We start from the raw sequence: 109,506 nt of genomic DNA, 5'->3' as shown, positions 1-109,506 counted from the left end.
GACATGCCCGAACTCGGCGCGCTCGGCCAGGCTCAGGCCGCTTCCCTCGCAGGCCTCGCGCCGGTCACTCGGCAATCAGGGCAATGGACCGGCCGCGCATTCATCCGCGGCGGACGGGCCAATCTCCGACAGGCACTCTACATGCCTGCTCTCCTCGCCATGCGCTTCAATCCTGATCTCAAGGCCAAGTACGATCAGCTCACAGCGGCAGGCAAACCCTTCAAGGTCGCAATCACCGCCATCATGAGGAGGCTTATCCTCCTCGCAAACGCTTTACTCAGGGATGGTCGAAACTGGACCCAATCCCTTCCTTGACCAACACGGATACTCCAGGAGGCCCGATCACCACCAGATCATTGGAGTCTTGGTCAGCAATTCCTGACCGGTCTCGGTTATGATGAAGTTCTGCTCGAAAGCCGCCGAGCCCCCCTCCGGATCGCTCAGGAAGAACTCCGACGATACCACCATGCCAGCTTGGTAGGGCGTATCGACCAGCTGGATTTCGGGATCGAGCGTTTCGGCCTCTTTCGCGAAAACCGGCACGGGAAACTGCCAGAATGTTCCGGTGCCATGGCCGTAGATCGGCCATTGGCCCAGCCCCTGTTCGGAATCGAAGAAGCCGACCTTTTGCGCCAGCTTGTCACCGGCTCTGCCAATATCGCGGGCGGTAAGGCCGGGCTTGTACATGGCTCGCACCTCTTCCACGACCATGGCACAATCCTCGATCACCCGCTTCTGTGCCGCGCTCGGCTTGTTGCCGCACACCGCCGTTCGACCGGGATCGATCCAATAGCCGTGCATGATCGGGCCGTAGACCCAACCGCGGACGATATCGCCGTTCTGCGGGCGGCTTTTCGAAAAGCTGTAGAACGGATCGCTCCACATCTGCGCGCGAGACGCTGGCCCGTGGTTCACCGAAACGCGGTGGAATCCGCCACCGGCCCGCATGATGATACCGGCCGCGCGTGCCGCCGCCTCGGTTTCCATCTCGCCACCGATCAATGCCTCCATCATCGCACCAAGTGCCTTGCCGGCGACTTCGCCGGCTTCGCGATAGGCGTCGAGCTCGGCCGGCGATTTGATCAGCTGCGGCCGGTACAGCAGATGGTCGCAAGGCGTCCATCGGATCTCGGGAGCGGCTGCGATCATCAACCGGTGGAAATCCACCGGCAGAGTGTCGTCACCGACGTAGCAGATGTTCTCGGTGAGGCCGAGTCCGCGGACCCGCTGCGCAACTCCGGCGGCGAGATTGTCGTGCTGATGCTTCTCGCCGCAGGCAACCGTCCCGTCAGGAATGCCGGCGAGCGACTCGATCGTATGCAGTTCCGGCTCGTACCCTGGCCGCATCAGGACGGCGGCGAACGACGACCCTACGTTCCAACCGAAGTTCGGCTCCTGGCCCGAGGCATGGGTGGCATAGTCGGTGAGCCAGAGAACATTGCCGGCGCGATCATAACCGCCGCCGCTGCGCGACCAGATGACGGCGGCTTCAAAGCCGAGCCGCTTCATCTCGGCATGGACTTTTTTCCAACGGGCCTCGTATTCGTCACGGGTGAAGCGGATCATGTCTGTTTTCTGTCCTCTGAGACGTTGCATGGAAACCTGTGCTGCCCGCGGCCGTGTCCGGGCGCGACGCGATCAGACGTCGGGCAAGATCGCTTTTTGGTGCGGCAAGCAGGATCGGGGTGGGTGCGTGCTCGACGATCACACCCTGATCGAGCACGTAGATGCGGTCGGAGATGCTGCCGACGACGCCCAGATCGTGGGAAATGACGAGCAGCGATACGCCCTCTTGTTCGGTGAGATCACGCAGCAGTTCGATGACCACGGCCTGGACCGACACATCGAGTGCCGAGGTTGCCTCATCGCAGATGATCAGATCCGGGCCGCAGGCCAGCGCCTGGGCAATCGCGGCGCGTTGCAGTTCGCCACCGGAAAGCTGTGCGGGATAGGCATCGGCCGCCTCGGCCGGCAGACGAACACGTTCCAGCAGGTGAAGGAGTTGGGGCCGGCCGGCCTGTCCGGCCCGGCCGGGATCGCAGAGCATGCGCATGGCGCGCTCCAGCGTCGCACCGATGGTGAATTGCGGATTGAATGACACATAGGGGTTTTGCAGCACCATCTGCACCGCCCGAAGCTGATCGCGCGTGCGCCGGGAGACCCGTGGCGAAAGCGAAGTGCCGTTCAGGCGGATATCACCCGCTTCACGATCGACAAGCCCGGCGACGCAACGGCCGAGCGTGGTCTTGCCGCTTCCCGATTGGCCCAAGAGCGCAACGCGCTCGCCTCGATGGATCGTCAGCGAGACGTCTTTCAAAACCCTCTGGCCACGATAGGCGACCGTCAGGTCGCGGATGTCGAGCACTGGATTTTCGCAAGCTGTGTCGTCCTTCCTCTCTCCGACCGGGACCGGATCGGCGATCGTGGCCTCGGCATGAAAAGGGCAGCTCACCCAGTGCTCAGGCCCGGCCTTTTGGGGCAGGGGGGTCTCGGCGCGACACTCGTCACGGGCTTGCGGACAGCGCGGCGAGAAAAGGCAGCCACCTCTGCGGCGGTTGGGCGGGGGCGCGCTGCCATGCATGCCGCGCGGCCGGAAGCCTGGGCGCGCCACCGCCCCGATCAAGCCGCGGGTGTAGGGATGCGCGGGCACTTTCAGCAGGGCCCTCGTCGGCCCTTGCTCCACCACCCGCCCGGCATAGAGCACGAGCGTGGCGCCGCAGAGTTCTTCGACAACCTCCAGGTCGTGGCTGATCACCACCACCGCGACGCCGGTGCGCGCGCGCAGGCGTCCCACCTCATCGAGAATGCGCTTCTGGGTGATCATGTCGAGCCCGGTCGTGGGCTCGTCCAGCACCAGGACCCTCGGCTCGGCCGCCATGGCGGCCGCGATGGCAAGGCGCTGCTGCTGGCCGCCCGACAATTGATGCGGATAACGCTTCAGGAACGCGGAGTCCGAGGGCAGGTCGACGAGACCCATGGCTCTTGCAATGCTGTCGGGACCGTAGCGTTCGGGCGCATGGATGCGCAGCATCTCGGCCACGATGTCGCCAGCGCGCATCGACGGGTTGAGAGCGCTCGGGGCGTCTTGCGGCACATAGGCGATCTGCCGCCCGCGCAGCGCGGCCACCTCTTTGGGGTTGGCGGCGAGGATGTCGCGGCCAGCGATTTCGACCCGGCCACTAGCGATCCTGATGCCCGGGCCGGTATGGCCGACGAGGGCCATCGCCAGCGTCGTCTTGCCGCTGCCGGATTCGCCGACGATGCCAAGGGAGCCTCCGGGGGGGAGTGCGAACCCCACGTTTTCGACAATGGCGGACCCGTTGACAAGGCCGATCGACAGATCGTGAACCGCCAAGGCCGCCCCGTGCCGGGTGTGATCCAGCGCCTTCATGCGTCATTCTCCGGCAATTCGGCACCGTAGCGACGCCCGGAGGTCCTGGGCCACGCGTCGAACATCAGGTTCACGCCAACTGTCAGCAGGGCGATCATCGCTGCTGGCGCGAGCACTGCCCAGGGCTGCAGTGCCAGCCCGTTGCGGTTTTCGGCCGCCATCAGGCCCCAGTCGGCTGTAGGCGGGCGCAGCCCCACGCCGAGAAAGCTGGCGCTCGTGATGAGCAGGATCGAGACCGTGATCCTCAGGCCCAGGTCAGCCAGCATCGTCGCGCGGATATTGGGCAGCAGTTCGCGCCACATGATCGACCAGGTGCTTTCACCGCGCAGGCGGGCCGCGTCGACATAGCCGCTGGTCGCCACCTCGCTTGCCGCGGCGCGTACGAGGCGCGTGACCCAGGGCACCTGGCTCGCCGCCACCGCGATCACCGCCGCGGTGACACCCCCAGCGGTCGAGGCCGCCAGGAGGAGAACCAGCAACAACGGCGGAAAGGCCAGCAGGCAGTCGAAGAGCCAGAGAGCCGATGCGCTCAGTGCCCGGCTGTGCAATGCCGTGAACAGCCCAACGGGCGCGCCCACGGCATAGACGAGCGCCGTGGTGGCCGTGACCAGAAGCAGGATGGTGAACCCGCCATTCATCAATCGGGTCAGCACGTCGCGGCCATAGCCGTCGAGGCCCAGTGGATGCCCCGGTGTCGGCATCATGAACGGTCGCCCGACGATTTCGGTCGAACCGCTGAAGAAAACGGGGCCGAACAATGCAATCGCGACGACTCCGAGCACGATGCCTGTTCCGACAACGCCGCTTGGGCTCAATTCCCTTAAACGCATTCTCAGAACCTCAAAGTTCGCAGCTTGGGCGTCACCAGGATGATCAGCGTGTCGGTCAGCAGCATGACCAGCGCGTAGATCACGGTGATCGTGGCGACGAGGCCAAGCACGACATTCAAGTCGCGTTGCTGGGTGGCTTCGACCGCGAGCGTTCCGATGCCAGGGAACTGGAACACGTTCTCGACCACGATGATGCCGCCCAGGAGGTAGAGCAGGGTGAGCGAGATGACCTGGATGCCCGGCGCGAGACAGTTGCGCAGCGCGTATTTCCAGACGATACGGCCCTCGGGAATCCCGTTGAGCCGCGCGGTCAGGACCACTCGCCCGCTCATCGCTTCCGCCACGTTGGCGCGGATGATCCGTGCCGGATAGCCCAGATTGGTGATGACCAGTGTGAGGCATGGCAGTACAAGAACCGCAGGGTTGCTCCATGGACCTTGCGCCGCATCGAAGAGCGCGATGGGCGGGAACAGATGCCATTTGACGCCAAGCCAATAGGCCAGCAGCGTCCCCAGGAAGAACTCCGGCATCGACAGCAGGACCAGCGAGATGACCGACAGGCTGCGATCCATGCCTCCGCCGGCCAGCGCGCCGGCAAGGGCGCCGGTCGCCACGGCGAGCGGCACCAAGAGCGTCGCCGCAATGCCCGCCAGGATCAGGCTGTTTCGCAGCCGGGGCGTGATGATCTCGGAAACCGGCCTCGGCGAAGTGAGCGCCGGCCCCAGATCGCCCTGCACCGCCTTCAGCCCCCAGCGAAGGAAGCGCTGGGCGACGGGATCGTTGAGGTTGAGACGTTCGCGCACCTCGGCCAGCCTCTCGGGACTGGCCGAGCGCCCGGAGACGAAATTGGCTGCGTCGCCGGGCAGCAGGGTTACGGCAATGAAGGTCGCCAGGCAGACCACGAAGACGAGGCCGGCCCCGGAAATGGACCGGGTCAACAGGAACCGGCTTATCGTGTTGGCGCCAAAGGTCGGTTTCAGGCTCATCATGCGATCCCGCTCTCCCTGCGATCAGTGCTTGATCCAGAGATTGCCCAGACCGGACGGCAGGAAGCCGACTTCGGCGCCAGCCAGCCCCTCATAACCTCCGACGCTGTCGCTGAACGCCGTGACCGGGGTCTGGATGCCCCAGACGATGTATCCGCCATCGTCCCAGAGCGAGCGTTGCAAGGCCGCGAACTGGCCGTTTCGGGCGTTGGGGTCGAGCTCTGCCTCGGCTTTGGCGAAGGCCGCGTCAAAGGCTGGTTTCTTGTTCGCCGTCTCGTTGGCATAAGAGGCCTGAAGCAACCCGGTACGGGCCATTTCCTGGAAGGAAACGCCCTTCCATTCAGTCGTTCCGAATGGCACCTGGAGATAGACCGACTGGGTGTTGTAAAGGTCGGCGGGACTGATCTGTCGGATCGAGATGTCGATCCCCGCCTTCTTGGCGCTTTCCTTGAACACCGTCGCGCATTCCAGCATGCCCACGACCGGGGCGGTCACAAGCTCTACCTCGAGCTCGCCGACACCGGCCTTGTCGAGCAGCTTGCGTGCGCCTTCCGGATCGTATTCCCGCTGCGGAATGTCGCGGGCGTAGGAGGGATGGGAGGGGCCGAAGAGGTCGTTCCCCACGGTGCCACGACCATCGAGCGCCACTTCGACACATTTCTTGCGATCGATGGCCAGGCGCAGCGCCTGGCGCACTTCGACCTTGTCGAAGGGCGGCTTGTCCTGGCGCATGTAAAAGGCCGGGGCGGTGGAGCCACTGCCATAGACGACGGAATATCCGGACGCCCCTTCAAGCTGCGCCGCGAAATAGGGCGGGACATTCACGGCAAGATCGATCTGGCCCGAGAGAAGCGCGTTGATCCGAGCGTTATCGTCGTCGATCTCGATCATGTCGAGCTTGTCCAGCGCCACCGGACTTCCCCAATAGGCCTCGTTTCGGGCCAGTTCCGTGCGGACGCCGGGAACCCAGTTGACGATCTTGTAAGGCCCGGTTCCGATTGCCGTCGTTGAGAAATCGGTGGTCCCGTCCTTGATGATCGACGCACTTGCATCCGAGACGACACGGTCGAACTCGGCATTGGGGGCATTCAAGACGAATTCGACCGTCAGGTCGTCCACGACCCGGCTTTTTTCGAGGTCGATCATCGAAAAGTTCGCGCCAGCGAAATAGCCGCGCGCCACCGCGGATTTGAACGAGTAAAGCACGTCCCTGGCAGTCAGCGGCGTGCCGTCGTGGAACTTGACCCCAGGGCGCAATTTCACTGTCCAGACGCTCGCATCCGCGTTCGGCGCGATCGCTTGCGCCAACATCAATTCGGGCTTGCCGTTCTCGTTGATCTTCGTCAGGCGGTCGAACACGGCCGAGATCCGCGCCAATTCCATAATGGTCAGCCAGGTGGTTGGATCGAGCTTGTCCGCCGCCCCACCGCCCACCCATGCCGCGCGTAATGTACCCCCTACCTGTGGCGTCTCGGCACTCACCGCCTGCGGTCCAGCGACCATCAGACCGGCGCCGAGGCAAACCGCAAAAGCGGGCATCCAGCCTCGTTTCTCTCGAAATCGCGCGAACATGCGATCCGACATGCGGACCTTGTTTGTGCTCTTCATCACATCGTGCTCCCCTGCTGCGCTTCTGCGCAGTCGTTAAATTAACACTTGTTACCCTTACAATCGTTAGGTTATATGTCAAGCGTCAAAAACCAACCGGGGGGAAGATCACGTGGGACGACCGCCAGACCCGAAAAACCGTGCAGCCTTGTTGCAAAGGATCATCGACAACCTTGCGCAAACAGGATTGGGCAGCCTTTCCTTACGCTCGCTTGCGAAGGACCTGGGCGTCACGCCTCCAACGCTGTTGCACCATTTCGGCTCGAAAGAGGGGATGATCAGCGAAGTGCTCAACACGCTTGAGCGCGAGCAGATGGGGCCGGTTGAAATCCTGGACCAGGACGGAGCCACGCTTGAGGATTTCGTTCTGCGCCTTTGGGAGATCCAGTCGGAGGAGGCAGAGCTCGCCAGAGTGCGGCTCCAGCTGGAAGCGATCGCCATCGCGGCCACCGATGTCGGGCTGCCCGGCCCGGTGCGCGCGAAAATCATGGAGGCATGGGTCAACTACATCGCCCGAAGTCTCGAAAGGCAGGGCTATGACCGCAAGGAAGCCTTGGCCCATGCCTCGCTGATCCATTCGGCGATCACCGGGCTGCTGCTCGACCTGATTGCCACTGGAGACAAGGAACGGACCGGCTCGGCGGCGATCGAACTCGGCAGGCTGGCGCGATCCCTGGATCGTAGGAAGATGGCCCCGGACACGACCGGGCCGACACACGATCCTGCGGGGCGCCCGAAAGCGTGATACAGCCATGGACGGCATGGAACTAGACGCATCTCCCTGAAGCCGCCGGTCATCCCAGCCGGCCTAACTCTTTGTCGTGCGCAATTCCGGACGGAAAACCGTTGGACTGCTCCACCTGTCCATTGCGCTTCCTCTTCAAGGCGGTGACCTCGATGACGCGGATGCCGGCGGCCCTGGCTTGCGAGACCATGTTTGCCGTGCCCCCGCCCACCAAGGACGGCGACGACCAGATCCGGCGCGCCTTCATCGATCATTTGTCTGTGCCTTATCGGTCCAGCCGCCCTGCCATGGGTTTCCAGTCGGCGGGAAATTCGGCGAACCGATCGCCCACGATCAGTTGCCCATTCGCCCGCGAGCCTGTCGGCGCCCTGGGCACAGCCATGAATGACCATGGATATGCCGGCTTCATCGCGGTCAATCCGATCCAGCTCCCGGAACGACCAATTGCGATCGACGAAATCCCGACCGCTGCACACCAGAACAGGCATCGGGCGCCTCTCTTTCCAACGATCGGTTTTACTTCCCCGGGAAGCGGGTCAGCTATCATGCCAGCCGTTGCGGCAACAAGGCTGCCTGGCCGGCGCAAGCAACAGGCCGGGATTGCGCGATCCGTGCGGTCACCGCAGGCTTTTTGGATCTTCAGGAGCAAATCGGTGAGAATCAGAAAGCCTGGATCATGTCTATTCCCGCGTTACGTGTACAAGGTTGCATGCATCATCGAATGCCTGTCGATACAGACCGTAGTCAGCATTGCGATGACGTTGGCAACTCCTGGATTGATAACTGTGATATGACAGAAGGGCGTCCATTAATTCTTAATTATGCTGTTATTTATACATTGCGTGGCGCGGTCTAGGCTCAAGATTGACGCAGATCGAATAGCCGGGTGAGGGGCAAGATGAAGGGCATGGTATTCACGGAATTGCTGGGTTTCGTGGAGCAGACCTACGGAGCGGATGCGGTGGATGACCTCATCGAGGCTTCCGATCTGCCGAGTGGCGGCGCCTACACTGCCGTGGGTACTTATGACCACAAGGAGATGCAATCTCTCGTCACCACATTGTCCGCGCAGAGCCACACGCCGCCAAACGAGTTGCTGGGTCTGTTCGGCCAACACTTGATCGGACGTTTCAAGGCTTCCTTCCCTGATTTCTTCAGGACGGCAGCCACTCTGTTCGATTTCCTCGAAAGCATCGACAGGCACATCCATGTGGAGGTGCGAAAACTCTACCCCGATGCCGAGCTGCCCGAATTCCAGGCCGAGCGCCTCGGTGATGGGGCAATGCATCTCGACTACCGCAGCAGCCGTCCCTTCGAGGCTCTTGCCTCCGGCCTCATTCTTGGCGCGGCTCAAATCTATGGCGAGACCGTGCGGATAGAGCGAAGCGCGCACGAAGACTGTGGCGACAAGTTCGTTCGTTTCTCGATCCAGAAGACAGGTGCGATAGCCTAGATGCTGTCGGAAACCGATCCCACCGGCGACCGCGTTGCGCGTCTCGAACGGCGTCTGCAACGCGAACGGCGAGCACGTGAAGAGGCGGAATGGCTGCTCGAGGCGAAGTCACTCGAACTGTATAACGCCAACAGCCACCTGACGGTGCTGGCCAACGACCTGGAAATGCGCGTCCTCGACCGCACGCACGAACTGGAGGCCTCGCGCCAGCAGGCCATGTTCCTGGCGGAGCGCGATCCTCTGACAACGCTCGCCAACCGGTTCAGTTTCGCTCGCGACCTCGACGCGGCCATCCGTGCGGCGCAGCTTCAGGGCGGGTCGGTACAGCTTCTGTTTGTAGACCTCGACCGGTTCAAGGAGATCAACGACAATTACGGTCACGCTGTCGGAGATGCGGTGCTGCTGGGGGTTGCGGACCGGTTGCGTGCAATCTGCGGGGGGCAGGAACTGGCCGGCCGGCTGGGTGGTGACGAATTCGGCGTCATCTGCGTGACGCCGGTTCACAGCGAGCGTGCCCGCGAGATCGCGACCAAGGTCATGGAGGCCATGGGCAAGCCCATCGATTGCGGTCGCCTGCAGTTGATCGTCAGTTGTTCGGTCGGCATTGCCAGCTTCCCCCGCGACGCGGCGGATTCGCCAACGCTGCAGCGATTTGCCGACATAGCCTTGTACCGCTCCAAGTCGGCGGGGCGTTCGACATGGACCGAATTCGACGACACGATGGCGGCCGAGCTTGAGAGCCGCCAGGGCCTGGAAGCGGAATTGCGCAACGCGGTGGCGGCGGGAGAGATCGAGCCCTGGTATCAGCCGATCATCTCCACCCAGAGCAACTCGGTCGTTGGGGTGGAAGCGCTCGCACGATGGCAGCATGCCGAGCGCGGGCTCATCCTGCCCGGGCTGTTTATCCCTCTGGCCGAGGAGAGTTCACTGATCGTCGAACTCGGCCAGGCGATGATCGATCGCTGTTGCCGGGAGATGTACCCGCTGATCCGCGAAGGTCATCTCGATTATGTGTCGATCAATCTGTCGACGCGCCACCTGCGGTCCCCTTCGGTGGTCGAGCAGATCGCCAGGACGCTGGCCCGTTATCGTTTTCCGCCTTCCGCGCTTCAACTCGAAATCACGGAAAGCCTGCTGCTCATCGATTTCGATCAGGCCGAGGAGCGCCTTTCGCATTTTCGCGCGCTCGGCATCCGAATTGCCCTCGACGATTTTGGAGCGGGTTATTCGAGCCTTTCATACATCAGGCGATTGCCGTTGGACGTCATCAAGATCGATCGCTCTTTCGCCCGGGACATCAGCGCCGACCGGCAGGCCGAAGCCGTGGTCAAGGCAATCGTTCAACTCGCACAGGCCCTGGAACTGCATATCGTCGCCGAAGGGATCGAGACCGAGAGCCAGGCGCTCAGGCTGACCAGTTGCGGCTGTTTCGTGCAGCAGGGATATCTGTTTGGCCAGCCGATGCCGCTGAATGAAATCACTCAATACCTTCTGGCCGGCGATCTTGAGGGCGGTGCAAATCCGACGCATTTCGCCCAAAGGGTGCTGGCGTCCAGGGCCTGAAACATCGCGTGTCGTTACAAGACTGGAGGTCAGGGAGGCTGTCCCCGCGGCGTTCTTCCGCCCCGAGGCCGGAGCCTCTCCAAGGCTGCGCAGGCTACGCCTTGGGCGCCGAAGCGGCGAAGTTGCTGCTGCTTCGCGGTCATCAACCTGTCGTGATGTGAAGATGAATCGGGCCAGGACAGCAAGGATTTTTAATGGTTTTTCACTATCACGGGTTGCAGGTGAAAATCTCTAAATGACATGGTTGTATTCTCGAGTGGACTATGGCGGTACTTGGCGCGCTTCCTGCTGATGTTGAATGCAGACCAATCCGCGAAGACGATTGGGAAGGCGTCATCGATTGCCTGCGCCGGGGCTTTCCGACGCGCAGCCGGGACTATTGGGCACGGGCGCTGGCCCGCCAGTCGCGGCGGCCCGCCGTCGACGACCTGCCGCGATACGGCATTGCGCTGGCAAAGGCGGGCCAAGTCGTCGGCGTGTTGCTGAGCCTCTACACGCGCTACCAGGGCGAGGGCGGCGATGAAATCCGCTGCAACCTTTCAAGCTGGTCGGTCGACACGGAATTCCGCCCCTACGCCACCAAGATGATCGCGATGGTGCTCAAGCGGAAGGATGTAACCTATGTCAACATTTCTCCGGCGCCGTCGACGGTGAAGCTCAACAAGGCATTCGGCTTCAAGCTTTTTTCGCATGGACAGTTTGCCTTCCTGCCCGCCTTGAATCCGGTGAAGGGTTCTTGGCGCGTGCTGGAGGCCCGCGCCGACCTCTTCGAAATGGCGATGCTGTCCGAGGCGGAGCGATACATGCTGCTGGAGCATGCCGCGCTAGGCTGCCTGTCGTTGATCTGCATCCGCGACGGTGCGGCGTTTCCGCTGGTGCTGATGCGGCGACGGATCGTGCACCACTTCATCCCGTCGTGCCAGGTCGTCTATTGCCGTTCGCTCTCGGATCTCGCTGAATGCGCCGGCGCCGTGGGGCGCTACCTGTTGCGGCGCGGAATCCTGCTTTGCGCGGTCGACGCCAACGAGCCGGTCGCGGGCCTGGTCGGGCACTATTTCGCGAAGAAGGGCGTGAAGTATTTCAAAGGGCCGAAGCCTCCCTCGCTTGGAGACCTGACCTTCACGGAGCTTGTGGTGTTCGGTCCCTGACCGGCGCCAAAGCTTCCGCTCTCTCCGCCGCCAGTTCGCGCCAGCGTGTTCCCAGCGACACACCGACGAGCAGCAGGCAAAAGCCGAGCGCAAGGGGCGAGTAGAAGGCCTCTTCCTGCAGCACGGCATTGGCCGAGATGGTGACGATGCCGACGAAGCCGAACAGGAAATCCGGGTCGCCTGTATCGATCAGCTGCCGGCGCACCGCCACCGCGAGCGCCACCAGGAAGCCGAAGAAGACCAAGCTGCCGATTCCCATCTGGTAGAGCATGACGCCAACCGCGCTCTCGACGGGCACCGAGGCTGCGCCGGCTGCCTGCGCGTCGGCCCAGTCGAGATTGATCGATGTGCTCGACAGATTGCCGCCAAGCCCCAATCCCTGCCCAAGCGGATTGCTCAGGAAGTCGCGCATGCCGGCGGCGAGGCCGAGCACGTGGTAGTCGCCATGCGTCGCACCATAGGCGATTGCCGCCATCGTCCAGGTCGTGGCCAGGGCAACCACGCCGGCGAGCGTCAGGTTGGCGCGCGAGGGGCCGTAGACCAGGCGCGCGCCGAGCGCGACAAGCAGCATGAAGGTCGCGCCCTTGGACCCAATGACCAGTAACAGCGGCAAGGCCGCGATCGGCACCAGCCAGCGCCCCTTGAACAGCAGCCAGGCCGCCATGATGCTCAGCCCATAGGCATAGCTGATCGGATGGAAGTTTGGCCCGCCTATGCGGAAGATGCTGGGCAGGATGTCGTTGAACATCGGTGTGTTGAAGAAGGTCGTCGTCATCACGTCCTGCAGGCCCCGGAACACGAAGCCGGTTTCCTGCAGCGCCTTTTCCCAGACGCCGGTTTCGATCTGCCTGGCAATGTCGCGCTCGATGTAGAGGTCGCCATGGAACAGGCCAAGGAAATCCATGGTGAAGATCAGCTCGACATAGCCATAGATGACCGCGCCTGCGCAGAGCCACAGCATGCTCTTGCGCAGGTCGACCGGATAGAGGCTGGCGGCCAGGACCGCGATGTGGAAGCAGGCGAGCGGCGTGATCGTGTTGCGGAAATAGACGACCGCGTCCTTGGCGCCGCCATGTACGGCGCCCAGGGCGAAATAAAAGCAGATCGTTCCGCACAAAACGATGCTCAGCAACAGCCATGGGCGCAGTTCGGTCAGGCCGCGCACGCGGTGCTGGAACGACGCCGCGAAGAAGATGCAGAAGGCGGTCATCAGAATGACGAAGTTGGTGCCGCGCAAGGCGTCGAACGTGTTGTTGTCGGGGATGTAGGGTGTGAACCACGCGACCACGAGGTTCTGGTAGAGAAAGGCGCAGATGATCACGACAGGAATGCCCGCGGGCACGGCATTTGAAACGATCAGCGTCAATATGAAGGTCGCGACAACCCCGAACGGCGTCCAGACCGCGAAGGACGAAACCGACAGGCCAACAACCATCAGCGCCACGCAGACATGCAGCAGCGCCTCGACCGTTGGCGCACCCGGGTCGCGCAGACTGATCGTCTGATATGCCCCGGTAATGCTCATGGCAGGCCCTCGCCACCGAGCAGGGCTGCGATCATCGCGCTGTCGAACCCGTCGACGCTCTGCCTGCTTTTGATGATGCCGAAACCCTGGTCGAGTTCCCAATAGGTCCAGCCGACATTGCTTGCTTCGGCCGCCTTGCGGACAGTGCGGACCCAGGTTGTGCGGCTTTCTGGATCGACGCAGAAATTGAGCACGCCGAACTCGTTCAGCATGACCGGGCAGTCATGCTCCGTGGACCAGCGGGCAAGCCCGGCAAAATCCGAAGCGATCCGCGCCGCTGTCCAGGGGGCCGACAGTTCGTCCTCCACCAGGGATGCGGCCTCGTCGTCGCCTGCCGTCCGCAGCCTGGAGACAAGGTCGCGCACCCCTGGCGTGTCCTTTGTCGCGGGGAAGGGCAGGTTGGCGATGCGAGCCAGGGGCGACGCATCCCAGTTCTCGCATTGATGGGTGAACGCCATCGGCGCGTAATAGTGGATGGCCGCGATCTGGTTGTCGTCGGCGAGCGGCGGCGCATCGAGCAATTCCCATATGCCCTGAAAACGCGCCGGACCCCAGACCAGCGTATGATCAGGGCATCTGGCGCGCAGGGTCTCGGCCAGTTGCTGCCGCAGCGCCAGCCATGCGGCCTGCTCCATGGGCGGCTCGTTCAGCAGTTCCGGAAAGACCGAGCTTGCCGGGAGATCGGCAATGACGGGACGCAGCGCCGTCCAGGCTTGCACGACCTGCTTGGCCGCGCTTGCCGGATCGGACTTGAAGGCGGCGTGGAGATCGGCGGAAGGATGCATGTCCACGAGCACGGCGAAGCCATGCCCGACAAGCTCAGCGATCCCCTCATGAATGCGGTTCAGCGTCGCCGTGCCACCGGTCGAGACGAGATCGCCGTTCACCGGCAGCCGGATCGTTTTGAAACCGGATTGGCGCAGCTTTTCCAGGGTTGCCGTGGCGGGCGCTGTTCCGTCTTCGCGCTCGAACCACAGTGGAAGATTGAAGCCGCGTGACGGAACGGCGCGCGCCGCCGGCAGCATGGCCGAGGCAGGGAAGGGCAGGGCGGCGAGCAGGGCTCCGCCTGCAAATGTCAGCGCGGTTCGCCGGGACAGCAGCGGCGGCCACTCGACCATCCGCATGGATCAGGTCCTTGCACCGGAGCTGCGGCGCCATTGGCCGACCTGGGCTGGGGCATCGTGCATCGACCTCGCCTCGGTTGGCGCCGTTCTGTCGGCATCGATCACCAGGGTGGCGCTGCGGCCGATCTGGCCGATGCCAAGATGTCGCTCGAGCAGTTCGGCGGCTTGCGACGCAGGCTCGGATGGGCGCAACGCCAGCAGCACGAGATCCGCCCGGGCGAACAGTTCCGGCGTCCAGCCGTTTTCGCTGAAGGACGGGGCGATCACGACAACGAAATCAAATGCGGTCCCGGCCTCGGCCAGGATGCCGCGAACGGTGTGGAGCCCGCTGGCTTCCGGATTCTTCTGCGCCGCGGAGCTGCAGACGATCGTGCGCAGGCCGCTCGCCGCATCGACGAACAGTCCGGGCCGGTCCGGCTGGCCGTCAATGTCGATCACAAGCACACTCTGGTCGGCGTGCTGCAGGCCGATCCCGACCATCGCGCCGGCAAGCCTTGCCTCGACACTGCTCTGCGTCGAGGAAACAAGCAGCACGAACGGCATGGGATGGTCGTTCAGATGCAGGATGATCTGCCGCATCAGCTTGAGGACATCTCGCGAAAGCGTTTCGCTGCTGTCCTGAAACAGCGCTGTCCGCATCGCCCTGATGCTTGAATGCACTCCGCCGGCGACCCCGGGCAGGCGGTACTTTCCGAAATTTGCGGGCACCGGCACTGCTCGCGATGTAACGGGTGCGGTGTTTTCCCTTGGCTTGATCGCCGGGACGACCTGTTCGGGCGTGCCTTGCGGAATCTTGATGCTCGAATGCGTCCCGCCGGCGACGCCCGGCAGGCGATATTCTCCGAAATTGGCGGGAACCGGCACGGCCCGGGACACGGGGTGCGCGGTGTTTTCCATTGGCTCTATCGCAGGCGCGATTTCTTCGCTGGGGATTTGCGGGTCCTCTTCCGGACGACGCACCGGTCCGAACGCCAAGGCGAGACCACATCCGGCCATGAGGCCCAGCACGGCGCCCACCGGCAGGAGCAGGGCCGGCTTCGGCCAGGTCGGCTGCACCGGTGGCATGGCGGCGCTGATGGTGCGTGCCTCGGACGTCTGGACGCCCTGCATCTGCGACGTCTCCTGCGCGCGCTTGAGAAAGTCGTCGAGCACGGCGCGGGCGGCCTGCGCCTTGGAATCGAGTTGCCGCAGTTGCACCTGCGCGACGCTCTGGTCGGTGGACTGCTGACGCAAGGCGTTGAGCTTGGCCTGCAGCTTCCCGACATTTTGCGCGGCCAGGTCATAGCTCGCCTTCAGCTGTTGCCTGATGCGCTCGGCCTCGGCGGCCATCAGCCGGCTCATGCGGTCCATTTCGGACTTGAGCCGGGCGATTGCCGGGTGGCGCGGCCCGTACATGGTTTCGAGATTGGCGAGCTCGGTGGCGCGCTGGTTGTAGTCGTCGCGCAATTTGACGGCCGAGTTGGAGAAAAGGATTTCCGAGAGCTTGGCGAGGCCCGCCGGCGACGTGCCCGCCGCCACTGCCTGATTGTATCTGTCCTTGGCCTGGTCGGCATCGCCCTGAGCGGTGATCAGCTGCGCGGTAAGCTGGTCGAGCTGTGACTGCAGCGTGCCGCCATCGGTCGAATTGACGATGTTGTGCTGCGTCTTGAAATCCTCGACCGCGTGCTCGGCATCGCTGACGTTCTTCTGCAGGCCCGTGATCCTGTCATTGAGCAGGGAATTCACATCGCTGTTGGCGGTTTCCCGTTCTCCGGAAAGGCCCGCCTTGTAGCGGTCGACGATGGCGTTGGCGATGCGGGCAGCCTTGTCCGGGGACGGCGACGCGACACTGATGTTGATGACGTAGGTGAGCCCTTCGCGGTCGACCGTCACGGCTTTTTGAAAGCGCCTGAAGGCCGCGTCCCGCGAGGCAGCAGCCGGGCTCGACCCGAATATGGAGAAAAGACGCGATACGAGGCCGCGACCTGAAAATTCAGGGTCGTTCAGCAAGCCCTCGCTGTCGAACACGGCGCCCAGCAGGTCCTGCGATTCAATGACGAAGACCTGGCTTGCTATGGCGGCGCTGTCGGAGCCGATCCCAGGCAGGACATTGTTGAAGTTGGTGGCGCGCGAGTCGCGCGGGTCGATCAAGATCGAGGCGGTTGCCGTATAGCTCGGACTTGTCACGGCAAGATAGGCGAGCGTCAGCAGCAAGGCGGCGCCGGCGATGGCAAGCACCATCAAGCGACGTCCCCAAAGGATCGCCCATACCATGCCTATGTCAAACAAAGGCGGCAGAGTGCGATCGTCGATCCTGGCTGGCCTCATCATCTTTCCTCAGCAGAGCCACAGCATCCCAACGTCACTCTACACCCCCACCATCGGCGATTATTGTTAGTCTTCCGTTAAGGTTACCCGCTTGTTTCACAGAAAATGCATGGGAGCATCGGTAACCATGCGAAGCGTTCGTGCTGGCGCGATTACAAATTTTTGTACTATTTAGGGACAGGTTTCAGCGTCGGTTCGCCTACCGCGGGGGTAAGGCCATCGCCGATCGCTATGGGAGCCGGCCTTGGATCAAGACATGGACAATGGCAAAGCCGCTGGGAGCGCCGCAGTCGGCATGCGCATGTCTATCGGGGCGCTTGCCAGGAGCGGCGCGGTCGCCGGGGTCATCAAGCTCGCCAGTGCCGGTCTCTCCTTCCTCATGTTCGTGGCCGTGGCGATGGTGATGGACGAAAGGCAGTTCGGCCTTTTCAGCGCAACCTTTGCCGGCGCCAGCCTTGTGTCCTTCTTCGCCTCGGTCGGCCAGCAGAGCACCGTATTGCGGTTCTGGCCACAATATGTCGGGCTCGACGACCACAACTCGGCGCATGGCCTGATGGCCCGCGCCATTCTCGTGGCGCTGGCCGGCCTCTTCGTCTCCAGCCTGCTCATCTTCCTGGTCGGGTTCCTGCCGTTCATCGGCCAGGGAACGCCGGAATGGTTCTCGCTGTGCCTGGCTGCGGCTATCTTGTCCTTCGCGCTCGGCTGGTCGGAATTCACGTCGGGCGCCTTCCGGGCCAAGAACGCGCTGATATTCGGTCTGCTGCCGCGTGACATCATATGGCGTGCGTTGACGATAGCCGCCGTTGTCGTCTGCCATTTCATGCATGTCGAGATGGGCGCGGTCACGGCGACGCATCTGACGGCCTGGCTGCTCATCCTGTCGGTCGTTCCGCAAACCGTGCTTCTGATGCGCGACACGGCGCGCGCTGATCGAGGCCCGCTTACGCAAGACCAGAAGCGGGAATTCAACACGGTGACGCTTGGCCTGTGGGGCGTCACCTCGCTGCCGCCGGCGCTCGGCCAGGTCAGCACCTTGCTCGTCGCCGCGATTCTGGGTCCGGCGCCGGCCGGCGCGATCTTCGTGGCGGACCGCACCACGCGGTTCGTGACGCTTGCGCTCAACGGCATCAACCAGGCGCTGGCGCCGCAGATATCGAGCGCCTTCTACAGTGGCGACAGGGCGCATGTTCAGCGCATCACCAGCCTCGCGGCACTTGGCGGCTTTGCCATCGCGCTCTGCGTCGCGCTGGCGTTCTGGATGTTCGGCGGCTTCATCCTGTCCATCTTCAATCCGGCCTATGACACGCCCACCATGCGGGCGACGCTCGTCATCTTCGGCATCGGCGCGGCGTTCGGCACCGCCTGTGGCCCCATCGAAATCCTGCTGCAATTGACCGGCCTGCAGCATGCGCTGCTCAAGCTGCTGGTGATCGTCAATGTCCTGGGTCTCGCGGCTACGGCCGTGACGACCTATTACTTCGGCCCCGTCGGCGCGGCGGTCAGCATCGCCGGAACGGTCATTGCCTGGACCGCCACGGCCGTGTCGATCGCCCGACGCAGGATAGGCATAAACCCATCCATCTTCGGCTTCACGATGGGGCATGGAATACATGTTCCGCGCGTGGTGCTGCGGGGCCGCACGTGAAGATCGTCCAGGTCCAGACCCAGGCCGAGGCAGCCGGCGCGCAGCGCGTCTCCGACATGGTGGGTGAGGGATTGCGGGCGCGCGGACACGATGTGCGCACCGTCTTCATGTACCGCAAGACGGACGCCTTCGACCACGACACAACAGCGGATTTCATCCTGACCGAGCGTCCCGGCGGATTGCCGGGGCAGATCCGGGCAGCCATCGGCCTGGCGCGCTATCTGCGCAAGGCGCGGCCGGACGCCGTCATCACCTACCAGCACTATGGCAACATCTTCGGCACGATCGGCGCGCGGCTGGCCGGCGTCAGGCACATCGTCGCCAACCAGAGCGGCCAACCCCACACCGGCGGGGTCATGGGCCTGCTTTCCCAGGTCGACAAGCTGATGGGCGTGGTCGGCCTCTACGAGACGAATGTCGTCAACTCAGCCTGGACCGAACAGCAATTCGACCACTATCCGCAAGCCTATCGGCGCCGCATCCGGCGCATCGATCATGGCGTTCCCGTGCCGACCGGAGAGTTCGACAAGGCGGCGGCGCGCAATGCCTTCGGCTTGCCGGAGAATGTCTGGCTCGCGGTCTCGTCCGGTCGGCTGACACAGATGAAGAACCAGATCGCGCTCGTCGGCGCGCTCGAACACCTGCCCGATGTCCATGTGGCGCTCGCCGGTGTCGGGCCGGAGCAGGACACGCTTGTCGCCTTCGCCGAAAGCCGGGGCGTGGCTGATCGATTGCATCTGGTCGGCGAGGTGCCGCCAACGCGCATCTTCGAATTCCTGGCGGCAGGCGATGCCTACGCATTTCCATCCATGATGGAAACCTTTGGCCTTGCCTGCGTGGAGGCGGCGATTTCCGGTCTGCCGATCGTGACGGGCAACCTTCCCGTCATGCGGGAGGTGCTGACCACCGAGGACGGCGAGCCGGCGGCGATCTTCGTCGAGGCCGACGCCAAGGGCATGGCCAGGGGGCTGGCCGAGATGATCGCCAGACCGGAAGCCATGGCCAGGCTTTCGGCGGCGGGACGCCGGCTCAGGGACAAATATTCGCTGGCAAAGATGTGCGCCGGTTACGAGAAACTGCTAGAGCCTATTCCATCCCGATAGAATCGGGATGGGGCTCCACCTCTTTGTTCGAGCATGATCTTTTCCGAAAGCCGGATTCTACTTTCGGGATCATGCTCTAGTTTCCTGAGTGTTTCCGCACCGCCACTATCCCGTCGATCACTTCTAGCCTGCCCGAGCGGTTGAGCGTGTGGATTTTCGGGTAGGGCCAGTCGCCATCGGTGTCGATCAGGCGAGGCGCCGAAAGCCGTACCGTCCGCTGGTCGAGTTCGAACAGTTCGGACAGGCCGAGCCCGCCGCCATAGCCTAGCGTTCCGTCCTGGACCGGGAGGACGAGGCGGCCCTTCTTGTCGCGAGCGAAGGCACCGCCCGGACGCGCCAGGCGATGGTCGATCAGGATCGGGTTCATCGGATGCGCTTTCCACGGACCGGCGAGTGCTGGAGCTGAGAAAACGACAAGCATGTCGGAGGTGCTCCCATAGCCGTCGCGATCGGTGGCGAACAGCCAGAGCAGCCCGTCATGTTCGAGCAGCGTTGCATCGGAAATCTCGCCTTCGACCAATACGGTTTCGGCAACCCAGCGGTTCGGGAAATCCTCGGCGCGGTAGAGGGTGAGCCTGCCGCTGCCGCTGGCCTCCGGAAGCATCCAGATCACGCCATCGCGCTCGAATACCTGCGGGTAGGAGAGGTGGTGCGGCTCCTCCAGCACGACGCGCGGCTGCCCGGGGACGCCGCCAGCGTCAAACGCGACAACGGAAATCACGGCCTTGCCGGTCGCATGAGGATAATCCTCGACGAAGAGGAAGGACCGGCCCTGCCACTGGAACGGAAAGGGATCCGCGTAGAAATGGTCGCTGGGGTCGGGCAGAACCGACCAGCCGCTTCCGAGCCTGCCGGTTTCCGCCACGCCTGGCGCATCGGTGAAGCGGTAGCCGACGCGCCAATGCGCATGGCGGAAGCGCGCGCGCCGGATGACCTCCTGGCCGAGGCGTGGCAGTGCCGAGCCCAGATAGGCGGAGGCGAACCGCGTCGTGGCGGCTTCGCCGCGAGCCGGGGCGTCAGGCATCCGTTCGCCCCTGGAGAGCCGGCCTTCGGCAAACGCCCTGGCGACCGAGACCACGAGGGTGATGGCGCGGGCGAGCACGTCCTCGGTGCCGAGTGCCGCGGATTCGCGCTTGTCCACCATCGGCCGTGCGCGGCCGACGACCGTCTTGCCGTCGAGGACGGCCTCGATCACAGGCAATCTTCCGGCGGCCACGGCTGTCGCCGCCGCGAGATCGGAGCGGGATCCATCGAACAGAAGGCCGACGGTCGGCACCTCCGACGTGGCCGCATTGCCGGCAAGGTCCAGCCTCAGCGCGGCGGGGCGGCTGGCGGACCGTGCCTGGATCTCGCGCAGCGGGGCTCCCAGATTGGGATGGCGCCGCCGGAAGAGGCGCTGTTCGAACGCAAAGGCGGCATTGGCGGCAATTGGCCAGCGTTCCGACCCGGGCTGATGCAATACGGCCACATCGTGACCATCCGCACGAAGCCGTTCTATGGCGACGCCTTGCCACTGGCGAGGGTTGGATCGTGGGACAATGACGTCGATCGGCAGCATGTCGTTCCCGTTCGCGGTGGTATTGTTGCTCGCGTTCCAGGCACTTGAAAAGAAATGACTTGGCTGAAAAAACTTACCTTGGGGTTACACTCGAGGTCCATTCGAGCATTTCTGGGGGAAACTTTTACCAGGGCCGTCCCGAACCGGCGCTCGCCGGCTCAATTCACAACAGGACTGCTACCCACGGCCAGCGTCCTGCATACACCAAGATTACAACAATCCTTGCGATTCATCTTGACGTGGACCGCAAGACATCGTCGATAGATCAGGCCCCCAATCCGGCCGGTTTCGGATCACATGTTTGAAGTCACTGTCGAAGATTCGTTCGATTTCCGATCGAAGGAATATGTTGAGCTCTTCGCCAATTCGGCGGCGACCGCATTCCAGCACCCCATATGGCTGACGCAGCTGTACGAAAGGCTCGTACGGCAAGGCGGTGCCACGCCGCTGATCATCGTCGTGCGCGACGGCCCAGGCGGAAAGCTTGCGATGGTCCTGCCCCTGGTCAGGCGCCGATACACACTGCTTAAGGTCGTTGAGTTCGCCGACATGCGCGTTTCCGACTATGTGTCACCGGTGACCGACGCGGAGACCTTGTCCGATATCCTGGCGGACAGAAGCGCGATCGCCGCCATCCGCGGGCATCTGAAACCCTATGATCTGCTGCGCATCGGCAAGCTGGCCGATGATTCACTGCCGCTCGAGCGCCTGTTCGACATCGACAAGCGCGAGAGTATGGGCATGAGCGCCTATTCAGGCACGCTGGAGCCGACATTCGCCGCCTGGCGGGAACATCAGCTCGACCAGTCCTACCGCAAGGAGCTCGACAAGAAGACCCGGCAACTCGGCCGGATGGGAAGCGCGCGGTTTGAGTGCGCGGGCAGCGCCGCCGATATCCGCACGACCTTCGACGCGCTCAAGGTCTATCGCGGCAAGCGCTTCGACGGCAGCGACGGGCCCGCCGACCTGCTGCAGTCATCTGCCTATTTCGACTTCTATCTGACTGTCGCCAACGAAGGATGCGGCGGTTTCGCCCGCACCTATACGTTCTGGATGGACGACCGGCCGATCGCCGGCGCGCTCGGCCTCGAACATAGGGGCTCGCTTCTCGTCATTCTCGGCGGTTTCGACGAAGCCGGCTACCGGAAGCAGTCGATCGGCAGCCTGATGTTCGAGCAGATCGCGCGCGACTGCATCGAGCGCGGCGACCATTCGCTGGATTTCACCATCGGTGACGAACCCTATAAGCGCATCTTCGGCGGACGGCCTTCGCCCATGTGGCAGATTTTTCGGGCCGGCAGCCCGCTCGGCTATGCCGCGCACATGACGGTGGAGAAACTGCCGGCGGCCAAGGCGCTGGCGCGGCGCGTGCTCGGCTCGCATGGAAAGAAGGCCAAGCCCGGTCGCGAGGCGGCGTCGCCGGCGCCTACCGATGAGGCGGCCGGGTCCTGAGAGACTGTTTGGAAACTCTACTCTGGCCGCCATCTGATGGCGTTTTCTGCGCTTCCGGTGTTCACGGACCGAAATGTCCGTTGCGCTCCGGTTCCCGAAACCACCACCATATGGCTGCCAGAGCAAATTTCGAAACAGTCTCTGAGGCCGACAGAACCTGAAATCGAAACAAGCTGAAGTGCGCCGCGTCTGGATGGCGTCGTTGCGCGATCAGGTCGCCGGTTCGGCGGCCGGTCTCTTCAACCCGCGCAGCCTGGCGGCGAAAGTCGGGCTTATGGCGTTGATGCCATGCAAAATGCGGCGGCGGCTGAAGTGAAGCTGCCGGCGCGCGCGCCAGCGCAGGTCGTTCTGGATGGTCAGGCTGCGGCGGAATTGCGCCAGATGCAGCCCGTGTGCATCCATCGCCTGCTTTACCGGGTCTGCGTAGAAGGTCGCGATCTTCGCTGATGCCATGCCAGGCGAGGCCATCCATTGCGGCACGTGCACCGTGCACAGTTGCTCGACATCGGTGAGCAACCGGCTGACGCCCGTTCCAGCGGCCGGGCAGGATGTCTGATAGGCGTCGCCGATCAGGACGACGCCGTCCCGCACGCAATTCTGCGCCACCGTGATGTCGGTCAGCCAGCTTTCGACCTTGTCGATGACTTCGAAATCGCCGAATGTCTTGACGAGGCCGGGCAGTGTGTCGATGAGCGTTTCCCTCGGATGCTCGCGAAGCGCCTTCACCCATGGGTCGTTGTGCTCGCGGAACACGAAGAGATTGGCGCGGGTGACGTCGGCGGCAGGGAAGAAGTTCAGGTAGTCGATGCCATCGGTGACGCGCTGGCCGTAATAGGTGAGGGCAGGGTGCCTGAAGGCGCTTGCTCCCACCGGGCGGAGATTGAAGCCGAAGGTCAGCGACTGCCGCTGGTGGACGAACCTGCGCCCGATGCCGAGGTCGCGCTTCAAGATGTCGCCCATGCCGGTGGCGAGCACCAGCAGTCGTGCCGTCACGTCGCCCTGTCCGAGGATCGACACGCGCTGGCGATCAGCGCCCGCCTCCAGTCCGTTCACCCGACCGGCGATGAAGCGCACGGTTTCAGGCAGTTCGGCGCGCATGGCGTTGACCAGGTCTTCGTAGAAAATGCCGTAATGGCGCGCCTGCGTGCGGTCCAGGATACGCCCGTTGCGGATGTTGACGATCTCGTCGAATGCGACGGCGGATGCGGAAAGCCTGTCCAGGAGGCCGATGCGGCGCAGTTTTTCGATCTGGTCACCGGCGATCTTCTCGACGCGGAATTCGTGTGGAAAGACCGGGTAGCGGTCGATCAGCGTAACGCGATAGCCGGAGCGTCCGAGCACGGTCGCTGCGATCGTGCCGGAAAGCCCTCCGCCGACGATGGCGATCTCGGTGTCTATACCCGCGGGCAGCGAACGGGGGATCATCTGGAATACCTCAATATGGCGTAGATCGCCTGGGGGCTGGTGGTGAAATAGCGCCAGAAAAGCCGGCGCGGCTCCATCGCCATGCGCCATAGCCATTCGAAGCCGGCCTTCTGAACCCAGAGCGGCGCGCGCGGAACCTTGCCGGCAAGGTGGTCGAAAAGCCCGCCCGACGTCTTGATGACCCCGACATTCGAGAGCCGCGAGCCGAAGTCGCGGACAAAGATCTGCTCCCTGGGAACGCCAAGGCCCAACCACAATATGTCCGGTGCGAGCGCGTTGATTTCGTCGAGCTTCTCTTCGAGTGCTTCGCCGGAAAGATAGCCGTGGCAATGGCCGGCGATGCGCAGGCGGGGGTATCTGGCCCTGATCCCCGCGACAGCCTTGTTGTTTTCGGCCTCGGTCGCCCCCAGCAGGTAGAAGGTGGCGCCCTCCTGTTCGGCGAGCCCGGCGACATCGTGGAAAAGGTCGGTGGTGGCCACCCGTTCCGGGAGATGCACGCGGCACAGCAGGCGTGAGGCGAAAACAAGCGGCTGACCGTCGGCGAAGATCTGGTCGGCGGTACGGAACAGCGCGGAGATTTCCGCATTGGCGCGCGCCTGGGCAATGACATCGCCATTGGCGGAGGTGAAATAGTAGGGACGGCTGCCGGCGAGGTGCCCCCGTGCCGCCGCCATCATCAGGAGGGCAGCGCTTTGCCGGTCGATCACCGTGATCGGCAGCCCGCCAAGCGTGACGGTTGGCAAAGCGGGAAGGCTCTCCTCGAAGGGAACCGCGTCTTGCTGTGTGCCCGTCATGCTTGTGCGCCCGGCCGAAGCCTGACGATGTGGGCGGGGATAATGGAAGGTCTCATGAGCCGCAGACTTCACGCGTTGCCTCAATGGATCCGGCCCGCTGGTGGGGGCCTCATCCTTTTGAGAATCTTGTAGAGGTACGCGCATTGAAGAATTGCCCTATTTCCAAGTACCCTAAGTAAAAATCCTGGAAAGTTAAGCGGAATGTTAATATTTAGTTAATGTAGAAACCTTGCTTAAAAATGTAACGGATGTGGCGGATTTTACGTTTAAACAATTGAAAAGGCTGCAGAAAACAGCACCTCCTGGCATGCCGTGGCCGACGCCCGTTGCTCTTGGATATCAACATTGCATCGTTGATCTAGCCGCGAGTTGGGTTGGGAAAATTGTACGAGGCTCTCGGCTCGACAGCGCACCGCAGATATTTGCGACCAATTCTTGCTCTGTCAGCAAGCATCCGCATGCATACCTCCAGTTGTCGAAACAAAGCAGGCAGGTTGAACTGTGGTATGCCGTCGGGCCGGAACATTTCGAAAAGCCGAGGAAAGTCAAATCCTTCCCGATCCTTCGGCATCAGTTGGCCGTTCCCTCCACGGCCTGGTGCGCGACCAGGTCCCGGCGACACGTGAGAAAGGCCGCGTCGGATGGGTTGGACGCGAGCTCAATCGCACGATTATAGGCGGCACGGGCTGCATCGGTCTGGCCCGAGCGGGACAGCAGTTCGGCATGCGCCGCATGAAAGGGCTGATAGGTTGCAAGCACGGGACCGAGCGAACCCAGCACGCACAAGGCAGCCTCCAGCGCGCCGGCTTCCGCCAGCGCCACCGCGCGGTTCAACCGCACCACGGGGGTCGGTTCCATCCGCAACAGGCTGTCGTAGAGCAGGACGATCTGCATCCAGTCGGGCGGTTCCGACTGGGCATGCAAGGCGGCAATCGCCGCCTTGACCTGAAACGGCCCAGCGGCGCGGCGCGCCACCGCGACATCGAGCAGTCCCAATCCTTCGGCAATCCGGGCGCCATACCGGAGCTCTCGGTCCTGCAAGGCGATGGGAACGCTGGTCCCGCCGGCATCCAGCCGCGCCGCGCGGCGCGCTTCGGTGATCAGCATCAGCGCCAGCAGCCCTTCGATTTCGGCATGGCCGGGACTGAGATCATTCAACATGCGGGCAAGATAGATGGCTTCTTCGCTCAGCCGCCGTGCCCGATGCTCGTCTGGGCCGGAATAGCCCTGGTTGAAGATGAGATAGACAACCGTCAGCACGGATTGCAGCCGTTCAGACCAGGCCTCCGGTTGGGGTACGACATAGGGGATGCCTGCGGCGAGTATCCTTGTGCGCGCCCGCGACAGGCGCTGGCCCATCGTGGTTTCGTTGTCGAGGAAAGCGCAAGCAATTTCGGCCGTGCTCAGCCCGCCCAAGGTGCGCAGGGTCAGCGCGACCCGGGTCTTTGGTTCCAGCGCCGGGTGGCAGCAGGTGAAGATCAGACGCAGGCGCTCGTCGGGTATTTCCTCGGTGGTGGTCTCCGCCGCTTCCGCGACAGAGAGCAGAGCGATCTCGGCGGCCTTGCTGTTTTCACGGGCCGATTTGCGCAAGCGGTCGATCGCCTTGCGCATCGCGGCCTTCAGCAGCCAGCCCAGGGGCGAGGCGGGCAGGCCCGCCCGGCCCCAATGCACCACCGCCGAGGCCAGCGCGTCCTGCAGCGCATCCTCGGCCAGCTGAAAATTCTTCAGCCGGGCGATCAGTGCCGACAGAAGCCGCCCCCGATCCGTCCGCACCAGCGCCTCGATGGCGCGAGAAACAGATCCATGGTCGGGGACGGCTGCCGGCATCAGGAGTTGTGTTTCATCACCGGCCGCACCTCGATCGTCCCATAGGGCGCCGACGGGATCATGGCGGCGAAGCGCAAGGCGGCGTCGAGGTCGGGAACATCGAAGATGTAGAACCCGCCAAGGCGTTCCTTGGTCTCGGCGAAGGGACCGTCCATGGTCTCCACCTTGCCGTTGCGAATCTTCAGGCTGGTGGCCGTCTCGACACCCGTCAGTTCTTCGCCCGCCACATGGGCGCCCGCCGCCCTCAAGGCCTTGTCGAAGGCGAAGTAGTCTTTCATCATGGCCTCGAATTCAGGCGAGCCATAGGCGGGCTCGAGCGAAGGGTCGCTGTAGATCAGCGCCATATACTGCATGTCAGTCTCCTGTGTTGAGCAGTTTTCGGGGGGTGTCAGGTGCGAAGGGGTGCCGCGACAGCAAGCGCCACGAGCAGCGCGCCGGCGGCATGGAGCCAAAGCGGCCCAGCGTCATGACCCTCGGCCAAGGGGAGCACATGTGGGATCGCGTAAAGAGAGGTAATGGGAAAATTCATCAAGTCGGCCCCACGGTTTGATATCGATAGCCCAAGAACGCCGGCCGATCCGCGATTTCGACATCCCATAAAAATATCTCCAAAAAAAACGCGCGAATGTCCCGGGAAGATGGAAGGCGACCGTCAAATCTCGCTCGTGCGGCGCGACCGCCGGTGTCGCATGGATCTGCGTCCGACATGGCTTCCTCCAGGCCGCGCCCGGCGCAATTTGCGTGTGCATGCCGCAAGGTGACGGCCTGGGTTGATTTCTTTTTCAATCATGCGCCGGTTTTCGGAATTTCATTTCTGTCTAAGTCTATAATATTAGTGGACTTTAATTCTCGGCCCCTCGATCAGGGCTGGCAATCGAGGCTGTGCCCTCTGTTCAAAGGATTAGGATCCCATGCGAAAACTGATTTCCGCTGCCCTTGTCGGGCTTGCCCTGGCGGCCACATCCGCTGTGGCACATGCCGACGAGAAGAAAGTCGTCATCGCCTACCAGACCGGCGCCAACCCTTATAATCTCGGCATCGCCAATGGCGATCTTGCCAAGAAGACCGGCTGGAACATCGAATTCCGCCGCTTCAATTCCGGTGCCGACATCTTCGCGGCAATCGCATCCGGCGATGTCCAGATCGGCGATGTCGGATCGAGCCCGTTCGCCGCGGCCGTCAGCAAGGGCATCGACGTGAAGGCGTTCTACATCTCCTCGGTCTCGCGTGACGGCGAGGCCCTGGTGGTGCGGCCCGATATCAAGTCGCCGGCCGATTTGCGCGGCAAGAAGCTTGCAGCGGCGCCCGTCTCGACCGACCATTACCAGCTTCTCGCCGTGCTCAAGCAGGAAGGTATTTCCGAGAAGGAAACCCAGGTCATCGCCATTCCGCAACCCGAGATCGTCGCGGCCTGGAAGCGCGGCGACATCGATGGCGCCTTCGTCTGGGATCCGGCACTCTCCGAGCTCAAGAAGAACGGCAAGGTCCTGCTCACCGCCGGCCAGGTCGCCGATCGCGGCGCGCCGACCTTCAGCGCGCTGGTTGTGACCGGCAAATTCGCCAAGGCCAATCCCGACTTCCTCGGCCAGTATGTCCGGCTGATCGACGGCTACACCACGTCCTATCTGAGCAACCCGGCAGGCTGGGGGCCGGAGTCCGAGAACGCCAAGGCGATCGCGAAATTGCAGGGCGGCACGGCGGCCGAGAATTCGGAGCAGCTGAAGACGACGGTCGTTCCGCCGCTTGACGAGCAGGCGTCCGACAAATGGCTGGGCGGCGGCGACAAGAGCGCCGTTGCGAAAATCCTCAAGGATACGGCGGGCTTCCTGAAGGACCAGAAGAAGATCACCACCATCAAGGACAGCTACGCCTCAGCCGCCGATCCGCAATATGCGGATGCCGCCAAGGCCTCGAACTGAAATCCCTGAAAGAAACTCGGCTGGCTGGGGAAAACCCAGCCAGCCCGGAGGCCACCATGCTTCGAATCCGCGACGCCAGCGTCACCTTTCCAGCCTCGGACGGCCAGGAGGTGCACGCGCTCGATCACGTCTCGCTCGACATCGCTCCAGACTCCATCGTCGTCGCGGTCGGTGCTTCCGGATGCGGCAAGTCGACATTGCTCAACGCGATCGCCGGCTTCCTGCCGCTCAGCGAAGGCTCGATCACGCTGGACGGAAAAGAGATCGTCGCGCCAGGCGGCGATCGTGGCGTGGTGTTCCAGAAGGACACCTTGCTGCCCTGGGCCAGCGTTCTGGACAATGTTGCGCTCGGCCTGAAATACCGGGGCGTGTCGCGTGGCGAACGCCACGAGCAATCAAGGCGCCTGCTGGAACTGGTGGGGCTCGCCGATTTCGCCGAAAAGCCGCCCTACGAACTGTCCGGCGGCATGCGCCAGCGCGTCGGCATCGCGCGGGCGCTGGCCACCGATCCGAAGATCCTCCTGATGGACGAGCCGTTTGGCGCGCTCGACAGCCTGACGCGCGAGACCATGCAGCAGCTTCTGGCCTCGGTCTGGGCCAAGACCGGCAAGCAGATCCTGTTCATCACCCATTCGATCGAGGAAGCCCTCACGCTCGGCACGACCATCGTTGTGATGTCGCCCCGGCCAGGCCGTATCGTTGCCCGGTTCGAAGCCGATTTCGTGCGTGAGTTCGCGGAGAGTGGCGACATCGGGCCGATCCAGTCGCATCCGCGTTTCATCGAACTCAGGCAGGAAATCCGCTCGCTCATCCACCAGCCGGAAGGCGCACGCACAGGAACCTTGCAATGACGCTTGCCGCCAATTCCCCAACTTCATTTTCGTCCTCGACGGCCAAGCGCGCGCCGTCCTCTCGACCCCGCCGGGCCGCATCGACAAGCACGCTCGGCATCAGCCTGGCCACGCTGGCTGCGCTGATCGCCTTGTGGTTCCTCGCCGCGCATTTCGAATGGGCGTCGCCGCTGTTCCTGCCGTCGCCGTCCGAGGTGCTGACCCAGTTCAGCGCCGTCTGGGCCGACGGCTATGCCAACGGCACGCTGCTCGACCACACTCTGGCCAGCCTTGGCCGCATCGCCGCGGCACTCGGCGTCGGCATTTTCCTTGGCATTCCGCTGGGCTTGCTGATGGGGCTCAACCGCTGGGTCAAGGGCATCTTCAGCGTGCCGATCGATCTCTACTGGGGCCTGCCGCCTTTGGCCTATTTGCCGCTGCTGATCATCTGGCTGGGCATCGGCGAGACCTCCAAGATCGTGCTCCTGTCGCTGTCGACCTTTGCCCCGATCTGCTTTGCCGCGCAGGCCGGGGTCCGCTCCGTACCGATTGAACGGATCAATGCCGCGCTGTCGCTTGGCGCCAGCCGCCTGCAACTGTTCACCAGCATCATCCTGCCGTCCGCACTGCCGGAAATCATGACCGGCCTGAAGATTGCCATTGGCGCCGGCTTGTCGACGCTGGTCGCGGCCGAACTGATCGCCGCCCAGTCGGGCCTTGGCTACATGATCATGTCGGCGGCCAATTTCCTCGCCACCGATGTCGTCTTCGTCGGCCTCATCGTTATCGCCATCCTGGCCTTCGCCTTCACCAGCGGCATGCGCTGGCTGGAGCACCGGCTCATCCCCTGGAAGGGCAAGCTCTGACGCTTGCCCCCGCATTCCGCATCGCTGAAGGAACAATTTGATGTCCAGCAAACCGCTCGATCTCTACTGGTACCTGCCGACGCATGGCGATGGACCCTATCTCGGCACCGACGAGCGGCACCGCCCGGCAACCTTCGGCTATCTCAAGGAGATCGCCCAGGCCGCCGACCGGCTTGGCTTCAAGGGCGTGCTCCTGCCCACCGGAACACGGTGCGAGGACGCCTGGATCGTGGCGGCTGGGTTGATCCCGCTCACCGAACGGCTGAAATTCCTTGTGGCGCTTCGGCCGGGCAGCGGAACGCCGGCGCTGTTTGCGCGTCATGCGGCCACGCTGGACCGCATTTCCAATGGCCGCGTCCTGCTCAATGTCGTCACGGGTGCGGATCCGGCCGACCTAGCGGGCGACGGCAACAAGCTCAGCCATGACGAGCGTTACGCGCAGACCGACGAGTTCCTGACGATCTGGCGGCGCATCCTTTCGGGCGAGCCGGCGGATTTCGAGGGCAAGTACCTGTCGGCCCACGGTACCGACATTTCCTTCCCGCCGGTTCAGCATCCGCATCCGCCGCTCTGGTTCGGAGGTTCTTCGGACGCCGGCATCGCAATCGCCGCCAAGCATGTCGACGCCTATCTGAGCTGGGGCGAACCGGTGGACCAGCTTGCCGAAAAGATCGATCGCGTCAGGAAGGCTGCTGCCGCGCAGGGCCGGACGATCCGCTTCGGCCTTCGCATCCACCTGATCGTGCGCGAAACCGAGGAGGCGGCCTGGGCCGCCGCCGATCGGCTGATCAGCCACGTCACCGACGACCTGATCGCCGAAGCCCAGAACGGTTTTGTCCACATCTCCGAATCCGTCGGGCAGAAGCGCATGTCGGCGCTTCACCAGGGCCGACGCGATAAGCTGGTCATCGGTCCCAATTTGTGGGCGGGACCGGGGCTGGTGCGTGGCGGCGCGGGAACGGCGCTGGTCGGCAATCCCGACAATGTCGCCGCGCGCATTCGCGAGTATCAGGAGATCGGCATCGAGACGATCATCGCGTCCGGCTACCCGCATCTGGAAGAGGCGTTCAACGTTGCCGAACTGCTGTTCCCCAAACTTGGGCTGAAGGGTGAGGGCGCACCAGCGGAGCGCAGCTGGGACGTCGAGTTCGGACGCGGCGTACGCCCCAAGGCCGCCGCGGCGAGCGCCAGCTGACCGCCGCAACGGCTCTAACGCGATCCGCTTCGATCACCCCGGATTGCGGCCGGTGGTCCTTCCGGTCCGGGAGAACGAGGTGCGCAGGCGATAGCGGTCGCCGGCGTAGCGGATGGTCGAGGACAGCAGCGGGCGGCCAGCGGCATCGACGATGAGCTGGCGCATGACCAGCGTGGATTTGCCAACGTCGATGTCGAGATGGCCTGCCAGCACGGGATCGGCGCCGTGGGCCTCGATGGTTGTCTCGGCGCGGGCGAGGTCGACGCCGGCATTGATCAGCAGGCCGAACAGCGACGCCGTCTTGAAGTCGACGCTGCCGAGGTCGGGAACCAAGGCGGCGGCGAAGAACGAGGTGTCGACGGCGACCGGAACCTGGTCGAGGCGCCGGATTCTCTCCAGATGAAACAGGGTCGCGCCGGGCGCGATGGAAAGCTCCTCGGCCTCGTCCAGCGAGGCCGGCGCTTCCTCGGCGCGCAGCACGTCGGAGGAGGGCGTAAGACCCAGGCGCCGCGCGGTCTCGCTGAAGGATTCCAGCGTGTTGGGAAATTCCTTCGGCACCTTGGCCGAGACATACCAGCCGCGCCCATGGGAAGGCGTCAGCACGCCTTCCTCGACCAGGCTTTGCAGGGCCCGGCGCAAGGTGACCCTGCTGATCGACATGCGCGTGAACAGGTCGCGCTCGGGCGGCAGACGCGCGCCCGACGCCAGCTTGCCGGTGGCGATCTCCTGCAGGATCGCATCGGCGGCCAGCCGCCACAGCGGCTCCGGTCCGTCCGACTGTAGCGGGGAGCCTTCCATCTCAGTCACCCATCCGCCCCTATCTTTTCCCACACGCCCGTTCGCATCGAACGGTAGCAGGCGTCAATTATCCGGTTGACGATGACGCCATCCTCGAACGTCTCCGACGGCACCGTCCCCGCCGCGAAGTGGTCGCAGAAGTGGCGCATCTGCTGCGAAAAGCCGTATGCCCGGGTTTCCTCTGGAACGGGATACACCCAACCGGTCTCGGCGTCCGCCTTCTCCACCAGATAACCCACCGGTTTCTCGACGAACCCCCAGACCGGACCGACCGAAGTGTCGGTGACGATGCGGCCGGCGGAGCCGACCAGTTCGTGGCGAAGCTGCATGCCGCCCTTTTCGATCCAGGACGATTCGATGGTGGCGAGCTGGCCGCCGGCGAATTTCAACAGCGCGATCGCCGTGTCCTCTCCCGTGGTCTTGTCGCCATGCACCATTGTGGCACCCCAGGCCATCACCTCGGTCACCGGATTGTCCTTGCCAAAGAAGTGACGGGCGCTTTCCACGGTGTGGCAGCCCATGTCGAGCAGCGCGCCGCCGCCGGCAAGCTCGGCGTTCCAGAAGTGCGGCGCGTGCGGCCCCGAATGGGCCTCGCGGGCCCGCATCGTCAGGAGGTCGCCGATGCCGCCCGCCTTCACCATCTGATAGGCCTTTTCGATGTTGGGCGAAAAAACCGCGCTCTCGGCATAGCCGTGCCAGACGCCGGCGCGCCGAACGATCTCGAGGATCTCCCGCGCTTCCCTTTCCGTGCGCGCCAGCGGCTTGGTGCAGATCACGGCCTTGCCGTGGCTGGCGGCGATCCTGACCGCTTCGAGATGGATCTCGTTAGGCAGGGCGATGACCACAAGATTGACCGCCGGATCGGCGCAGAGCGCATCCATGTCCTTGTGAGCGCTGACCTTGGGCCCCCATTTCCTGGCGAAGGCGGTGGCGCGCTCGAAGCCGCGCGAATAGCAGGCCACGAGCTCGGCGTTGCGCACGTCGAGCAGCGAGTCCGCGTAGGTCTCGGCGATGAAGCCCGAGCCCAGAATTCCAACTCCAATCATAAAATCCTCCCCAAAATTTGATCCGGTATCTTGGCGATCCGGCGGTGTTCGAACCGAAAGGCGCCTATCGCTGTGGAAAAGACAACACAATACCACTTGTCACAAGATGTATCAGTATGTATGGTCCGGGGCAACAGTGCAAAATCGTGAATCCACACGAAGCACCGTGTTGAGGGAGGAGCCCAAAATGCGTTCGATACGTGCATCGATCCCGCTGGCAATGACTGTCAGCGTGATGTTTTCCAGTGGCGTCGGCATTGCCTATGCCGACCCTGTCACCATCACCTTGAACAGCTGGCGCACCGAGGACATCGCGGTCTGGCAGGACACGATCCTGCCGGCCTTCGAAGCCAAGCATCCCGACATCAAGGTCGAGTTCGCGCCGATCAACACCAATGAATACAACGCCGCCATCCAGTCGCAGGTCGAGGGCGGCGCCGGTGGCGACCTGATCACCTGCCGGCCGTTCGACGTGAACCGCGAATGGATCAAACGCGGCTATTTCGAATCTCTTGAAGGGTTGCCGGGCCTGGCGAATTTCGACAAGACCTCCAGGGCTGCGTGGAGCGGCGCCGACGACAAGACTTACTGCCTGCCGGTCGCCGCCGTGCTGGCCGGCTTCTACTACAATGCCGATATCTTTAAGGAACTGGGGCTGAAGGTGCCGACCACCAGCGCCGAGTTCATCGATGTCTTGAAGGCAATCAAGAAGGACGGCCGCTACACGCCGCTGGCCTACGGAGCGGCCGAATCCTGGCAGCTCGCCTATAACGGTCTCTACAGCATCGGCCCGGCCTACTGGAAAGGCGAGGAGGGCCGGCTTGGCCTGATCGACGGCAAGAAGAAGCTGACCGATCCCGAGTTCGTCGATGCCATCGCCGCCTTCGCGGCCTGGAAGCCGTTCCTGCCTGCCGGGCAGGAGAGCCTGAACTATGCCGACATGACGCAGCTGTTCACACTGGGCAAGGCGGCGATCCTTCCCGACGGCTCGTGGGACATCAACCAGGCGACCTCGACCGGCCTCAATGTCGGCGTGTTCGGGCCGCCGGTGCCGAAGGCCGGCGACCAGCGTTACCTGCAGGAAATGCCGGACATGGGCATCGGCATCAATGCCAAGAGCACGCACAAGGAAGCGGCCAAAACCTTCCTCGACTGGGTTGCCGGGCCTGAATTCCAGGAACTCTACGTCAATGCCGCGCCTGGCTTCTTTGCCATGGGCAACAAGCCGGTCGCCTACAAGAACAAGCTGGCGCAGGATTTCGCCGATCTGAAGAAGGGCGCACAGCTCACGCCACGCCTGGCGCTTGATCGCCTGAGCGCCGGCACGCCGCCGCTCGACGACGAGACCTGGCGCCTGCTGCAGGTGATGTACACCAAGCTGGACGTCACGCCGCAGCAGGTCGCCACCGAGCTGCAGACCGGGCTTGCATCCTGGTACGGACCGCAAAAGAAGTAATCCAGGGCAGGTTACGCGCGGCAACCGGCCGCGCGTAATCTCTCGGGCACGCCGCGCATCCCCGCCGGCGTGAACATGAGGTCATCCGTTGATATCTCCCGCTGCCGCCTACAGAAACCTGCTGCTGTTCGTGCTGCCGGCCCTGGCCGTCTACCTGGTCTTTGCCGTGCTGCCGCTGGCGACCTCGATCGTCATGAGCTTCTTCCAGACCAATGGCGCCTCGGGTGACACCTTCGTCGGCCTCGCCAATTACGAACGTCTTTTCACCCACCCGACCATCAGCGCCCGCTTCTGGAATGCGTTGCTCAACAACATGCAGTATTTCGCCATCCATCTCATTGTCGAAGTCCCGATGGGGCTGCTGCTGGCGGCGCTGCTGACCTCGGGCAAGCTTGCGCGCTCGGAAGGCATCTACCGCACGCTCCTGTTCATTCCGGCGACGCTGTCGGTGGTGATCGTCGGCTTCGTCTGGCGCCTGATCATCAATCCGCTGTGGGGGCTGGTCGGCTTTCCGCTGCTGGGCACCGAATCGACCGCGCTCACCACCATCTCGCTGATGTCGGTGTGGCAGTATTTCGGGATACCGATGGTCTTTCTCTACAGCGCCCTGCTGGCGGTGCCCAACGAGCTTGTCGAGGCCGCAAATATCGACGGCGCCGGCGGCTGGACGACCTTCTGGAAGATCAAGTTTCCGCTGATCGCGCCGCAATTCGGGCTGATCGCCATCCTCACCTATATCTGGACATTCAACGGCTTCGACCTGGTGTTCGCGCTGAACGGTTCGGCGCCCGGGCCGAATTACAGCACGGACATCCTCGGCACCTATTTCTACCGCACCTTCTTCGGCTCGAGCGGGCAGCTTGCCGATCTCGATCTCGGCGCGGCGGTGGCGACGGTGATCTTCACCACCGTGCTGGTGGTGACAGCCGTCTACTTCTGGCTGGTGCAGCGCCGCCTGAAATCCTACTCGGTCTAGGAGAGCTGACATGAGCGCCCCAGACCTCGCCATGCCACGTGCGCGCCGCCAGGGCAGCGAACCCTGGACCTTCGAGCGCATCATCGTGCATGCGCTGCTGATCCTGTTCGTCCTGCTTGCCATCGGGCCGGTGCTGATCGTCATCATCAATTCGCTGAAGACGACGCCGGCGATTTTTGGTGGGCCGTTCGACCTTCCGACGGCCAAAACCTTCAGCCTCGAAGGCTACAAGCGGGTCTTCACGCGCGGCAATTTCATTGTCAACTACCGCAACAGTCTGGTCGTCACCGTGACCACGATCGTGTTGACGATCGTGGTGTCGACGCTCGCCGCTTTCGCGCTGGTCGAATACCGCGTGCGCATCACCTCGCTCATCGGCGGGCTGTTCGTGCTCGGCATCATGCTGCCGATCCGGCTGGGCACCATTCCCATCATCCAGATGATGATGGCGTGGAAGCTGATGGACACGCTGGTAGCGCTCATCCTCGTCTACACCGCCATGAGCATCCCGATCGCGGTGACGCTGATGGTCACCTATTTCCGCACCGTGCCCACTGACCTCAAGGAAGCGGCCCGCATGGATGGTGCGAGTGAGTTGCGCACCTTCTGGATCGTGCTGCCGCTGGTCAGGCCCGGTCTCGCCGCTGTGGCCGCGCTGACCATGCTGCCGGTGTGGAACGACCTCTGGTTCCCGCTGATCCTGGCGCCAAGCAAGCAGAACCAGACGGTGACGCTCGGCGTGCAGCAATTCGTCGGGCAGTTCATGAACGACTATCCGGCACTTCTGGCAGCGCTGACACTCGGCGCGGTGCCGCTGGTGGTGCTGTTCACCCTGTTCTCGCGGCAGTTCATCAGCGGCCTGAGCAAGGGCTACAGCAAATAGACCGGCGCCACCTGACGCGACAGATTTTCAAACACCGACACTTTCGAACTGATGGAACATTGACATGCAGATAGGCAATTACATCCGCCGGCAGCCGTCGACCCTTGCGTCGCTCCCCGCCGCCATCGGCGCGGACATCAACAGTTTCGCTTGCCTCAGCCAAAAGCCCGAGCGGATCGTGCTGCTCGGCACCGGGTCGTCGATGAACGCGCTGCTGGCCGGCGCCGAGGCGCTGGAGGAAGGGACCGGCGCGTCGGTGATCGCCAAGGAGCCGGAGGCCTTCCTGCGCCTGCCGCCAAAACAAACCGGCCAGCGCACGCTGGTTCTCGCCGCCTCGCAGTCGGGCATGAGCATCACCACCATCGAGGCTGTGCGCCTGTCGGTCGCCAGCGGCTTTCCGACGCTTGTCATCACCGGTGAGGCCGACAGCCTGATCACCGAAACGGGCGCCGAGATCATCGTTATGCCGATCGGTCCCGAAACCGTTGGCCCCAAGACCATGGGCTACACCGCCACCGTCATCTCAGTGCTGGCGGTTGCCGCCAGGCTTGCCGACAAGACGTGCGATCTGTCGGGGTTGGTCGGCCAGCTGGAGCGGACGGCCGAAACCGGCCTGGCCGCCGCCAAGGACCTGATCACCCGCTTCGGCGTTCCCGACTACATATTGGTTGCCGGGCAGGCGACGCATCTCGGCACCGCGCTCGAGGCATCGCTGAAGATCGCCGAGATCAGCGGCGTGCCGACCGCCGCCTTCGATACGGAGGAGGCGCTGCATGGCCATGTCTACGGCACCACCGACAAGAGCCTGGTGATCGCCATCGCGCAGACCGAGACCGAGGCCAAGGTGGCCGCCAATCTGGGCGAGGCACTGGCCGAGCTCGGGCCGCGCGCGGTGGTCCTCAACCTTTCGGGACATCCGACCCGCTTCGACCTCGATGTCAGCTGGCCGCTGGCGCCGGAACAGCAATGGCTGGCCGGTTGCTGGGCGCCGATCCCGCTGCAATGGTATGGCTGCGAGCTGGCGATCGCGCGCGGCATCGATCCCGACAAGATGATCTATCCCAATCTCGGACGCCGGTTGAACGTGCGCATCCGCAAGGAGCCCTGATGACAGTCGCGATCGGAATCGACATTGGCGGCAGCCTGGTCAAGCTTGGCGCCGTCGACGGTTCGGGCAAGGTGCTGATGCGCGGCGCTGTCCCGGTGCACCGCGATATCGAGTTCGAGGATTTCGTCGGTCAGGTCACCAAAGCCACCGAAGAACTGACGCGGGCGTTTCCGGCGATCACCACGATCGGCATCGGCGTGCCCGGCACGCCAAATCCCGAGACAGGCATGCTCAATGGCCGCTGCCCGGCGATCCCCGCTCTGCTGAAGGGCTCGCTGTCAAAACTGTTCAGCGCCCATTTCGGCGTGCCCGCCATTGTTCGCAACGATGCGGTCTGCGCCACCCATGGCGAGATGCGGCATGGCGCCGGGCGTCCGTTTTCCCGCTTCGCACTGATCACGCTGGGCACCGGCATTGGCGGCGCGATGGTCATCGACCGCAAGGTCATCGACGGGCCGGACGGGCTGCCGCCGCAGCTAGGCTGCATCTCGCTCGACCCGGCCCGTACCGACATTGCCGACCCGGTGCCGGGCATGGTCGAGAACCTGGCCAGCGCCCGTGCGCTGGTCAACCGCTATCGCCAGCTCAAGCCTGACACCGATGCGGCGAATGCCAAGATGGTCTGCGATCTCGCCAAGGAGGGTGAGCCGATCGCGCTGCAGGTGGTCGACGAGGTGGCGCGCTGGCTGGGCCAGATGATCGGCATCATGTCCAACATGCTCAATATCGAAGCGGCGATCATCGGCGGCGGCCTGTCGCTGGCCGGGCCGTTCTTCACCGATCGCATTGCCCGCAATGTCAGGGATTTCGTGCTGCTGAAGCCCGGCCGCCCGCCGGCCATCGTGACGGTGGAGCATGGCAATGATGCCGGCGTGATTGGCGCCGCGGCACTGGCGCTCGACATGTTCGCGCCGGGAAGGGAATAGCACCATGGCCGATGTGGAACTGCGCAAGATCTCGAAGAGCTATCAGAACCTCAAGGTGGTGCACGATATCGACCTCGAGATCGCCGAGGGCGAGTTCGTCGTCCTCGTCGGACCGTCCGGGTGCGGCAAGTCGACGACGCTGCGCATGGTGGCGGGACTGGACAGGCCGAGCGGCGGCGAGATCCTTATCGGCGGCCGGCTGGTCAACGACGTCCAGGCCAGGGACCGCGATATCGCCATGGTCTTCCAGAGCTACGCGCTCTATCCGCAGATGACGGTGGCTGAGAATATGGCTTTCGGCCTGCGCATCCGCAAAGTGCCTGCCGCCGAGGTGACGCAGCGCATCGCGCGTGTCGCTGAAATGCTCGACCTCAGCGAACTCCTGCAGCGCAAGCCGCACCAGCTGTCCGGCGGCCAGCGCCAGCGCGTCGCCATGGGCCGCGCCATGGTGCGCCAGCCAAAGGTGTTCCTGTTCGACGAGCCGCTTTCCAACCTCGACGCCAAGCTGCGGGGCAAGATGCGCGCCGAGATCAAGAAGCTGCACCAGATGGTCGCCACGACGACCGTCTACGTCACCCATGACCAGGTCGAGGCGATGACGCTGGCCGATCGCGTGGTGGTGATGAACAAGGGGCGCATCGAACAGATCGGGCCGCCCAACGATCTCTATCACGAGCCGGCGAGCCGGTTTGTCGCAGGCTTCATCGGCAGCCCCGGCATGAACTTCTTCAAGTGCCGCCTGGAAGCGCGTGGCGACCGGCTCGCGGTCGTGCTGGCGGATGGTACCGAACTTGCCGTTCCTGCCGCCCGCACCGCACGCTATGCCGGCCATGCCGGGCGCGAGCTGGAGTTCGGCATGCGTCCCGAGCACATCACCGAGCGGCGCGAGCGCCCCGATGTCGTCGACGTCAAGGCTGGGGTCGAGGTGGTCGAGCCGATGGGCATGGAGACGTTGCTGCATGTTGTTATCGCCGGCGGCGAGGCAACGGCGCGGATCGATCCCGCATCGACGCCGAAACCCGGCGAAATGGCGACGCTGTCGTTCGGCATGGCCCATATGCACCTGCTCGATCCCCGGAGCGGCAAGGTTCTCTGAGGTTCCGGACAGGGCAGTGACGAGGCATTGACGCGGGTGCGGTGATCCGCCCGCGCATCGGGCGGGGTGCGGCCACAACCCTGAAACGATGTCACACGCCGAAGCGGTGATGGCGGGTCGATGCGCTCGCCAAGGCTTTTGTGCGCACAACGCAAAAACAATATATTATTTGTTGACAAATATAATTTTGAGGCGAATTTTTAGGTGCGGATCGAACGGCCGCGATGCCCCTTCGATACGCAAGGCCATCTCAACGCAGTCCAGGAATTTCGCCGGTCATGATCGACATCCAAAGCGTGTCAAAATCCTTCGTGACCAGGGATGCCGATCCCGTCCATGCGCTGAAGGATGTCAGCCTCGATATCTACGACAATGAGTTCTTCACCCTGCTCGGCCCGTCCGGTTGCGGCAAGACGACCTTGCTGCGCCTGATTGGCGGCTTCGAAGTGCCGAGCTCCGGCGCCATCCGCATTGCCGGCGCCGATGTCGCGGCCTTGCCGCCGCAGAAGCGGCCGGTCAACACCGTGTTCCAGAGCTATGCGCTGTTCCCGCATATGAGCGTGGCCGAGAATGTCGCGTTCGGGCTGGAGATGCAGCGCGCGCCGAAGTCGCTGGTGGACGAGCGCGTTGGCCAAGCGCTGGAGATGGTGCGGCTCGACGGCTTCGCCACGCGCCGCCCGGCGCAACTGTCGGGCGGCCAGCAGCAGCGCGTCGCGCTGGCGCGTGCCCTCGCTCCGAAACCCAGCGTGCTGCTGCTCGACGAGCCGCTGTCGGCGCTCGACCTCAAACTGCGCAAGGGCATGCAGAGCGAGTTGAAGCGGCTGCAGCGCGAAACCGGCATCACCTTCGTGCTCGTCACCCACGACCAGGAGGAGGCGCTGGCCATGTCCGACCGGATCGCGGTGATGCGCAATGGCCACGTGCTGCAGGTCGGTACGCCCCGGGACATCTACGACAATCCGCAGGACCGCTTCGTCGCCGACTTCATCGGCGAGTCCAACCTCTTGCCCGGTGCCGCCCTTGGCCGCGATCCGGCGAAGACCATCGTCGTGCGCCCCGAACACATCGTCGTGTCGCCGGCATCGGATGGCGCTAGCGGCCACGCCAGGGGCGCGGTCTCGGCCATCACCTTCCTCGGCTCCGACACGCTCTATGAAGTTGTCCTCGACGAGGGGGCAAGGCTGCATTCGCGCTCTCGCGGGGGGGTGGTGCTCTCGACCGGCGACATGGTCGTCGTCGACTGGGCGCGCGACGTCGAACGCGAACTGGCGAACTGAGGCGGCGATGGGCGAGAAACGCACCTACCTGCTGATCGCGCCGGCCATGCTGGTCATCGGCATTTTCATGGTCCTGCCGCTGTTCCTGGCGGTCGGCTATTCCTTCATGACGGCCAACCCCTATGGAGGGGTGACCGCGCCGGCGACATTCGACGCCTATCTGCAGTTCCTCTACCAGCGCGATTTCGACGACAGCCTGGTGTTTTCGCCGAGCTATGCGCTGATCATCCTGCGCTCGGTCTACCTGGCCATCGCCACCACCGGCATCTGCCTTGTGCTCGGGCTGCCGGTCGCCTGGTACATCGTCTGCCAGACGCCCGAGCGGCGGCGCATCCTGTTGTTCGCCGTCACGCTGCCGTTCTGGATCAACACGCTGATCCGCACCTATTGCTGGATCCTGATCCTGCGCGACGAGGGCCTGGCGAACGGTGCGTTGCGCCATGCCGGCATCATCTCCGATCCCTTGCCGCTGCTCTACAATGACGGGTCGATCCTGCTCGGCCTCGTCTACACCTTCCTGCCCTTCATGGTGCTGCCGATCTATTCGACGCTAGAGCGCATCGACCCCCGGCTGATCGAGGCCGCGCACGATCTCTATGCCAGCCGTGCCGCCGTCTTCCGCCGTATCGTCTGGCCGCTGGCGAGGCCCGGCGCGCTGGCCGGCGCCACGCTGGTGTTCGCGCCGGCGCTGGGCTCGTTCCTGGCGCCGGACCTGCTCGGCGGTGGCAAGAAGCTGCTGATCGGCAGCCTGATCCAGATGCAATTCACATCATCGCGAAACTGGCCTTTTGGCGCCGCGCTCTCGACGGTCGTGACTGTCGTGGTGCTGGCGGTCTTCGTCATCCGTTCGCGCAGGGCACAGGAGGAGCGGCGATGAACGGCGCGAAACCCTTCGACTGGCGGCATACGCCCGGCCTGTCCGCCTACACCGCTCTCATATTCCTGTTCTTCTACGCGCCGCTGCTGATCCTGGTGATCTACGCCTTCAATTCGAGCCGGCTGGTCACCGTATGGGCCGGCTTCAGTTTCAAATGGTTCGTGGCGGTCGCCAACAATGGCGCGATCCGCGACGCCGCCTTCAACAGCGTCGTCGTCGCTGTCGTCGCCACCATCGCCTCGACGGCGATCGCCACCGCTGGCGCGCTGGCGCTGGAACGCGGCCGGTTGCGCTTCGGGCGCGGCGCCGCAACCGCGTTGATCGCGATGCCGCTGGTGGTGCCGGAGATCGTCGTGGCGATCACCACGCTGATCTTCTTTTCGGGGCTCGGCATGCATCACGGGCTGATCAACCTGATGATCGCCCACACGGTCTTCTGCATCCCGTTCGCGCTGCTGCCGATCCAGGCGCGGCTGCGCGACATGGGCGGGACATTGGAGGAGGCGGGCCGCGACCTCTATGCCGACGAGTGGCGGCTGTTTCGCCGTGTCACGCTGCCTTTGCTGGTCCCGGCGATCTCGGCCGGCGCCATCATGGCCTTCGTCGTCTCGCTCGATGATTTCCTGATCTCGATGATGGTGTCGAGCGCGGGATCGACCACCTTGCCCGTCTACATCTACGGCATGATGCGGCTTGGCGTGACGCCCGAGGTCAACGCCATCTCCACCATCCTTCTTGCCGTTTCCATCGTCTTCGTCGCGGCGGCGCTGCTCGTCGGACGACGCAACAGGTTTGCCTAGAAAAACAAAGAACCAGATCAGAGGAGAACGACAATGACCAAATGGAAAGAAGGATTTTCTGGACTAGCCCTGGCCGCCGCCATGATGGGGGCGATCACCACCACGGCACTCGCCGATGCCGGCGAGCTGCACATCTACAACTGGACTGACTACACGTCGGACGAGATGATCAAGAAGTTCGAGGCGGAGACCGGGATCAAGGTCACCATCGACACCTATGATTCCAACGAGACCGCGCTCGCCAAGCTGAGCTCGGGCGCGGCCGGCTATGACGTGATGATCATCAGCAACGATTTCGTGCCGATCTTCGTCAAGCAGAAGCTGTTCCAGGAAGTCGACGCGGGGGCGATGCCGAACTTCAAGAATGTCGATCCGAAATGGCAGCACCGGCCCTGGGATCCCGATGCGAAATACACCGTGCCGTGGGTCTGGGGCACCACTTCCTTCTCGGTCGACACCGCCGTCTACAAGGGGCCGACCGACAGTTTGAAGCCGCTGTTCGATCCGCCCGCGGAACTCAAGGGCAAGGTCGGCATGTTCGGCTCGCCCAGCGAAGTGATGTCGCTGGCGCTGGTCTATCTCGGCAAGGACCAGTGCAACAGCAACCCAGCGGACCTCAAGGAACTCGACGCCTTGCTGCAGGCGCAGAAGCCCTTCGTGAAGGTCTACAATTCCGATGGGATCGTCGAGCGCCAGGTTGCCGGCGAGACGGTCATGCACGAGCAGTGGTCGGGCAAGGCGCTGGCGACACGGCAGCAGAAGCCGACGGTCAAATATGTCTATCCCAAGGAAGGCGTGGTTGGCTGGATGGACAATGTCGCGGTGCCTTCGACAGCGCCCAATGTCGACAATGCCAAGAAGTTCCTCAACTTCCTGATGGACCCCGAAAACATTGCGCTGCAGCAGAAATACACCGGCTACCAGAGCGCCATCGCCGGATCGAACAAGTACCTGTCGCCGGACATCGGCGGCTCGCCCGAGTTCAATCCGCCGGCCGACCTGAAGATCTCGTTTGCGCCGTCATGCGACGAGAAGGCGACCCGGGCGTATGACCGCATCTGGACCAATCTGCGCCAGTAAGCCTGACACGCAAGACGCCGCCCGTTTGAGCGGGCGGCGTCTTGCTTGTTGTCCGAGGAACGCGAATGAAACGCTATGCCCGCTCAATCGTCTTGCGCGCCGGCAGGTCGTCGGCTTCGGCCGCCAGCAGGATGTCGGTGGTGACAGCCAGATGCGAGGCCAGCAACGCCGCGGCCTTGTCCGCGTCGCGGTCGAGCACGGCGCCGGCCAGATCCTGATGCTCCTTGCTGATGTTGCGGGCGTTGGGCGCCAGCGAGACAGACCTGCGGCGATAGCGCTCGCTCTGGTCATAAAGCTGGTCGCGCAGGCGCAGCAGCCAGTGGCTGTCGCAGCCGCCGACCAGCGCCTTGTGGAAGGCCGCGTGCGCGGTCGCCCATTCGTCGCTCGAAAGCACGGGATCGTCGGGCGTATGCTCGGGCGTGCGCGACAGCCGGTGCAGTGCGGCGACCAGCTGCGATTCCCAGGCCACGTCGCCGACCTCTATGGCGCGGCGGATGCACAGCGTCTCGATCTGGATGCGCGTCTTGGTGAGGTCGAGCAGGTCTTCGGCCGAGATCGGCGCGGCGCGAAAGCCACGCTGCGGCTCGGCCACCACAAGGCCTTCCGAGGTCAGGCGCGACAGCGCCTCGCGGATGGCGCCGAGGCTGACCGACAGCCTGTCGCATAGTTCCTGCACCTTGAGCCGGCTGCCGGGCGCGATCCGGCACGACAAAAGGTCGGCGCGCAAATCCTCATACGCGCCCTGGGTGAGATTGATCGAGCCTTCTCTAGCCATTCGTTTGCCCGCGGCCGAATCTGTCCATCGGATGCCGTCATACAATATGCCCGGCAGAAGTCAGAATGCAAAATAATATATTCTCTGTTGACAGATATATAATTTCTGCACAAAGTCCAGCCTTCACAAACAGGGACGTGACCAGTGAGATTTGCAGCCTATAGGTCGCCGCAGGGTTCGGGATTGGCGATTGCATTGCCGGGAGGCGAGTTCCGCGGCATCAACGAGAGCGACGCGACGTTTCCCGGACGGCTGGAGGAACTCATTGCCGAGGGCCCGGATGCGCTGCAGGCGGCCGGCGAACGGCTGGCCAAGGGGCGGCGCGTCGATCCGCAATCAGTGCAGTGGCTGCCGCCGATATCGGCGCCGGGCAAGATCATCTGCGTCGGCCTGAACTATGTCGACCATTCGATCGAGAGCGGCTTCGTGCCGCCGACCTATCCGACGCTGTTCGCCCGCTTCTCGACCAGCCTGATCGGCCATGGCGCGGCCATCCGCCGGCCGGAGGCTTCGGTCCAGCTCGACTATGAGGGGGAGATGGTGGCTGTCATCGGCAAGGCCGGCCGCCACATCGCCCGCAGTCAGGCGCTAAGCCATGTCGCCGGCTATTCCATCTTCAACGACGCCTCGATCCGCGACTTCCAGACCAAGTCGCCGCAATGGACCGTCGGCAAGAATTTCGACGGCACCGGATCGTTCGGGCCGGTCTTCGTGACGGCGGACGAGCTGCCGCCGGGCGGCAAGGGGCTGCGCATCCAGACACGCCTCAACGGCGAGGTCGTGCAGAACGCCTCGACCAGCGACATGATCTTCGATGTCGTGTCGCTGATCTCGATCATCAGCGAAGCGATCACGCTGGAGCCGGGCGACGTCATCGTCACCGGCACGCCGTCGGGCGTCGGCATGGCGCGCAAGCCGCAGCTGTTCATGAAGCATGGCGACATTTGCGAGGTGGAACTGGAAGACGTCGGCATCCTGTCCAATGTCGTTGCCGACGACGTCCTCGCCGCGCAGGCCGTCAATCAATAAACCCGCCAACTTTCAGAGGACGATGTCATGACAAGAGTGATGTTCCGCAATGCCATGATCTGGGATGGCACGGGCGCTGACGCCTTTCCAGCCGATCTGCTGGTCGAGAATGGCCGCATCAGCGCCATTGCGCGCACGCCGGGACAATTGTCCGGCGAGGGTGCCACCACCGTCGAATGCCGCGGCATGACGTTGATGCCGGGCCTTGTCGAAGGCCATGCCCACATTTCCTTCGGTGGCGCGATCAAGGATTCCGATCTCGGCCTGATCCCGCCCGAGGAGCATCTGCTGCTCACCATGCGCAATGCCAAGACGCTGCTCGACCATGGCTTCACCAGCGCCTACAGCGCCGCGACCTCGAAGCTGAGGCTCGACATCGTCATCCGCAACGAGATCAACGCCGGCCGGCTGCCGGGGCCGCGCATGCGTGCCGGCAGCCCAGAAATCACGGTGACCGGCGGTCTCGGCGACGAGCGCCAGCAGCACATGTATCACGAGAGCTTCGGCATGATCGCCGACGGCGTCGAGGAGATCACCAAGGCGGTGCGGCTGTGCTGCCGCGAGGGCGCCGATAATATCAAGATCAACATTTCGGGTGATGATCTCAGCCCGGCGGCGCATGGCGGGCTTACCGTCATGAGCGAGGCCGAGGTGATGACGGCGGTGTCGGTGGCGCGTGACTTCGGCAAGAAGATCAACTGCCATGCCCGCGCCGCCGGTTCGGTGAAGCGCGCGGTGAAGTGCGGCGTCGACGTCATCTACCACTGCGAATCCGCCGACGAGGAAGCGCTGGATGCGCTGGAATCGGCCAAGGACCGCATCTTCGTCGGCCCGGCCATCGGCATCATCTACGGCACGCTCTACGAGGGCGAGCCCTTCGGCTTCACCCATGAGATGGCGGTGAAGTTCGGCATGCAGCGCATCCTCGACGACAGCCGTAAGGTCTACACCGAATTGCGCAAGCGCGGCGTGCGCGCACTGATCGGCGGCGACTATGGTTTCGCGCAGACGCCGCAGGGCACCAACGCCCGCGACCTCAAGCATTTCGTCGACCTGCTGGGATATTCGCCAAGCGAGGCGCTGCAGTGCGGCACGCGGCTCGGCGGCCAGGTGATGGGCCTTGGCGACGAGCTCGGCATGGTCAAGGAAGGCTTCATCGCCGACCTGCTGCTGGTCAATGGCGACCCGCTGAAGGACCTCGACATGATGGTGCATGAGAAGAACCTCGTCGTCATCATGAAGGATGGCGAGCTCTACAAGGACCACTCCGCCTCGGTCGCTTCGCAGCGGCAAGCGGCTTGATCGGCAGCCTGGGCGAGGGTCGTGCAGCCCGCGGTTCCCATCGATGTCGACGAAACCAGCGGCATCTGGCGGACCGACGGACTGCCGATGGTCTACCTGCCCAGGCACTTCCTGGTGAACAATCATCTCGCGGTCGAGGAAGCCCTTGGCCGCGAGGCCTATCGCGCCATGCTTCGCACAGCGACGGCGAAATCCGCCATCGAATGGTGCGGGGCGCAGTTGCGCGACAAGGGCCTCGATCCTGAGGCGACGTTCCGCCACTATTTCCAGCGCCTGTCGCAGCGCGGCTGGGGCCAGTTCTCCATCGACGTCCTGGACACCGCCGACCGTCGCGGCTCAATCAGCCTGCGAAATTCGATTTTCGCTCTGGAGGCCGGGCAGCGCGCCGGGCAATCGACGGGCCAGCGCGTCTGCTACATGTTCGAGGGTTTCGTCACCGGCGCGTTCTCGTTCCTGCTAGGCAATTCGGTTGCGCTACCGAGCAACGTCGAAGCGGGGGAGGTGCGGTGTGCCTGCGAAGGGCACGACCATTGCCGCTTCGACTTCGCGGCCAGACCCTAGGCTTCCACTGCGTCGCATCGCAGCCCCGGGAGGAACTCATCCGGGCCATGGCCGCCCGGTCGTCGACGCCATGGCCGGTTAGAGGTCACAGCACGCCGAAGGGGCCATACGGGGCGTAGTAGTAGGGGATACAGAGACCAAGCGCCAGCTGAACGGGATCGCAATAGTCGTCATAGTAGCCACCGTAATAACCGCCGCCGCCGCGGGCCCAGCGGTGTCCATGGCCACGGCGAAAAGCGAATCGATGCCCGCCATTGAAATGGCGCATGACCTGCCCACCACTGAAATGACCCATCGAATGGCCGCCGCCATGGTGCCTGATAATCGCCGCGTCGGCGATGGAGCTAAATGAGACAGTGCTTGCTGCCAATGCCAGCACAAGAGTGCTTGCGAATACAATCCGTTTTTTCATCGTCGTAACTCCGCGTTGTTGATGCGGTACTATGCATGAGAGGAAAACGACGGCTCATCTTGACATGTTCCTTCACGAAATCGGGATGGCGTAGGCAGGCGCCGAGTGGAACGGCAGACAGCCACGCCGCAACATGGCTGTCCCGCACATTGTCCTTCACAGCGGGAGTGCTCGCGGTCGAATGCGGAATCAATAAGCGTAGGTGTAGCAGCGGTCGATCGTCCACTGGATGGGGCCGCAATAGTCGTCGCCATGGCGACCGTAGTCGCCGTAACCGTTGTTGTAGCCGCCTATCCAGCCATTATCGGCGACCCAGTCGTCGTCGGTCCAAACGCCGCCGGCCGGGATCCCGGTACGTACATAACGGCGAACGACGTGCCGATGCCCAGTGTCGTGACGGGCCGCGACGTGATGGACAAGGTGATGCTTGACGACCGCGGCATCGGCGTTGGTGGTCAATGAGAAGGTGCCGGCGGCCAATGCCAGCACGACGGAATTGATGACTACTCGTTGCCTGCTCATAAGGATGCCTCCTGTTCATGCGAGACAGCACGGACAAGAACGGCTTTCTCACGCGACGCGTTCCTTCACGAAATCGGGACGGGTCGGCACCCGAAAGGGCGTCGCCTGGGAAGACGGACAGACCGAGGCCATCAGCCGGCGGCATCGGCCGGTATGGTCAGAGAGAGTGTTTGTATCCGATCGCGATGTTGAGCTTGTCGGCGGCCAGATCGTTGTAGGGCGACGACGTCGTATCGGTCTTCTTCCACACCCCCTGTTCGGGGGATGTTGCGAGATTTGGGCCTGGCTGGAAGCGTTGGGATGCGCACATCATCCAATCGGGGGGGGCGACCCAAACCAGCCGTCATACAGTGGTGGGGCCAATCATGGTTTCAGGAGTTCATTAAGATGAAATTCACCCTCGTACCCCAAGGCGAGATTGTGAGAAGTGTTGCGCTGGCGGTCATTGTCGCATTCGGGGCCGTCAGCTCGGTGTCCACGGCGAACGCCGCGACATCAGTTCTCAAGCTCCACAAGACCAGCGTCGACGGGTGCCAGAAATTTGTGAAGCCCAATGGCAAGACCTGGAAGGCGGTGGGGAAAATCGTTGTGCAGGGGGCATGTCCGGCTGAACTCAAGGGCACACCGACAATTCATGGCGAAATGCTCGATGCCCACTCTGTCAAGCTGGCCAATGGCTCCGTTTGCCGGTTTGATGATCATGGCACGGGGCGGTGCAGTTGATGTCTGGGTAGCCATAGCAACAGAAGCGCATCCGAAAGCATCCAGAAACAATCCGCTAGGCGCGCAATTGCCTTCTCATGGTTTTGCTAGCGCCATGAGCGATTGCGGCCTGCGTTGTAGCAAACGCCAGGTGATTGAAGATCAACGTTGTGTCTTTCATACCTAACATTTGCTGAAGCATCTGGGAGCGCTTGTAGCATTGGGCTTGCAGGTTATCTTCGGCTGCGCACGCCGCGTCTTTAGCGAGCTCCGGAGATGCAGAAATCGCGATACAGAAGCCTAACGCCAGGCGCTTTGATAACACTGATATGCACTCTGCGCTGCCGGTAGCGCGTTTTCGCCGATACAACAGATCGCGGCAAAACTGGCAGTGCAGTACCGTCCTTGCATCCTCCAAACGAGGGATGCATGATCATCAGATATCGCTAAAGGATATTGAGTTCAGGCGTGACGGTTCATCAATCGAGGCTTGGCCATATCGGGTTCCAGATCGTCCATCCAGACAAGATCAATCTTGGGAAAATGCGGGTAGACTTCAATTTTCATCGCCGTCAGATTAACTCGACCCGATGCGAAGGTCGGGTTGGATGAAATCCGATGACGGAAGCAGCGCGGGCGATCATGTTGTCGGGTGAGAAGCGTTTGGCGTCCGAGATCGCGGAACTCAAGGCGGTCATTAGCGCCGCTGCCTGCGATGCAAACCGCTGGGCCGATGTCGCCCATTCCCTGCAGAGCATGGTTCCAGGTTCAAAAGTCCTGTTTCAGGTCATTGAAAAAGACGACATGTCAGTACGCCAGGTCGTCTATTCCGGTTTCAGCGATCAGACTATAAAATACTATGGCGATCATTATTGGAAGATAAACCCCTGGACCAAAGGGGTGAACGAAATGAGCATGTCTTCGTTCAAGAGAGCATCAGAACTCTACCCCGACAGGTTGTTCAGGGAGACAGAGTTCTTTGCTGATCTTGTGAACCCCGAGCGTGAATGCGACGACGCGACAGCCTTGAAATTTGCCGCGCACAGAGGCCGATATGCCTTTTTAGCCGTGCACCATGATTCTCGCTATCGCGAACAGATGCATGCACGGGGCCAGGCTTTGCTGCAAACCCTGGTGCCCGCTCTTCGAACCGCGCTCGAAGTCAACCGCCTCACCAACCCAATTTTTCATCTGCCGGGAGGACGTGGATTGATCGATCAGCTCGTCGATGCGGCGATTGTGGTGGATGAGGACTGCCGCCTACTTGCTTCAAATGGCCCCGCGAACAAACTTCTGGCAGATACCGGCCTCATCCTGGTCAGGGCGCACGATATCGTTCAGATCAATGATGCGGGAGCAAACGCCGCCTTTGTTCGGCTTGTCCGAAACAGTTGCACCCTCGATGACGGCCGGGCGAGACTAAACGATCTGATCGTCAATTCCGCCTCGGGAAGTCATGTCGTGACATGTATTCCCATCGCGATCGATCAAACGAATGCGTTGCCGGCCGGCCTCTTGTCGGTTTTTGCCCCCAAAACCGTAGCCTTGGTCATACTGCGTCCTCGGGCAAGCGAGGACCCTTCCGCGCTCATGGGAAATCTGCGCCAGCATTTTGGATTGACCAAAGCGGAAGCCAGCCTGATCCTGGAGTTCGAACGCGGCGGCACGCTGTCGGAAATTGCCGAGCGTCTCGGCGTCTCGCGCTCCACTATCCAAACCCATCTCAAGGCGATCTTCGCCAAGACGGGTACCTCCAAACAGCGAGATGTCGTCACGCTTGTGACGCGCCACAGGGCCTCAAGCAATTTGTTCTCCGTCGATGGCTTTTGAAACGGATCTGCAAACAGCCACCAACTGCTGAGACATCCGATTCCCGGACGCACCGTGTCAACCGCGGCCTCTCGGTAGCGGTCACCTTGCCCGTCGGGCCAAAGCCATGACTGGCCTCGCCGGATGACATTTTGGTGAACAGCCGGGGAAAGGCCGGCTGCGTCACAATTGCGCAAAACGTCATGGTATTTGCTCGGACGCGTCTGGCAGCGGGGCGCCGAGACGGGGACGAATGAGGGATCAGCCACCATGACTGACAAAACCAATCCAGATCATGACACGCACAAGAGTAACAGGGGGGATCGGCATCACTTCCGCTTCCACCGGCCTCACGTGCATCTGCACTCGCTCTATGGGGACGACTGGTTCGCGCTGAAAGCGGAGAAGTTCGCCCGCTTCTTCGGCACGCCCACCTTCCTCATCGTCCAGACCGTGATCGTTGGCATATGGATGCTCGTCAACATCGTCGGCGTGACCCAGTTCGACGTTTACCCGTTTATCCTGCTGAACCTCGCTTTCAGTCTGCAAGCCGCTTATGCCGCGCCGCTGATCCTCCTGGCGCAGACGCGCCAGTCCGACCGGGACAAGGTGCACGCCGAAGCCGACGCCTTGCACCGCGAGGACCTCGCCCGTGCCAGCGACGAGCGGCTTGCCGTCGCCGCCCACCAGACGACCATGCTCGTCGACCTAGTCAAGCAGAACACGCAACTGACGGAAACGATCAAGGCGCTCACGGAGCGCGTCGAGACCTTGACGACCGAAGTGCACAAGCAGGTGATTGCGTCGGCGGCATCTGTGACGCGCTGATCGCTGTCGGCCGCCCCCAACCGCTATCGCCAGTTCGGCCTGGCCATCGGCCGAACGGCAATCGCGATCACTTTTCCTTGAACGCCCGCAATCCTGCCCTGTCGGCTGGGAAACAGGCGATACTGCGCCGCAAAGTCGCCTTGTTGCGACTTTGTAAAGAGCACAATCCAGAAACAAAATTCTACGCTCCGGAAATACCGAGGAAAAAATTCGAGAGCGATAATCAGCGACGCGGCGATCCGGTCACCGGCCTGGCGGTGACGTTCAAATTTGGCCAGCGAGAAGGGGAGTGATCTCGTGGAGAAATCTTCTCCCTTCGCCATCAGGTTTGCTGGTCGCTGTCGGTAATCCATGCGGGGATATCTTCTCTAAGAGCCATTGTCGCTCTCAATCGATGGGTAGTCGGAATGTGGAAGATCTCGAAATATCTTACTTTCTTCTTTGCCTTGGTCGCCTTTGCGGTCGGGTCCAGCGCCGGGGCAATGGCACAGGGCGAAAAACGCCTCGCCTTCGTCATCGGCAATGCCGCCTATCAGTCTGGCGCGCTTGCCACGACGGCCAATGATGCCGGCCTTATCGCCCAGACATTGCAGGCGGCCGGCTTCGATGTGGTCGGCGCGCGCGACGTCGACCAGGAATCGCTGCGCGGCGCGTATCGTGATTTCCTGGCCAAGGTCACCGCCGCCGGGCCTGATGCGGTCGTCTTCGTCTATCTCGCCGGCTACGGCGTGCAGTTCGAAGGCGAGAACTACTTCGTGCCGGTCGATGCCCAGATAAACAATGCCGCCGACGTGCCGATCACGGCGGTGCGGGTGTCCGATCTCACCAAGCCGCTTGCGGCCCTGCCGACCAAGGTCAACATCGTCGTCCTAGACGCAGCGCGGCCGAATACCTTCGTGAAGACGAACCAGCCGCTCGCCGGTGGCCTGGCGCTGGTCGATCCCGACCCGAACATGCTGGTGGCCTTCAATGCCGCTCCCGGCACGGTCGCGCCCGAGGGCAAGGGTCCCTATGGCGCTTATGCCCAGGCACTGGCCGAAATGATGCGTGACGGCGGCCTGGCATTGGGCGACGTGTTCGACCGGACGCGGCTGCGGGTCAACGAAGTCACCAATGGCGCCGAGGTGCCCTGGAACGCTTCCAAGGTCACGGAACCCTTCGTCTTCTTCGACCGTGGCCCGGATGCGCCCCCGCCACAGGTTTCGGCCGCCGAGGTGCGGACGAACCGGACCAAGGAGATCCGCGACTTCGACGCGCATGACGCCTATGTCGCGGCGCTCGACCGCGACACGATGCGCGGCTACGAGAACTTCATCGTCGCCTATCCGCATGACCCGATGGCCAAGCGCGTACGCGCGATCCTGGCGGCAAGGCGCGAAGCGATCACCTGGCGCGAGACCTGGCTCAGGGATACGCCGGAAGCCTATTGGTCGTATCTCGAGCGCTATCCGCACGGTCCTCACGCCTGGGATGCGCGCCGCCGTCTCGAGCATTTCGATGCGGAGCTTGAGCCGCCGGAGAGTTTTGCCGTCTATGACTATGACGTGCCGCCGCCGCCAGAAGAAGAGATCATCTATGTCGACCGGCCGGTGCTCTATTTCGATGACCCGGAATTCGACTTCGATCCGCCGCCTCCGGTGGCCGTGATCTTCCTGCAGGAGCGGCCGCGCGACTTCATCGAGCTGCCGCCGCCGCCGCCGCCGATCGGTGTCTTCCTGCTGCCGACGCCGGTCTTCGTGCCCGTGCCTGTGTGGGTCAACCCGCCGCATGACATCATCCCGCCGCCGGACAATGTCATCTTCAACAACATCCACAACACCACGATCATCAACAACACGACGATCAACGAGAACAACAACCAGGGCGGTGGCCTCACCACCGGCCAGAAGCTGACCGGTGTCGCCGTGGGTGCCGGTGCGGCGGCACTTGCGGCCAAGGTGGCGTTGCCGACCTTCCTGCAGAAGAAGGAAGCGGTTCTGTCGAAGCAGAAAAATGTGCAGACCAACGGGCAGAATGGAGTGCAGAACCCGGGCGGCCTGCCGCTGAAGCCGGGGCAGGGTGGCCAGCAGCCGCTGTCCAAGCCGGCCGACAAGCTGACCGGTCATGCTCTGCCCGGCGCCGACGGCAAGACGCTGCCGCTGGTCAATGGCAAGCCGGTGCTCAACGGCCAGAACCTGTCCAACAATCCGAACCTGCCTAACAACAAGTCCAGGAAGCTGTTGAACAAGCAGGGTACGGCCGGTGGAAACGCGGTGACCGGCAATCCGGTGGCAAACGGGCAAAACGGCGCCAATGGCCAGGGCCAGAACGGTGCCGGCCAGAACGGAACCGGCAAGAATGGAACGGGCAAGAACGCCAAGCTCCACAAGGTGCCGGGGGCCAATGGCACGCCCACGACAAATGGAGCGGGGGTCAACGGCGGCCAGAATTCGGGCCAGAACCCGCCCAACGGCAAGTCCAGGAAGCTTCACAACCAGGGCAACGGCCAGACGAACGGCCAGGCCAATGGCCAGGGCAATGGGAGCCAAGGCATCGGCAATCAAGGCAATGGCAAGGGTGCCAAGTTCCGCAAGCTGCCCGCCAACGGAAACAGTGGCGGCAATGGCCAGCAGAAATTCAAGGCCAACAATGGCAATCCGCAACTGAAGGTGCAGAGCCAGCCCAGGCCGCCTAAGCCGGAGTTCCACGCCCAGCCGAAGCCGGAGTTCCACGCCCAGCCGAAACCGGAGTTCCATGCTCCGCCGAAGCAGCAGATGCAGCAGGTGCACCGGCAGCCGCAGCCGCAGGCACAGCCAAGGCCGCCGCAACCGCAAGGTGGCAAGAAGCCCGCCTGCGGCCATCCGGGCGAGCCGCCCTGCAAATAGGCAGGGCTGTGATCAAGCCACCTCGCGGCGGCTTGATCCCTAGTGCATGTCGCCCAAAAGTGCGCAGCGGTTTTGGGCGAACGACATGCATAGAAACAAAGGCCTAAAGCGCGTCGCATGGCTCCGTTCAGACGCGACGCGCTTTAGGGCAATGCACGGGCGGTTCAGGTTCTGAACCGCCCGCTTTGCGTCGCGGGTAGTCTCGCAACCGTGCTCCGGATCAGCGCAGAAACTTGAGCACGGCCTGCGTGAACTCGGCGGGGTATTCGACGTTCGACAGGTGAACCGCAGGCAGCACGACCAGCTTCGCTCCGGGCACCGCTTCGGCGATCAACTCGCTGTGGCTCAGGGCTGTCACCGTGTCGTGCCGGCCGGCGATCACCAGGGTCGGCCGGGAGATCAGGGCTATGGTGCGGCGAAGGTCGGCGTCGCGAACCGCCGCGAACAGGCCGGCCAGGCCCTGCCGGTTGATGGTCAGCAGCATGGTGCGAAATTCCTCGATGATGGGCTCGTTGGCCGCCACCATCCGGGCCGGAAACCAGTTGCCGAGGAAGACTTCAGCGGTTTCCGACATGTCATCAGCCTGCAGTACGGCGGCAATCCGCTCGTCGAAATAGCTTGCCGGCGCAAGGTGGGACGAGGTGTTGCTGAGGATCAGCCGGTCGATCCGCTCTGGCGCATGGATGGCGAGCCATTGGCCAACGAAGCCGCCCAGCGACAGGCCGAGAAAGTGCACGCGTTCAAGGCCGAGTGCATCGAGCAACTCGAGCACGTCGCGACCAAGCCGATCGAGCGAATAAGCGCCAACGGGAGTGCTCGATCCGCCGTGCCCGCGAAAATCGTAGCGCAGGACACGGAAATGCTTCGATAGCTCGCCGACTTGGCCATCCCACATGTGCAGCGTGGTGGCGATGGAGTTGGACAGCACCAGCACCGGCTTCCCGGCGTCGCCGTCGAAGCGGTAGGCGATGCGCGTGCCATCGCCGATGGTCGCGAAATTCAGCTCATTCATGGCGAAGAGTCCTTCTGGAACGTTGAATGAGGCAGATGCTAGTCGCGACCTGTCTTTGTTGATATTACAAAGGTGGGACAATCTCTGTAGTAAAAGCTGACATGGCCGAATTCACCTTGCACGATTTGCAATGCTTCGATGCCGTGGTCCGCACCGGCGGCTTCCAGCCGGCGGCGGCAATGCTGAATCGCTCTCACCCGGCGGTGTTCGCCGCCGTCGCCAAGCTGGAGCGGCAGCTCGACCTCATTCTTCTGGATCGCAGCGGCTATCGCGTGCGCCCGACCGAGGCGGGGCTGTCGTTCCATCGCCGGGCACAGTCGCTGTTGCGCGAACTGGAGGGCCTGCGTGTCCACGCCGCCCAGCTCTCCATGGGCGAGGAAAGCGATGTCCATGTGGTGATCGGCGACCTCTGCCCGCGCCCGGTTGTGCTGGGGATGCTTGGGCGGTTCTTCGCCGAGTGCCCGGGCACGCGGCTGAACCTGCATTTCGAAGCGGTGGGCGGTCCACGGGAGCGCCTCTTCGATGGTGAAGCCGACCTGATCCTGCACTGGGTCGACAAGAGCGATGCGCGGGTGGAATGGGTCGATTTGTGCAAGGTGCCGTTCATTCCCGTGGTGGCGCCGGGCTTCCTGCCGGAGCATATCAGGCAGCCGATCACGCCGGACCAGATGCACGCCTTCACCCAATGCGTGATGCGCGACACGGCCCGTCATTCGCCACGGCAGGACTACTTCATGATCGAAGGCGCGCCGCAATGCATGGTGGCCGACCAGGGCATGAAGAAGGAGATCATCCTGCAAGGCCTCGGATGGGGCCACATGCCCCGCTTCCTGATCGAGGACGAGCTGCGTGACGGACGCCTGCAATCCATTGCCGGCCGGCATCTGCCGGGCCGCACCGAGGAGCTGGTGGTGGCGCGCCGCCGCGACCGGCCGCACGGGCCGATCGCGAACCGTCTGTGGGATCATATCCAGCAGCAGGCACCGGCGTTACGCCGCGCGCTTTAGCCGACAACACGCGCACAAACGCAGAAAGCGTCGGGCTGAGGCCCGTCGGTTTTTCGACAATCGCCAAATTTTCCGCTTGAGCCGAACCTAGCGTCATACCGTATGGAGGATTCCACAGGGAGTTTTCGATGCACGGTGGCGCCCAGGAAGAAGTATTGCTGACGGCTCTGGAATGCTCGGAGCGGATCGGCATCAGTGTTCGAGCCCTTCGGCTCTATGAGCAGCATGGCCTGATCTCGCCGCGCCGCACGTTCAAGCAGTGGCGACTGTATGGCAGTAACGAGATCACACGTCTGAGCGAAATAATGGCGCTCAAATCACTTGGTCTTACGCTGCGGGACATCGCGAAGCTGCTGCGCGGCCATAATGCCGATCTGACGCAGATACTCGCCCTGCAGCGCGATGCGCTGGCGGATGCGCGCAGGCGCGCCGAGCGCGGATTGCAGGTGATCGAGGTCCTGCAATCCAAGATCCGGTCGGGCGCCACCGCATCGATCGACGACCTCACAAACCTGGCAAAGGAAACGAACATGGCCGAGCCACTCAAGGATACCGTCGCCTGGCGCCGTTACGAACAGATGCGCCCGAGAACCGAAATTGCCGCCAACACCAGCCTGTACGATGATTACGCGGGTGGCTATGAGAGCGACGACGGCACTTTCTTTGTCGTCTCCCGTCGTGATGGCCAGCTTTTCTATCGGGTCGTCGGCCAGCCGGACATCGAGATATTTCCGGAGAGCGATGCCGGGTTCTTCATGAAGGCACTGCCGGTGCAGGTGACATTTCAGCTAGAAGATGGCCAGGTGCGAGGCCTGATCCATCATCAGAACGGATTTGAGGATCACGCCGTCAAGGTGGGCCTGGAGCGGATGCGCCTCATCGACGACGAGGCTCAACGGCGCGTACGGGACCAGACGCCGGTGCCGGACAGTGAATCGATCCTGCGCCGCGTGATTGAGCAACATATGCGCGGCGAACCTGATCTCGATGCCATGGTGCCAGCCCTGGCCGCGGCGGCAGTGGAGCAGAAAGACTTCATCCGCGGCGAACTGGACCAGGCCGGAGAATTGAAGACCCTTTCATTCAAGGGCGTCTCATACGGCCTGGATGTCTATGATGTGCAGTTCGCCAACGCCAAAATGGAATGGGGTTTCAACCTCACCCGCCGAGGCAAGATCGCGGCTCTTTATCTGCGCCCCGCATTGTAAGGGGCATCGCCGACGTTTCCCTTCCTGGCCAGGCAATCCCCGATCGATGGCAGCGCATGCTGGAGAAGGGCGAGAGGGTGGGGGCGACACATCCTCAAATGAGTATAACCCATGAAATCGATCCATCTGATGATTGCCGCCGCCTTCATGGCCCTGGTGATAATGGCGGCGATCGTTGCGTCGCTGGTCAAGGTCGCGACCATGTCGACGGCCGCCGGGCATGTGGGCAGCGGCTGGTTGCTCAACATCATCATCCGCATGGACAGCGGCCTGGGGCGTTGACCTTGGCCGATGGAGCGCGGTGCCTGTCTCAGGCTCCGATACAATGACCCATTTTACAACTTACAACCGCTCCTTCAGCCGCCTTTACCCGAGGCGTGGATGCCGGTACTTTTTGGCAAGACTGGTGACGTTTCGGAATGAGCGTTCCAACATACGAAAATGGCGTAATCGGCTACGGTAGTGAAGTGAATATGCCATACATCGTTCAGAGAGTAATATTGAAGACAGGTAAATTGATAACGGAAAGGGATTTATCCGACGGAGGAACGTTGATTGATGAAGATTCCCCGGTAGTTGGCGACGTACTAGAGATTTTCTTCGCAGGTCGAACTATGATGGTCGAAATAATATGGGGTCGTTGGGGATGGCGTGAAAATACAGACCCAAATCATGTCTTTCGTTTGCGTGCGAAGGAGCTCTAGGAAGGTTTTCTCGGTCTTGGCCGGCGTTGCTCTCTGGCCCTACCTGCCCAATCCACTAGCCTCCGCCGGTGCAATACTCGCATAACACTCATGCTGGAGAAGGGCGCCGACCATGGGCCAGTGGTTCCGCGACGCCGGTGTCACGCCCCGGCTTTGACGTGGTCGATGAAGGCGCGCAGCTTGGGCAGGATCTGGCGCTTGCCGGGATGATAGAGGAAGACGCCCGGTGTCGTGGCGGAGATGCCTTCCAGCACCGGCTTGAGTTTTCCCGCGGCGATCGGAGCTTCGGCGACCGGTCGAGGGATCTGCGCCAGCCCCACGCCCCGCATCGCCGCTCCGACCAATGTCGGATAGTCATGCGCGATCAGCGGGCCTGAAACCATTGCCTCGATCGTCCCGTTGCCGTCGATGAAGGACCACGGCGCGATGGCGCCGTTCGAGCGGCGCAAGCGCAGGCAGGCGTGGTGGCGCAAATCCTCCACACGCTCGGGGCGGCCATGGCGCTCGAAATAGTCGGGGCTGCCGACGACCACGAACGGGAAGGACGGCGTCAGCCGCACCGCGATCATGTCGGCGGCGATGAACTGGCCGAGGCGGATGCCGGCATCGAACCCGCCGGTCGCCAGATCGACCATCTCGTCGCTCGCGGCGATCTCCAGTTCGATCTCGGGATAGGCCTGGCAGAACGACGCGATCATCGGCTCCAGGATCAGCGGCACGACGGCGCGGGGCACGGACAGGCGCAGCAGCCCGGTCGGGCGTTGGCCGAGATCACGAGCGGCCTCGCCGGCCGCGACGATCTCCTCGAAAGCCGGGCCGGCGCGGTCGAGGAACCGCTGGCCGGCTTCAGTCAAGCCGACACTGCGCGTCGTGCGGGCAAACAGCGCCGCACCGATGCGCGCTTCCAGCGTGCGCACCGACTGGCTCACGGCGGACGGTGTCACGCCGAGATCGGCTGCGGCGCGGCGGAAGCTGCGGTGCCTGGCGACGGCCAGGAACACCTCGACGCCCTCCAGCGCCCCGTGCCGGATTGTGTAGTTCTGCTTCATGGGTTGTTGTGATTACAGCGGATAGTCGAATTATGGAAGCGGGTTTAAGTAAGAGCTGAACCTTGGAGGCATCTTGCTATGACCGATGAACTTGATGGGGTGCGCGACCACTATCGCGCGACCGGCCTGACTGGGCGGCTGAAGACGGTACTGGCTGCCCTCGGTCCGGAGGACCAGCTTCTGACGCCCCAACAACTGGGCACGCTCGACCAGTTCCACACCCGTGGACTTGCCGCGACCGCCGAGCTTGCCCAATTGGCTGACATCACCGCCGGCATGTCCGTTCTGGACGTCGGCTCGGGCATCGGCGGGCCGGCGCGCTTTCTGGCCGCGACCCACGGCTGCCGGGTTACAGGGGTGGACCTCAGCGAGCCTTTCGTCGATGCCGCGCGCTATCTAAGCGAGCGCACTGGACAAAGCGGGCAGCTGTCGTTCCAGACCGCCAGCGCTCTGGAACTTCCATTCGATGACGGCCGTTTCGACATCGCGCTGCTGCAGCATGTGGCGATGAACATCTCCGACCGGGCGCGGCTCTATCGCGAGATTCGGCGCGTGCTGAAGCCGGGCGGCAGGTTTGCCACCTTCGACGTCGTGTTGGGCGCAGGCGAGCCGCACTATCCGCTTCCCTGGGCGAGAACGCCGGCGACGAGTTTCCTCCTGACAGCCGAAGCGACGCGCGCGGCGATCGAACCGGCCGGCTTCGGCATGCTGGCATGGCAGGACGACACCGAGATCGCCAAGGCCTGGTTCGCGCAGCTGCGTGCGGCGGGGCCGCCGCCTTCGCCCAATCTCGGCGTGGTGATGGGACCGGACTTCGCCGAACTTGCGGCCAATCTGGGACGAAACCTCATGGAGGGCCGACTCGGCATCCTGACCGCGGTGTTCGAGCCCGCGTCAATCAACAGCTGACAGGAGACCAGAATGTCGACGGAGATCCTTTTCCAGATCCATCTCGTTCTTGGCTATGTCGCGTGGCTACTGTGCTTCGGGGCCTATCTCTGGCCCTGGCTCAGGTCGATGGACCGCGTCGCGGCGCAACGTGTCATTGCCACGTTGCACAGCTTCCGCTTCTTCGGGCTGGTCTTCATCCTGCCGGGCGTCGTCAGCCCCGATCTGCCCGCGGGCTTCGCCAGCTTTGCCGCCTATGGCGACTTCGCGACGGGGTTGCTGGCCATGCTGGCGCTGCTGACGGTGAGGATACGCCCGCTCTTTTGGACGTTCGTCGTCGCCTTCAATGTCGTGGGGATGGTTGATCTCATCGTCGACTACTACCACGCCATCGAGGCCGACCTTCCGGCGCATGCAGGACTGTTTGGCGCCACCTACGCGATCCCCGTCATCTATGTGCCGCTGTTGATGATCACGCACGTCGCCGCCCTCTATCTGCTGGTTCGTCCCCAGCAAGACGCTCTTCGCGCCGTCGCAGACGGTGCGACCGCATACTAGAGCCGTTCATCGCAACGCGACGCGTTCAGTTGGACCGTCGGTCGAATGCGAGAAGTGGTGGGTGCGGGCGAACTGGATGGCCAAAAGCAAAGAGCTTTGCCATGCTTACGCGAGTTGCCCAAAACGCCACAATGAGGCGTAGTGCATGATCGGCCGCTCAAACGTTGCGCCTTCAGCGACAAATCGCTTTCCTGCATCCAGCATGGGCTGGAAGGTATCGAGTTGCCTGGCGTGCTCCAGCGTGTCCCAAACACTGGTATTGATCAGCGACGATGTTGCTTCGTCCGCGCCGGCGTAGAAGAGGAGCAGTCCCGGCATTGCCTCGATGCCGGGCCGAAGGGCTGCCTCGGCGTCGAGCATCATGCTTCGCAACAGCGCAAATCTGGTAGCGTCACATCGCAAGATGGACACGCGTACCACGGAGTCGGACATCGAGTTCTTCTCCAAGAGCTGACGTGCGCTGGCCGCATGCTAGGCCATGCCGTCCCCCGCTCGCAAGCCGCATTCGCAGGCATGCATTCGCCGCCAATGCCGCCCGCCCGCGCAATGTTGGTGCAACACTCATGTTGGAGAAGGGCTGGACATCAGGGTGGGGGCATCGTCACACCCTCAATGAGAATTGCATCATGAAATCGATCAAACTGATGGTTGCCGCCGCCTTCATGGTCCTGGTCATGATGGCGGCGATGATCGCGTCGCTGGTCAAGGTCGCAACCCTGACGACGGCCTCCGGGCATCCCGATGGCGGCTGGCTGTTCTACGTCATCTGACATGGAAGCAGGCGTCCGGCATCGGGTCGCCAGCATGAAAAGCGGCCTGGGGCCACGACCTTGCCTTGATGGGCCGCGACGCTATGTCGGTTGCGTCCGCATTGCGACTCACGCGCGAGGCAGGCAATCTGGGGGCATCCGCCGGTTGGCGGCGTCAAAGGCTAGCTGGGGCGTCCTCGATGCAACTCGGTCTTATCGGCTACTATAGCGACTTCGTCGTGTATCCTATCGTGATCTTGGTGCTCGCCGCCGCCGGCCTCACTGAAGCCGGCGCGGAGAGGGCGCCGGGCTGGATCGCCATCGTGGTCGGCTGTCTTGTCCTGTGGACGCTGACGGAATACGTCCTGCACAGGTTCGTGCTGCATCACGTCCCCTATATCAAGGACCTGCACGACCGGCACCATGTCGAGGAACGTAGCTCGGTGGGCACGCCGACCTGGCTCAGCCTCGGGGTCCACGCGCTGGTCGCGTTCCTTCCGGTGTGGCTGCTCTCAGGCTTCGTGGCGGCAAGTGCCGTGAGCTGCGGGCTGATGCTGGGCTATCTGTGGTACGTCAGCATCCATCACATGATCCACCATTGGCACCCCATCCATCCAAGCTATCTCTATACGCTCAAGCGTCGCCACGCCGTGCATCATCATATCGACGAAAACGCCAATTTCGGCGTGACATCCGTATTCTGGGATCGGGTTTTCCGCACGGCGCGGCTCTGAATTCAGCCCTGGTCGTTCAGCGCCTTTTGCCGCGACCGGCCGGAGACTTGCCGCCGCGCGGTCCGGACTGGACCGGCGTGTTGCCGCGATTTTCGTCGGACAGCTTGCGCCAGCGGGCAAGGCGCTCCGGGTCGAGCGTACCCGCCTTGAGCGCCGCCTGCACCGCGCAGCCCGGCTCGTGGACGTGGGTGCAGTCGCGGAATTTGCACAGTGGCGCAAGCTCGGTGATCTCGGCGAACAGCGTGTCGATGCCGTAGGCGACATCGCTGACCTGCAGCGTGCGCATGCCCGGCGTATCGATCACCCAGCCACCGCCGGCAATGGCGTGCAGCGACCGGGAGGTGGTGGTGTGGCGCCCCTTGGCATCATGTTCGCGAATGCCGCCGGTCAGCTGCGGCAATTGCTGGCCCGATCCTGCCAGCGTGTTGACCAGCGTCGATTTGCCGACGCCGGAGGAGCCGATCAGCGCGACAGTCTGTCCCACGCCGCACCATGCGGCCAGGGCGGTCGCCGCATCCGCGGTGCGCGGGTTCAGCATCACCACCGCCAATCCCCGCTGCAGTGCCTCGGCCTGCTTCTGGTAGGCCTCAGCGTCTTCAGCGGCATCGGCCTTGGTCAGCAGGATGACCGGTGTCGTCCCGGCCTCATTGGCCAGCGCCAGATAGCGTTCGAGCCGGGCTGGGTTGAAGTCGGCATTGCAGGAGGTGACGATGAACAGCGTGTCGACATTGGCGGCGGCAAGCTGCGGGGTGCGGCCGCCCTGGGTGCGGCGTTCCAGCACCGTCTTGCGGGTCAGGCGGCGGCGCACAAGGTAGTCATGTGCGTCGACAAGCACCCAGTCGCCGACGGCATAGTCGCCAGTGTTGGCCTGCGCCGGCAGCGTCAGGTCGACCTGACCTGTGCGGGACAGGCCGGTCAGGCGGTCGCGATGGACCGTGGCGATACGCATCGGGATAAGGTCCGCCTCATGCGGTTCCAGCTGGTCGCCGAAGAAGTCCGTCCATCCCAGATCTTCGAGGGACAGTGGTGGCGCCGCGTGATCCGTCACGGCTTCGACCAAGGGCACGGTATCGCAGACATCGGACAGAATCCCTGGCAGGTGAGGCGCGGACGGGCGGGCGATCGGCCGCCGTGTATGGGCGGCATGGCGGCGTTTGGCAAGCCGAAGCGGCCATTGGCGCGCTTGACGCGTTCAAGCCGCGGTTGCCGACCGGGAAGCGCCTGTTCGACCGATGCTGAGGGCGGGATATGTTCCAAGAAAAAAGCGGGACCAGTGACGGTCCCGCTCGCCGCGTGACTGACCCTTATCAGGCCGGGATCAGTTCACGATCTTTTGATGTTTGTTGACCGCCGCGTCGCCACGCGAATTGATCGAAACCCAGATGTTGGGGTTCTGCTGCGACTGGCGCTTGACGAAATAATAGCCGGTGGCGTCCCATGAGCGGATGTTGTTGACGAGGTTGTCGAGGACAAAGTCGCCCTTGTCTGTCTTGACCGTCAGGATGGCATGGCCTTCGCCATGGAGGTCGTGAACGACCGTCATCAGCAGGGCTTGCCTGGGAAAGCCGGCGTCGAGCAACAGCTTGCGCTTGAACAGCGCGTAGATCTTGCAATCCCCTTTGCCATCAACGGGATAGTCCCAGTGATCCTGCATCGTGCCCCAATGTTCGAGGTTACTTACGGGCACGATATAGCCGTTCACCTCGCGGTTGACGCGGTCGAGAATGGCCCAGGTCTTGGGCGTCAGTTTCAGGTCCATGGGCGGCAGCACGGAGACCTTGCACTGATCGGGACGCCGACTGCAGAAATCCACCCAGCCGTAGGGAATGCTGGTCTTGGCGCCGACCGGCGCCGATGTCGCAGTGCCCACCGTGCTGTTGCGTAACTTGTTGGATTCAAACGCTATTGCGTAGGTCTTGAAGGAAGAAAGATAAGGATCCTCGTCGGAAACCGCCCGGGCGGATCCCGCCGATCCCGCATGAGCCAAGGACGCCAACCCCAGACACACCGAAAAAACGCCCACGAGAAACCAGCGCAACATCACCGTCCACCACGCCTCAACGCTCTTGTTAACGAGGAGTTAACGCGAAAACGCCGGCCGGGGTCAATTAAATGTTTAATAAAAGGTTAATGCCGGGGAAGCTCCATCCCTCAAATTGCGGCAATCAGCGTAAACCGGCCCTTACCGAGGCAGGGCCGCTGCCGATGCCGATGCCGCGTCGACATGGAAGCTTGCGCCAAAGCACCGCCTCTGAAAGACAGCTTTCGGCATTTGATGCGTCAAATCAGTCGTAAACGTCTCGGCATTGTGCGCCTGGGCAGGTGCCAAACCCCAAGGGCAGGCGGGAAGAACACAATGAGCCTCACCGAGATCACGCAGGCGACGGTCGCCTTCATCCGCGAGCATGAAGCCTGGGGCGTTCCGCTGGTGATGGTGCTGGCCTTCGGGGAATCGCTGGCATTCATTTCGCTTCTGCTTCCAGCGACCGTGATCCTGCTTGGCGTCGGCTTCCTGATCGGCGAAAGCGGCATCGCCTTCTGGCCGCTGTGGCTGGCGGCCATCGTCGGCGCCTTCCTGGGCGACTGGCTGTCGTTCTGGATCGGCACCAGGCTCGGGCACAGGGTTTCGAACTACTGGCCGCTGACCCGCTATCCGGACCTCCTGCCGCGCGGCCACCGGTTCTTCGAACGCTGGGGCGGGCCGGGCGTGTTCGTCGGCCGCTTCTCGGGGCCTTTGCGCGCTTCGGTGCCGCTGGTCGCGGGCATCTGCGAAATGCCCGCGTTGACGTTCCAGATCGCCAACATCACCTCGGCGATCATCTGGGCGACGGGCATATTGGCACCCGGCGCCTTCGGCCTCAGATGGCTGCAGCAGTGGATGTAGCGGCTTCGCGGCGCACGAGCAGCTTGTCGATGCGCCTTCCGTCCATGTCGAGGATTTCGAAACGCCAGCCCTCATAGGCGAAATGTTCGCCGGCCTCCGGAAGATGGCCGAGCTGGAACAGGGCGAAGCCGGCGATGGTGTGAAAATCGCCATCCGCCGATCCCAGCCGGAAGCCGAGGCGCGCGAAGGCATCATGCGCCAGCATCATGCCGTCGACCAGCAGCGAGCCGTCCTCACGCTCGACGATGTCGGGGTCTTCGCCTTCCATGTCCGGCAGGTCGCCGGCGATGGCTTCGAGCAGGTCGGTCTGGGTGACGATCCCCTCCAGGCTGCCATATTCGTCGATGACGATGGCGAGCCGCACCGGTGCCTTCTTGAACTGGTCGAGCACGCGAAAGATCGGCGTTCCCTCATGCACGATCACCGGTTCGCGGATGACGGCCATCGGGTCGACGGCATGGCCGTGCAGCACCTGATCAAGGAGGTCCTTCTTGAGAATCATGCCCAACGGCTCGTCGATCCCGCCGCGCCCGACCAGAAGCTGTTCGTGGCGGCAGTCACGGATGGTGCGCAGCATTTCCTCCATGCTGTCGTCGGCATCGATCCAGTCGACGTCGCGGCGTGGCGTCATGATGTCGGCGATGCGCCGGTCGCCTATGTTGAAGACGCGCTCGACCAGTTCCTGTTGCGCCTGATGCAGCAGGCCTGCCTCCTGGCTGGCGGCGACGAGCAGCTTCAATTCCTCGGGCGAATGCAGCGATTCCTCGCCGGTGCCCGGCCGCAGGCCGCACAGGCGCAGCACGAGGTTGCCGAGCCTGTTCAGGCCGATGATCGCCGGCCGCAGCAGGAACAGGAACAGGCCGAGGGGGCGCACCACCCAGAGCGCGGTTCCCTCGCTGCGTTGCAGCGCCAGGCTCTTGGGCGCCAACTCGCCCAGCACGATATGGAGGGCCGTGATGATGATGAAGGAAATGACGACCGCGATGGTATGAGAGCCGACCGTCGCCAGCGATCCCGGAAGTGCGTTCAACAGCGGCTCGATCAGGTGGGCGAGCGCGGGTTCGCCGACCCAGCCGAGCGCCAGCGACGATATTGTGATGCCGAGCTGGGTGGCCGCCAAATTGGCGTCGAGATTGTCGACGGCCCGCTTCAGGGCGTTTGCATTCAGCCTGCCGGTGTTGACCAGTTCGATCACGCGGCTGCGGCGAACCGCGACAAGTGAAAATTCGGCCGCGACAAAGAAACCATTGGCAGCGACGAGGGCAAATACGGCGAGTATTCCGAGTAAATCGTAAATACTGCCATCGATACTGGACATGATCTCCTTCTGGGCGGAATGCCGCCACGTGTTATGATTGAGAATCCACGCATAGCACGGTTTTGTTGCATTTATGCGCGGCTGTTTGGCGCGGATGAACGTCATCCACGTTTCTTGCGCGGGCAGACCTGCCCGCTCGAAGCAAGACTTGCCGGCCAAAGGCAAGATAGCCGGTGTCCCGGCGTCGCCAACGCCAGACATCCGACATGATTTGAAGCAAGAGTGAATGGGATCGCATGGCGGCACACTGGAATGGCGCGGGCGACACGCTATGATGGACCGAATTGGCGAGATCCGACGGGGTTCGTCGCAAGGCTTCAAGGGCACTATAGGGCGTATCGATGTTCGGACTTGGCTGGGACCACCTCGTGGTCATCTTCGTTGTGGCGATGGTCGTCTTCGGGCCGGGCGAGCTCCCAAACGTCATGCGCCAGCTCGGGCGCACGATGAAGACGGTCAACAAGGTCACCGGCGATTTGCGCAAGCAGTTCGAGGACGCCGTGCGCGATGCCGAGAAAGAGCTTGATCTGAAGGATGCCCGCGCGGCGATCCAGGATGCCATGAGCAGCACGACCCTGATCCCGGACCCGGCCGCGCCGGCCAGGGACAGTGCAGCGAAAACGGCCACGGCCACACCGGCCACCACGGCGCCGACCGCCGCCGCGCCGACGAATTCGTAACGCCATGATCCATGCCGTGACACCCATGCGCAGCCCGATCGCTTGTCCGGAATGCCATCCGTGAGGTTTTCGCTTGGCCGGCTCTGCATTGCCTTGCCGCTGGCGGCGTTCGCGCTCGTGCTGGCCGACCATGTCAGCTCAACGCCGCTGCATCGCAGCGCGCTGTGGCAGGTGGTGCGGACCTGCGCCATCGCGGCGCAAACGATCGGCGTTCCCTTCCCCTGCGAGCAGGTGACGCTCGCCAGCGACGACGCGCCGGGCTCGGCGATCATCAAGTCGCCGCTGCACAAAAGCGAGTTCCTGCTGATGCCGCTTGAGGCCGCGGCCGGCGTGGAAAGCCCGGCCGTGCGCGGCGACGACAGTTCCCTTCTGTGGCAGCGAGCGTGGGAAACCCGGAGCATGGTCGAGGCGCGGCTCGGGCGCGACCTGCCGAGAACGTCGGTCGCCCTGGTGGTCAATTCCGGCATCGCGCGCTCGCAGGACCAGTTCCACATCCATGTCGATTGCGTAGCGCCGTCGGTGGAACGCAAGCTCGCTCTCTACGGACCGAAGGAGGAAGGCCGCTGGCAACTGTTTCGGCAGACGCTGATGGGCCAACGCTACTGGGTCAAGGCGGTCGACAAGCCTGACCTCGGCACCACCAACGTCATCGGCCTCATCGCCGCCGGCCTGCCCAGGGCGCGCGATGCTATGTACCGCGTCAATGTCGTGGTCGTCGGCGCCGAGCTCGCGGGCGGCAAGCCGGGCTTCTACATCCTGGCCAACTCGGACAAGGCGGCGGCCGAGCGCCTGATGGATCACAGTTGCGCGATGGGGTGAAAGCAGTCTCGATCACGGCCTGCTCGCACGTGCGGCGATGGCATGGTAAGCACCTCTTCCTCATGATGGCATCCCCGCAATGTTGAGCGTCTACCCGCAAGGCAAGGTTTCCGAAGCGAAGGCGATCTGGTTCGATCTTCGCGACCCTGAGCCGGCTGAAACCGCTGAGGTCGAGAAGCTGGCCGGTGTTGCCGTGCCCAGCCGAGCAAGCCTCAGCGAGATCGAAAGCACCAGCCGGCTCAAGGCGCGCGACGGCGTGCTGTCGATGAGCGTGCCGATGGTCACGCATGTCGACGGCGGCCTGCAGATGGCGCCCGTCGGCTTCGTGCTGTCGCGCGAGCGCCTGATTACCGTCCGTTTCGGAGCACTCCCGGCCTTCGACCTGGTCGCTGGGCGGTTTGCCGAGCCCGGCCAGCGGCCGGCGACGAGCCTCGAAGTGTTCGTCGAACTCTGCGAGGGGATGGTCGACCGCCTCGCCGATGCCCTCGAACAGACGGCCGGCGAACTGCGCACGCTGTCGGCGACAGCCTTTCACGTGCCGGACACCAGAGGCCAGAGAGCCATCCGTTCCAACAAGGTCATTCGCGCCCAACTGCGGCAGGTCGGCCGCATGGGCGACCATCTGTCGGAAAAACGCGATGCGCTGCTGGCTCTGGGACGCGCCATCGATTTCGCCTGCGGCATGACGGAGGACTGGGGCGATGATCAGCTCAAGTCGCGCATGAACGGCCTGAAGCTCGACGTGACGTCGCTCAACGATTATGAGGTCCACCTCTCCGACAAGGTGCAGTTCCTGCTCGACGCCATGGTCGGGCTGATCGGCATTGCCCAGAACGACATCTTCAAGATCCTCACCATCGTCTCGATCGTCGGCATTCCGCCGACATTGATCGCCGGTATCTACGGCATGAACTTCAAGGGCATGCCCGAATATGACTGGACCTTCGGCTACCCCTACGGGCTGGCGATGATCGCGCTTAGCGCCATCCTGCCGTTGGTGTGGTTCAAGTGGCGGGGCTGGTTCTAGGGCGCGCCGATATTCAGGTGAGGCCGGTGCTTGCCGCTGCCCGTTCGATAACGGCGATCTGTCTTTGCGCTTCAGCCTCGGCCATCTGCATCAGCGTATCGATTTCAATCATCGCCTCTATGTGGCGCGCATCGATGATGGACTTGCGGGCAAGGCGTAGGAACCCTCTCACAACCCTTAAAGTGTCTACAATATTGGGCTGGTCTGACAATGACACGGTACCCCCCTGAAGACCTAGAACCATCGAGCGGTCACTACGTTCCATCCCAAAATGACTCGCAAAGCTCTTTCGAAGGGCGTAGCCTCGAAGTGTCGTCCGCCTTTCACGGCATACGGATGCTTGGAAGCCAACTCAGGTGCTTTCGCCCGCTCAGGGATGAAAGCCATGGACGGTGACAAATCTCCCAGTTTCGTTTCCGCGTATGATTTCGAAATCCTCTGCCAGGCGTTCAAGGCCTCGATTGGCGGCGGTCTGGTTCCTCGCAGCCTGTGGGTTAGCCATGTCGGCGATTTGATACGCGACCTCACAGGCGATGAGGTCGCCGACGAAGAGCTGATTTCGCGAATAATGCTGTCAGCCGGCGCTATCCGGCCGTAGGGAAGGGCGGCCACGGATAGTGGTTGGCGGCGCCCCAGGTGCCGACGCGTCTTGCGCTGCTGAAGCGTGCGACTTCAAGCTGGAGCGCGCGGCGTTCACCGCCTGTCAGCTGCTGGAGCGAATTCTTCTCATTCTAAAAAAATCTGGCATGGCAGGGATTAAAATCCCATCTCGGTCCGTAAACAGGACATGAAACGGTCGGTGCCACGCTTTGACATCATAGGACAGCTAGGCTCGCTGCGCCGCTACGCGCGGTCGCTGACGCGCGACGGCGTCGATGCCGAGGATCTCGTCCACGACGCGCTGGTGCGCGCCTATGAGCGGCGCGGCACTTTCCGCTCCGGCGGCAATTTGCGGGCGTGGCTGCTGTCGATCGTCCACAACACCTTCATCGACCGCACACGCTCCAAGAGATCGGAAGCCGCGCGCAACGAGCAGGCGGGATACCTTGCCGATTCAAGCACACCGGCGCCGCAGGAACATTCCGTGCGGCTGGCGCAGGTGCGCGATGCCTTTTTGAACCTGCCGGAAGAACAGCGCTCGGCGCTGCATCTCGTCGCCATCGACGGCCTTTCCTACCAGCAGGCGGCCGATGCCACTGGCGTGCCGCTGGGCACGCTGATGTCGCGTATCGGCAGGGCGCGCGCGGCACTGCGCGAGATGGAGAACGCCAAGCCGTCGCAGGGAAAAAACCACCTCAGGATTGTTGGAGGCCCGTCATGACCGGAGTTATCGATCCCGTCACCGATATCGACCTCGACGCCTATGTCGACGATCAGCTGGATGTCACCCGTCGCATCGAGGTGGAGGCATTCCTGTCGGCCCGCCCGGAAGCGGCGGCGCGCGTGATGTCGGATCTGCGGATGCGCGACGAACTGCGCGTTGCGCTTGCCGGCTCCCGGGGCACGGCGCGGCCGGCAACGGCGGACGCCGCGCGGCGGCTGGAGCGCGGGCTGACGCGAGGCCGCTTCTTCGGCGTTCTGCAGCGTGCCGCGGCAGTCGCCGCCTTCGTTGCCGCCGGCTGGCTGGCCAACGGCATTGTCGGGCCGATGTCGGTGACCAAGGTCGTCGCCTCGCCGCAGCCGCCCGCTTACCTGGAGGATGCGATCCGCGCCCACAAGACGACGATCATGCGCGAGGGCATGGCGTCGCAGACGGAGACGCCGAACTACAATCCCGGCGAGATCCGCGCCGCGACCGCCATCGTCATGCCGACGCTGCCCAAGGATTGGAAGGTGCGCGACGTGCAGGTCTATCCGTCGCGCTTCGGCCCGAGCGTCGAGATGGCGGTGGATACCAAGGACATGGGCCTGGTGTCGCTGTTTGCGATCCGGCCGGGAACCTTCGACGTGGTCAAGCCGGCCATCGCGCCCTCCGGCGACATTTCCTCGGCCTATTTCCAGATCGGCGAGGTTGCCTACGCGGTGGTGGCGCGAAGCGATGCCCACGACCTCGACCGCGCCGCCGAGACGCTCGCCAAAACGCTTTACTGATATACAAAGGAGAAACCGAATGAATGCCCCGAACTTGGGATACCGCATGGGCGCCGGCGCCCAGACAGGAGCCGTCTTCGACGAGGGCCTGCGCCAGCACATGCTGCGCGTCTACAACTATATGGGCCTTGGCCTCGTGGTCACCGGCCTCGTCGCCTTCATGGTGTCGTCGACGCCCGCGCTCTACGTGCCGATCTTTTCCAGTCCGCTGAAATGGGTGGTGATGCTGGCGCCGCTCGCCTTCGTCATGCTGTTCTCGTTCAAGATGCAGACCATGTCGGCGGCCAGCGCGCAGATGATGTTCTGGGCCTTCTGCGCGGTCATGGGCCTGTCGCTCGCTTCCGTGTTCCTGGTGTTCACCGGAACCAGCATCGCGCGCACCTTCTTCATCACCGCCACCATGTTCGGCGCCACCAGCCTCTACGGCTACACGACCAAGCGTGACCTGACGCAGTTCTCGTCGTTCCTGATCATGGGCCTGATCGGCGTGGTGATCGCCAGCATCGTCAACATCTTCCTTGGCTCGACCGCCCTGCAATTCGCCATTTCGGTGATCGGCATCGCCGTCTTCGTCGGCCTGACCGCCTGGGACACGCAGACGATCAAGGAACAGTATGGCGAGAATTTCGATGGGGAATCGCGCCAGAAGCTCGCCGTGTTCGGCGCCTTTTCGCTCTACCTGAACTTCATCAACATCTTCCAGCTGCTGCTGAATTTCACCGGCGAAAAAGAATAGTCGCCTGACCGTACCGGGCATCTCCTAATGCCCGGACAAAAGCGGGCGCCGGCTTCCCCTGAGGGGCCGGCGTTCGTGCCTGGCCGGCGCCACGGGGGTGTTTGCCGGCCAGGCTCTATCTCTCTGTTTTGACGCAATTCCGGACGGAAACCGTTTCGCACTTTTCCTGGATTGCTCAAGGCGCCTCAAGTCTTTGTGTTGTGCATGTCATTGCCCAAAACCGCCGCGCATTTTTGGGCGACATGCATTGGAGCCCCATCTCGATCCAGTCGGGATGGGGCTCTATTTGTCTGAGTGGGAGCTTCGTGGCTGCCGATCCTTCGGTTCGGTTCGCGACTCCGCACTGCCGATTGCGATTCGACGGCCCGTCAGCACGTATCTTGCGAGTGCCGCGACGGTAAGCACCAGGACCATCAGTACAAGAAAACCTGCAACCGACAGGAACGTCATGGCGAGCCAGGTTCGGGCAGGGCAATCCGACATGTCGGCATACATCGCGGTCGCCTTTCACTCCGTCGCGTAGACGGTGGGCGCCTTGCCGTCCTTGGTGAAGGCATAGACGGTGAAGGGGCCGGACTTTTCGCCACCCATGCCCGGTGCGCCCGCGGGCATGCCTGCCAGCGTGATGCCGGTGATTGCAGGCCGCTCCGTCAGCAGCTTCCTGACGATGTCGACGGGCACCAGGCCATCGACGACATAGCCGTCGATCATCATCGTGTGACAGCCTTCGAGGTCGGTGGGCACGCCCGCGTCGCTGCTGATCTGGGACAGGTTATTGACCGGCTTGATGTCGATCTTGAAGCCATACTTTTCCAGATAGGCGGCGTAGGATTCGCAGCAGCTGCATTGCGGGTTCTTGTACATGACAGCGTTGATCGTGGCCGCAAAAGCGGGCAGCGGCGCTGCGACCAGCAAGGCAAGGGCGGCGAGGCGGTAGGTCAGTTTCATTGCAATTCTCCTTCGTTGATTGGTGGGGCTGGTGGACGCTGGGGTTCCGTGGTTGCAAAGGGGCTCAGGTCACCCGGAATACGGTCATGAGGCCGGCCATCTGGTGATCGGCGACATGGCAATGCAGCATCCAGTCGCCGGGATTGTCGGCGACGAAGGCGCATTCGACCGTGTCCTTGGGAGCCATCAGCACGGTGTCCTGCCATGTCCGGTTCGGCACGGGCGAACCGTTGCGGGAGAGCACGGACATGCTGAACCCGTGAATGTGCATGGGGTGCCACCACGCGGTTTCGTTGCGCATGGTGAGCAGGCAGGTCGCGCCGCGTTTCAGCGTGAATTGCGGCGTCATGCCGGAATGGCCGTCTCCTGTCATCGAAATGCCGTTGATCGCCCAGGCGGCGGTGCCATTCATGCCAGGCATGGCCATCCCCATCATGCCGCCGACGCCTTTCAGCTTGCCGCCGCCCATCATGCCGCCCTGCAGCACGATCTCCTGGCGTTCGGCCCTGGCAAGATCGGGTTCGGGCAGGGGATTGCCAGGCAGGCGGACAGGCGCGTCGAAAGGTTGGGCTCGCAGCGGCGGTACGTTGTCATAGGCAAGCGTGGTCAGCGTATAGGAGAGGCCGTCATAGTAATCGTCGATCACCGCGTAGCGCTTGCCGGGGTCGCCCTGCATGTCGATTATGACGTCGATGCGCATGGCAGGCGCAAGCAGCAAGCGGCCTTCCTCCGGTTCATGTGGGTCGCAGGGCTGTCCGTCGATCGCCACGACGACCGGGCGGTGGCCCTCGAAGCGCAGCGCCATGATGCGGGCGAGCGAGGCATTGGCCAGGCGCAGCCTGAGGCGTTCTCCCGCTTTCACATTTTGATAGGCCGGACGCGTGCCGTTGACGGTGACGACATTGCCGACGCGGCCGGACATCGCCGCATCCATCGCGCTGCCGAAGCCGGGCGCGATCTGTCCGCCCGCCGCAAGCCGCCAGTCCTGCAGCAGCCACAGCAGATCGCGGTCTACTGCGACGGGCTCCACCTCCTCGAGGATGAGCGCGCCGGCCAAGCCGCGGCCCAGCTGCACGAGGCTGTTGGCATGCGGATGGTACCAGAAGGTTCCGGCGTCGGGCGGTGTGAACTCATAGACGAAGCTCTCGCCCGGCCTGATCGGCGGCTGGGTCAGGCCAGGCACGCCGTCCATGGTGTTTGGCAGGCGGATGCCATGCCAGTGGACCGTCGTGTCCTCATCCAGCCCGTTCTCGACGGTGATGCGGGCCAGCTCGCCCTGTCGCAGGCGAAGGGTCGGGCCGGGGACTTTACCGTCATACGTCCACACGGGAGTATGCGGACCGGCCGGGCCACTGAGCTGGGCCTGTCCCGGCGCGATCTTGATGCGGCGCTCGTTGACGGCGGATGTCCTTGACGATGCGGGGCGCACGAAGGTGGCTGCCGCGATGTCCGCTGCCGCAAGCACGAAGCCGCGGCGCGACATCAAACTGAAGGTACTCACTCTCAATTCCTTTGCGATCTCGATCGACGGCGAACCTCTCGACGTCGAATTGCTGTCCGCGCTCGCTTGCGCAAAGCGCCAGCGGCGATCAAACGCCAGACATCAGCCGCGGGACGGCTGAAGCCGCGTCAGACGAGATCGATGGATTTGGGAGGGAATGGGTCGGGGAGGGAATTTCGCCCATGAAGGAACGGCGTCGGCAGCGCTGATGGCAGCGGTGCCCGAACCGCGCTCATGACAGCGAATTCGAGCGGCAGCACCGCGAGTACCGGAGCAATGCAGGTCCGGGGACAATGCATCGGATTTCCGTTGTCGCCGGTGCCCTTGACACATGCCTTGCAGTCGCTGTCGTCAGCCGCGCCCATGCCGGGCGTGGTCATGCCCGTTTCGGAGGCCATGGCCATGCCGGCTTTGAGCGCCATGGTCATGTTCACTGCCATGGTGCTGGCCTGGACGGCGGACATGCTCACGCCAACGGTGACGAACACCGCGAGCAGCAACGCGAAGACGTGTCTTGGCGACAACCGAGCCATCATGCGCTCAGGCTGACCTCAAAGGGCGGTTTTTGCAAGCCGGATTCCAGCGCTGCGACACCGAGACAGTCCGGCCCCACAAGGCGCAGCAAGGCCGTCGACGCCGTTCCGCGGTCGCGGTCGTTCAGCCGACGATACCCGATCTAACTGATCCGCACACCCTGCGCATCGAGAAACACGCATCCCTTGGGGTCGAATCCAATCATTCAGCCGTCCGGCCAGTCAGCCTGCAGCCTGGGCCGTTTTGGCGGCAATCCCTGGCGGCTGCCCGGACCCGACCAGATCGGTCGCCATCTGGTCGCTGTGACTTCATCAAGAAACGCGCGGCGATGTGGATTGCAGGCGCGCCAGTCTTCGGCGCCAGCACGATCGGCTGCCAGGTGAAGAAGCTCGGCATCCGCGTCGACGCGGTCGACAACGCGGACCGAGCCGATTGCCGGAGGCTCCACAACCTCGAACAGCAACCGGCTCGCCACCGAAAAGGTCTGGCGCAGCACCATGATGACAGGGCCGTCGGTGTCGAGTTTTCCACGCTGCAGCACGATGCCGGCGGGCACCATATTGTCGCCGATCCGCCGGGCGCCAAACCTGTGGACGAGGCGACCGTCGCCATTGTTGCTACGCCATGCGGCCAACTTGCCGCCGAATTGGGAGGCCGGGCGAGGGGCACCGTCGAAATAGCGCACGACGGAGCCAAGCGGTGCAAGATCAAAGATAAGCTGTGCGGACATGGGTTCTTTCACGAGCTGCACGCCGCTCGCCAAGCCTCACCTGGGTCCCTGGCTATCGGTTATGCGAGATACCTGCGATGGCGGGATATCCGCCATCGCAGGGGCATCGGCACCTTCGCCTGTCGGGTTGGGAGCAACCGGTCCCGGCGCAACGTGCCAATTGCAAGGTCAGTCCCGGGCGTAGTCGGCCTGGCCGCCGGACCATTTGTAGACGACGAATCCCGGCGCCTGGTTGTCGCCTTTGGCATCGAACTTGACCGTGCCGAGCACGGTTTCGAAGCTTCCCTGGCGCAGGGCCTCGGCAACGGCTTGAGGGTCCGTCGAGCCAGCCTTGCCAAGGGCCTGTGCGAAAGTCTGGATGATGCCGTAGGAATAGAGCGCCCATCCCTGGGGCTCGATGCCGCGCTTTCGCATGGCATCGACAGCGGCACCCGCCTCGGGGTTCTTTCGCGGGTCCGGTCCGAAGGTGAACAGCGTGCCCTCGGCGGTGGCGCCGGCAATGGCGACAAACTCGCTGGAGGACAGCGGATCGCCGCCAAACAGGGTCAGCTTGAGGCCAAGGTCGGCGGATTGCCGCATGATCAGGCCGGCTTCGGCATGATAGCCGCCAAAGTAGACCACCTCCGTGCCGGCTTCTTTCAGACGCGTGATCAGTGCCGAATAGTCCTTCTCCCCGGCATTGATGCGGGCTTCCATGACTATGGGCTGGCCGGCCGCCGTCAGCGCGCTTTTCACTTCTGCCGTAAGTCCGGCGCCAAACGCCGACTTGTCGTCGATGATGGCGATCTTCCTGCCGAGGAAATGTTTCAGGATGTAGTGCGACGCCGTCGGCCCTTGCTGGTCGTCCCGGCCGCCGATGCGGAAGATCGACTTGAAACCGCGCTCGGTGATCTGGGGATTGGTCGACACCGTCAGGCTGACCACACCGGATTCTTCGTAGACCTCAGAGGCCGGAAGGGTCGCGCCGGAGCAGAAATGTCCGTTCACGAAGGTGATGCCATCGGCAATCAGCTTGTTGGCCACGGACACCGCCTGCCTAGGATCGCATGCATCGTCGGCGACGACGATCTCGATTTTCTCGCCGCCAATTCCGCCATGGGAATTGATGTCGTCGGCCGCTGCCGCCGCGCCGGCCTTCAACTGATCGCCAAAACTCGCGTTAGGACCGGTCATCGGTCCGACGACGGCGATGCGAATGTCCGCGAAGGCCGCCCCAGCGCTCAATGCAAGGGCAGTTGTCGCCAGCAATAGTGATCGAAAACGCATTGGATTCTCCTCCGGCTCATGGTTATGGGATGGCAACAGGGGCCGGATGCACCCGGCGATGAAGCGAGACGTCCTGACCGTTCAGAGCACAACGATCTGCCCGGCTTTTTGCGCGCGGGCGCGGCTGTAGGCGATGTGCGCGGCGACCATGTCCTCCATGGCGATGCCCATCGCCTTGTAGACGGTGATCTCATCCGCCGTTTGCCGGCCGGCCTTGCGGCCGGTCAGCATGTCTCCAAGCAGCGTGGCTTCACGGGGATCGATCCTGGCGAGTTCCGCGCAGCCAACCGGTGGCGCCTTGAACGCTTCCGTGGTTTCGACGAACAGCCGCGCGATCGCGATCAGCTCCAGCGGCAGTTCGCCCTGGGGCGGGGCGTAGCCGACCGAGGAAACATGCGTGCCTTGCCTGATCCATTCGGCGTCGATGACGGGCGTGTAGGAATGGCTGGCCAGGCACACGACGTCGGAGGTCCTGACGGCCGCCTCGACATCCCTGACCGCCACGGCGCGGGGGTCCAACCGGGCCAGCTTCTCCGCGTCTTCATAGTGAAGCGAAGCGATGCGGATCTCGTCGAAGTCGCGGACAAGCGGCAGGAGGCGCAGATGCTCGCGACCCTGCACGCCCGCTCCAACAAGGGTGACGGTGCGCGCATCCTGGCGGGCGAGTTCCCTGACCGACAGAACCGCTGACGCGGCGGTTCGAATGCCGGTGATATACGTCCCGTCCATGATGCAGAGCGGAGCGCCCGTTGCCGGGTCGAAGAGGTTGATCAGCGCCAGGTGGTTCGGCAGATCCAGTTCGAGATTGTCCTCGAAGACATTGACGATCTTGACGGCGATGCTCATGCCTTCCTGCCAGGCGGGCATCGACAGCGAGAAGCCTTTTCCCGGCACCGTGATTTCCGGCCTGTCCGGCGACTGGACCCTGCCATCGGCGATCGCGCGAAAACCCTCGGCGAGGCCGTCGATCAACTGGTTGAGATCGAGCAGCCGCACGACGTCCTGTTCGCTGAGGATGAGGACGTCCATATCGCCCTTGGCGATCTCGGCCGCGCTTTTCCGCACCCCGGTTGCGTTTGATATGTTCATGCCTTCACTCCAGTGCCCGGCAGGGTGTCCTGCTGTTATGGAGGCAGACAAAATCATTTAGCGGATCAAGGAAAACGACTTTATTTGCAGCTGCATGATTTCAAGTTATGGTCGATGATGCGCCGCAAACTGCCATCCCTGTCCGCGCTTCGCACATTCGAGGCGCTGGCCCGCACGTTGAGCTTCACGAAAGCCGCCGCCGAGCTTGGCGTGACGCAGGCAGCGGTGAGCCGCCAGATCAAGAATCTCGAGACGGAACTGGCGGTCGAGCTGGTCTCACGCAAATCGGGCAAGAACAGCCTGACGGACGCCGGCGATCTGCTGTTCGGCGGCGTCTACAGGGCCTTCGATACGATGGAAGCCGTTATCGACCGCGTCACCGACAGCGGCGGGCGCGAGATCCTGAATGTCAGCGTGGCGCCGTATTTTTCATCGCAATGGCTGACGCCAAGACTGATGACATTTGTCCGGCAGCATCCGGAGATCGACCTGCGCCTGCACCACTCCTACCATCCCGCCGATCACCGCAGGGAGAACATCGATATCGGCATCAACTGGGGATCGGGTGTCTGGCCGGGCGTCGAAAAGATCAAGGTGCTCGATGGCGCCCTGGTGCCCGTCGCCAGCCCCGCATTCCCAGCAAGTCTCAACGGTGCGCTGACGCCGCGCAATCTGATTGAACAACCATTGTTCTACGAGTTCGACCTGCAGCATTGGCGGCTCTGGTTGGAGACGCAGGGCGTGACGGCGCCGGCGGTGCTGTCGGCGCAGCGGTTGAGCGACTCTCACGCCTTGCGCCGAGCCGCCATCGACGGACACGGGATCGCGCTCTTCTTCGCTTCACTCATCGAGGAGGATGTGCTCGCCGGGCGCCTGGTACGCCTTTTCGAGGACGCGGTGCATGTGGGGTACGACTACTACCTGAATTATTCCCGAGACGCCGAACTGCCACGAAAGGCAAAGGCGTTCCGGCGCTTCATCCTGGCCGAGAGCGGCGTTTCATAGGCGGCCGCGCCGATTTGCCATGCCGGCAGGCCCCCGGAGCGGGCGACGCCAGACCGGACGAATTGATTCCGAATCCGGTGTCATCCCGCTGTTGCGGCGTGATTTTTCGGGATCGTTGCTATTCGATCCGCACGCCCTGCGCATCGAGAAGCACGCATCCCTTGGGGTCGAATCCGACATCCACCGGTTCGCCCTCGCGCAGCGGCTGGCCGTCGATGAGCGTGTTGGCGCGCACCGGGGTATTGCCGCCGATATCGATCTCGTAGACAGCGTTGCCGCCAAGATAGGAGGTCGAGACGATCCGCCCCGCCAGCCGGTTGGCGATGGCGGCGGCGCAGACCGTCAGCTTTTGCGGACGGACGACGACGGTGACGGCGCTGCCAGGCGCAAGGGATTTCGGTGAGGCGGCCCTGACGGTGTGACCGGTGGCGAGCGCGATCGTCACCATCGCGCCGTCCATCGCGCTGACGGTGCCCGGCAGCATGTTGGCCTTGCCGAGGAAATTGGCGACGAAGGCGGTGGCCGGCCGGTCGTAGACCTCGCCGGGCGTGCCAATCTGCTCGACCACGCCGGCATTCATCACCACGATGCGGTCGGACATGGACAGGGCTTCCTCCTGGTCATGCGTCACGAAAATCGCTGTGATTCCAGTCTCTTTCTGGATTTTCTTGATCTCGACGCGCATGTCCTCGCGCATATTGGCGTCGAGCGCCGACAGGGGCTCGTCCAGCAGCAGCACTTCCGGTTCGAAGACGATGGCGCGGGCCAGCGCGATGCGCTGCTGCTGGCCGCCGGAAAGCTGCGACGGCAGCTTCTTCTCGCTGCCGGGAAGCCGCACCATCTCCAGCGCCTTGCCGACCCGCCTGACGATCTCGGCTTTGGGCACGTTGCGGTATTTCAGGCCGAAGGCGACATTGTCGAAGACGTTCTTGTGGGGAAACAGCGCATAGTTCTGGAACACCAGGCCGATGTTGCGCTTGTAGATCGGGATGTCGTCGACACGCTTGCCGCCGATCGAGATCTGGCCGCTGGAAATGTCGACGAGGCCGGCGATCGAGCGCAGGATCGTCGTCTTGCCGCAGCCGGAAGGCCCGAGCAGCGTGACGAAGCTGCCCTTGCCGATCGCCAGCGAGAACTTCCGCACCGCGGCGAACTTGCCATAGAAAATATCGATGTCGCGGAACTCGACCGCCGGCTTGCCCATGGGCTCCATGCCCTGGGCAAGCTGGCCGCGATCGACCCCGGCCGTCACCGGCCGGGGCTCGTGGAGCTTGTCGTCATGCACCTTTGGACACCCTGTCCCATTGCTTGTTCCAGGCGTCCTCGTTCTTTGCCCAGTAGAGCGGATCGGCGTAGGTCAGCGACTTCATCGATCCGGTGGGATCGAAGGCGGGCAGGGCGGCGATCTTGTCGGTCAGCTTCACCTTGGTCGGGTCGAGCGAGGGCGGATAGTTCTGGCCCTCGGCAACGGCGATCGAGGTGGCCGGGTCGAGCATGAAATTGATCAGTTCCTCGCATTCGGCCATCGGCGAGCCCTTGAGGATCAGCATGTCCTCCATCCAGGCATAGGAACCTGCGGGGTCGAGATAGCCGATCGGCTGGCCCTGCTGCTGCAGGGCGGCGACGCGGCCCGACCAGGCGTCGGTGACCACGATCTCGTTCCTCGACAACAGGTCCATCAGCTCGGCGCCGGAGCTCCAGAACTTCTTGGCGAGGTCGCGCGTCTCGCGCACCTTGGCCCAGACCGCATCCATGTCCTGGATGTTGTTGGGGTCCTGCTTGGTCTGCAGCGCGGCGTACCAGACGCGCGTGGTCATGTCGGCATAGCCGCCGATCTTGCCGGCATATTTCTTGTCGGTGAGCAGGTTGGCGCCCTTTTCCTTGGCTTCGTCGGGCGAGATCACCTTGGTGTTGTATGCGATGCCGGTGGTGCCGTAGTCGTAGGGCACGGCCGACAGCTTCGGCGTGATCTTGCGGAACGGATCGATCATGGCGGTCAGCACATTCGCCATGTTGGGGATGTTGGCCTCGTTGATCTCCGAGTTGAAGCCGGCATTGACGTATTTGATGTAGTAGTTGACGCCGGACGAATGGATGACCTGGAAGTCGCCGGGCTTCGAGGTCTTGATCTTGGTGATGATCTCGTCCTCGTCGCCGAACGTGCCCTGCACGACCTTGATGCTGGATTTCGCAGTATAGGGCTGGAAGGCGTATTTATCGATGGCCTCCTGCACCACGCCGCCCCAGCCGTCGAAGCGCACTTCCGAGACGGCGGCCAGCGCGCGTCCCATCCAGGGCATGGACAGTCCGGTGGCGGCGGCCGCCGCGGCCGTCAGGCCCAGGAACGAGCGCCGGCTGATGTCGCCGTTGGCGTAGCGGTCGCCAAGCCGCTCCAGTCTTTTGCCGTTGGTCAGTTTCATTGCAGTTCTCCCATTTTACGTTGCTTTTTTTCTGAACCGGGTGAGGCTTTGCAGGATGAGCCCGCCTATCAAGGGAATGCCGACCGTCACCAGGATCATGACGGTGCCCAGCGCGTTGACCTCGGGGCTGATCGAGATCTTGAGCATGGACAGTATCTGCGTCGGCATGGTCTCGACGCCGGCGGGGCGCCAGAACAGGCTGGCCGAAGTGTTGTCGAAGGAGATGGTGAAGGCGAGCAGCACGCTGGCCAGCACGGCGGGGATGAGCAGCGGCAGCGTGATCTCGCGGAAGGTCGACAGCCGCGACGCGCCGAGCGACAAAGCGGCTTCCTCATAGGAGCGCTTGATGCCGACCATGCGTGCCTGCACGATCAGCACCACATAGGGCAAGGTGAGCAGGATGTGGCCGAGGATCAGCAGCAGCATCGAGCGCGGCTGGTCGATCGATTTGATCATCACCAGCAGGCCGACGCCGAGGATCGTCTCGGGCACCAGCGCGGGCAGGATGACCAGCGTGTTGATCGCCTGCTTGCCGGCGAACTCGAAGCGGACCAGCGCGAAGGCCGTCATGATGCCGATCAGCGTCGTCACCGCCGCCGTCACCAGCGCAATCCACATCGATGTCTGGAAGGCGGCAAGCACCGGCTCGTTGGTCAGCAACTTGGCATACCAGCGCAGACTGACGCCGGTCATCGGAAAGCCGCCGAACATGGAATCGTTGAAGGACAAAACGACGGTGGCGATGATCGGCGCGAACATGAAGATGTAGACGCAGATCGTGACGAAGCCGGTCAGCCGCCAGGCCCATCTGCCTTCGCGGTCGTGATGTACGGCCGTCATGCGCCCAGATCCTTCATGCACTGAGGCCCTTCATGATCTGGGACAGGCCCATATAGCGGCTGTAGGCGGCGGCAACCGCGCCGAGCAGGACGAACAGCACGATGGACAGCGTGGCGCCCATCGGCCAGTTCAGCTGGCTCATGATGGTGTCGTAGATCAGATTGCCGAACAGCGCGTCGCGGCTGCCGCCCAGAAGCTGCGGCGTCACATAGCTGCCGGCGGCCAAGACGAAGCAGAGCAGCAGCCCGGCGCCGAGCCCCGGCAGCGACAGCGGCAGGGTGACCTCGCGAAAAGCCTGGGCGCTGGTGCAGCCCATCGAGCGGGCGGCGGCGATCAGCGTGCGGTCGATGCTTTCCAGGCTGACATAGACGTTGAGGATCATGTAGGGCAGCAGGAAATGCAGCAGCCCCATGATGACGGCGCCCTCGGTGTAGAGCATCGGCAGCGGCTCGTTGATCACGCCGAGCCTGATGAGCACGACATTGATCAGCCCCTGTTCGCCCAGGATATGGATCCAGGAAAATGTACGGATGGTGAAGCTTATCCAGAACGGCACGATCAACAGCAGCAACAGCAGCCATTTGTGCCGGAAGGTCGTGGCCCAGATGAAATAGGCCGGGAAATAACCGACGACACCGCAGATCACCGCCGTGATGACGCCGACGCGCACGGTCTTCAAAAGGAAGCCGTGATAGTAGCTGTCGGTGAGGAATTCCTTCCAGTTGTCAAAGGTCAGCGACGCCTGCTCGACGCCGGCCGTGACGAAGGTGAAGAAGGTATAGACCGTCATCATCAGGATCGGCAGCAGCAGGAGCAGAAGCAGAAGCAGCAGCGCCGGCGCGACAAGGGCCCAGGCCAATCGCTTGTCGTACAGTTTCCAGCCTTTGGTCACGATGGTCCAATCCGGCTATCTGTCATGGATCGGCAAAGTCGCCGGCCCCCCAAGGAGCCAGCTTCGACCATTGGCGTGCCGCTGTCCACCGTTTCGCGCATGGTGGCCTGCACAAATCCTGAGCAGGCACAAAGGGCACCAAAAGCGAGCGAATTTGTTCACCACGCCGCAGCATTGGCCGGGGAGTTTGTACCGGCAGCGATGCCGTTCGGCTAAGCTTGCGTCCGTTAGGGCATTGCCGGATGTCGTTGGCGGGCGGTTGTACTTGCCAGCTTTCCATGCCACGGCTTGACGATAAGGATTATCAGTGACGGGCAGCTTATTTGACTAGATGCCGCTTATATTTTGCGGGCCAGTCAATCGGCACCCTCGGGAAACCCGCCATTGAGTGCTGATTGCCGGAATTGACAGATGCTTCCCCAATTAGAGATGGCCCAGTTAGAGATGGATGACCCTGTTTCCAGCCGGCCCGCCGGGGTGGTTATTCTTGGCGGGGCGCATGGCACGCTGGCGCTGGCCAGGAGCCTTGGCGCGCGGAAAGTGCCGGTATGGCTGGTCAGCTCCGACACGCCCTTGCCGCGCTTCTCGCGTTACGCGCACCGAACCATCACCTGGCCAGGCCCCAGGGAAGAGGGCGCCGTCGCCTTCCTGCTCGAGCTGGCGGCGACCTCGGGGTTGCAGGGCTTTGTCCTGATCCCCAGCGGCGATGCGGAAGTTGGCCTTGTGTCGCAAGCCTTCGATCAATTGTCTGCAGTATTCGACGTGGTGCTGCCGCCTTGGGAGCGGCTGAAATGGGTTTGCGAAAAACCGCTACTCTACCGTCGGGCGCGCGAACTGGGCCTCGCCGTTCCGCTGACCTATGAGCTTGGTTCGCTGGAGCAGGCCGCCACCACTGAGCTGCGCTTTCCGGTCGTGCTCAAACCGAACATGGGCGGGCGCAGCCGTTTTGCCCGCGCCAAGGCGGTTCTCGCCGACAACCAGGAAAAGTTCCTGAGCGCCTACACATGGGCGGCCGAGCAGGTCGGCATCGAGAATGTCGTCGTCCAGGAGATGATACCGGGCGGTGGCGAGAGCCAGTTTTCCTATGCGGCGCTGTGGAACCGAGGCAAGCCGGTGGCGGAATTCACCGCGCGCCGCACGCGGCAGTTTCCCGTCGACTTCGGATATACCAGCACCTTCGTCGAGATCGTCGACGAACCGCAACTGGTCGAGGCCGCGCGGCTGCTTCTGCGATCGATCGGCCATCACGGGCTGGTCGAGGTGGAATTCAAACGCGATGCCCGCGACGGCTCGATGAAGATACTCGACGTCAATCCACGGCCCTGGACATGGTTCGGCCTGGCCGCCGCCGCCGGCGTCGATCTCGGCGCCATACTGTGGGCGGTCCGGTCGGGTGAGAGGGTCGAAGCCGTCTCGGTGCGGCCGAACACATCCTGGATGTATCTGGTTCGCGATGTTGTCGCGGCGGCCAAGTTGATCACAGGCGGCCGGCTGAACATCCCAGCCTATTTGCGCGCGTTTGGTTCGGTGAGGGCATGGGCGACATTTTCGGCTGGCGATCCCGTGCCCGGCTTGATCGACATACCATTGACAGGGTGGCGCGTTCTGACCCGGCGTATACTTCGCATCCGATGAAACAATTAACCGACAGCGCCGGTTAAGCTGCCGGCTTGCCGGCGGAACACGCCGCATTTGCGCATTCTTAACTGGGCAGCGTTTAGGACGGCGAGGCGCCTGCCCGGCTGTCCAGCGGGGATCGGGCGTCCGAAAACAGATCCGCGAGACCTAAAGACATGATCGCTTCCAGGGCCAGGACCGATTGCGAGGTGGCGGTGATCGGGGCCGGGCCCTACGGGCTGGCCGTCGCTTCCGCGTTGAAGGCAGCGGGTGTCGAGACTCGCACTATCGGCGGTGCGATGTCGTTCTGGCGCGACCACATGCCGAGGGGTATGCGGCTGCGCTCGCCCTGGCATGCAACCTATGTCGGCCACGACAAGGGGCCGCTGTCGCTGGATTCCTATGCGGGCAAGCTCGGCATCTCGCCGGAGCAACCGTTGATGCTCGAGGATTTCGTCAAGTATGGGTTGTGGATCCAGGCGCAGGCCGTGCCGGACCTCGATCCGCGCATGGTCGGCCGCGTCGATGCGGTCGACGGCGGGTTTCGCATTGCTCTGGCCGATGGAGATGGCATTCGTGCAAGGCGCGTCGTCGTTGCCACCGGCCTGACGAACCAGCAGATGATCCCCGCCGTCTTCAAGGGAATTTCCGGCGATCTGGTCAGCCATGCCAGCCAGCATACCAGCTACGAGGCGTTTGCCGGCAAACGGGTCGCCGTCATCGGGCGCGGGCAGAGCGCCTGCGAAACCGCGGTGTTCCTCAAGCAAAGCGGGGCCGACGTCGAGTTGGTCTGCCGTGGCGACATTCATTGGCTGGGCTACCGGGCGCTGTCGGGAAAACAGGCCTGGAGCTTGCGCGATTTCCTTTCGGAGCGGCTGGCGTCGCCGTCCAGGGTCGGGCCTTTCCCGATCTCCTGGCTGGTCGAGGTTCCCGGCTTCGTGCACCATTTTCCGGAAGCGGCCCGGGCCGGACTCAACAGGCGCAGCCTGGGCGCCGGCGCGACAGGCTGGCTGCGGCCGGGTTTCGACGGCATCAGGGTCAATGCCGGCAGCAGGATCGTCAGCGCAGCCGCCAAGGGGCAGGGTATCGAGCTGCGGTTCGAGAAGGACGCGGGCACTTTCGACCACGTGCTTTTGGGCACGGGCTACGAGATCGATATCGCCAAGCTCGGACTGTTTTCGCAGGACATGCTCGCCACGATCGCGCGCCGGGGTGGAATGCCGATCCTGTCGGCAGGGCTCGAATCCAGCATTCCCGGCCTGCATTTCGTCGGCGCCAGCGCCGTCGGCAGCTACGGCCCGCTGATGCGCTTCACCGCCGGCACTCCGTTCGCGGCGCGGACCGTGGCGCGTTTCGTGCGCAAGGCGAGGGGCAGGCGTTAGCTCGTCATCAAGCGCTCGGAGAAGCCAGCCAATTTTCCAAGCCAAGGCCGGGCACACGTGAGAACTCACGCACATTATCCGTTACAAGCGTCGCGCCAATCGACAGTGCCTGCGCCGCGATCCACGTATCGTTTGCCCCGATTGGCGTCCCTTGGCGCTCGAGGAGCGCGCGTATCTGACCATAGTGACGCGTCGTGACGTGATCGACGCCAACCAACAGCATCCGTCCGGTCAGTGTGGATAGGCGCGCTCGATTTCGCTCACCGTACGCACTCTTCTCCGCGCCAAATTCCAGTTCGCCCAGAACGATCGCCGAAAGCCGAACGGCGCTTAAATCTTCCAGTTCCAGGCGTTTGCTGACCTCTTCGTGTCCTCTCAGCGCCGCGATTACAATGTTCGTATCCAGAAGGTAGAGGCGCGGCACGACCTAGTCATCCAACGAGGCCACAGCCTCGGCCGGCGTGTCTTCAGGCGCGATCAGGTCGATTTCATCGGCGTCGGCCCACAGATCGCGAAAGGCGTCGGCCGCCTTGCGCGGATAGTCCGGAACAAGACGCGCAATCACCTTGCCGTGCCGGGTGAGGGCAATTTCCTCACCACCCTCGACCTCGGCCAGCAAGGCGGAAAAGTGCGCTTTCGCCTCAACGATGGAAACGCTCTTCATGGCACCTCACAAAATGACCATATGGTCAGAATATAGGCGCCCTTAGCCGGTTCGTCAAAGCTCTATCCTGCGACCCGGAACACCGCGTAGTCGATGATCCGCACCGCATCGAGGAAGCCGGGCATCGGCGGTACGGCAAGCTCGGTGAACACGCCGGTCTGGCGGATCGCGGGCCGCGCCCAGTCGATGGCGCGGTGGCTTGAGCTTCCGTAGACGATGAAGCAATCGCGAGGATGCCGGTCGAGCGACGAGACGAGGTTCTTCAGGACGATCTCGAAAACGTCCCTGGAAAAGGGATTGTAGAAATAAACCACCAGCGGCGTTTCGGGAAATTCATAAGCCGCGGCATCCGCCTGGACGACGCTCAGCGATCGGCATTTCTGCGACGAATCCCTGAAGCTCGCTATGTTACCCCCAGCGATCTCGACGAGTTCGCGCGCGAACTCCACGCCGATGATGTTCTGGAATGGATAGCGCGAGGCCAGCAGAAGCGTGCGCGACTTTCCCGAGCCGATGTCGATGAACGTATGGTTTTGAAGATCATACGGCAGGGACTTCATGATGAAGGCGAAGGATTTTGGCGAGGTGCAGACGGCCTCGTTGCCCTTGGCGCGATGCGGGCCGACCACGTCAAGCGCATCGAGCTGGATCGAACCGGCGGTGTCGACGCCGTGCCGGCGATCCCATTTCCGGGCAAGATGGTCGGCCACGACATGACGCACATTGCGCATGACAAAGCCGACGCTCGCGCCGATCCCATGCCGGCGAACCAGCCTCACCGGCTCCAGCAGGCCCTTTTGACGGACAAGCGCCCAGGCCCTGCCGAGGCGGCCGGACGAGCGGTCTTCAACGCCATCCCGATCCAGGCGACGCGTCTCGAGATTTGCCATGCGACAGGCTCCATCCCAGCCGGGTGAATATCGTCTGGCATAGATGCACCCAGCCGTTTAAGATTTCCTGACCAGCAGGCCGCACCGCCTCTTTTGCGCCGACAAGATCTGGATTCATGGCGCCATATCAATCGCTGTTCCGGATCGGAAGGATCTGACATGAAAGCCCTTGTCGTCGGTATTTTCTGTCTCCTGGCAACCGCATTAGGCGCCCAGGCCAAAAGCACCGGCGGCAGCGGACTCGCGGACGCGACCGTGGTGATCATCCGCCATGGCGAAAAGCCGGACAGCGGCCCGGAATTGTCTCCTGAGGGGCAGGCGCATGCCCAGGCCTATGTCGGCTATTTCCAGCATCTGGTGCTGGACGGCGTGCCGTTTCGTCCGGACGTTCTGGTGGCCAGTGCCGATTCCAAGAACAGCGCACGCGAGCGCCTGACACTGGCGCCGTTGGCACAGGCGCTGAAGCTGCCGATCGACCAGAGGTTCGCCGACAAGGACATCAAGCCGCTGTTCGAGGCGCTGGCCAGCGAAAACCATGGCAAGTCGATCCTGATCGCCTGGCATCATGGCGAGCTGGCGAAACTCCTGCACGCCTTCGGCGCCGACCCCGATGCGCTGCTGCCGGATGGAAAATGGCCGGACAGCGTCTTCAACTGGACGGTGGTGCTGCGCTACGACCATGCCGGCCAACTGATCCCCGGCTCGGCGCAGATCCTCAAGCAGGACTTTGCCAAGTAGGATTTGGCGCGTCGCCTGTTCGGCCGGATGACCTGTTATCCGACCCGAATGACAAGCTTTCCAAAATGCTGCGCGGCGCGCAGGCTCTCATACGCGGCTTCCGCTTTCTCGAAGGGGAACACCTCGTCGACCTGAGGCGTGATGCCGGTGGCGCATAGCGCCCTGAGTGCGGCCACCGATCCAACGTAGATGCCCTGCAAGGTGATCCGCTTGTTCAGGATGACCGCTGTGTCGATCGGGCCGGCAAACCCGGTCAACACACCCATCAGCGAAATCCTGCCGCCATGCCGGGTTGCCTTCAAGGTGTCGTTGAGGGTCTTTGGCCCGCCAACATCGATGGCAAGATCGACGCCCAGTCCGCCCGTCAGGTCGAGCACCTCGGCGACCCAGTCCGGGCTGGTTCGGTAGTTGACGACATGATCGGCACCGAGCGTGCGCGCACGGGCAAGCTTCTCGTCGGAACTCGAGGTGATGATGACGCGCGCGCCTGCCAGCTTGGCAAGCTGCAGCGCGAAAATCGATACGCCGCCGGTTCCAAGCAGGAGCACGGTTTCGCCTGGCTGGATCGGACGCCGCTCGAACAATGCCGACCATGCGGTGACGCCGGCACAGGGCAGCGTGGATGCCTCTTCGAAACTCATGGTTTCGGGAATGCGAACCACCGCATTGGCCGCCACGGCAATGCGCTGCGTCAGGACGCCGTCGACGCTGGCGCCACCCAGCGAGGTCGCCTGTTTGGCGGCGGAGAATTCTCCCTCCACCCAGCCCGGCATGAAGCCGATGACGACCCGGTCGCCGATTTCGAAGCCTTGTGTTCCCTTGCCGATCGCCGACACGACGCCGGCGCCATCCGATAGCGGCAGCACGCCCTTGTTATTCTGGGCGACGATCAGATCCCGGTAGTTGAGAGACGCGGCCTTGACGTCGACCAGCAGTTCGTTCGCCCCGGCGACGGGGTCTGGCGTCTCGACCAGCGTGAGGGTTGGGTTGGTTTCGCCGGTTGTCCTGTAGCTCTGCATCACGCCGATCCTTGTTGCGATGCCGACGCATTTGGAGCATTGTTCGATTTTGCACAATACGTACAAATGGAGCATGTACTATCATGAATGATAGTGTCGAAATCCGCCCTCGCCGCCGCAAGGCCGGCCGCACGGGCTGCGCCGTGGAGGCGACGCTGTCGGTCATGGGCGGCGTGTGGAAGCCGGTGCTGCTGTTCCACCTGCTGGAAGGCAAATTGCGCTTCAACGCGCTGTGCCGCCTGACGCCCTCGGCGACCGCCCGGATGATCACGCTTCAACTGCGCGAGCTGGAAGCTGACGGCATCGTCAGCCGCACGGTCTTTCCGGAAGTGCCGCCCAAGGTGGAATACGCGTTGACGGATCTTGGCCTGTCCCTTGCGCCGGTGCTCTTGAGCATGCGCGATTGGGGCAAGCAATTCCAGGAACTGGAGCCGGCCTGACCTCTCGGCGGGGGTCATCCGCGCCTGGACGACGGACCGGCGATCCAGTCGACCAGCAGGGCGGCGACGCCGAAGGCGGCACCGATGGAGCAGACCGCCGGCCAACCGGCCCATGCCCAGGCGATGCCGGCCAGCATCGATCCGATGGCGCCGCCGATGAAGAAGATGCCGACGAACAGGCCGTTGAGGCGGCCGCGCGCCTTGGGCTGCAGCAGGTTGATGGCGCGGCGGCCCAGCGTCTGGTCGCCGGTGACGCCGATGTCGAGCAGCACGGCGCTGACGCCTATCAGCACCAGCGGCCACCATGAGGTTGCGGAGACGGCAGCGCCCGCCCATGCAGCGAGCGCCAGCGCGCCGATGAGCATGAGGTGGCAGGCGATCGTGGCGGATCGTGTCCAGCCCCGGTCGCCGGCGCGGCCGAACAGCGGTGTGACAGCGGCACCCCCCGCGCCGACCAGCGCGAACAGCGCAATGCCGCGCTGGCCAAGGCCGAAGGGCGGCAAGGCGAGGCGCAGCGCCACCGAGGTCCAGAACAGGCTGAACGCGGCCATGACGAGGCTTGCGGTCAGCGCGCGTCGCCGCAGCACCGGTTCGTCGTGCAACAATTGGATCAGCGAGGCGATGAGCGCCGGGTATCCCGACTTCGCCGCCGGTTGCCGCCTTGGCAAGGTGACGGCGAGCACGATGGTGAGCAGGACCAGTGCCGAAGCGCTGACGCCGTAGAAGGCGCGCCAGCCCCAGGCATCGGCGATGAGGCTGGCGAGCGGGCGCGCCAGCAGGATGCCGACCATCAGCCCGCTCATGACATCGCCGATGACGCGGCCGTCTTGTCCGAGTGGCGCCATGGAAGCAGCGATGGGCACGAGGATCTGGATGGCGGAACAGGCGGCGCCGAGGATGAACAGGACGATGAGCAGCGAAGCGGTGGTGGGCGCGAATGCCGCGACGCCGGCCGCCAATGCGGCCGTCAGGAGCATGCGCATGATCAACGCGCGGTTCTCGGCGAGATCGGCCAGCGGCACCAGGAAGAACAGGCCGGCGGCATAGCCGAGCAAAGTGGCCATGGCGACCAGCCCGCCGCTCGCGGCATCCGCGCCCAGCGACGGGCCGATCAGCCCGACCAGCGTCTGCGGCGCGAACAAATTGGTGACGATGATGCCGACCGAGGCGGCAAACAGCAGTGTCTGCGGGCCGGTGATGGTGTCGGCGGGCAGCCGCTCGGCCAGTTGGCCGTCATTGGTGTCGGGCATGATAGTCCCCTTGCATATTGTGAAGGGACTTTATGCCGAAGCGTTATCATGCTACAATTCAATCAATTCGATAATGATTATGCGAGATACGCATGAACATACATGATCTCGAAGCCTTCATCGCCGTGGTGGAAACCGGCTCGATCGTCGGCGCCTCGGCTAGGCTCAACCTCACCCAACCCGGCGTCACCCGCCGCATCCAGAACCTGGAGGATGGGCTGGCGACCGCGCTGCTCGACCGTCAGTCGAAGCCGCTGAAGCCGACCGCGTCCGGGCGACAGGCCTATGAACACGGCCGCCGCGTGCTGCGTTCGCTTGAGGATCTGAAGGCCGGCGTGTCGCCGCAGGGCGAGTTGAATGGCGAGTTCCGGCTGGGCATCATGCCCTATCTGTCGGATGCGGCCCTCGCGCTGCCGCTCGACCGGCTGCGCGCGGCGTTTCCGGCGCTTACCTTGCGCATCACCTCGGGCTGGTCGCCACGGCTGGTGGAGCAGGTGGCGCGCAGCGAACTCGACGCGGTCGCGGTCTGTCTTCCCGACGGCGTCAAGCCGCCAGACGAGCTGGTCTGTGATGATCTCGGCCTGCAGTCGGTGCTGCTGGTCGCCGCACCCGGCCTCGGGGTGCCCAGGCCCGTTGATCTCGCCACGCTTTCGCGCTTTCCCTGGGTGATGAACGAGAATGGCTGCGGCTTCCGCGCCTTCATCCGCCACACGCTGGAGGCGGCGCGGCTGCCGTTCCAGGTCGGGGTCGAGGCGATGAGCGCCGACCTGCGGATGTCGCTTGTGGCGCGTGGCCACGGCATCGGCCTCGTCACGCCGGCGGCCTTCGCCGACAGTCCGTGGCGGGACAAGGTCGAGATCATCGACTGCACGGATTTCAAACCGCAGGTCCGCGCCTGGATGCTGCACCGCCCGCCAGCCGGCCGGCTCAGCCGCCCGATAGCGCTGTTCCGCGACGCGCTGCTTGAGGGGTTGGAGAAGCCGGTGGCGCTGGTTGGCGATCAACTGGGACGTTAGCGGGACAGCGCCCCCCTCTGTCCTGCCGGACATCTCCCCCACGAGGGGGGAGATTGGATGTCGCGACTGGTTTCGCCAATTTTCAACTTTGGAGGAAAAGCGCCGCAGTCAAAGCTGCCGATCTCCCCACCTGTGGGGGAGATGTTCGGTAGGACAGAGGGGGGCGCGAAGGAACGAGGCGTGTCCATTCTTGCATCGCCAGCCGCCATCAGCCCAGAATAGCATCCGGGCCGGCGCCGCAGACGATGGCGCAGACGCGTTCGCCCTTCTTCACCCGCACCCGGCCTTCGGCCAGTGCTGCAATGGCGGCGGCGCCGCTGAGGTCGGCGGCGAGGCCCATCTCGAACCAAAGGCTTTTGGCGGCGCGCAGCATCTCGTCGTCGTCGACCAGCACGATCTCGTCCACCTTGTCGCGGACAATGTCGAAGATGCGGTCGTCGGTTTTGGCGCAGGCCATGGTCGCCACCGAGGTCGTCACTCTGTCCAGCGCCACATTGCGGCCGGCTTCGAGTGCGCGCAGCAGCACCGGCGAACCCGTCGCCTCGATGCCGACGACGCGCACATGCGGCGCCAGCGCCTTGATCGCGGTTGCAACGCCGCTGACCAACCCGCCGCCGCCCATGGCGACGAGCACTGTCGTCACATCCGGCATCTGGTCGAGGATTTCGAGCCCGACCGAGCCTTGTCCGGCGACCACGGCGGGGTCGGCGAAGGGATGGAAATAGACAGCGCCGGTCTCTCTGACGAAGGCCTGCGCCGCCTCGTTGGATTCGTGCCAGGCCGATCCGACGATGCGGGTGGTGGCACCCCAGGCCTGCAGCTTCTCGATCTTGGCCGGCGACGCGTTGGTCGGCAGGAAGACGGTGGTGGGCACGCCGGCCATGAAGCCCGCCCGTGCGGTCGCGATGCCATGGTTGCCACCGGACGCGGTAACGATGCCGCCACCGAGTTCGACACGGTCGAGCGACAGCAGCCTGTTGGTGGCGCCGCGCGCCTTGAACGATCCGGTGACCTGCAACAGTTCCAGCTTCAGCATCAGGTCGACGCCACCGGCCAGCGGCGTCTTCAGGTTGCTGGCGTCGATCATCGGTGTGCGCCTGATGTTGCCTTCGATGCGGGCGGCGGCGGCGCGGATGTCCTCGAGCGCAATCACGCCAGTTCTCCTTCATAGCGGGTGGCGACGGTGACGCAGCAATTGCCGATAACGACACGGCCGGGCTGGCGGCGGCCATAGACGATGCCGTCCGACAAATAGCGCACGGTTTCCGGCGCACGGCCGGGATCGGCCAGATTGTGGATGCGGCCGGCGTCCTCGCCAGCATGGACCTCGGCGCCCAGCGCATGGAACGGTTCGAACACGCCGTCACTCGTTGCCAGCACATAGCCGTCATGGCCGGGAATGCGCAGGATGTTCTCAGGGCGCGCGGCCGGCGGCTTGCCGGTCGGCGGCAGCACGCCGAGATGGCTGAGCACATTGCGCACGCCCTTGCGGCAGATGCCGAGTGCGTCGAGCGAGACGGTGCCGGCGCCGGCCATCTCGGTGCCAACCGTGGTCAGCCCGGCGCGTACCGATGTGGCTGTCGAGGTGCGCGGTTCGCCGAGATTGTCGATGACGACGGTGAGCGGCGCGTCGAAGGCCAGTACCGCTTCCATGTTGCGCTTGCGGTGGGCGGCGTCGGGCGCCGGCTCGATGATGGCGCTGGGCAGGATGTTGAGCGAGGAGCCGCCGGAGTGCAGATCGACATAGGCATGGCCGAGCGGCATGACGATGTCGCTGACATAGGCCGAGATCTGCTGGGTGATGGTGCCGGCGGGGTCGCCCGGAAAGGTGCGGTTGAGGTTCAGCCCGTCGACGGGCGAGGTGCGGCGGCCGGCCAGCACGGCGGGCAGGTTGATCGCCGGCAGGAAGATGATGCGGCCGCTGACCATGCCCGGGTCGAGTTCGCGGATGAGTTCGCCGAGCGTGATCGGCCCCTCATATTCATCACCATGGTTGCCGGCCTGCAGGATGACGGTCGGCCCATCGCCATTCTTGATCACGGCAATCGGGATGCGGGTCGCGCCCCAGGCGTCGTCATGCGGCGAATGCGGGATGTCGACGAAGCCGACCTGCTTGCCGGAGCGGTCGAAGTCGATGGTGGTGCGGGCGGTGGACATGCGGGCCATGTTTCTCTTTGAAACGGGGATGGAAGGCGGGCGATGGAGGGGCGGCGGGAGCAATGCCCCCGCCGCTGAGAAAGTCAGATCGGCGGCAGGGTCGGCAGGGTGGTACCGATCCACTTTTGCGACAGTGCGGAGAGCGAGCCGTCGAGCATGCCGAGATGGATGTAGGTATCGAGCCAACGCAGCAGCTCGGGGCTGCCCTGCTGGATGCCGATGTAGCAGGGCGAGAACTGCAGGATGAATTTGGGCTTCAGCTGCACCTTGGGATCCTTGTCCATCAGGTCCTTGGCGACGACGTCGGCCGTGGCCAGCAACTGCGCCTGACCGGAGGTGAAGGCGGCAGCGGCGGTGGCGTCATCGTCGAAGCGCACGATCTTGGCGTTGGGCGCGGCCTTGGTCAGCTCGAGGTCCTGCGTCGTGCCGCGGGCCACGGCGACGGTCTCGTCCTTGAGGTCGGCGGGGCTTTTCAGCGCGATGCTGTCGGGGCCGAAGACCCCGATCGAAAGGGCTGCATAGGGCGAGGTGAAGGCGATCTGCAGCGCGCGTTGCGGCGTCGCGCCCATGGCGGCGATGACGATGTCGAGGCGATCGGTAACGAGATAGGGCACGCGGTTGGCGCCGGTGATCTGCTGCAGCTCCAGCTTGACGCCCAGCGCCTCGGCGATCTTCCTGGCCATGTCGACATCGAGGCCGACCGGCTCGTTCTTGGCGTCGACCGAACCGAAGGGCGGCACGTCGATGGGCACGCCGATGCGCACCGTGCCGGAGGAGAGGATTTTCTGCAGGTCGGCGGCGCGCGCCGGCATCGCCGAGACTGCGCCGGCCAGGAGCACGGCTGTGACGATCCTGGTAAGATGCTTGAACATGGAACTTCCCCTTTTTCTGGTTGGACTTTCTTTTCCTAGTGAAGGACGGCGTTCAGGAAGCTCCTGAGTTCGGCCGTACGAGGCGAGAGCAAGGTCTCACGCGCTGGCCCATCCTCGTGGATGCGGCCCTCGTGCATGAAGATCACGCGGTCGGCGACGTTCTTGGCAAAGTTCATCTCGTGGGTGACGAGCATCATGGTCATGCCTTCGCTGGCGACGCTTTCGAGGACGCGCAGCACCTCGCCAACCAGTTCGGGGTCGAGCGCGGAGGTGATCTCGTCGAACAGCATCAGCGTCGGCTGCATGGCCAGCGATCGGGCGATGGCGACGCGCTGCTGCTGTCCGCCGGACAATTCGTCGGGATAGGCGAGCAGCTTGTCGGCCAGGCCGACCTTGGTCACCACGGCGCGGGCGACTTCGCGTGCGGCTGGCGTGTCGAGCTTGCGCACGAGCTTCAGCGCCAGCATGACATTGCGCTCGACATTGAGATGCGGGAACAGATTGTAGCTCTGGAACACCATGCCGGCGCGCTGGCGCAGCAGGTTGAGGTCGGCCTTGGGCGCGGTGACGTCGATGCCGTCGACGACGATGCGGCCGGCCTGCACCTTCTCCAGCCCGTTGATGCAGCGAAGCATGGTCGACTTGCCCGAGCCAGAGCGGCCGATGATCGCGACGATCTCGCCTTTTTCCAGGGTGAGCGAGATGCCCTTCAGCACCTCGACGGCGCCGAAGCGCTTGCGGATATCGGCGATCTCAACGAGCGACATGAAGTCTCCTTTCCAGCATGCGGGCGAGCTGGGAGAGGGAAAAGCAGATGACGAAATAGATGACGGCGGCGGTGAGGTAGACCGGCAGCGGGGCGAAGGTCGCGCCGCTGATGATCTGGCTGGCGCGGGTCAGCTCGACGAAGCCGATCAACGCTGTGAGCGAGGTGTTCTTCACCAGCTGCACCAGGAAGCCGACGGTCGGCGCGATGGAGATGCGGATCGCCTGCGGCAGCACGACATGGCTGAGCCGCTGCGCATAGGTGAGGCCGAGCGCGGCGCCCGCCTCCCATTGCCGCTGCGACACCGATTGCAGGCTGCCGCGCCAGATCTCGCCGAAGAAGGCCGACGCGTAGATCGACAGCGACAGTGCCGCCGCCGTCCAGGCGTCGACCGAGAGGCCGACCAGCGGCAGGCCGAAGAAGAAGACGAAGAGCTGGCCGAGCAGCGGCGTGCCCTGGATCAGATTGATCCAGGCGATGGCCAGCCAGTTGAGCGGCCGAAACGGGATGACGCGCAGCACGGCCACGACAATGCCCAGCAGCCCGCCGCCAACGGTGGCAGTGAGCGCCAGCAGCAGCGTCCAGCGTGCCGCCTCGATCAAATAGACGATGTCGGAACCACCGAATTCGCGGATCATCGGCGCGGCCTCCGGACAAAGACCAGCCAGTAGATTCCGGCGAAGAAGGCGCGGAAGCCCAGCGTCAGCACGAGATAGGAAATGGTGATCAGCGTGTAGGTCTCGAAGGAGCGGTAGGTGCGCGAATCGATGAAGGCGGCCTGGTGGAACAGCTCTGTGGCGCCGATCGAGGAGACGACGCTGGTGGCCAGCATGACCAGCACGAACTGGCTGGCGAGTGCGGGGTAGATGGTCTTGACCGCCTGGAACAGCACGACATGGCGAAAGGTCTGGCCGGCGGTGAGGCCGAGCGAGCGGCCGGCCTCGACCTGGCTCTGGCGCACGGATTCGAAGCCGGCGCGCAGGATTTCCGCGCCATAGGCGCCCATGTTGATCGAGAGCGCGATGAGGGCTGCGGTGTTGGCGCCAAGCCTGATGCCGATCGAGGGCAGGCCGAAGAAGACGATGAACAGCTGCACCAGCAGCGGCGTGTTGCGCAGCGCCTCGACATAGATACGGGCGCAGGCGCGCAGCGGCATCAGCGGGCTGATCGAAGCCATGGCGACGACTAGGCCGATGGCCAGCCCGCAGACCATGGTGATGACCGAGAACTGCAGGGTCAGGACAACGCCTTGCGCGATCTCCGGTATGTAGCGCAGCAGGACATCAAATTTGAAATTATAGCTCATGGATGCAGAGCGCCCCTTATGCAACCAAGCGGAGATCGCTATTTTCCGCGCGGATTTGCTGGACAATACGCTAGCGTCGCTTCATATGTGACGTCAAGCGTCATCTATGAAACGGATGCAAATGACGGACGACAAGCTCAACTACAGCGCGCCGGCCCTGGAAAAGGGGCTGGATATCCTCGAATTGCTGGCCAATGCCGGCCAGTCCATGGGCACGCGCCAGATCGCCGAGGAGCTGGGGCGGTCGAAGAACGAGATCTTCCGCATGGTCCATGTGCTCTTGGCGCGCGGCTACATCCAGCGCGACGAGAGCGGCGAGGGGCTGATGCTGTCGAACAAGCTGTTCGGGCTGGGCATGCAGACGGCGCGCGCGCGCGACCTGGTCAGCACGGCGGCACCCATCGTCGAGCGCTTCGCCGAGGAGGTTCACCAGGCGGCGCACCTCGTCGTCGCGCATCGCGGCGAAACGGTCATCATCGCAGCGGCGTCGGGCGGGGCGGACATGAACTTCTCGCTCAAGCTCGGCTATCGCCGGCCGCTGGCCGACGCCCATTCCGGCCTTGTGCTGATGGCGTTCCAGCCCAAGCCGGTGCGCGACAAGATGATCGCCGAATGCCTGATGCTGATGCGCGAGCCGCCGGACCCGACGACGCTTGCCGCCGAGCTTGACGCAGTGCGCGAGCGCGGCGCCATCATCCATGAAAGCCGCGACATCATCGGCGTGACCGATGTGGTCTGCCCGATCATCGCCGGCGACGGGCGCGCGGTGGCCTGCGTGACGGTGGCGGCGGTCAGCCGGCGCAGTGCGGCGCCCAATTTCGAGGCGATGCTGGCGCGGCTGAAACTCGCCTGCGCCGAGATCGCGCATGAGCTGGGCGGGTAGCAAGCAAAGCTCAACCCGCAACGATGAGATCGCGCGGCGTTCGCGCCAGCACCTCGGCACCGGTCGGCGTCACCAGCACATTGTCGATGATGCGGGCGCCAAGCCCTTCGGCGCCGATGAAGACCGGCGGCTCGACAGTGACAACCATGCCGGCTTTCAGCACATGTGGACTGTCGCCGATCATGTGCAGCGGCTCGGCCCAGCTTGGCGGAAAGCCCGGCCCCAGCGCATAGCCCGATGTGTGGACGCGGCAGGATTCGAGCCCGGCCTCGCCAATGACGGCGCGAGCCGCCTGGTGCGGCACGGTTGCCCGCACGCCGTCGCGGATGACAGCGATCATGGCGTCGCTGGCGCGCAGCACGATGTCGTGCAGCTCGACCATGCGCGGCGTTGGCTTTCCAAGCGCGAAATTACGGCCGATGGTGGCGGTGTAGCGGTTGAAGGTGGCGCCGAATTCGATGTTGCCGAAATCGCCATGCTCAAGCCGCCGCGCGGTCGGCGCGCCATGGCTGTAGGCCGAGCGCGGGCCGGAGACGAGGTTGATCGGGCTGGCAGCGATGCCGCTGCCGTTGCGCATCAAGGTCTCGTGGATGCCCCCGGCCAGCGCCAGTTCCGATGCGCCCGCCGCCAGCTCGCCGGCGAAACGCTGCATGCCGAGGTCGGCAAGGGCCGCCGCGCGCCGGATGTAGCCGATCTCCGCCGGCGACTTCACCAGCTTCAACCCGGCGATCAGTTCGGTCGCCTCGGTGACCAGGGCATCGCCGATGATCGCGCGCAGACCGAGATAATGATGCGGGTGGAGATAGTAGGCGGGCACTTCGAGGCCGACGCGCCTGCCAAGCACGCCGTGGCGCCGTGCCACGCCGGTAAAGGCGGCGATCGGGTCCTCGTTCTCGCCGCCACCGAAGCCATGCACATCGCCGGCAGCTGAGTCCGTCTCGAATTCATGTACCTCGCCCTGGCGGGTGAGCACGACGAGCGGCTCCTCGCGCGCGCCGACCAGCAGGCACTGGAATTCCTGGTAGCTCTTGGCGTCGCTGCCGGTCAGCCAGTGGATGGAGGCGGGGTGGACGGCGACCAGCCAGTCGAGGTCATCAGCGGCCATGGCGGCCCGGACGCGCGCCAGTCGCCCGGCGAATTCGGCGGCGGTGAAATCGTGTTTCGACATCGGTCCCCGTCACTCGTACCGAGCCACAGCCATCGCCTCGATCTCGACCAGCAGGTTCTCGAAGGCAAAGCCGGCGACGCGGATCGCGGTCACCGCCGGGCCGGGCTCGGGGTAGAATTCGCGCTGGACGCGGGCAATCACCGCGCGGGTCGCCTCGATCTCGGCCCAACTGCCCTCGGCGTGGTAGTAGATGTAGAGCTTGGCGACGTCGCTCTCGTCGAGCCCGCCCTCGGCCAGCGTGCGGCGAATGAACTCGAAGACGTTGCGGGTCTGCGTCTCCATGTCGTCGCCGACGGCCTGCGCCTTGTTGTCGGCCGAGATCTGGCCGCCGATGAAGGCGAGCTTGCCGATCTTCCAGCCTTGCGTGAACTGGGTGTTGGGAATGCTCCAGTCCCAATGGTTGGCCGGCTGAAGCCGCTGCTTGTCGTCGCCGAGCATGCCGATACCCTCGACCTGGATCAGTTCGTCGGCATCGCCCATGCCCTGGATGCGCAGGCCGGCACCGGCCGCCGAGGGCACCGCCATGTAGCGGCGGCGCACATTGGTCATCTTCTCCCAATAGTTGGTGACCTCGCGGCCTTCGCCGAAGAAGCGGAAATAGGTGTTCTGGCGCATCAGGCTGTTGCGGTCGCCGCCGCCCGCCCGCAGCATCGTGTCGAGGTTGCGGAAGGCCTCTTCGGTCTGCACCTCGATGTCGCCGATCCCCTGCACATTGCCCTCGGCATCGAGCGAGCGCTGGCCGCCAATGAACAGCAGGTCGCCAACCTTCCAGCCATGGACGAAGGGCAGCTTCTTGCGCCAGCGCCAGTGGCCGGGCGGGTCAAGCAGCTCGCGCCTGCCGCCGATCACCACCCAGGCGTCGACCATCAGCAGCGCGCCCTCCCGGTCGAGGCCGCAGCGGATTTCCGTGGTGGTGGGGCCGGGGGCCTTGAAATAGCGGGCGCGTACGGAATCGAGCTCGTCGAGGAAAGTACTGACGGCATCGGCCTCGCAGCTGAAATAGACGTTGTGCTTGACCACATCGGCCATGTCGGCGCCGACCCGGGTGAGAAGCGCCATCAGGCGCTCGAAGATGACGCGCGCCTGGCCGGCGATGCCGCTGGCGACCATCTTGCCGCTCGCGTCCGTCGCCATCATCCCGCTGACGAATATCAGATCGCCGGCGCGGACGGCCTGCGGCGCCGAGCCCTCGACATCCTTGAATATCTGCAGTCCCACCCGCGTTCCCCTCCCTGATTTTGATACTTACTTACCTGCAAGTCAGTTTGCCGTCAAATGCTGGGGACGCCGCAAAGCTTCGGCGTCCAAGGCTAACGCATTTGGCTATGATGCCGGCATGGACGAGACCGACATGAGACAGGCGATCAAGGACACGGCGCTGGAGCTTCTGGTGCGCCATGGCTATCGCGGCATCAGTTTCGGCGACATCTCCGTGGCGCTGGGCACGACGCGGGCCAACATCCACTACCATTTCGGCAACAAGCAGGCGCTGGTCGACGAGGTGCTGGGCGACTACATGCAGGCAACGCTGGGCGGCTTGCGCGCTGTCTGGTCGGCCGAGGGGGCAAGCCTCTCCGACCAGGTCGAGGCGATGATCGCCTACAGCCGCGCGCGTTTCCGCCACTTCAATCCGTCCGGCACGGAAGGGCACAATTGGAGCCTGATCTCCAGGCTGCGGCAGGATGCCGATCTTCTGGGGGACCGTGGCCGGCAGATGCTCAGCCATTTCGGCGTCGAGCTCTCGGCGCTGTTTGCCGAGGCGCTGTCCTCAGCCGGCCGGCGCGGCGAGCTTGCTGATAATGTCGTGCCCGCCGACGCGGCGCTGCTGTTCGCGGCCATCGCCGACAATGCCGCGCCGATCACGCTCGCCGAAGGCGGTTTCGAGCGGCTGGAACGTACCTATCGCAGCCTGCGCCAGATCATCGAGAACCGATCCTGACTGATTCAAGGTCCGGCTCCATCTGTTTGTTTATGCTTTGCTAATTTCGCCGGCCTCAAGCCGCGCACGAAACGCCTCGAGTTCGGCCTGCGCAATCCCGACGACTTCGGCATTGGCCGGATACCTGCCGCCCGCGACCTCCTGGCGGAAGCCGGAGAGCGCTTCGACGCGGGCGTCACGGACTGCCTTGTGGAGTGCAGCCAGATCACCCCACGCGCGGGCATGGCGGGGCAGGCGGGCGCTTTCGCCTGTTATGTCGGAGGTGAACAGGAACACCACATCGGCCGCGGGACCGGAGCCGAGCGATACGGTGACCAGCCCGGTACGGCGGTTGATCTCGGCCATCACGTCGGCCGGAATGATCTCGCATTCGACGGCGAAGGCGCCGGCATCTTCGAGCCGGCGGAAGCGATCCCACAGTTCCAGCGCCTCAGTGGCCGTCTTGCCGACGGCGCGGATGGCGCCGACCCAGGTGGATTTGCGCGGCACGAAGCCGAGATGGCCCATCACCGGGATCTGTTCGTTGGCGAGCATGCGCACAGTATCATGGCCGCGCCCGGTGATGACCGCGTCGGCGCCTGCGGTGATGGCCGAGAAGGCGGTGCGCAGGATCTCGTCCGATATCACCGCGTCGGCGAAGCCGAGGGCGGCGGTGACGAAGACGCGGCGCGATCCCTGGCGCACCCCAGCCACATTGGCGGCGCGGCAGACCACCATCTCGACGCCGGCGGCTTCGGCTGCCGCCGCTTCGTCCGCCGTCTCGGCCGTCACCTGGGCGACGTGCCGGCCACTGCCCTTCAGTGCGCGCAGGCTGGCGACGGTGACGGAGCGGTCGACCTCGCGGCCGCCGAAATCGAAGATGCGCGGCATGTCAGCCTTTCAGCTTCTTGGCGTAATAGTCGGGCGCGACGACGCCGGGCTTGGAGAACCAAGCCGGCACGTCGACGCCGGAATAAAGCAGGATGTTGCCCCACGGGTCGAAGGCGCCGGTGCGCACGATGACCTTGGCCTTGGCCGCCATCTCGCCGAGGATGGTCTCGTGCGTCGTGGTCTCGAAATCGGCGTCGGGGAACAGCCGCTTCAGTTTCTCCAGCAGCGGCGCATTGTGCACCGGCAGCGTGTCGGCATAGCCGACCCGCTCGGCGATCAGGTTCGCGGCGATCGGGCCGAGCACGGCTTCCAAGTCCGGCACGTCCGGCGAGATGGCGAGGTCGATGCGCCAGGCGCTCGACGGGATCGGAAAGCCCGCGTCGCAGACGATCATCAAATCGCCATGGCCCATCGAGGCGATGGCGTGCGACAGTTCAGCATTGAGCAGCCGGTTACGGTTCATGATGGTTCCTTCCACGTTGTCTTGATAGCTTCGGCGAACAGCGCGTCGGCCTGCGCGCGTTCGGGCAGGCCGGGAATGACGCCGAGCCTTGTGCAGGCGATGCCGCCGCAGACGACGCCGAAGCGCACCGCGTTGACGATATCGCGACCTTCGGCCAGCGCCACCGCGAAGCCGGAGTTGAACGCGTCGCCCGCACCGGTCGTGTCGATCACCTCTACCGGCACAGCGGGCACCATGATGTCGAGATCATCCGTCAGGATCAGCGCGCCGCTGCGGCCGAGCGTCACCACCACGTTGCGCACGCCCCGCCGGCGCAGTTCGCCTGCCAGTTCGCGCGAGGAGCGGGGGTCGTCGGCGGGCAGGCCGAGCAGGATGCGCAGTTCGCTCTCGTTTGGCGTGAGATAGTCGACATTGGCGAAGATCGCGTCGGGAAGCTGGCGCGCCGGCGCGGGGTTGAGGATGGTGCGGGCGCCGTGCTTGCGGCCAAGCTCCATGGCACGGACGGCAGCGGGGATCGGCACTTCGAGCACGGTCATCACCACGTCGCTCTCGGCGATGCGCTGTTCGGCGGTGTCGACGACTGCTGCGTCCATCAGCTCGTTGGCGCCCATGTCGAGGATGATGAAGTTCTCGCCCTTGTCGTTGAGGATGATGAAGCCGACGCCGGTGGCGCGCTCCGTCCTCGTGGTGACAAGGCTCGCATCGACGCCCTCGGCGGCATAGAGGTCGGTGGCGATGCCGGCCAGCTTGTCGGTGCCGATGATGGCGACCAGTGAGGAACTGGCACCAAGACGGGAGGTCGCCACCGCCTGGTTCGAGCCCTTGCCGCCGGCGCCCATGTCGAAATCGGTGCCGAGCATGGTCTCGCCGAAGATCGGGAGTTTCGGCGCCCGCATGGTCAGGCCGACAGCGAAGCTGCCGACGATTGTAATTCTTGGTGCGGTCTTGGGATTGCTCATCAATGCCTCGTTCAGGACGCCATGGCGCGCGCCAGGATCGCTTCCTCGTTGATGCCGGCTCCGGTCAGTTCGCCGGAAACGCGGCCGTTGCGCAGCACCAGGACGCGTTCGGCGTTCATGATCAATTCGGGGATCTCCGAGGAGATCATCACCACCGCCACGCCTTCGCCGGCGATGCCGCGCAGGATGGCGTAGATCTCGGCCTTGGCGCCGACATCGACGCCGCGCGTCGGTTCGTGCAGCACCAGCACGCGCGGATTGGTGACGAGGCTGCGGCCAAGGATGATCTTCTGCTGGTTGCCGCCCGACAGCGTGCCGAGCTTCTGGCCAAGATGTGAAATGCGCGCGTCGAGCCGGGCGACCTGCGCACGCGCCTCGCGGCGGACGGCGGCGCGCCGCATGAAGCCGGCCATGGAGAAGCGCGGCAGCGAGGCCGAGACGACATTGTTGGCGACGCTCATCGTCAACAGCGCGCCGGCGCCGCGCCGGTCGGCCGGCACCAGCGCCATGCCGTTGCGGATCGAGGCGCGCGGATCGGCGGCGCGCAATTCCTTGCCGTCGATGGTGACGCGGCCACGGCGGCCGCACAGGCCGAACAGGGCTTCGCCCAGCATGTCCTTGCCGGAATCCGGCAGGCCGCCAATGCCGAGGATTTCGCCGGCGCGGGCGCCAAAGCTCAACTCGTCCAGCCCTGGCGCGGTCAGGTTTTCGACGGAGAGCACGACGGGCGCTTCGTGAGAACGGGCCTCGGCCTGCAGCGACCACTGCGCCGCCGTGTCGAGGTCGCGGCCGACCATGGCGCGGATCAGCCGGTCTTCCGACAGGCCGTCATTGTCCATGGTCTCGATGGTGCGGCCGTCGCGCATCACGGTGATGCGGTCGGCAAGGTCGAGCACTTCCTTGAGATGATGCGAGACATAGATGACGGTGACGCCTTCGGCGCGCAATTGCTTGACGATCTCGAACAGGCGTTCGCTCTCGCGCTTGGAGAGTGCGGAATTGGGTTCGTCGAGCACCAGCACGCGGGCGCGCTGGCGGATGGCGCCGGCAATCTCGACCAGCTGCATTTCGGCCACCGACAGGCGCGAGACCTTGGTGTCGGGATCGAGCGTGCCCATGCCGAGACGGGTGAGGGCCGAGCGCGCTTCGCGACGCATTTCGTCGCGCGGCACCAGCGAAACGACGGGGCGCGCCGCCATGTCGGACATCATGATGTTTTCGGCGATGGTCAGCGTCGGGCAGAGCGCCAGTTCCTGGTAGACCACCGTGATGCCGGCGGCGCGGCTGGCCAGCGGCGAGGCGATGGTGGCCGGCTTGCCATCGATACGGATCTCGCCGCCATCTGGCTGCAGGTCGCCGGCGAGGATGTTCATCAGCGTCGATTTGCCGGCGCCGTTCTCGCCGATCACGGCATGAACTTCGCCGGGCCGGAAGGCCACGGAAATGCGGTCGAGCGCCAGCACGCCGGGGAACCGCTTGGTCAGTCCGGAAATCTCGACGATGGGGGCAGGGGGCTGTCGGTCTGTCATTGGCTCGCTGTCTTGTGCACGCGGCCGCCGGTCCATGGGAACCGGCGGCCGTGCTGAGCTGGCTGTTACTTCTTCTTGGCGACCTCGGCGATGTTTTCCTTGGTGTAGACGCCGACGCCGGTGTCGACATTGTTGATCGTCTCACCCTTGAGGAACTTGACGAGCAGATCGACGGCGGCAAAGCCCTGCTTTTCAGGCGCCTGGTCGATCGTGGCGTCGACATTGCCGTCCTGCACCAGCTGCACGGTCTGGTCGAGCAGGTCGAAGCCGACCACCTTGACCTTGTCGGCGGCCTTGTTACGCTCCACCCAGGTGCCGGCGGCGGGCGTCGAGCAGCATTCGAGCGAGAGCACGCCCGTGATCGACGGATTGGCCAGCATGGCGTTCTCGATCGCCGAATAGATTTTCTGCGGGTCGGTGCCGGTGTTGAGCGTCGAGACCACTTCGATGCCGGGTTCGGCCTTCAGCGCCTCGCGCGCGCCCTTTTCGCGGTCGAGCGACCACTGCGCGGCGGCGTCGATGGTGGTGATCATCACCTTGCCCTTGCCGCCCAGCACCTTGGACATCAGCTTGCCGGCCTCGCGGCCGGACTGGACGAGATCCTGGCCGGCGAAGGCGAGGCGCTTGCTCTCGGGGTTGTCGGTGTTGAAGGTGACGACCGGGATGCCGGCGGCGATGACGCGGTCGATCACCGGCGCCAGCGCGTCGGTCGAGACCGAGGAGATCGCCAGCCCGTCCATCTTGCCCATCAGCGTCTCGATCTCCGAGATCTGGCCATCGGCATCGGCGCCGACCGGGCCGATGAATTGGGCGCCGACCTTGTCGTCCTTGGCGGCGCGCTCGACGCCGGCCTTCATGAAAGGCGCGAATTCGTTGGAGACGTCATGGTAGGAGACGTAGATGTCGAGCGGCTGCCCGGCGTCGATCTTGGCCTTGATGCGCGGCGCCAGCGCGAAGTCGGCGAGCTTGGATTCGGCGTGGGCCGAGAGCGGCAACAGGCCGATTGCCGCGGCCAGAATGACGTGTCTGATGTTCATGGATAGTCCTCCCTTTTGGTTCTGGTTGCTTGGGTGTTTTGAAATCAAGCCGTGCGGCGCGTGCTCCATTTGTCGATGCCGACCGCGATGATGATGACGAGGCCGATCATCAGCTCCTGGACGAAGGGCGAGACGCCCATCAGCACCAGGCCGTTGCGCATGACGCCGATGATCAGCACGCCGAGGATGGTGCCGAGGATTGTGCCTTCGCCGCCCGACAGCGAGGCGCCGCCGACGATGGTGGCGGCGATGACGTCGAGCTCCAGCCCGACGCCGGTGCGTCCGGCCTGGCCGCTGGGCAGGAAAGCCATGCTGAGAATGCCGGCGAAGGCGGCAAGAACGCCCATCAGGATGAAGGCTGAAATCTTGACCTTGTTGACGGAAATGCCGGAAACGCGCGCCGCCTTGGCGCTGCCGCCGACGGCATAGACGCGGAAGCCGAAATTGGAGAACGACAGCACCACCCAGGCCAGCACCGCGATGATGATGAAGAACACCAGCTGCATGGGAATGACGCTGAACAGATAGCCCTGGCCCATGAAGGAGAAGGTCTGCAGCACTTCTGGCAGCGCGCCGTTGCGCAAATTGACCGTCACCGGCTGGCCGTTGGTGAGGATGAGGGCAGCGCCGCGCACGATGGAAAGCATGCCGAGCGTGGCGATCAGCGAGGGCAGGCGGCCATAGGTGGAGAGCACGCCGTTGATGAGGCCGATGGCGACGCCGGTGAGCAGGCCGGCGCAGATCGCCGGCAGCAGCGCCCATCCGGCGATGATCAGCATGCCGGTGGCGAGGCCCGAAAACGCGTAGGTCGAGCCGACCGACAGGTCGACCTCGCCGGCGATCAAAACGAACGTCATGCCGACCGCCATGATCCCGAGCAGGGAGATCTGGCGTCCGACATTGAGCAGGTTCAGCGATGTCAGGAATCCATCGGTGGCGAAGGACAGGAACAGGCAAAGCACGAGCAGGGCGATGAACACACCTGCCTCGCGCGCCCGCAACAGCCGCGCCAGCGTGAATCGGTCCGTGGCTGGCGCGCGCGCGCCGGTCCTGACCGCATGGGCCATACAGTATCCTCCCTCAGCGTGGCCCACCGGTCCTCACCGGCATCGCCACTCCTTCGTTTCATCGACCGGAGCTGAGCTCTCGGCCCGGCCGATGCATGTGAGCCCCTCAAATCCCGAAGTGATTCAGGATCGGGCCCTATCTCCCTGTTCGGCCATGATCTTTCGAGAAGCCGGATGCGGCTTTCCACAGTCATGGCCGGAGCGCGGGCGTCGCCGCCCATGCAGTATTCTCTGGCGTCAGGACGCCTTGCGGAACGTGCCGGCCGGCACCTTGCGCAGCTCGTCGAAATTTCCGTATTCGCGAACCTTCTTGAACGGCGCGTTCTCGACGGCGTTGTAGGAGCAGATGTAGCCCCAGCGATACGTGTCGGAGCGGTTGGCGTCGGAGCGGTGCAGAAGGTTGCCGTCGAAGATCAGCGCGTCGCCGGCTTCCATCTCGACATAGATGTGCTCGTAGCGCTTCAGCGCGGCTTCCAGATGCTCCTGCTCGACATTGGTCTGGTCGTTCTCGCGGATGTGGTTGAGGCGGCCGAGCTTGTGCGTGCCCTTCAGCACCTGCAGGCAGCCATTCTCGCGGGTCGCCTTGTCGAGCGCGACATAGATGCTCATCATCTCCGGCGCCAGGCAGCCGTAATTGTACCAGTAGCCGAAATCCTGGTGCCATTCCCAGGCGCCGCCCTCGTTGGGCTGCTTCATCGTCATCTTGTGGCTGTAGAGGTAGATCGGCTTGCCGACGGCGTCTTCCGCCAGGTCGACCATGCGCTCGTCGCGGGCCAGCAGTCCGTATTTGTCGTCCTCGGCCTTGGTCCACATCTTGAGAAGGGTGGTCTTGCCCTCCTTGTCACCCTTGGCCATCACGGCGCCGCTCTTGTTTTCTTCCTCGAGCTGCTTGCGGGCGTGGTCACGGAAGTCCTCCACCTCCGGCACGCTGAGCAGACCCCGGCGGATGATGTATCCGTCTCGGGCGTAGATCTCGGCTTCATTCCTGGTCATCGCGAGCATCGTCTTGCCTCCCTCCGCGAACGGGGCTGTCGCCAGCAAGGCGCCGCGAAAGCCCGAAAAATGGGGTTTCCGGCCATTTGCCCGCCGAACGCCCCGGTCTGTTGAAAGCGACCATAGCGGCGCCCGGCAGCGAACAAAATGGACAGCAGGGCACTCGTTTTGTATAAAACGCGCATGACGCAAAAGACGGCGGTTCTCGAGAGTTTCCACTATGTGCCGGCCGCCGGATGGACGCGCACCGCCTTCAGCGTGCTGCGCGCCGGCAAGGTCGCCGCGGCGCGCGATTACCGCATAGAACGGCCAGTCTACCCCGGCCAGGACATCCTCTATTGCCTGTCGGGACGCGGCCATGTGGAGACGCTTGGGCAGCGGCTGGAGGTGCGGGCGAACCAGCTGGTCTGGATGGCCAACGAGGCGCCGCATGTGCATTCCGCCGATCCCGGCGACCCGTGGACGCTGCTGTGGTTCCGGCTGGACGGACCCGACCCGGCGATCCTGCGGCGCAAGCTGTTCGGCGAGGGCGCGTTGCGCACCATGTTCACCGAAGCCACCAGCCCGGCGCCATGGTTCGAGCGGCTGTTCGCTGCATTGCGGCGGCGCGACGCCGGGCTCGACCTGCGCCTCAACCAGCTGGTCGCCGAATTCCTGCTCTTGGTCGACCGCGCGGTGAATGGCGCCGGCAATGACGATCTGCCAAAACCGCTGGCGTCAGCGCTCGACGCCATGCGCGCCGAGCCGGGTTTCGCCTGGACGGCCTTTGACCTCGCCGCCATAACCGGCCTCGGCGCCTCGCAGATGCGGCGGCTGTTCCAGAAACACCTGCGCACCAGCCCGCACCAATGGCTGATGCGCGAGCGGCTGATGCAGGCGCAGTCGATGCTGGTGCAAGGCGAACAGCCGCTGGCCGAGGTGGCGGAAGCCTGCGGCTTCTGTGACGTCTATCACTTCGGCCGCGAGTTCAAACGCTCGGTGGGCATTTCGCCCGCCGCCTGGCGGCGCAGCGAGTTGAGCGCGGCGCCGGGGCGGTGATTTGGGGGTGACGGGGGCGGGGGCGGTTTGCGCCGCATTTCGGACGTAGCGGTTAGTCCCTGAGAGTGAAGCCGACCTGGTCGGTCACCGCATCCTGCGTCTCGCCGTCGTTCTTGCCCATTGGAAGCTGTCTTCGTGGGGGCGAGGAACCCAAGCTTTTCAAGGCCGCGACCCAAATGGTTGGCTTTTTCCTCGCCCCGCCGAAGGTGTGGGAGAGCGACTATCTGGGGTGTCAAGTTGCATTTGCGAACTCGTTGCGCGCGTCGCGTGCTTTTGCATTGAGGATGACGAGAAGTTTTCGGGCGAGAGCGATGCGGATGAGCATTTTGGGCT

At 63.7% G+C, this 109,506-nt stretch carries 109 protein-coding genes and 2 pseudogenes; 53 read left to right on the top strand and 58 right to left on the bottom strand.

Translation table 11 applies throughout. The annotated features are described in order from the left end of the window. Nucleotides 1-315, top strand: a 315-nt coding sequence (locus ABVQ20_RS37645) for a transposase (RefSeq protein ID WP_354464876.1), incomplete at its 5' end; no start/stop codon positions are given. A gap of 27 nt (nucleotides 316-342) precedes the next feature. Here ABVQ20_RS37645 and ABVQ20_RS37640 read toward each other — a convergent pair. From ABVQ20_RS37640 to ABVQ20_RS37620, 5 genes are read right to left on the bottom strand one after another with little or no spacing between them, the layout of a single operon-like run. Continuing rightward, on the bottom strand, nucleotides 343-1,566 hold the full coding sequence (locus ABVQ20_RS37640; protein WP_354464875.1) for a M24 family metallopeptidase: 1,224 nt from the start codon (nucleotides 1,564-1,566) through the stop codon (nucleotides 343-345). Then, entirely contained in the window at nucleotides 1,547-3,391 is a 1,845-nt protein-coding gene (locus ABVQ20_RS37635; protein ID WP_354464874.1) for an ABC transporter ATP-binding protein, read from the bottom strand. Before ABVQ20_RS37635 ends, ABVQ20_RS37640 begins: the two co-directional genes overlap by 20 nt. Continuing rightward, entirely contained in the window at nucleotides 3,388-4,173 is a 786-nt protein-coding gene (locus tag ABVQ20_RS37630) for an ABC transporter permease (protein WP_354464873.1), read from the bottom strand. The genes ABVQ20_RS37635 and ABVQ20_RS37630 overlap by 4 nt, the downstream gene beginning before the upstream one ends. Before the next feature lie 50 nt (nucleotides 4,174-4,223). Beyond that, on the bottom strand, nucleotides 4,224-5,210 hold the full coding sequence (locus ABVQ20_RS37625) for an ABC transporter permease (RefSeq protein WP_354464872.1): 987 nt from the start codon (nucleotides 5,208-5,210) through the stop codon (nucleotides 4,224-4,226). 21 nt (nucleotides 5,211-5,231) lie between these two features. Further along, a complete protein-coding gene (locus tag ABVQ20_RS37620; RefSeq protein ID WP_354464871.1) occupies nucleotides 5,232-6,815 on the bottom strand; it encodes an ABC transporter substrate-binding protein in 1,584 nt (527 codons plus the stop codon). A gap of 112 nt (nucleotides 6,816-6,927) precedes the next feature. Here ABVQ20_RS37620 and ABVQ20_RS37615 point away from each other — a divergent pair. Beyond that, nucleotides 6,928-7,092: pseudogene (locus ABVQ20_RS37615) on the top strand (TetR/AcrR family transcriptional regulator); the annotation flags it as partial. 257 nt (nucleotides 7,093-7,349) lie between these two features. On the opposite strand, the gene ABVQ20_RS37610 reads toward ABVQ20_RS37615, so the two are convergent. Continuing rightward, nucleotides 7,350-8,048: an SLOG family protein gene (locus ABVQ20_RS37610; protein WP_354464870.1), complete on the bottom strand. Its 699-nt coding sequence runs from the start codon at nucleotides 8,046-8,048 to the stop codon at nucleotides 7,350-7,352. A gap of 410 nt (nucleotides 8,049-8,458) precedes the next feature. On the opposite strand from ABVQ20_RS37610, the gene ABVQ20_RS37605 reads away from it, so the two are divergent. The 3 genes from ABVQ20_RS37605 to ABVQ20_RS37595 all read left to right on the top strand — a co-directional run bounded on the left by ABVQ20_RS37605 (nucleotide 8,459) and on the right by ABVQ20_RS37595 (nucleotide 11,724). Beyond that, nucleotides 8,459-9,013, top strand: coding sequence for a heme NO-binding domain-containing protein (locus tag ABVQ20_RS37605; protein WP_354464869.1), 555 nt, complete (start codon nucleotides 8,459-8,461; stop codon nucleotides 9,011-9,013). Continuing rightward, nucleotides 9,014-10,576 carry a putative bifunctional diguanylate cyclase/phosphodiesterase gene (locus tag ABVQ20_RS37600; protein ID WP_354464868.1) on the top strand — a complete coding sequence of 521 codons (1,563 nt, stop codon included), beginning with the start codon at nucleotides 9,014-9,016 and terminating at the stop codon, nucleotides 10,574-10,576. Nucleotides 10,577-10,839: 263 nt separating this feature from the next. Then, nucleotides 10,840-11,724, top strand: a complete 885-nt coding sequence (locus tag ABVQ20_RS37595; RefSeq protein ID WP_354464867.1) for a GNAT family N-acetyltransferase — start codon at nucleotides 10,840-10,842, stop codon at nucleotides 11,722-11,724. Here ABVQ20_RS37595 and ABVQ20_RS37590 read toward each other — a convergent pair. Genes ABVQ20_RS37590 through ABVQ20_RS37580 form a run of 3 tightly spaced genes read right to left on the bottom strand, consistent with a single transcriptional unit; the run spans nucleotide 11,696 to nucleotide 16,626 of the window. Next, nucleotides 11,696-13,249, bottom strand: coding sequence for a hypothetical protein (locus ABVQ20_RS37590; RefSeq protein WP_354464866.1), 1,554 nt, complete (start codon nucleotides 13,247-13,249; stop codon nucleotides 11,696-11,698). The genes ABVQ20_RS37595 and ABVQ20_RS37590 overlap by 29 nt on opposite strands. Beyond that, entirely contained in the window at nucleotides 13,246-14,373 is a 1,128-nt protein-coding gene (locus ABVQ20_RS37585; RefSeq protein ID WP_354464865.1) for a glycoside hydrolase family 5 protein, read from the bottom strand. The genes ABVQ20_RS37590 and ABVQ20_RS37585 overlap by 4 nt, the downstream gene beginning before the upstream one ends. A gap of 3 nt (nucleotides 14,374-14,376) precedes the next feature. After that, complete coding sequence (locus ABVQ20_RS37580; RefSeq protein WP_354464880.1) at nucleotides 14,377-16,626, bottom strand: Wzz/FepE/Etk N-terminal domain-containing protein; 2,250 nt, start codon at nucleotides 16,624-16,626, stop codon at nucleotides 14,377-14,379. Nucleotides 16,627-16,936: 310 nt separating this feature from the next. Here ABVQ20_RS37580 and ABVQ20_RS37575 point away from each other — a divergent pair, with 310 nt between their 5' ends. Together ABVQ20_RS37575 and ABVQ20_RS37570 are read left to right on the top strand one after the other, a co-directional pair. Next, nucleotides 16,937-18,325 (top strand): lipopolysaccharide biosynthesis protein, encoded by a 1,389-nt coding sequence (locus tag ABVQ20_RS37575; RefSeq protein ID WP_354464864.1) that lies wholly within the window; start codon nucleotides 16,937-16,939, stop codon nucleotides 18,323-18,325. After that, the gene (locus tag ABVQ20_RS37570; RefSeq protein WP_354464863.1) at nucleotides 18,322-19,428 is read left to right on the top strand and encodes a glycosyltransferase family 4 protein; all 1,107 of its coding nucleotides are present in this window, start codon (nucleotides 18,322-18,324) and stop codon (nucleotides 19,426-19,428) included. The genes ABVQ20_RS37575 and ABVQ20_RS37570 overlap by 4 nt, the downstream gene beginning before the upstream one ends. Nucleotides 19,429-19,504: 76 nt before the next feature. Here the strand turns inward: ABVQ20_RS37570 and ABVQ20_RS37565 are convergent, their stop codons facing one another. After that, nucleotides 19,505-20,986, bottom strand: a complete 1,482-nt coding sequence (locus ABVQ20_RS37565) for a glucosamine inositolphosphorylceramide transferase family protein (RefSeq protein ID WP_354464862.1) — start codon at nucleotides 20,984-20,986, stop codon at nucleotides 19,505-19,507. Between the two features lie 297 nt (nucleotides 20,987-21,283). Between ABVQ20_RS37565 and ABVQ20_RS37560 the strand changes: the two genes are divergently transcribed. Then, the gene (locus tag ABVQ20_RS37560) at nucleotides 21,284-22,438 is read left to right on the top strand and encodes a GNAT family N-acetyltransferase (protein ID WP_354464861.1); all 1,155 of its coding nucleotides are present in this window, start codon (nucleotides 21,284-21,286) and stop codon (nucleotides 22,436-22,438) included. A 210-nt stretch (nucleotides 22,439-22,648) separates the two neighbouring features. Here ABVQ20_RS37560 and ABVQ20_RS37555 read toward each other — a convergent pair whose 3' ends face one another. From ABVQ20_RS37555 to ABVQ20_RS37540, 4 genes are all read right to left on the bottom strand, one after another. Continuing rightward, a complete protein-coding gene (locus tag ABVQ20_RS37555) occupies nucleotides 22,649-23,863 on the bottom strand; it encodes an FAD-dependent oxidoreductase (protein WP_354464860.1) in 1,215 nt (404 codons plus the stop codon). Next, nucleotides 23,860-24,657, bottom strand: a complete 798-nt coding sequence (locus tag ABVQ20_RS37550; protein ID WP_354464859.1) for a WecB/TagA/CpsF family glycosyltransferase — start codon at nucleotides 24,655-24,657, stop codon at nucleotides 23,860-23,862. The genes ABVQ20_RS37555 and ABVQ20_RS37550 overlap by 4 nt, the downstream gene beginning before the upstream one ends. A gap of 570 nt (nucleotides 24,658-25,227) precedes the next feature. Beyond that, nucleotides 25,228-26,484, bottom strand: coding sequence for an RNA polymerase sigma factor (locus ABVQ20_RS37545; RefSeq protein ID WP_354464858.1), 1,257 nt, complete (start codon nucleotides 26,482-26,484; stop codon nucleotides 25,228-25,230). Then, the gene (locus ABVQ20_RS37540) at nucleotides 26,484-26,837 is read right to left on the bottom strand and encodes a YciI family protein (protein WP_354464857.1); all 354 of its coding nucleotides are present in this window, start codon (nucleotides 26,835-26,837) and stop codon (nucleotides 26,484-26,486) included. Before ABVQ20_RS37540 ends, ABVQ20_RS37545 begins: the two co-directional genes overlap by 1 nt. A 558-nt stretch (nucleotides 26,838-27,395) precedes the next feature. Between ABVQ20_RS37540 and tauA the strand changes: the two genes are divergently transcribed. From tauA to ssuD, 4 genes are read left to right on the top strand one after another with little or no spacing between them, the layout of a single operon-like run. Beyond that, complete coding sequence (gene tauA / locus ABVQ20_RS37535; RefSeq protein ID WP_354464856.1) at nucleotides 27,396-28,403, top strand: taurine ABC transporter substrate-binding protein; 1,008 nt, start codon at nucleotides 27,396-27,398, stop codon at nucleotides 28,401-28,403. A gap of 56 nt (nucleotides 28,404-28,459) precedes the next feature. Next, a complete protein-coding gene (locus ABVQ20_RS37530) occupies nucleotides 28,460-29,254 on the top strand; it encodes a taurine ABC transporter ATP-binding protein (RefSeq protein ID WP_354464855.1) in 795 nt (264 codons plus the stop codon). Beyond that, nucleotides 29,251-30,099 carry an ABC transporter permease subunit gene (locus tag ABVQ20_RS37525; protein WP_354464854.1) on the top strand — a complete coding sequence of 283 codons (849 nt, stop codon included), beginning with the start codon at nucleotides 29,251-29,253 and terminating at the stop codon, nucleotides 30,097-30,099. Before ABVQ20_RS37530 ends, ABVQ20_RS37525 begins: the two co-directional genes overlap by 4 nt. Before the next feature lie 40 nt (nucleotides 30,100-30,139). Next, nucleotides 30,140-31,294, top strand: coding sequence for an FMNH2-dependent alkanesulfonate monooxygenase (gene ssuD / locus ABVQ20_RS37520; protein WP_354464853.1), 1,155 nt, complete (start codon nucleotides 30,140-30,142; stop codon nucleotides 31,292-31,294). A gap of 33 nt (nucleotides 31,295-31,327) precedes the next feature. Here ssuD and ABVQ20_RS37515 read toward each other — a convergent pair whose 3' ends face one another. Further along, nucleotides 31,328-32,092, bottom strand: coding sequence for a GntR family transcriptional regulator (locus ABVQ20_RS37515; RefSeq protein WP_354464879.1), 765 nt, complete (start codon nucleotides 32,090-32,092; stop codon nucleotides 31,328-31,330). Between the two features lie 5 nt (nucleotides 32,093-32,097). Continuing rightward, nucleotides 32,098-33,138, bottom strand: coding sequence for a Gfo/Idh/MocA family protein (locus ABVQ20_RS37510; protein ID WP_354464852.1), 1,041 nt, complete (start codon nucleotides 33,136-33,138; stop codon nucleotides 32,098-32,100). Between the two features lie 187 nt (nucleotides 33,139-33,325). Here ABVQ20_RS37510 and ABVQ20_RS37505 point away from each other — a divergent pair, with 187 nt between their 5' ends. From ABVQ20_RS37505 to ABVQ20_RS37460, 10 genes are all read left to right on the top strand, one after another. After that, nucleotides 33,326-34,594: an ABC transporter substrate-binding protein gene (locus ABVQ20_RS37505; protein WP_354464851.1), complete on the top strand. Its 1,269-nt coding sequence runs from the start codon at nucleotides 33,326-33,328 to the stop codon at nucleotides 34,592-34,594. Nucleotides 34,595-34,682: 88 nt separating this feature from the next. Continuing rightward, on the top strand, nucleotides 34,683-35,570 hold the full coding sequence (locus tag ABVQ20_RS37500) for a carbohydrate ABC transporter permease (protein WP_354464850.1): 888 nt from the start codon (nucleotides 34,683-34,685) through the stop codon (nucleotides 35,568-35,570). Nucleotides 35,571-35,601: 31 nt separating this feature from the next. Then, on the top strand, nucleotides 35,602-36,453 hold the full coding sequence (locus tag ABVQ20_RS37495) for a carbohydrate ABC transporter permease (protein ID WP_354464878.1): 852 nt from the start codon (nucleotides 35,602-35,604) through the stop codon (nucleotides 36,451-36,453). A 64-nt stretch (nucleotides 36,454-36,517) separates the two neighbouring features. Further along, complete coding sequence (locus ABVQ20_RS37490) at nucleotides 36,518-37,561, top strand: SIS domain-containing protein (RefSeq protein WP_354464849.1); 1,044 nt, start codon at nucleotides 36,518-36,520, stop codon at nucleotides 37,559-37,561. Beyond that, a complete protein-coding gene (locus ABVQ20_RS37485; protein ID WP_354464848.1) occupies nucleotides 37,561-38,487 on the top strand; it encodes an ROK family protein in 927 nt (308 codons plus the stop codon). Before ABVQ20_RS37490 ends, ABVQ20_RS37485 begins: the two co-directional genes overlap by 1 nt. A 4-nt stretch (nucleotides 38,488-38,491) precedes the next feature. Then, entirely contained in the window at nucleotides 38,492-39,583 is a 1,092-nt protein-coding gene (locus ABVQ20_RS37480; RefSeq protein WP_354464847.1) for an ABC transporter ATP-binding protein, read from the top strand. Nucleotides 39,584-39,861: 278 nt separating this feature from the next. Further along, entirely contained in the window at nucleotides 39,862-40,860 is a 999-nt protein-coding gene (locus ABVQ20_RS37475) for an ABC transporter ATP-binding protein (RefSeq protein WP_354464846.1), read from the top strand. Between the two features lie 7 nt (nucleotides 40,861-40,867). Then, nucleotides 40,868-41,737 (top strand): ABC transporter permease, encoded by an 870-nt coding sequence (locus ABVQ20_RS37470; protein ID WP_354464845.1) that lies wholly within the window; start codon nucleotides 40,868-40,870, stop codon nucleotides 41,735-41,737. Continuing rightward, the gene (locus ABVQ20_RS37465) at nucleotides 41,734-42,537 is read left to right on the top strand and encodes an ABC transporter permease (protein WP_354464844.1); all 804 of its coding nucleotides are present in this window, start codon (nucleotides 41,734-41,736) and stop codon (nucleotides 42,535-42,537) included. The genes ABVQ20_RS37470 and ABVQ20_RS37465 overlap by 4 nt, the downstream gene beginning before the upstream one ends. 33 nt (nucleotides 42,538-42,570) lie before the next feature. Beyond that, the gene (locus ABVQ20_RS37460; protein WP_354464843.1) at nucleotides 42,571-43,617 is read left to right on the top strand and encodes an extracellular solute-binding protein; all 1,047 of its coding nucleotides are present in this window, start codon (nucleotides 42,571-42,573) and stop codon (nucleotides 43,615-43,617) included. Between the two features lie 73 nt (nucleotides 43,618-43,690). Here the strand turns inward: ABVQ20_RS37460 and ABVQ20_RS37455 are convergent, their stop codons facing one another. Next, complete coding sequence (locus tag ABVQ20_RS37455; RefSeq protein ID WP_354464842.1) at nucleotides 43,691-44,392, bottom strand: GntR family transcriptional regulator; 702 nt, start codon at nucleotides 44,390-44,392, stop codon at nucleotides 43,691-43,693. A gap of 144 nt (nucleotides 44,393-44,536) precedes the next feature. Here ABVQ20_RS37455 and ABVQ20_RS37450 point away from each other — a divergent pair, with 144 nt between their 5' ends. From ABVQ20_RS37450 to ABVQ20_RS37440, 3 genes are read left to right on the top strand one after another with little or no spacing between them, the layout of a single operon-like run. Continuing rightward, on the top strand, nucleotides 44,537-45,421 hold the full coding sequence (locus ABVQ20_RS37450; RefSeq protein ID WP_354464841.1) for a fumarylacetoacetate hydrolase family protein: 885 nt from the start codon (nucleotides 44,537-44,539) through the stop codon (nucleotides 45,419-45,421). 27 nt (nucleotides 45,422-45,448) lie between these two features. Beyond that, nucleotides 45,449-46,723, top strand: a complete 1,275-nt coding sequence (locus tag ABVQ20_RS37445) for a metal-dependent hydrolase family protein (RefSeq protein WP_354464840.1) — start codon at nucleotides 45,449-45,451, stop codon at nucleotides 46,721-46,723. Nucleotides 46,724-46,744: 21 nt separating this feature from the next. Next, nucleotides 46,745-47,284 carry a DUF5943 domain-containing protein gene (locus tag ABVQ20_RS37440; RefSeq protein ID WP_354464839.1) on the top strand — a complete coding sequence of 180 codons (540 nt, stop codon included), beginning with the start codon at nucleotides 46,745-46,747 and terminating at the stop codon, nucleotides 47,282-47,284. An 85-nt stretch (nucleotides 47,285-47,369) separates the two neighbouring features. Here ABVQ20_RS37440 and ABVQ20_RS37435 read toward each other — a convergent pair whose 3' ends face one another. Both ABVQ20_RS37435 and ABVQ20_RS37430 read right to left on the bottom strand, forming a co-directional pair. Then, nucleotides 47,370-47,696, bottom strand: a complete 327-nt coding sequence (locus tag ABVQ20_RS37435; protein WP_354464838.1) for a hypothetical protein — start codon at nucleotides 47,694-47,696, stop codon at nucleotides 47,370-47,372. Nucleotides 47,697-47,885: 189 nt separating this feature from the next. Next, entirely contained in the window at nucleotides 47,886-48,218 is a 333-nt protein-coding gene (locus ABVQ20_RS37430) for a hypothetical protein (RefSeq protein WP_354464837.1), read from the bottom strand. Between the two features lie 387 nt (nucleotides 48,219-48,605). On the opposite strand from ABVQ20_RS37430, the gene ABVQ20_RS37425 reads away from it, so the two are divergent. The 3 genes from ABVQ20_RS37425 (at nucleotide 48,606) to ABVQ20_RS37415 (ending at nucleotide 51,557) form a co-directional block, all read left to right on the top strand. Continuing rightward, nucleotides 48,606-48,941, top strand: a complete 336-nt coding sequence (locus ABVQ20_RS37425; RefSeq protein ID WP_354464836.1) for a hypothetical protein — start codon at nucleotides 48,606-48,608, stop codon at nucleotides 48,939-48,941. A gap of 597 nt (nucleotides 48,942-49,538) precedes the next feature. Then, entirely contained in the window at nucleotides 49,539-50,750 is a 1,212-nt protein-coding gene (locus tag ABVQ20_RS37420) for a helix-turn-helix transcriptional regulator (protein WP_354464835.1), read from the top strand. 249 nt (nucleotides 50,751-50,999) lie between these two features. After that, complete coding sequence (locus ABVQ20_RS37415; protein WP_354464834.1) at nucleotides 51,000-51,557, top strand: DUF1003 domain-containing protein; 558 nt, start codon at nucleotides 51,000-51,002, stop codon at nucleotides 51,555-51,557. 23 nt (nucleotides 51,558-51,580) lie between these two features. Here ABVQ20_RS37415 and ABVQ20_RS37410 read toward each other — a convergent pair whose 3' ends face one another. Then, nucleotides 51,581-51,910, bottom strand: a complete 330-nt coding sequence (locus ABVQ20_RS37410; RefSeq protein WP_354464833.1) for a hypothetical protein — start codon at nucleotides 51,908-51,910, stop codon at nucleotides 51,581-51,583. A gap of 54 nt (nucleotides 51,911-51,964) precedes the next feature. On the opposite strand from ABVQ20_RS37410, the gene ABVQ20_RS37405 reads away from it, so the two are divergent. Continuing rightward, nucleotides 51,965-54,421, top strand: coding sequence for a caspase family protein (locus ABVQ20_RS37405; protein WP_354464832.1), 2,457 nt, complete (start codon nucleotides 51,965-51,967; stop codon nucleotides 54,419-54,421). Nucleotides 54,422-54,641: 220 nt separating this feature from the next. Here the strand turns inward: ABVQ20_RS37405 and ABVQ20_RS37400 are convergent, their stop codons facing one another. Continuing rightward, nucleotides 54,642-55,433 carry an alpha/beta fold hydrolase gene (locus tag ABVQ20_RS37400; protein WP_354464831.1) on the bottom strand — a complete coding sequence of 264 codons (792 nt, stop codon included), beginning with the start codon at nucleotides 55,431-55,433 and terminating at the stop codon, nucleotides 54,642-54,644. A gap of 101 nt (nucleotides 55,434-55,534) precedes the next feature. Between ABVQ20_RS37400 and ABVQ20_RS37395 the strand changes: the two genes are divergently transcribed. The 3 genes from ABVQ20_RS37395 to ABVQ20_RS37385 all read left to right on the top strand — a co-directional run bounded on the left by ABVQ20_RS37395 (nucleotide 55,535) and on the right by ABVQ20_RS37385 (nucleotide 57,930). After that, a complete protein-coding gene (locus ABVQ20_RS37395; RefSeq protein ID WP_354464830.1) occupies nucleotides 55,535-56,440 on the top strand; it encodes a LysR family transcriptional regulator in 906 nt (301 codons plus the stop codon). A 128-nt stretch (nucleotides 56,441-56,568) separates the two neighbouring features. After that, nucleotides 56,569-57,648: a MerR family transcriptional regulator gene (locus tag ABVQ20_RS37390; protein ID WP_354464829.1), complete on the top strand. Its 1,080-nt coding sequence runs from the start codon at nucleotides 56,569-56,571 to the stop codon at nucleotides 57,646-57,648. A 111-nt stretch (nucleotides 57,649-57,759) separates the two neighbouring features. Next, a complete protein-coding gene (locus ABVQ20_RS37385; RefSeq protein WP_354464828.1) occupies nucleotides 57,760-57,930 on the top strand; it encodes a hypothetical protein in 171 nt (56 codons plus the stop codon). Nucleotides 57,931-58,492: 562 nt separating this feature from the next. Here the strand turns inward: ABVQ20_RS37385 and ABVQ20_RS37380 are convergent. Then, the gene (locus ABVQ20_RS37380) at nucleotides 58,493-59,401 is read right to left on the bottom strand and encodes a LysR family transcriptional regulator (protein ID WP_354464827.1); all 909 of its coding nucleotides are present in this window, start codon (nucleotides 59,399-59,401) and stop codon (nucleotides 58,493-58,495) included. Nucleotides 59,402-59,479: 78 nt separating this feature from the next. On the opposite strand from ABVQ20_RS37380, the gene ABVQ20_RS37375 reads away from it, so the two are divergent. Next, complete coding sequence (locus ABVQ20_RS37375) at nucleotides 59,480-60,310, top strand: class I SAM-dependent methyltransferase (protein ID WP_354464826.1); 831 nt, start codon at nucleotides 59,480-59,482, stop codon at nucleotides 60,308-60,310. Nucleotides 60,311-60,322: 12 nt separating this feature from the next. Continuing rightward, a complete protein-coding gene (locus tag ABVQ20_RS37370; protein WP_354464825.1) occupies nucleotides 60,323-60,847 on the top strand; it encodes a DUF8737 domain-containing protein in 525 nt (174 codons plus the stop codon). A 105-nt stretch (nucleotides 60,848-60,952) separates the two neighbouring features. Here ABVQ20_RS37370 and ABVQ20_RS37365 read toward each other — a convergent pair whose 3' ends face one another. Continuing rightward, nucleotides 60,953-61,279, bottom strand: coding sequence for a hypothetical protein (locus tag ABVQ20_RS37365; protein ID WP_354464824.1), 327 nt, complete (start codon nucleotides 61,277-61,279; stop codon nucleotides 60,953-60,955). 194 nt (nucleotides 61,280-61,473) lie between these two features. Here ABVQ20_RS37365 and ABVQ20_RS37360 point away from each other — a divergent pair, with 194 nt between their 5' ends. Together ABVQ20_RS37360 and ABVQ20_RS37355 are read left to right on the top strand one after the other, a co-directional pair. Further along, on the top strand, nucleotides 61,474-61,617 hold the full coding sequence (locus tag ABVQ20_RS37360; RefSeq protein WP_354464823.1) for a hypothetical protein: 144 nt from the start codon (nucleotides 61,474-61,476) through the stop codon (nucleotides 61,615-61,617). A 179-nt stretch (nucleotides 61,618-61,796) separates the two neighbouring features. Beyond that, complete coding sequence (locus tag ABVQ20_RS37355; RefSeq protein WP_354464822.1) at nucleotides 61,797-62,330, top strand: sterol desaturase family protein; 534 nt, start codon at nucleotides 61,797-61,799, stop codon at nucleotides 62,328-62,330. A gap of 16 nt (nucleotides 62,331-62,346) precedes the next feature. Here ABVQ20_RS37355 and rsgA read toward each other — a convergent pair whose 3' ends face one another. Further along, nucleotides 62,347-63,396: a ribosome small subunit-dependent GTPase A gene (rsgA, locus tag ABVQ20_RS37350; protein ID WP_354464821.1), complete on the bottom strand. Its 1,050-nt coding sequence runs from the start codon at nucleotides 63,394-63,396 to the stop codon at nucleotides 62,347-62,349. Between the two features lie 252 nt (nucleotides 63,397-63,648). Next, nucleotides 63,649-64,200, bottom strand: coding sequence for a transglutaminase-like cysteine peptidase (locus ABVQ20_RS37345; protein WP_354464820.1), 552 nt, complete (start codon nucleotides 64,198-64,200; stop codon nucleotides 63,649-63,651). Between the two features lie 486 nt (nucleotides 64,201-64,686). On the opposite strand from ABVQ20_RS37345, the gene ABVQ20_RS37340 reads away from it, so the two are divergent. Next, nucleotides 64,687-65,214 (top strand): DedA family protein, encoded by a 528-nt coding sequence (locus ABVQ20_RS37340; RefSeq protein ID WP_354464819.1) that lies wholly within the window; start codon nucleotides 64,687-64,689, stop codon nucleotides 65,212-65,214. Here the strand turns inward: ABVQ20_RS37340 and ABVQ20_RS37335 are convergent. Further along, nucleotides 65,189-66,532 (bottom strand): hemolysin family protein, encoded by a 1,344-nt coding sequence (locus ABVQ20_RS37335; protein ID WP_354464818.1) that lies wholly within the window; start codon nucleotides 66,530-66,532, stop codon nucleotides 65,189-65,191. The genes ABVQ20_RS37340 and ABVQ20_RS37335 overlap by 26 nt on opposite strands. Before the next feature lie 341 nt (nucleotides 66,533-66,873). On the opposite strand from ABVQ20_RS37335, the gene ABVQ20_RS37330 reads away from it, so the two are divergent. The 3 genes from ABVQ20_RS37330 (at nucleotide 66,874) to ABVQ20_RS37320 (ending at nucleotide 69,058) form a co-directional block, all read left to right on the top strand. Further along, complete coding sequence (locus tag ABVQ20_RS37330) at nucleotides 66,874-67,212, top strand: Sec-independent protein translocase subunit TatA/TatB (protein WP_354464817.1); 339 nt, start codon at nucleotides 66,874-66,876, stop codon at nucleotides 67,210-67,212. Nucleotides 67,213-67,272: 60 nt separating this feature from the next. Further along, nucleotides 67,273-68,031 (top strand): CDP-diacylglycerol diphosphatase, encoded by a 759-nt coding sequence (locus tag ABVQ20_RS37325; protein WP_354464816.1) that lies wholly within the window; start codon nucleotides 67,273-67,275, stop codon nucleotides 68,029-68,031. A 79-nt stretch (nucleotides 68,032-68,110) separates the two neighbouring features. Next, nucleotides 68,111-69,058: a magnesium transporter CorA family protein gene (locus tag ABVQ20_RS37320; protein WP_354464815.1), complete on the top strand. Its 948-nt coding sequence runs from the start codon at nucleotides 68,111-68,113 to the stop codon at nucleotides 69,056-69,058. 13 nt (nucleotides 69,059-69,071) lie between these two features. Here ABVQ20_RS37320 and ABVQ20_RS37315 read toward each other — a convergent pair whose 3' ends face one another. Further along, nucleotides 69,072-69,275: a hypothetical protein gene (locus ABVQ20_RS37315; RefSeq protein ID WP_354464814.1), complete on the bottom strand. Its 204-nt coding sequence runs from the start codon at nucleotides 69,273-69,275 to the stop codon at nucleotides 69,072-69,074. Between the two features lie 168 nt (nucleotides 69,276-69,443). Between ABVQ20_RS37315 and ABVQ20_RS37310 the strand changes: the two genes are divergently transcribed. From ABVQ20_RS37310 to ABVQ20_RS37295, 4 genes are all read left to right on the top strand, one after another. After that, nucleotides 69,444-69,656, top strand: a complete 213-nt coding sequence (locus tag ABVQ20_RS37310) for a hypothetical protein (protein WP_354464813.1) — start codon at nucleotides 69,444-69,446, stop codon at nucleotides 69,654-69,656. Nucleotides 69,657-69,845: 189 nt separating this feature from the next. Continuing rightward, the gene (locus ABVQ20_RS37305; protein ID WP_354464812.1) at nucleotides 69,846-70,379 is read left to right on the top strand and encodes a sigma-70 family RNA polymerase sigma factor; all 534 of its coding nucleotides are present in this window, start codon (nucleotides 69,846-69,848) and stop codon (nucleotides 70,377-70,379) included. Next, nucleotides 70,376-71,149, top strand: coding sequence for an anti-sigma factor family protein (locus ABVQ20_RS37300; protein ID WP_354464811.1), 774 nt, complete (start codon nucleotides 70,376-70,378; stop codon nucleotides 71,147-71,149). The genes ABVQ20_RS37305 and ABVQ20_RS37300 overlap by 4 nt, the downstream gene beginning before the upstream one ends. A 19-nt stretch (nucleotides 71,150-71,168) precedes the next feature. Next, nucleotides 71,169-71,885 carry a Bax inhibitor-1/YccA family protein gene (locus tag ABVQ20_RS37295; protein WP_354464810.1) on the top strand — a complete coding sequence of 239 codons (717 nt, stop codon included), beginning with the start codon at nucleotides 71,169-71,171 and terminating at the stop codon, nucleotides 71,883-71,885. A gap of 507 nt (nucleotides 71,886-72,392) precedes the next feature. Here ABVQ20_RS37295 and ABVQ20_RS37290 read toward each other — a convergent pair. From ABVQ20_RS37290 to ABVQ20_RS37265, 6 genes are all read right to left on the bottom strand, one after another. Then, nucleotides 72,393-72,833 (bottom strand): DUF411 domain-containing protein, encoded by a 441-nt coding sequence (locus ABVQ20_RS37290; protein WP_354464809.1) that lies wholly within the window; start codon nucleotides 72,831-72,833, stop codon nucleotides 72,393-72,395. A 64-nt stretch (nucleotides 72,834-72,897) separates the two neighbouring features. After that, nucleotides 72,898-74,316 (bottom strand): multicopper oxidase family protein, encoded by a 1,419-nt coding sequence (locus ABVQ20_RS37285; protein ID WP_354464877.1) that lies wholly within the window; start codon nucleotides 74,314-74,316, stop codon nucleotides 72,898-72,900. A gap of 146 nt (nucleotides 74,317-74,462) precedes the next feature. Further along, nucleotides 74,463-74,834 (bottom strand): hypothetical protein, encoded by a 372-nt coding sequence (locus ABVQ20_RS37280; protein WP_354464808.1) that lies wholly within the window; start codon nucleotides 74,832-74,834, stop codon nucleotides 74,463-74,465. Between the two features lie 239 nt (nucleotides 74,835-75,073). Continuing rightward, nucleotides 75,074-75,598, bottom strand: a complete 525-nt coding sequence (locus ABVQ20_RS37275) for a UCP036055 family protein (RefSeq protein ID WP_354464807.1) — start codon at nucleotides 75,596-75,598, stop codon at nucleotides 75,074-75,076. A gap of 168 nt (nucleotides 75,599-75,766) precedes the next feature. Further along, nucleotides 75,767-76,864, bottom strand: coding sequence for an ABC transporter substrate-binding protein (locus tag ABVQ20_RS37270; RefSeq protein ID WP_354464806.1), 1,098 nt, complete (start codon nucleotides 76,862-76,864; stop codon nucleotides 75,767-75,769). 81 nt (nucleotides 76,865-76,945) lie between these two features. After that, complete coding sequence (locus ABVQ20_RS37265; protein ID WP_354464805.1) at nucleotides 76,946-77,953, bottom strand: ornithine cyclodeaminase family protein; 1,008 nt, start codon at nucleotides 77,951-77,953, stop codon at nucleotides 76,946-76,948. 114 nt (nucleotides 77,954-78,067) lie between these two features. Between ABVQ20_RS37265 and ABVQ20_RS37260 the strand changes: the two genes are divergently transcribed. Further along, a complete protein-coding gene (locus ABVQ20_RS37260; RefSeq protein WP_354464804.1) occupies nucleotides 78,068-78,958 on the top strand; it encodes a LysR substrate-binding domain-containing protein in 891 nt (296 codons plus the stop codon). 118 nt (nucleotides 78,959-79,076) lie between these two features. Here the strand turns inward: ABVQ20_RS37260 and ABVQ20_RS37255 are convergent, their stop codons facing one another. Genes ABVQ20_RS37255 through ABVQ20_RS37240 form a run of 4 tightly spaced genes read right to left on the bottom strand, consistent with a single transcriptional unit; the run spans nucleotide 79,077 to nucleotide 83,110 of the window. After that, nucleotides 79,077-80,243, bottom strand: coding sequence for an ABC transporter ATP-binding protein (locus ABVQ20_RS37255; protein WP_354464803.1), 1,167 nt, complete (start codon nucleotides 80,241-80,243; stop codon nucleotides 79,077-79,079). Beyond that, nucleotides 80,236-81,378, bottom strand: coding sequence for an extracellular solute-binding protein (locus ABVQ20_RS37250; protein ID WP_354464802.1), 1,143 nt, complete (start codon nucleotides 81,376-81,378; stop codon nucleotides 80,236-80,238). Before ABVQ20_RS37250 ends, ABVQ20_RS37255 begins: the two co-directional genes overlap by 8 nt. Before the next feature lie 15 nt (nucleotides 81,379-81,393). Next, on the bottom strand, nucleotides 81,394-82,218 hold the full coding sequence (locus ABVQ20_RS37245; RefSeq protein ID WP_354464801.1) for an ABC transporter permease: 825 nt from the start codon (nucleotides 82,216-82,218) through the stop codon (nucleotides 81,394-81,396). A gap of 13 nt (nucleotides 82,219-82,231) precedes the next feature. Continuing rightward, the gene (locus ABVQ20_RS37240; protein ID WP_354464800.1) at nucleotides 82,232-83,110 is read right to left on the bottom strand and encodes an ABC transporter permease; all 879 of its coding nucleotides are present in this window, start codon (nucleotides 83,108-83,110) and stop codon (nucleotides 82,232-82,234) included. 411 nt (nucleotides 83,111-83,521) lie between these two features. Between ABVQ20_RS37240 and ABVQ20_RS37235 the strand changes: the two genes are divergently transcribed. Together ABVQ20_RS37235 and ABVQ20_RS37230 are read left to right on the top strand one after the other, a co-directional pair. Continuing rightward, the gene (locus ABVQ20_RS37235) at nucleotides 83,522-84,745 is read left to right on the top strand and encodes a carboxylate--amine ligase (protein WP_354464799.1); all 1,224 of its coding nucleotides are present in this window, start codon (nucleotides 83,522-83,524) and stop codon (nucleotides 84,743-84,745) included. Nucleotides 84,746-84,903: 158 nt separating this feature from the next. Further along, on the top strand, nucleotides 84,904-86,109 hold the full coding sequence (locus ABVQ20_RS37230) for an NAD(P)-binding domain-containing protein (protein WP_354464798.1): 1,206 nt from the start codon (nucleotides 84,904-84,906) through the stop codon (nucleotides 86,107-86,109). Between the two features lie 7 nt (nucleotides 86,110-86,116). On the opposite strand, the gene ABVQ20_RS37225 is transcribed toward ABVQ20_RS37230, so the two are convergent. The 3 genes from ABVQ20_RS37225 to ABVQ20_RS37215 all read right to left on the bottom strand — a co-directional run bounded on the left by ABVQ20_RS37225 (nucleotide 86,117) and on the right by ABVQ20_RS37215 (nucleotide 87,663). Further along, nucleotides 86,117-86,533 (bottom strand): type II toxin-antitoxin system VapC family toxin, encoded by a 417-nt coding sequence (locus tag ABVQ20_RS37225; RefSeq protein ID WP_354464797.1) that lies wholly within the window; start codon nucleotides 86,531-86,533, stop codon nucleotides 86,117-86,119. A 3-nt stretch (nucleotides 86,534-86,536) separates the two neighbouring features. Next, nucleotides 86,537-86,773 (bottom strand): type II toxin-antitoxin system Phd/YefM family antitoxin, encoded by a 237-nt coding sequence (locus ABVQ20_RS37220; RefSeq protein ID WP_354464796.1) that lies wholly within the window; start codon nucleotides 86,771-86,773, stop codon nucleotides 86,537-86,539. A gap of 62 nt (nucleotides 86,774-86,835) precedes the next feature. Next, on the bottom strand, nucleotides 86,836-87,663 hold the full coding sequence (locus ABVQ20_RS37215; protein WP_354464795.1) for a class I SAM-dependent methyltransferase: 828 nt from the start codon (nucleotides 87,661-87,663) through the stop codon (nucleotides 86,836-86,838). A gap of 159 nt (nucleotides 87,664-87,822) precedes the next feature. Between ABVQ20_RS37215 and ABVQ20_RS37210 the strand changes: the two genes are divergently transcribed. Beyond that, complete coding sequence (locus ABVQ20_RS37210; RefSeq protein WP_354464794.1) at nucleotides 87,823-88,401, top strand: phosphoglycerate mutase family protein; 579 nt, start codon at nucleotides 87,823-87,825, stop codon at nucleotides 88,399-88,401. 35 nt (nucleotides 88,402-88,436) lie between these two features. On the opposite strand, the gene ABVQ20_RS37205 is transcribed toward ABVQ20_RS37210, so the two are convergent. After that, a complete protein-coding gene (locus ABVQ20_RS37205) occupies nucleotides 88,437-89,420 on the bottom strand; it encodes a zinc-dependent alcohol dehydrogenase family protein (protein WP_354464793.1) in 984 nt (327 codons plus the stop codon). A gap of 83 nt (nucleotides 89,421-89,503) precedes the next feature. On the opposite strand from ABVQ20_RS37205, the gene ABVQ20_RS37200 reads away from it, so the two are divergent. Next, nucleotides 89,504-89,860 (top strand): winged helix-turn-helix transcriptional regulator, encoded by a 357-nt coding sequence (locus tag ABVQ20_RS37200; RefSeq protein ID WP_354464792.1) that lies wholly within the window; start codon nucleotides 89,504-89,506, stop codon nucleotides 89,858-89,860. A 14-nt stretch (nucleotides 89,861-89,874) separates the two neighbouring features. On the opposite strand, the gene ABVQ20_RS37195 is transcribed toward ABVQ20_RS37200, so the two are convergent. Continuing rightward, nucleotides 89,875-91,110, bottom strand: coding sequence for an MFS transporter (locus ABVQ20_RS37195; protein WP_354464791.1), 1,236 nt, complete (start codon nucleotides 91,108-91,110; stop codon nucleotides 89,875-89,877). Between the two features lie 92 nt (nucleotides 91,111-91,202). Here ABVQ20_RS37195 and ABVQ20_RS37190 point away from each other — a divergent pair, with 92 nt between their 5' ends. Next, nucleotides 91,203-92,126 (top strand): LysR family transcriptional regulator, encoded by a 924-nt coding sequence (locus ABVQ20_RS37190; RefSeq protein ID WP_354464790.1) that lies wholly within the window; start codon nucleotides 91,203-91,205, stop codon nucleotides 92,124-92,126. Nucleotides 92,127-92,334: 208 nt separating this feature from the next. Here ABVQ20_RS37190 and ABVQ20_RS37185 read toward each other — a convergent pair whose 3' ends face one another. The 6 genes from ABVQ20_RS37185 to ABVQ20_RS37160 all read right to left on the bottom strand — a co-directional run bounded on the left by ABVQ20_RS37185 (nucleotide 92,335) and on the right by ABVQ20_RS37160 (nucleotide 97,227). Beyond that, nucleotides 92,335-93,279, bottom strand: coding sequence for a threonine ammonia-lyase (locus ABVQ20_RS37185; RefSeq protein ID WP_354464789.1), 945 nt, complete (start codon nucleotides 93,277-93,279; stop codon nucleotides 92,335-92,337). Further along, complete coding sequence (locus ABVQ20_RS37180) at nucleotides 93,276-94,292, bottom strand: succinylglutamate desuccinylase/aspartoacylase family protein (protein ID WP_354464788.1); 1,017 nt, start codon at nucleotides 94,290-94,292, stop codon at nucleotides 93,276-93,278. The genes ABVQ20_RS37185 and ABVQ20_RS37180 overlap by 4 nt, the downstream gene beginning before the upstream one ends. 74 nt (nucleotides 94,293-94,366) lie before the next feature. Further along, complete coding sequence (locus ABVQ20_RS37175) at nucleotides 94,367-95,155, bottom strand: transporter substrate-binding domain-containing protein (RefSeq protein ID WP_354464787.1); 789 nt, start codon at nucleotides 95,153-95,155, stop codon at nucleotides 94,367-94,369. Nucleotides 95,156-95,190: 35 nt separating this feature from the next. Then, complete coding sequence (locus ABVQ20_RS37170; RefSeq protein ID WP_354464786.1) at nucleotides 95,191-95,922, bottom strand: amino acid ABC transporter ATP-binding protein; 732 nt, start codon at nucleotides 95,920-95,922, stop codon at nucleotides 95,191-95,193. Then, on the bottom strand, nucleotides 95,909-96,559 hold the full coding sequence (locus ABVQ20_RS37165; protein ID WP_354464785.1) for an amino acid ABC transporter permease: 651 nt from the start codon (nucleotides 96,557-96,559) through the stop codon (nucleotides 95,909-95,911). The genes ABVQ20_RS37170 and ABVQ20_RS37165 overlap by 14 nt, the downstream gene beginning before the upstream one ends. After that, nucleotides 96,556-97,227 carry an amino acid ABC transporter permease gene (locus ABVQ20_RS37160; protein ID WP_354464784.1) on the bottom strand — a complete coding sequence of 224 codons (672 nt, stop codon included), beginning with the start codon at nucleotides 97,225-97,227 and terminating at the stop codon, nucleotides 96,556-96,558. Before ABVQ20_RS37160 ends, ABVQ20_RS37165 begins: the two co-directional genes overlap by 4 nt. Nucleotides 97,228-97,348: 121 nt before the next feature. Between ABVQ20_RS37160 and ABVQ20_RS37155 the strand changes: the two genes are divergently transcribed. Next, a complete protein-coding gene (locus ABVQ20_RS37155) occupies nucleotides 97,349-98,110 on the top strand; it encodes an IclR family transcriptional regulator (protein WP_354464783.1) in 762 nt (253 codons plus the stop codon). A gap of 10 nt (nucleotides 98,111-98,120) precedes the next feature. On the opposite strand, the gene ABVQ20_RS37150 is transcribed toward ABVQ20_RS37155, so the two are convergent. Then, a complete protein-coding gene (locus ABVQ20_RS37150) occupies nucleotides 98,121-99,278 on the bottom strand; it encodes a M24 family metallopeptidase (RefSeq protein ID WP_354464782.1) in 1,158 nt (385 codons plus the stop codon). Nucleotides 99,279-99,287: 9 nt separating this feature from the next. Next, nucleotides 99,288-100,496: a RidA family protein gene (locus tag ABVQ20_RS37145; protein WP_354464781.1), complete on the bottom strand. Its 1,209-nt coding sequence runs from the start codon at nucleotides 100,494-100,496 to the stop codon at nucleotides 99,288-99,290. A 118-nt stretch (nucleotides 100,497-100,614) separates the two neighbouring features. On the opposite strand from ABVQ20_RS37145, the gene ABVQ20_RS37140 reads away from it, so the two are divergent. Further along, the gene (locus ABVQ20_RS37140; RefSeq protein WP_354464780.1) at nucleotides 100,615-101,217 is read left to right on the top strand and encodes a TetR/AcrR family transcriptional regulator; all 603 of its coding nucleotides are present in this window, start codon (nucleotides 100,615-100,617) and stop codon (nucleotides 101,215-101,217) included. Nucleotides 101,218-101,247: 30 nt separating this feature from the next. Here ABVQ20_RS37140 and ABVQ20_RS37135 read toward each other — a convergent pair whose 3' ends face one another. The 7 genes from ABVQ20_RS37135 to ABVQ20_RS37105 all read right to left on the bottom strand — a co-directional run bounded on the left by ABVQ20_RS37135 (nucleotide 101,248) and on the right by ABVQ20_RS37105 (nucleotide 108,135). Beyond that, complete coding sequence (locus ABVQ20_RS37135) at nucleotides 101,248-102,087, bottom strand: 3-methyl-2-oxobutanoate hydroxymethyltransferase (RefSeq protein ID WP_354464779.1); 840 nt, start codon at nucleotides 102,085-102,087, stop codon at nucleotides 101,248-101,250. 1 nt (nucleotide 102,088) lies between these two features. Continuing rightward, entirely contained in the window at nucleotides 102,089-102,550 is a 462-nt protein-coding gene (gene rbsD, locus ABVQ20_RS37130) for a D-ribose pyranase (protein WP_354464778.1), read from the bottom strand. After that, the gene (locus tag ABVQ20_RS37125; protein ID WP_354464777.1) at nucleotides 102,547-103,509 is read right to left on the bottom strand and encodes a ribokinase; all 963 of its coding nucleotides are present in this window, start codon (nucleotides 103,507-103,509) and stop codon (nucleotides 102,547-102,549) included. Before ABVQ20_RS37125 ends, rbsD begins: the two co-directional genes overlap by 4 nt. 11 nt (nucleotides 103,510-103,520) lie before the next feature. Then, the gene (locus ABVQ20_RS37120; RefSeq protein WP_354464776.1) at nucleotides 103,521-105,038 is read right to left on the bottom strand and encodes a sugar ABC transporter ATP-binding protein; all 1,518 of its coding nucleotides are present in this window, start codon (nucleotides 105,036-105,038) and stop codon (nucleotides 103,521-103,523) included. Nucleotides 105,039-105,103: 65 nt separating this feature from the next. Beyond that, nucleotides 105,104-106,075: a sugar ABC transporter substrate-binding protein gene (locus tag ABVQ20_RS37115; protein ID WP_354464775.1), complete on the bottom strand. Its 972-nt coding sequence runs from the start codon at nucleotides 106,073-106,075 to the stop codon at nucleotides 105,104-105,106. A gap of 44 nt (nucleotides 106,076-106,119) precedes the next feature. Then, a complete protein-coding gene (locus ABVQ20_RS37110; RefSeq protein WP_354464774.1) occupies nucleotides 106,120-107,142 on the bottom strand; it encodes an ABC transporter permease in 1,023 nt (340 codons plus the stop codon). A 237-nt stretch (nucleotides 107,143-107,379) separates the two neighbouring features. Further along, entirely contained in the window at nucleotides 107,380-108,135 is a 756-nt protein-coding gene (locus ABVQ20_RS37105; protein ID WP_354464773.1) for a phytanoyl-CoA dioxygenase family protein, read from the bottom strand. Nucleotides 108,136-108,318: 183 nt separating this feature from the next. Here ABVQ20_RS37105 and ABVQ20_RS37100 point away from each other — a divergent pair, with 183 nt between their 5' ends. Further along, the gene (locus tag ABVQ20_RS37100; protein ID WP_354464772.1) at nucleotides 108,319-109,173 is read left to right on the top strand and encodes an AraC family transcriptional regulator; all 855 of its coding nucleotides are present in this window, start codon (nucleotides 108,319-108,321) and stop codon (nucleotides 109,171-109,173) included. 232 nt (nucleotides 109,174-109,405) lie between these two features. Here the strand turns inward: ABVQ20_RS37100 and ABVQ20_RS37095 are convergent. Further along, nucleotides 109,406-109,506: pseudogene (locus ABVQ20_RS37095) on the bottom strand (IS110 family transposase); the annotation flags it as partial.

Source organism: Mesorhizobium shangrilense (assembly GCF_040537815.1).
Taxonomy (GTDB): Bacteria; Pseudomonadota; Alphaproteobacteria; order Rhizobiales; family Rhizobiaceae; genus Mesorhizobium; species Mesorhizobium shangrilense.
This window is presented reverse-complemented; position numbering and strand designations above follow the sequence as displayed.

Bases quoted from the DNA above. Each gene is read 5' to 3' on its own strand.
- ABVQ20_RS37640 (WP_354464875.1), bottom strand. From the start codon at position 1,566: ATGATCCGCTTCACCCGTGACGAATACGAGGCCCGTTGGAAAAAAGTC.
- ABVQ20_RS37635 (WP_354464874.1), bottom strand. From the start codon at position 3,391: ATGAAGGCGCTGGATCACACCCGGCACGGGGCGGCCTTGGCGGTTCAC.
- ABVQ20_RS37625 (WP_354464872.1), bottom strand. From the start codon at position 5,210: ATGATGAGCCTGAAACCGACCTTTGGCGCCAACACGATAAGCCGGTTC.
- ABVQ20_RS37620 (WP_354464871.1), bottom strand. From the start codon at position 6,815: ATGAAGAGCACAAACAAGGTCCGCATGTCGGATCGCATGTTCGCGCGA.
- ABVQ20_RS37610 (WP_354464870.1), bottom strand. From the start codon at position 8,048: ATGCCTGTTCTGGTGTGCAGCGGTCGGGATTTCGTCGATCGCAATTGG.
- ABVQ20_RS37605 (WP_354464869.1), top strand. From the start codon at position 8,459: ATGAAGGGCATGGTATTCACGGAATTGCTGGGTTTCGTGGAGCAGACC.
- ABVQ20_RS37600 (WP_354464868.1), top strand. From the start codon at position 9,014: ATGCTGTCGGAAACCGATCCCACCGGCGACCGCGTTGCGCGTCTCGAA.
- ABVQ20_RS37595 (WP_354464867.1), top strand. From the start codon at position 10,840: ATGGCGGTACTTGGCGCGCTTCCTGCTGATGTTGAATGCAGACCAATC.
- ABVQ20_RS37590 (WP_354464866.1), bottom strand. From the start codon at position 13,249: ATGAGCATTACCGGGGCATATCAGACGATCAGTCTGCGCGACCCGGGT.
- ABVQ20_RS37585 (WP_354464865.1), bottom strand. From the start codon at position 14,373: ATGCGGATGGTCGAGTGGCCGCCGCTGCTGTCCCGGCGAACCGCGCTG.
- ABVQ20_RS37580 (WP_354464880.1), bottom strand. From the start codon at position 16,626: ATGGTATGGGCGATCCTTTGGGGACGTCGCTTGATGGTGCTTGCCATC.
- ABVQ20_RS37575 (WP_354464864.1), top strand. From the start codon at position 16,937: ATGGACAATGGCAAAGCCGCTGGGAGCGCCGCAGTCGGCATGCGCATG.
- ABVQ20_RS37565 (WP_354464862.1), bottom strand. From the start codon at position 20,986: ATGCTGCCGATCGACGTCATTGTCCCACGATCCAACCCTCGCCAGTGG.
- ABVQ20_RS37560 (WP_354464861.1), top strand. From the start codon at position 21,284: ATGTTTGAAGTCACTGTCGAAGATTCGTTCGATTTCCGATCGAAGGAA.
- ABVQ20_RS37555 (WP_354464860.1), bottom strand. From the start codon at position 23,863: ATGATCCCCCGTTCGCTGCCCGCGGGTATAGACACCGAGATCGCCATC.
- ABVQ20_RS37550 (WP_354464859.1), bottom strand. From the start codon at position 24,657: ATGACGGGCACACAGCAAGACGCGGTTCCCTTCGAGGAGAGCCTTCCC.
- ABVQ20_RS37545 (WP_354464858.1), bottom strand. From the start codon at position 26,484: ATGCCGGCAGCCGTCCCCGACCATGGATCTGTTTCTCGCGCCATCGAG.
- ABVQ20_RS37540 (WP_354464857.1), bottom strand. From the start codon at position 26,837: ATGCAGTATATGGCGCTGATCTACAGCGACCCTTCGCTCGAGCCCGCC.
- tauA (WP_354464856.1), top strand. From the start codon at position 27,396: ATGCGAAAACTGATTTCCGCTGCCCTTGTCGGGCTTGCCCTGGCGGCC.
- ABVQ20_RS37530 (WP_354464855.1), top strand. From the start codon at position 28,460: ATGCTTCGAATCCGCGACGCCAGCGTCACCTTTCCAGCCTCGGACGGC.
- ABVQ20_RS37525 (WP_354464854.1), top strand. From the start codon at position 29,251: ATGACGCTTGCCGCCAATTCCCCAACTTCATTTTCGTCCTCGACGGCC.
- ssuD (WP_354464853.1), top strand. From the start codon at position 30,140: ATGTCCAGCAAACCGCTCGATCTCTACTGGTACCTGCCGACGCATGGC.
- ABVQ20_RS37515 (WP_354464879.1), bottom strand. From the start codon at position 32,092: ATGGAAGGCTCCCCGCTACAGTCGGACGGACCGGAGCCGCTGTGGCGG.
- ABVQ20_RS37510 (WP_354464852.1), bottom strand. From the start codon at position 33,138: ATGATTGGAGTTGGAATTCTGGGCTCGGGCTTCATCGCCGAGACCTAC.
- ABVQ20_RS37505 (WP_354464851.1), top strand. From the start codon at position 33,326: ATGCGTTCGATACGTGCATCGATCCCGCTGGCAATGACTGTCAGCGTG.
- ABVQ20_RS37495 (WP_354464878.1), top strand. From the start codon at position 35,602: ATGCCACGTGCGCGCCGCCAGGGCAGCGAACCCTGGACCTTCGAGCGC.
- ABVQ20_RS37490 (WP_354464849.1), top strand. From the start codon at position 36,518: ATGCAGATAGGCAATTACATCCGCCGGCAGCCGTCGACCCTTGCGTCG.
- ABVQ20_RS37485 (WP_354464848.1), top strand. From the start codon at position 37,561: ATGACAGTCGCGATCGGAATCGACATTGGCGGCAGCCTGGTCAAGCTT.
- ABVQ20_RS37480 (WP_354464847.1), top strand. From the start codon at position 38,492: ATGGCCGATGTGGAACTGCGCAAGATCTCGAAGAGCTATCAGAACCTC.
- ABVQ20_RS37475 (WP_354464846.1), top strand. From the start codon at position 39,862: ATGATCGACATCCAAAGCGTGTCAAAATCCTTCGTGACCAGGGATGCC.
- ABVQ20_RS37470 (WP_354464845.1), top strand. From the start codon at position 40,868: ATGGGCGAGAAACGCACCTACCTGCTGATCGCGCCGGCCATGCTGGTC.
- ABVQ20_RS37465 (WP_354464844.1), top strand. From the start codon at position 41,734: ATGAACGGCGCGAAACCCTTCGACTGGCGGCATACGCCCGGCCTGTCC.
- ABVQ20_RS37460 (WP_354464843.1), top strand. From the start codon at position 42,571: ATGACCAAATGGAAAGAAGGATTTTCTGGACTAGCCCTGGCCGCCGCC.
- ABVQ20_RS37455 (WP_354464842.1), bottom strand. From the start codon at position 44,392: ATGGCTAGAGAAGGCTCGATCAATCTCACCCAGGGCGCGTATGAGGAT.
- ABVQ20_RS37445 (WP_354464840.1), top strand. From the start codon at position 45,449: ATGACAAGAGTGATGTTCCGCAATGCCATGATCTGGGATGGCACGGGC.
- ABVQ20_RS37435 (WP_354464838.1), bottom strand. From the start codon at position 47,696: ATGAAAAAACGGATTGTATTCGCAAGCACTCTTGTGCTGGCATTGGCA.
- ABVQ20_RS37430 (WP_354464837.1), bottom strand. From the start codon at position 48,218: ATGAGCAGGCAACGAGTAGTCATCAATTCCGTCGTGCTGGCATTGGCC.
- ABVQ20_RS37425 (WP_354464836.1), top strand. From the start codon at position 48,606: ATGAAATTCACCCTCGTACCCCAAGGCGAGATTGTGAGAAGTGTTGCG.
- ABVQ20_RS37420 (WP_354464835.1), top strand. From the start codon at position 49,539: ATGACGGAAGCAGCGCGGGCGATCATGTTGTCGGGTGAGAAGCGTTTG.
- ABVQ20_RS37415 (WP_354464834.1), top strand. From the start codon at position 51,000: ATGACTGACAAAACCAATCCAGATCATGACACGCACAAGAGTAACAGG.
- ABVQ20_RS37410 (WP_354464833.1), bottom strand. From the start codon at position 51,910: ATGGATTACCGACAGCGACCAGCAAACCTGATGGCGAAGGGAGAAGAT.
- ABVQ20_RS37405 (WP_354464832.1), top strand. From the start codon at position 51,965: ATGTGGAAGATCTCGAAATATCTTACTTTCTTCTTTGCCTTGGTCGCC.
- ABVQ20_RS37400 (WP_354464831.1), bottom strand. From the start codon at position 55,433: ATGAATGAGCTGAATTTCGCGACCATCGGCGATGGCACGCGCATCGCC.
- ABVQ20_RS37395 (WP_354464830.1), top strand. From the start codon at position 55,535: ATGGCCGAATTCACCTTGCACGATTTGCAATGCTTCGATGCCGTGGTC.
- ABVQ20_RS37390 (WP_354464829.1), top strand. From the start codon at position 56,569: ATGCACGGTGGCGCCCAGGAAGAAGTATTGCTGACGGCTCTGGAATGC.
- ABVQ20_RS37385 (WP_354464828.1), top strand. From the start codon at position 57,760: ATGAAATCGATCCATCTGATGATTGCCGCCGCCTTCATGGCCCTGGTG.
- ABVQ20_RS37380 (WP_354464827.1), bottom strand. From the start codon at position 59,401: ATGAAGCAGAACTACACAATCCGGCACGGGGCGCTGGAGGGCGTCGAG.
- ABVQ20_RS37375 (WP_354464826.1), top strand. From the start codon at position 59,480: ATGACCGATGAACTTGATGGGGTGCGCGACCACTATCGCGCGACCGGC.
- ABVQ20_RS37370 (WP_354464825.1), top strand. From the start codon at position 60,323: ATGTCGACGGAGATCCTTTTCCAGATCCATCTCGTTCTTGGCTATGTC.
- ABVQ20_RS37365 (WP_354464824.1), bottom strand. From the start codon at position 61,279: ATGTCCGACTCCGTGGTACGCGTGTCCATCTTGCGATGTGACGCTACC.
- ABVQ20_RS37360 (WP_354464823.1), top strand. From the start codon at position 61,474: ATGAAATCGATCAAACTGATGGTTGCCGCCGCCTTCATGGTCCTGGTC.
- ABVQ20_RS37355 (WP_354464822.1), top strand. From the start codon at position 61,797: ATGCAACTCGGTCTTATCGGCTACTATAGCGACTTCGTCGTGTATCCT.
- ABVQ20_RS37340 (WP_354464819.1), top strand. From the start codon at position 64,687: ATGAGCCTCACCGAGATCACGCAGGCGACGGTCGCCTTCATCCGCGAG.
- ABVQ20_RS37335 (WP_354464818.1), bottom strand. From the start codon at position 66,532: ATGTCCAGTATCGATGGCAGTATTTACGATTTACTCGGAATACTCGCC.
- ABVQ20_RS37330 (WP_354464817.1), top strand. From the start codon at position 66,874: ATGTTCGGACTTGGCTGGGACCACCTCGTGGTCATCTTCGTTGTGGCG.
- ABVQ20_RS37320 (WP_354464815.1), top strand. From the start codon at position 68,111: ATGTTGAGCGTCTACCCGCAAGGCAAGGTTTCCGAAGCGAAGGCGATC.
- ABVQ20_RS37310 (WP_354464813.1), top strand. From the start codon at position 69,444: ATGGACGGTGACAAATCTCCCAGTTTCGTTTCCGCGTATGATTTCGAA.
- ABVQ20_RS37305 (WP_354464812.1), top strand. From the start codon at position 69,846: ATGAAACGGTCGGTGCCACGCTTTGACATCATAGGACAGCTAGGCTCG.
- ABVQ20_RS37300 (WP_354464811.1), top strand. From the start codon at position 70,376: ATGACCGGAGTTATCGATCCCGTCACCGATATCGACCTCGACGCCTAT.
- ABVQ20_RS37295 (WP_354464810.1), top strand. From the start codon at position 71,169: ATGAATGCCCCGAACTTGGGATACCGCATGGGCGCCGGCGCCCAGACA.
- ABVQ20_RS37290 (WP_354464809.1), bottom strand. From the start codon at position 72,833: ATGAAACTGACCTACCGCCTCGCCGCCCTTGCCTTGCTGGTCGCAGCG.
- ABVQ20_RS37285 (WP_354464877.1), bottom strand. From the start codon at position 74,316: ATGTCGCGCCGCGGCTTCGTGCTTGCGGCAGCGGACATCGCGGCAGCC.
- ABVQ20_RS37275 (WP_354464807.1), bottom strand. From the start codon at position 75,598: ATGTCCGCACAGCTTATCTTTGATCTTGCACCGCTTGGCTCCGTCGTG.
- ABVQ20_RS37270 (WP_354464806.1), bottom strand. From the start codon at position 76,864: ATGCGTTTTCGATCACTATTGCTGGCGACAACTGCCCTTGCATTGAGC.
- ABVQ20_RS37265 (WP_354464805.1), bottom strand. From the start codon at position 77,953: ATGAACATATCAAACGCAACCGGGGTGCGGAAAAGCGCGGCCGAGATC.
- ABVQ20_RS37260 (WP_354464804.1), top strand. From the start codon at position 78,068: ATGATGCGCCGCAAACTGCCATCCCTGTCCGCGCTTCGCACATTCGAG.
- ABVQ20_RS37250 (WP_354464802.1), bottom strand. From the start codon at position 81,378: ATGAAACTGACCAACGGCAAAAGACTGGAGCGGCTTGGCGACCGCTAC.
- ABVQ20_RS37245 (WP_354464801.1), bottom strand. From the start codon at position 82,218: ATGACGGCCGTACATCACGACCGCGAAGGCAGATGGGCCTGGCGGCTG.
- ABVQ20_RS37235 (WP_354464799.1), top strand. From the start codon at position 83,522: ATGCTTCCCCAATTAGAGATGGCCCAGTTAGAGATGGATGACCCTGTT.
- ABVQ20_RS37230 (WP_354464798.1), top strand. From the start codon at position 84,904: ATGATCGCTTCCAGGGCCAGGACCGATTGCGAGGTGGCGGTGATCGGG.
- ABVQ20_RS37220 (WP_354464796.1), bottom strand. From the start codon at position 86,773: ATGAAGAGCGTTTCCATCGTTGAGGCGAAAGCGCACTTTTCCGCCTTG.
- ABVQ20_RS37215 (WP_354464795.1), bottom strand. From the start codon at position 87,663: ATGGCAAATCTCGAGACGCGTCGCCTGGATCGGGATGGCGTTGAAGAC.
- ABVQ20_RS37210 (WP_354464794.1), top strand. From the start codon at position 87,823: ATGAAAGCCCTTGTCGTCGGTATTTTCTGTCTCCTGGCAACCGCATTA.
- ABVQ20_RS37205 (WP_354464793.1), bottom strand. From the start codon at position 89,420: ATGCAGAGCTACAGGACAACCGGCGAAACCAACCCAACCCTCACGCTG.
- ABVQ20_RS37200 (WP_354464792.1), top strand. From the start codon at position 89,504: ATGAATGATAGTGTCGAAATCCGCCCTCGCCGCCGCAAGGCCGGCCGC.
- ABVQ20_RS37195 (WP_354464791.1), bottom strand. From the start codon at position 91,110: ATGCCCGACACCAATGACGGCCAACTGGCCGAGCGGCTGCCCGCCGAC.
- ABVQ20_RS37190 (WP_354464790.1), top strand. From the start codon at position 91,203: ATGAACATACATGATCTCGAAGCCTTCATCGCCGTGGTGGAAACCGGC.
- ABVQ20_RS37180 (WP_354464788.1), bottom strand. From the start codon at position 94,292: ATGGCCCGCATGTCCACCGCCCGCACCACCATCGACTTCGACCGCTCC.
- ABVQ20_RS37175 (WP_354464787.1), bottom strand. From the start codon at position 95,155: ATGTTCAAGCATCTTACCAGGATCGTCACAGCCGTGCTCCTGGCCGGC.
- ABVQ20_RS37170 (WP_354464786.1), bottom strand. From the start codon at position 95,922: ATGTCGCTCGTTGAGATCGCCGATATCCGCAAGCGCTTCGGCGCCGTC.
- ABVQ20_RS37165 (WP_354464785.1), bottom strand. From the start codon at position 96,559: ATGATCCGCGAATTCGGTGGTTCCGACATCGTCTATTTGATCGAGGCG.
- ABVQ20_RS37160 (WP_354464784.1), bottom strand. From the start codon at position 97,227: ATGAGCTATAATTTCAAATTTGATGTCCTGCTGCGCTACATACCGGAG.
- ABVQ20_RS37155 (WP_354464783.1), top strand. From the start codon at position 97,349: ATGACGGACGACAAGCTCAACTACAGCGCGCCGGCCCTGGAAAAGGGG.
- ABVQ20_RS37150 (WP_354464782.1), bottom strand. From the start codon at position 99,278: ATGTCGAAACACGATTTCACCGCCGCCGAATTCGCCGGGCGACTGGCG.
- ABVQ20_RS37140 (WP_354464780.1), top strand. From the start codon at position 100,615: ATGGACGAGACCGACATGAGACAGGCGATCAAGGACACGGCGCTGGAG.
- ABVQ20_RS37135 (WP_354464779.1), bottom strand. From the start codon at position 102,087: ATGCCGCGCATCTTCGATTTCGGCGGCCGCGAGGTCGACCGCTCCGTC.
- rbsD (WP_354464778.1), bottom strand. From the start codon at position 102,550: ATGAACCGTAACCGGCTGCTCAATGCTGAACTGTCGCACGCCATCGCC.
- ABVQ20_RS37125 (WP_354464777.1), bottom strand. From the start codon at position 103,509: ATGAGCAATCCCAAGACCGCACCAAGAATTACAATCGTCGGCAGCTTC.
- ABVQ20_RS37120 (WP_354464776.1), bottom strand. From the start codon at position 105,038: ATGACAGACCGACAGCCCCCTGCCCCCATCGTCGAGATTTCCGGACTG.
- ABVQ20_RS37115 (WP_354464775.1), bottom strand. From the start codon at position 106,075: ATGAACATCAGACACGTCATTCTGGCCGCGGCAATCGGCCTGTTGCCG.
- ABVQ20_RS37110 (WP_354464774.1), bottom strand. From the start codon at position 107,142: ATGGCCCATGCGGTCAGGACCGGCGCGCGCGCGCCAGCCACGGACCGA.
- ABVQ20_RS37105 (WP_354464773.1), bottom strand. From the start codon at position 108,135: ATGACCAGGAATGAAGCCGAGATCTACGCCCGAGACGGATACATCATC.
- ABVQ20_RS37100 (WP_354464772.1), top strand. From the start codon at position 108,319: ATGACGCAAAAGACGGCGGTTCTCGAGAGTTTCCACTATGTGCCGGCC.